We start from the raw sequence: 110,761 nt of genomic DNA on the forward strand, positions 1-110,761 counted from the left end.
CGGGGCTGCGGCCGGGTCGTCGCGCGCGGCTCGGGCTCACGCTGCACGCGGGGGGCAGGTTGCGGCTGTCGTTGCGGCCGGGGCTGCGGCTGAAGCGGTTCAGCCATTTCCACGGTATTTTCTGAAACTTCCGGTGCAGGCTCCGGCGCCAGCGTCGGCGCGGTCGCTGCCCGGCTGACCGGCACGGGATCGGGCGCCGTCGCCTCCAGCCCCACATCGGTCGCAAGGCTGACCGTCATCCGTTCCGGCGGAGGCGGCAGGACCGGATTGCGCTCCGGCTGCATCAGCAGGACAGCGACGAGTCCGGCATGCAGGGCAAGCGCCACGCCAAGGCCGATCGCTTCGCCGCGCTTGAGAGTGATGCCCGCCATATGCCGTCTCGCTATGGTGCCGTCGCTGAACCGTTGGTGACCAGCGATATGGCATTAAAGCCGGCGCGGTTGAGTTCACCCATCACCGCCATGACGCGGCCGTAGTCCAGCGCCCGGTCGGCACGCAGCGTCACCTGCGGCGTTTCGCCGGCATTGCGCTCCAGGGCGGCAAGCGCATCGGGGAAGCCGCCCACGGCCACGCGTTCGTCGCCGATATAGATATAGCCATCGGCGTCGATGGTGACGGTGACGTCCTCGGCCTCACCCTGCGACGGATTGGCGCGGCTGTCGGGCAGATCGACCGGCACGGCGCTGGTCATCAGCGGGGCGGTGACCATGAAGATGATAAGCAGCACCAGCATGACATCGACGAAGGGCGTCACGTTGATTTCCGCCATCGGCGTGCGCCGCGACGCGCCCCTGCGGCTGCGAGAGCCGCCCGATCCGACGCTCATCCCCATCAGGCCAGCTCCAGTTCCCGGCTGAGGCTGGAGTGGAACCGGTCCGCAAAGCGTTGCAGGCGGCTCTCCAGCGAATTCACCGAATGGCTGAAGCGGTTATAGGCGATGACCGCCGGAATGGCCGCGAACAGGCCGATCGCGGTGGCGAACAGGGCTTCCGAAATGCCGGGTGCAACCACCGCCAGGCTGGAATTTTCCTGCGCACCGATCTGGAAGAAGCTGTTCATGATACCCCAAACGGTGCCGAACAGTCCGACAAAGGGAGCGACGGAGCCGACGGTGGCGAGGAAATTGAGCCGGTCCGCCAGATCGTCGGCTTCCTGCGCCACCTGGCTTTCCATGGTGCTGGCGATCCGCTGGCGCGCGCCGTCGCGGTCGATTTTTTCTCCACTGGTCGACCGCCGCCATTCGCCGACCGCGGCCATGGCGATGCGGGCGGAAGGGATGTCGCGCTTGCCGCGCTCCGACATGAAGCGGTCGAAATCGTCCGTCTTCCAGAATTCGATCTCATATTTGCGGCATTTCCGCCGCACGGAAACCATACGGGCCGAAAACGACACGATGATCATCCAGGTCCAGATACTGGCGAGAACCAGCCCCAGCATCACGGCCTGCACCACGATATCCGCTTCGAGAAAGAGGGTCAGCGGGTTGAGGCGATCCGGCGCAGCGGCCGCTGCCAGAATGGGAAAAGCGAAAGATGTCATGCTGAACTTTCAGGTGATGCGGTAACGGAAGGTTCGGGATCGAGAAAAGTCTGAAACGCCGCGCGCCAGCCACTCGGCTGACGTCGGGGCTGGCCACCAGGTGCGACGAAGCCGATGCGCAGCGATGCTTCGCTCAAAACTTCGCCTTCTGCGCCGGCACGGGTCAGGCGCAGCGCACGCTGGTGCATCCGGCAACTGGCCGCGCGCATCCGGGTGCATTCCGTCACGATCAGCACATCGTCATCCAGCCGCGCGGGCCTGAGATAACGAATGGCGAGATCGGCGACGGCATAGGCCCCCTCGCCCGCCTCGACCGCCGCGCGCTGGTCGATGCCCAGCAGGCGCAGCAGATCGGAGCGGGCGCGTTCGAACCAGCGGAGATAATTGGCATGATAGACGACGCCCGACAGATCGGTGTCCTCGTAATAGGCCCGCACGGCGAAAAAATGGCGCGTGCCCGCGATACGGCCGCCGGACGGTTGGGGGAAGATCGTCATGATGCTGGTGCAAGCCTTAGCTTAGCGGCAAAGCGCGCGGCAAGCGGCATAATCGACAAACGGCCGGTGCCGCGACTGGTAGCGTCGGTTGCAAACCGCCGCTTCAGCCCTGGCTCCGGCGGGCGATCATCGGGCCGAGCGGCTCACCGCCGCACAGATGGACATGCAGATGCGGCACTTCCTGCCCGCCATGCGCGCCGACATTCGCCAGCAGCCTGTAGCCGGGTTCGACGAGATCGTGGTCGCGCGCGACCTTGCCCACGGCGCGGATGAAACCGGCGATTTCCTCGTCCGAAGCGCGGGCGGAGAAATCGTCCCAGCTGACATATTCCCCGCGAGGAATGATCAGGATGTGGAGCGCGGCCTGGGGCGCGATGTCGCGAAAGGCATAGGCCCATTCGTCGGTATAGACCTGTTCGCTCGGGATTTCGCCGCGCAGGATCTTCGCAAATATGTTCTGATCGTCATAGGGCCGGGTCGCGTCGATCGGCATGGCGGCGTCTCCTTTACTCCAGCGGGCGGGGATGTCGGCCGCAGCTTACCCGCGCGCTGCCTTTTCCTCCAGCCCCGAAAGCCCTTCGCGCCGGTCGAGTTCCGCAAGCACGTCACCAAGCGGAACGTCCTTGGCATTCAGCAGCACCAGCAGGTGAAACAGGAGGTCGGCTGCCTCTGCGGTCAGTTCATCGCGATTGCCGGAAAGCGCGGCGATCACGGTTTCCACCGCTTCCTCGCCCAGCTTGCGCGCCATCACCGGCAGACCCCGGACGTTCAGCTGCGCGACGTAACTATCGTCAGGGTCCGCGCTGCGGCGGCGGGCGATGATGCTTTCGAGTCTTCCCAAACTATCCATGCCTGCCGCCATGCCAAGGCCTTAGCGCGGGGGTCAAGCATCGTGACGGCTCTAGTCCTCGTCGCGATCCTGCCTGCGCCGCCTGGACGTCTGACGGCCGATCACCAGCCCCACAAGCCCGAGGGCGAACAGAGCCAGATTCGACGGTTCGGGCACCGAAACCTGCGCGACGACGAACCAGACAGGAGATTCGGAAAAAATCATACCCGGCCCATTCACCCGAAACTGACGTCATGCAAACAGGATCGGGCAATTGTCCCAAAATGAACCTGCCCTCTTCGGCATGATAAGCACCGGAAAAACCGGCGAAAACGAAAGTGTTGAGTTCCGGGTTCAGTCGGCCGCGCGGGCGGGCAATCCGGCGGCGCGCAGCGCGTCATGCGCTTCGGCAATGGTGTGCATGCCGAAATGGAAGATGGATGCCGCCAGCACGGCGCTGGCATGGCCCTTCGTCACGCCCTCGACGAGATGATCCAGCGACCCGACGCCGCCGCTGGCGATGACGGGGATGGAAACCGCATCGGCGATCCTGCGGGTCAGTTCCAGATCGTAACCGGCCCTGGTTCCATCCCCGTCCATTGAGGTCACGAGCAGTTCGCCCGCGCCCAGCCGGGCAAGCTCGCGTGCATGGCCTAGAGCATCGATGCCGGTTGCGCGGCGGCCCCCGTGAGTGAAAATCTCCCACCGCCGCTCACCACCGTCATCCCCGACCCGGCGCGCATCGACGGAGGCGACGACGCATTGGCTGCCGAAGCGGTCGGCAATGTCGCCGACCAGCGCGGGGCGTTCAACCGCTGCGCTGTTCACCGCCACCTTGTCCGCGCCCGCCAGCAGCAGCGCCCGCGCGTCCTGCGGGCTGCGGACCCCGCCGCCCACGGTCAGCGGCATGAAGCAGACCTCTGCCGTGCGCCTGACGATGTCGAGCAGGGTGCCCCGCCCTTCGTGGCTGGCGGATATGTCGAGGAAGCACAATTCGTCGGCACCGGCTGCATCATAGGCCTGCGCCTGTTCGACCGGATCGCCCGCATCCTTCAGATCGACGAAATTGACACCTTTCACCACGCGCCCGTCGGCAACGTCGAGGCAGGGAATGACGCGAACACGGACAGTCATGCAGCCGCCCTCAGGCCCCCGCCGCCATGGCGAGCGCCGCACCGAGATCGAGCCGCCCGGCATACAGCGCGCGCCCGGTTATCACCCCTTCGATGCCTTCGTCGGCATGGATCGTCAGCATGCGGATATCGTCCAGGCCCTTGACCCCGCCACTGGCGATGACCGGCATGTCCGTCACCCGTGCGAGTTCCACCGTCGCATCGATATTACAGCCCTTCAGCATCCCGTCGCGCCCGATATCGGTGAAAAGCAGGCTGGCGACACCGGCATCTTCGAAGCGCCGCGCCATGTCGGCGACCGGCACGTCGGATATGTCGGCCCAACCGGCGGTGGCGACCATGCCGTCGCGCGCATCGACCGCCACGACGATCCCGCCTTCCCATGTGCGCGCCATGTCCTTGACGAAATCGGGATCGGTCAGGGCGGCGGTTCCGATCACTACGCGGCTGACGCCGAGTTCGAACCAGCCTTCCACCGCTTCCGCATTGCGGATTCCGCCGCCCAGCTGAACATGGCCGGGAAAGCGCGCGACGATCGCCTCGACCGCGGCGCGGTTGCGGCTTTCCCCGGCGAACGCTCCATCGAGATCGACGACATGCAGATGGCTGGCACCCGCTTCGGCAAAGGCCTCCGCCTGCGCGGCAGGATCGTCGCCATAGACGGTGGCACGGTTCATATCGCCCTCGGCAAGACGCACGACCTGGCCGTGTTTGAGATCGATGGCTGGGAAGATAATCATGCCCGCCGCGCTAGGCTGCGCAGCGCAAAACCGCAATATGGCGCAGCATGCTCAGGCATCGGTGTTGCGCTGGGCCAGCACCACTTCCTGGATGACGGTGCGACGCGGCTGGGTGAGCGCGTAATGCACCGCGACCGCGACGTCCTCCGCGCGCATCATCGCCTCATCCCGAATTTTGCCGCGCTTTTCCTCTTCGTCCATGTCGGGCTGGAAGTCGCTGCCGGTCAGCGCAGGCGTGATGAGCGACACCTTGATGCCGTCCTGCGCGATCTCGCGGCGCAGGGCCTCCGCGAAGCCTGCAACGCCGGTCTTGGTGGCAGCGTAGATCGTCGACCCGCCGCCCAGCTTATGCGTGGAATAGCTGCCGATGAACACCAGATCGCCGCTGCCCGTTCCCTGTTTCCGGATCTGTGCGACCGCCTTGTGAGCACCGATGACGAGGCCGGTAAAATTGTCCGCCAGGGCATAGCGGATGGCGTCCTCGTCCATGTCGGTCAGGCCTTCTGCCGGGACTGCGGCGCAGAAGATTGCGATGTCGTAGCTGCCGGCGCGGGCGGCGCTCGCCTCGAAGAAGCGGTCCAGCCCCTCGCGCTCGGCAAGGTCGCAGGCGATGCCGTCACCCGTGCCGACCTCGCCTATGCGTGCGAGCGCATCGGCCAGATGATCCTCGTCACGGCCGCAAATGAAGACATCGACTCCCTCGCTCGCCAGAAGGACGGCGATGGCCCGGCCGATGCCGGTCGTGCCCCCGGTGATGATCGCATTGCGTCCGGCGAGTTCGGGTCTGGCGGTATGGGCGTCGGAAAGATTGCGGGCATCGGTTCGGCTTGCATGATCGTTCATCTGAAACTTGCTCCTTTGCAAGGGGTGACGCCCCGCCCGCGCCGCCGTTCCCGCCCGGAGCGCATTCGCCGCGGATCTATGCCGGCTGCCAGTCCAGGAAGCGGCGCAGCATCGCGATGCCATATCGCTGGCTCTTTTCCGGATGAAACTGCACGCCGGCGATATTGTCGCGCGAGACGGCGGCCACGATACCGCCGCCGTGATCGGTCATCGCCGCCACATCCTGTCCGTCATCCGCCACGAAATGGTACGAGTGCAGGAAATAGGCCTCGCCCTCGCGCAGGACAGGATGCTGGCGCGCATGGGGCAGCAGGGCCACGTCGTTCCAGCCCATGTGCGGCACCTTGATGGCCTCGTCCGTCCGCTCGACCGGCAGCACGTCGCCGCCGATCCAGTCCAGCCCCGGCGTCTCGCCATGTTCGTACCCGCGAGTCGCCAGCAATTGCATGCCGACACATATGCCGAGGAAAGGCACGCGCTCGCCCAGCACCCGGTCCTCCAACGCCGCGATCAGGCCGGTGCAGTTCCGCAGTCCTTCGGCACAGGAGCGGAAGCTGCCGACGCCGGGCAGCACGATCCGCTCGCACCGGCGCAGGACTGCGAGATCGGCGGTGACCTCGACAGCGTCAGCGCCCGCAGCCTTCAGCGCATTGTGCACGGAATGGAGATTGCCGGCGCCGTAATCGATCAGCGCGACTTTCTCAGCCACCCAATTGCCCCTTGGTCGATGGCACCGCCCCGCCCTTGCGCGGATCGATCTCGACCGCCTGACGCAAGGCGCGGGCGAACCCCTTGTAGATGGCCTCGCAGATGTGGTGATTGTTGGTGCCGTAGAGCAGTTCGACATGAAGGGTCAGCCCTGCCGTCTGCGCTACCGAATGGAACCAGTGTTCGATGAGTTCGGTATCCCATTCGCCCAGCTTCTCCTGGCTGAAGCCTGCCCTCCAGACAAGCCAGGGGCGCCCCGAAATGTCGAGCGCCACGCGCGCCAGCGTCTCGTCCATGGGCGAGAAAGCGAGGCCGTAACGTCCGATCCCCGCCTTGTCGTCCAGCGCCTTGGCCAGCGCCTGCCCGAAGGCGAGCGCGCTGTCTTCCGTGGTATGGTGCTGATCGACATGCAGATCGCCGTCGACCTTCAGGGTCACGTCGATCAGCGAATGGCGGGAAACCTGTTCGATCATGTGATCGAGAAAGCCGATGCCGGTGGAGATGTCATATTGTCCGGTGCCGTCGAAATTCACCTCGACCGAGATTTTCGTTTCGGCGGTGTCGCGGGTAATCAGGGCGTGTCGCATGGCGCGCCTATAGGCTGCGTGCCGGAGGCGTGCAAAGGATTCCCGCTTGACCGGCGCGGCCGCCCGCGCCACGAAGCGGCGCATGAGCGACAACACGCCCGACAGCCTGATACCCTACGACGAGATCGTGCAGGAAGCCTTGCTCGCCGTGGTCGGTAGAGTATTGGGCGAAATCCAGCAGAACGGCAGCGAACTGCCTGGGAATCACCATTTCTATATCACATTCAAGACCGGGGCACCGGGCGTCAGCATACCGGACCACCTGCGTGAACGGTTTCCGGATGAAATGACCATCGTGCTGCAGAACAAGTTCTGGGATCTGGCGGTGGACGATACCCGGTTCTCGGTCGGATTGAGCTTCAACCAGATGGCCTCCAAGCTCGACATTCCTTATTCCGCCATCACCGCCTTCGTCGATCCCGCCGTGGATTTCGGCCTGCAGTTCCAGGCCAGCGTGGCCGACATGGCGCCTGCCCCGCATGAGGATGCGGAGAACGATCCGACGGAACAGGCGGCGCGTCCGGTAGTTGAGGATTCCGAAGACGGGTCGAATGTCGTCACCGTCGATTTCGGCAAGAAGAAATAGGCGCGACCTGCTCACGCAGCCGGCGCGCCGTTCAGGCAGCGGGGCCAGGCAAAGAACGATGAGCAAGCATATCACCGAACGCGGCGCGAAACAGGTTCGCAAGGCTGCACGCAAGTTGAACGGCCGGACGAACGACATCGCCGGGCCGAGCACCAATCCCGCCACGAATCTGCTTATTCAGGACATCTTGCTGCGAAGCGCCGGTCGGCTGACGCGGCATACGCTGGAAAAGGGCCTTCTGCGCCGCCGCTACGATGCCGAACAGGCGCATCGGATCGTCAAGAATCGTTCGATGCTGAAGACGCTGGCGACCTATGGCGTCACCAAGGTGGCGACACGGTCTATCCCCGGTGCCTTGCTGGTGGGCGGCGGGCTGCTGGTGAAAACCATCTACGACCGCAGCTTCAGCAGCCATGAATCGAGGCGCGCCGGTGACAAGGACCTGGCCGAGCAGGCGAAGAAATAACCTGGTCGGGTAATAGGAAATTGCGGACCGGCGTCAGCCCTGACCGGCATTTTCGTCCCGACCTCTTGATTTTTCGGCCATGCTCGCGGCATCAGCGCGCATGGCCGTTGCAAATCCAGATATCACGCCGAACCCCGACACGCTGCATCGCCGCGGCTTGATGTTCGTATTGTCCAGCCCCTCGGGCGCGGGGAAAACCACGGTCGCGCATAAATTGCTGCGCGAGGATGGCGCCATCGCCATGTCGGTATCGGTGACCACGCGCGCCATGCGGCCGGGAGAAGTGGACGGCAGGGACTACATCTTCACCGATCGCACCGTATTCGAAGCGATGGTGGAAAATGGCGAATTCCTCGAATGGGCAGAAGTGTTCGGCAATTTTTACGGAACACCCAAGGCGCAGATCAAGGCGGGCCTGAAAGCGGGGCAGGATTTTCTGTTCGATATCGACTGGCAGGGTACCCAGCAACTGTACCAGCGGATGGAGGTAGATGTCGTCCGTGTCTTCCTGCTGCCGCCCAGCATTGCCGAACTCGAACGCCGGCTGTCCTCGCGCGGGACCGACAGCGTCGACACCATAGCGGGCCGGATGGCACGCGCTCGCAGCGAGATCAGCCATTGGGATGGTTACGACTACGTCGTCGTCAATGACGATATCGACGCCTGTTTCGAAAAGGTGCGGGGCATCCTGCAATCCGAACGAATGCGCCGCGCACGCCAGACCGGGCTGGTAGATTTCGTCCGCGACCTGATGCGATAGGTAAGGCCACTGGCGAATTTGCAGGGGCGGATCGGAAAGGTTCGTTAAAGTTTTCGTGCGAATACAGGCGAATGCACTACGAACCCATGCAAAAGGCCGGTTGCCAGGGCTGCAACGCCCCCCAGCATCATTTCGACATTGCGATGGCCTTCCAGCCCATCGTGAATGTGGAATCCGGCCGCGCCTTTGCCTATGAAGCGCTGGTTCGCGGCAGTGGGGGCGAGAGCGCTGCCGAAGTGCTTGCCCGGGTGACCCCGGAAAACAGATATGCTTTCGATCAGCAATGCCGGGTCGCCGCAATCGAAGGCGCGGTTGCTGCCGGCATCCTCGATGGGGATGCGAAACTGTCGATCAATTTCCTGCCGAATGCCGTTTATTCGCCGCTGGCCTGTATCCAGCTCACCCTCAAGACAGCGCGGGCGACCGGCCTCCCCACCGACCGGCTTATTTTCGAATTCACCGAATCCGAGGAGATGGTCGATACCGATCACGTGCGCGGGATCATCGCCACCTATTCGCAGATGGGATTCGGGACGGCCATCGACGATTTCGGCGCGGGCTATGCAGGGCTCGGTCTGCTCTGCCGCATCCAGACCGATTATCTGAAGCTGGATATGGAACTGACGCGTGGGATCGACGCCTGTTCGATCCGGCGCAAGATCGTCGCCAGCATGGTCGAACTCGCCAGCGCCCTTGGCATCACCGCCATTGCCGAGGGCATCGAGACGGCGGCGGAACTGCATGCGCTGAAAGCCATCGGCATCCGCTATGTGCAGGGTTACCTGTTGGCCCATCCGGGCTTCCGTTGCCTGCCGGACATCGATACTGCCGCCCTTGCACCGGTGCCGCCTGCTTCGGCTGAGAGCGATCCCGGATCGCACCCCCGGCACCCCTCGCATTCCGGCCAGCAAGCCTGACGCAGGGGCCAAGAGCGTCCGCCCTCACCCCTGCTCCGCCTGTCTCATCTGCCCGACGGATCGACGAAATTGCCGGCACCGATATTGGCATTCACCACCCCGCCATCGATGGCGATCGTAGTCCCGACGACGTAATCGCCTGCACGGCTGGCGAGGTAGATCGCGCCGCCTGCCATATCCATCGTGTCGCCCACGCGGCGCAGGGGAATACCCTTCTCCACCATGTCTTCATTATCGCGGGCGGCCTTGTTCATCTCTGACGGGAATGCGCCCGGCCCGATTCCGCTGGTGACGATATTGTCGCGCGCCAGGCGCGCCGCCAGCCGCTTGGTCAGGTGGATGACCGCTGCCTTCGACGCCTGATAGGAATAGGTTTCCCACGGATTCAGCTTCATCCCGTCGATAGAGGCGATGTTGATGACCTTGGCGGGCCGCTCCTTGCTCGCCGCGGCCTTCAGCAGCGGGTGCAGTTTCTGCGTGAGGAAGAACAGCGACTTCACATTGAGGTCGAACACCTTGTCCCAGCCCGCTTCCGGAAAGTCGGCAAAATCGTGGCCCCAGGCGGTGCCCGCATTATTGACGAGGATGTCGATCCGGTCTTCGCGGCCCGATACTTCCTTCACGAAGGCGTCGATGCCTTCGATACTGGAAAGATCGCCGGGGATGCCGATGACCTTCTCGCCAAGCTCGTCGCAGGTTGCCTGCACCTGCTCCTCTTTGCGCGCGGTGATGTAGACCCGATCGCAACCGGCGGCCAGAAAGCCTTCGACGATCATCTTGCCGATGCCCCGGCTGCCGCCGGTCACGATGGCGACGCGGCCCTCCAGGCCGAACAGATCCTGCAAGTTCATGGCGTGTTCCTCTCTCAATATCCGCTCAGCTGCGCGACGCGGCCAGCGTGGTAATAGGCATCGCCCATGAATTCAGACAGCGCGCGGTCGCGCTTCATGTACAGGCCGATGTCATATTCGTCGGTCATGCCGATCCCGCCGTGCATCTGCACGCCTTCGCGCACGGCGAGGCCCGCCGTGCGCCCGGCCTTGGCCTTGGCGACCGACACCATCAGATCGGCCTGTTCGCTGCCGGCATCCAGCAATTGCTGCGCCTTCAAAACGGCCGCGCGGGCGATCTCCACTTCGGAATAAAGATGTGCTGCGCGGTGCTGCAGCGCCTGAAACTCACCGATCAGCCTGCCGAACTGCTTGCGCTGCTTCAGATAATCGACAGTGAGATCCATGGCCCCGCGCGCCACGCCGACGCTTTCCGCCGCAGCGCCGACCCGGCCGGCCTGGAGCATCCGGTTCAGCACCTCGCGCCCGCCGTCTACCTCGCCGATCACGGCATCGCCGTCCAGCTCCACACCGTCAAGCTTCAGATGAGTCGCGACCGAGGAATCGACCAGCCGCACCGCATCCTGCGACATGCCGCCGGAATCCCTCGGCACGGCGAACAGCGTCACCCCATTCTCATCGCTGTCGCTGCCCGATGTGCGCGCAGCCACGATAATCATGTCGGCGCTGGCACCGTGGACCACGAAATCCTTGGTGCCCGACAGGCGGAACCCGTTGCCGGAACGCTCCGCCCTGGTGGCGATGCTCTCGGGCCGGTGCTTCGGCCCTTCGTCCAGTGCCACCGCATAGACCTGCTCGCCCGATACGAGGCCCGGCATCCAGCGCTCCTTCAGATCGGCCGAAGCATGGCCAAGCGCCGTTCCCGCCATGACGGAACTGGTCAGGAAGGGCGATGGGGTCAGGTTACGCCCGATTTCCTCCAGCACGATACCCGCTTCGACATTGCCCATGCCGAGGCCGCCATCATCTTCCGCCACCATCATCCCGGCAAAGCCCATCTCGCCGAACTGCTTCCACAATGCATGGCCGAAACCATCCTTGCATTCGCGGTCGCGCCAGTGGCGCAGCTGCTTCGCGATCGATCCTTCCTCGGCCATGAATTGCGATGCAGAATCCGCCAGCATCGCCTGGTCGTCATCGTGATACAGTGCCATTCCTCAGGCTCCCGGAAGTTCGAGAATACGTTTGGCGACGACATTGAGCATGATCTCGCTCGTGCCGCCCTCGATCGAATTCGCCTTGGTGCGCAGCCAGCTGCGGGCGGGCTTGCCGCCGTCGGTTTCCTCGCTGTCCCATTCCAGGCTGCGGCTGCCGCCCGCCGCCATGATTAGTTCGTGGCGCTTCTTGTTCAGTTCGGTTCCGGCATATTTCATCGTGTTGGGCTGCGCCGGATGGCCCTTGCCCGCTTTCAACTCATCCATGAATTTCTCGCTCATGGCGGTGAAGGCCAGCGCATCCACGTCGAACAGCGCCATCTCGGCCCGCAGCACGGGGTCGAGTTCGCCCTGACGGTTCATCGCCGCGCCGAGCGAGGTCGCCCGGTCGCCGCCACCGGTTGCGGAAATCATCTCGCGCTCATGCCCGAGGAGATATTTCGCCACGTCCCAGCCGCGATTGACCTCGCCCACGATCTGGTCTTTCGGCACCTTCACATCGTCCATGAAGGTCTCGCAGAACGGGCTGTTGCCGCTGATCAGCTTGATCGGCCTGGTCGAAACGCCTTCGCTTTCCATGTCGAACAGCAGGAAGCTGATGCCCTGGTACTTGTTTTCCTTGTCGGTGCGGACGAGGCAGAAGATCCAGTCGGCCTTGTCGGCATAGGATGTCCAGATTTTCTGGCCGTTCACGACCCAGTGATCGCCGGCATCCTCGCCGAAGGTCTGCATGGATACGAGGTCGGAGCCGGATCCCGGTTCGCTGTAACCCTGGCACCAGCGGATTTCGCCGCGGGCGATCTCGGTCAGATAATGCTTCTTCTGCTCTTCCGTGCCGAATTTCAGCAAGGCGGGGCCGAGCATCCAGATGCCGAAGCTGGACAGCGGCGGGCGGGCGTTGATGCGGCCCATCTCCTCGCGCAGGATCTTCGCCTCTGCCGCCGACAATCCGCCGCCGCCATATTCCTTTGGCCATGCAGGAACCGTGTAGCCCTTTTCGACGCAGGCTTCGAACCACTGCTTCTGCGCCTCGGATTTGAAGCTGGCATTACGCCCGCCCCAATAAACATCTTTTTCATCATGCACCGGCTGGCGCATTTCTTCAGGGCAATTCGCCTCCAGCCAGCTGCGTGTTTCGCTGCGGAATTGTTCGAGATCGGCCATCTCAGCATATCCTCTCATCCAAAGGGTTGCGGCGTCTGACCTGTCGGGCCGATGCCGTTCGTTGGCTTCAGCCTAGGGCGATTCGGACCCTTTACGCAAGCGTAAGCTGGGCAGGCCGCCTTGCCGTAACGTCAGGCGACAATGCGTTGACGTGGCCGGCCATGCTCCTAAGCTGACCCGGTCTTGGAGAGGACCGAAAGATGCGAGAAGTCGCGACAGATCATGCGCAGTACTTCGCTGCAGCGGCAAACCACGCATGATTGTGAGCGCATGAATGTGGCTGCTTCGTTGCCGGCCTCGGCCGGGTCCAGTGGACCCTTGCCGCTCAGGCTGAAGCTGGTTCACGGCTTCGGCGCGGTCGCCTTCGGGGTGAAGGACAATGGCTTTTCCGTCTTCCTGCTCATCTTCTACAACCAGGTGCTGGGAATGGAGGCGAGCCTCGTCAGCCTGGCGCTGATGCTCGCCCTCGTCATCGACGCCTTCATCGACCCGATGCTCGGCAATCTGTCCGACCGCACCTACACGCGATGGGGCCGCCGGCTGCCGTGGCTCTACGCCGCCGCCCTGCCGCTCGCCATCGCATGGACGGTGCTGTGGTCGCCGGCGCTGGATGGAGTGCCGACCTTCTGGCAGTTGCTGGCGGTCGCCGTGGCCGTGCGGCTCTGCCTTTCGGCGGTGGAGGTTCCCTCGGCGGCTTTGGTGCCGGAACTGACGCTGGATTACGACGAGCGCACCGACCTGTTCCGCTATCGCGCGCTGTTCGGCTGGATGGGCGGGTTGCTGATGCTGCTGCTGGCCTATCAGGTCTTCCTGAAGGGCGGCTTGCTGCAGGCGGAGGGCTATGCCGCCTTCGGCCTGTTCGGTGCAGGGCTGATGTTGGTGGCGACATTATTCTCCGCCATCGGACAGCACCGGCGCATCGCCCATCTGCCTGCGGTGAAGCCGCCGCCATTTTCGCTGAAAACCGCATTTTCCGAGATTCGGGAGGCCTTTGCCGAACGCGCCTTCCTGATCCTCGCCGCAGGTGCCGTTGCCGCCTATGTCGGGCAGGGACTGACCTTCGCCTTTACAAACTATCTCTATCTCTACGTCTGGCAGTTCGGCACCGGCGCCTTCGTCTATTATCCGCTGGTGCTGTTCGCCAGCATCGTCGCCGTCTTCGTCTCGGTGGGCGCGATGCACCGGCGCTGGGGCAAGGCCAGGGCGGCGGCATGGGCCGCCATCGTCGGCGTAATCCTGTGGCTGACGCCCTACACGCTGTTCCTGGCGGGCTTCTGGCCCGAGGCGGGATCGACCCTGTCGACCACGCTGGTTTTCATATTCCTGTTCTTCGCCAACTGGATGACGGTAACGACCCTGTTATCCAGTTCCAGCATGGTCGCGGAAATCGTCGAAGCCTTCCAGCAGCGGACCGGGCGGCGGGCGGAAGGATCGTTCTATTCCGGAAACTGGTTCGTGCAGAAATGCGCGGGCGGGGTCGGCATCTTCCTGGCCGGGCTGATCCTCGATGTCGCGGGCCTGCCTGCCGGCGCCGAACCCGGATCGGTCGCGCCTGCCGTGATCGACAGGATGGTTCTCTTCTACGGCGTCATCTCCCTGGTGCTCGCCATGGCTTCCGCCTTCTGGTTCGCCCGCTTTCCGATTACCCGCGCCGATCACGAGGAACGGCTGAGCGCGCTGGAAGCGGCGGCGCGCGGCAATCCCGCCTCGACTGTCACCACGCCCTGATTACCGCTTTTACCCGGCCACGTCTTGCCATCCACCTGATCCGCCGCCAGTCTGCGGCGCAGAAAAAGGAAACAGATCATGGAATTCGACCTTTCAGACCGTCAGCAGCACTGGCGCGACCGCGTTCGCAAGTTCATCGCCGACAATGTGCTTCCGCGGCACAAGGATTATCTGTCGCAGCAGGCCGAAGGCGACCGCTGGAAAGTGCTGCCGGTCATCGAGGAGGAAAAGGAAAAGGCCAAGGCGCTCGGCATCTGGAACCTGTTCATGCCGCCGCGATCCGGCCGCGCCCATGTGGACGATTCCTTCGAATTCGACGGCCCCGGCCTCACCAATCTCGAATATGCGCTCTGCGCCGAGGAGATGGGGCGTCTCGGCTGGTCGAGCGAGGTCTTCAACTGCTCCGCCCCCGACACCGGCAACATGGAGGTGCTGCATCGCTACGGCACGCGCGACCAGAAGGACGAATGGCTGAAACCCTTGATGGACGGGGAAATCCGCTCCGCCTTCCTGATGACCGAACCCGATGTCGCATCGTCGGATGCGACCAATATCGAATGTTCGATAAAGCGCGAGGGCGACGAATATGTCATCAATGGCCGCAAATGGTGGTCGAGCGGCGCGGGCGATCCGCGCTGCAAGGTGGCGATCGTCATGGGCAAGACCGATTTCGAGGCCGACCGCCATTCGCAGCAGAGCATGATCCTGATGCCGCTCGATGCCGAAGGGGTGACCATCGAACGCCATCTGCCCGTCTTCGGCTATGACGATGCACCGCATGGGCACATGGAGATGGTGCTGAAGGACGTGCGCGTGCCCGCCAGCAATCTGCTGCTGGGCGAGGGGCGCGGCTTCGAGATCGCGCAGGGCCGCCTCGGGCCGGGCCGCATCCACCATTGCATGCGGACCATCGGCGTCGCGGAAGAGGCGCTGGGCAAGATGGCCGAACGGCTGCAGAGCCGCAGCGCCTTCGGCAAGCCGATCTACAAGCATTCGGTCTGGGAAGAACGCGTGGCGCGCGCGCGTATCGATATCGAGATGACCCGCCTGCTCTGCCTGAAGGCTGCCGACATGATGGACAAGGCCGGCAACAAGGCGGCGAAGCTGGAAATCGCCATGATCAAGGTGCAGGCCCCCAACATGGCGCTGCGCATCATCGACGATGCCATCCAGGCACATGGCGGCGGCGGCGTCTCCGACGATTACGGCCTCGCCCACGCCTACGCCCACCAGCGCACCCTGCGCCTGGCAGACGGACCCGACGAGGTGCATGCCCGCGTCATCGCAAGGATGGAGTTCGCAAACCATGCGCCCGATCCTTCTGACGACAGGAAGATGGGCACCGGCATGGCTGCCGGCAGCGGCGGCGGCAGCGCCGCGGCGACGGCCAACGCCTGACATATCTGCCCGATTACCCGCGCGGCCCTGCCATCGTCCCCGGTGCAAGGGCCGCGCTGAACATTTTCGATGGAAGAGCGAGAGACATGAAAGCAGCCATTCTGGAAAAAGCCGGCAGCCCGCTGGAAATCGGCGATCTGTCGATTGCCAAACCCGGCCCGCACGAGGTGCTGATCCGCACCGCCGCCTGCGGGTTGTGCCATTCCGACCTTCATTTCATCGAAGGTGCCTATCCGCACCCCCTGCCCGCCGTTCCCGGCCATGAGGCTGCCGGCGTGGTCGAAGCCGTGGGCAGCGAAGTCCGCACCGTATCGCCCGGCGATCACGTGGTCACCTGCCTTTCGGCATTCTGCGGCCATTGCGAATTCTGCGTGACCGGGCGGATGGCGCTGTGCCTTGGCGGCGATACCCGCCGCGCGGTGGATGCACCTCCGCGCCTGACCCGCGCCAACGGTGGCGAAACGGTCAACCAGATGCTGAACCTGTCCGCCTTTGCCGAACAGATGCTGGTCCATGAACATGCCTGCGTCGCGATCGACCGGGACATGCCGCTCGACCGCGCCGCCATCATCGGCTGCGCCGTCACCACGGGTGCAGGCGCCATCTTCAACGCCGCTGCCATCGTGCCGGGCGAGACCGTCGCCGTCATCGGCTGCGGGGGCGTGGGCCTTGCTGCCGTCAATGCCGCGAAGATCGCCGGGGCGGGCCGCGTCATCGCCGCCGATCCCATCGCCGAAAAGCGCCAACTGGCCAGGGTGCTGGGCGCGACCGACGTGGTCGATCCGACGGCGGAGGGCATGACCAAGCAGATCATGGAAATGACCAGGGGCGGCGTGCATCACGCGATCGAGGCGGTGGGCCGCCAGGCTTCCGCCGATTTCGCCGTCAGCATCCTGCGCCGGGGCGGCACTGCGACCATCCTGGGCATGATGCCGCTGGACTGCAAGGTGGGCCTTGGCGCGATGGATCTGCTTTCGGGCAAGAAGCTGCAGGGCGCGATCATGGGCAACAACCGCTTCCCGGTCGATCTGCCCCGGCTGGTCGATTTCTACATGCGCGGCCTGCTCGACCTCGACACCATCATATCGGAACGCATCGCCCTGAAGGATGTGAACGAAGGATTCGAACGCATGAAGAAAGGCGACAGCGCACGCAGCGTCATCGTGTTCGACCAGTGACGGACGCGCCGATCGACGCCGAACGGGCCTTCACCGGCACGATCGAACCGCAGGGGGAGGACCGGCTGGACCTTGACCGGTTGGCCGAATGGATGCGCGATAATGTCGCCGGCTTCGAAGGGCCGCTTTCGCAGGCCAAGTTCAAGGGCGGGCAGTCGAACCCCACCTACCGGCTGGACAGCCCCAGCGGGCGTTACGTGCTGCGGCGCAAGCCTTTTGGCAAATTGCTGCCGTCCGCCCATGCGGTCGATCGGGAGTTCCGGGTCCAGTCGGGGCTGGAGAAGGTCGGCTTCCCCGTCGCTCCGCAATATGGACTGTGCGAGGATGAGAGCGTCATCGGCGCCATGTTCTATGTCATGGGCATGGTCGACGGGAAGACGATCTGGGACGGGTCGATGCCCGGATCGACGCCCGAGATACGCCGCCAGACCTATCTGGCGATGGTCGACACGCTGGCCGAACTGCACCGGGTCGATCTCGGCGCGGCGGGTCTGGAAAGCTACGGCAAGCCCGGCAATTATTTCGGGCGGCAGGTCGAACGCTGGACGAAGCAATATCGCCTGTCGGAAACCGAGCGGCTCGATCCCATGGAGCGGTTGATCGAATATCTTCCCGCCACTCTCCCCGAACAGACGCGCACCAGCGTGGTGCATGGCGATTACCGCATCGATAATCTGATTTACGACAAGAACGAACCCAAGGTGCTGGCGGTGCTGGATTGGGAATTGTCCACGCTGGGCGATCCGCTCGCCGATTTCACCTATCTATGTCTTGCCTGGGTGACGGAGAACGGCGGGCGTTCAGGCGTGATGGATATCGACAGGCAGGCGCTTGGCATCCCCGAACTGGATGAGATCGTAACCCGCTACTGCGCCGCCACGGGCCGCGACGATGTGCCGGACATGAACTGGTACATCGCCTATAATTTCTTCCGGCTGGCGGGGATCATGCAGGGGATCAAGAAACGCGTGGCCGACGGAACCGCGTCCAGCGCCCATGCCCGCGCCATGTCGGAACGGGTAGAACCGCTGGCGCAGACCGCATGGGACTTTGCGAAAAAGGCGGGGGCCGAATGAAACTCCTTTCATCGGCGCTGGGTCAGCGGGAGCAAGGCTGATGCATTCCGGTTCCTGCCTGTGCGGTGCGGTAGGTTTCACGGTAGCAGGCGACTTGCCGCAACCGGACATCTGCCACTGCCGCATGTGCCGGAAGCAATCGGGCCACTGTTTCGCCTCGACCGACGTTCCGAAATCTGCCGTCGCCATTTCGGGCGATGATGCTCTCGGCTGGTTCCAATCGTCCGAAAAGGTCAGGCGCGGCTTCTGCTCTCGCTGCGGGTCGAACTTGTTCTGGGAACCCGTCCATCGCCACTGGACGGCCATAGCGATGGGCGCGTTCGACGGACCCACCGGGACCACGGCAAAGATGCACATCTTCGTCGCCGACAAAGGCGATTATTACGACATTGCCGATGGTCTGCCGCAGAATGAGTAAGGTGCATCGCTGCTGACCGGCGCTCCGCAGCCTGCTCGAACAGGCAGGCTCAGGATCGGCCGCTCCGCCCGGTCAGAATTGCCGGTGCCATTTCAGCGCGATGCCCCGATCATCCGGCAGGGTGGAATAATGACCGGGATCCCTGCGATAGAACAGGCTGGCCGATGCTTTCCCCATCCATAGCGGCCCCGTCCACGCCAGTTCGCCCATCACTTCGCTGCCTTCGGGCGCAAGGCTCATCGTGCGGACGCCCTGGATGGCGCTCTCGGTCGCATAATCATACGCGACGGGCAGTGCGAAATTCAGCCCGCCGCTTGTGATCCGCAATGGCTGCGAAACACGGAAGCCAAGCGAATCCCCAGGTTTCAGTGCGTCATATCGCGCCAGATCGAATGACCATGCATTGCTGGTAAAATCGGACTTCCCGGCGACGGTCCCGCTCCGGTTCGCCCTTGTGTAACCCTGCCGGTATGCCGCCCCCAAACGCCAGTCGGGTGCGAAATCATACCCGGCGGTCGCATCGACGAACAGGCTGTCGGCACCGGTTGCGCCCAGCGCCTCGTGGAAATAGGCGCCCAGCACCGTTTCATCCTCGGCCAGCCAGTCGAGGCCGAGCGTGGCCTCGACATCGCCGAACCGGCGGTCGGCCGTAAGCGCGAAGGTCCGTGCGCCGAACTTCTCCCGGTCGCGGCGGGCACTGGCCGCGCTTTGCCGAAAATTGCCGAGCCAGGCCTCGCCCTGCTGCGCGCTGGCGGTCAGACCCCAGTCGCCCAGATCCCGGCGGATGGCGAAGGAAGCATCGCCGCTTTCGATGAACCCATTGTCGGCCTGTGCGCTGCCCGCGATCAGGAACGCGGGGCGGCTCTGCCCCTGCATCTGCGCGACCAGCCCACCGGCGCCTTCACCGAAGGCGAACCCCGCCTGCAGATCGGACGCGATCTTCATCGCGATGCGGGCGGCCAGCACCCGCGCAATCTCGGCATCGTCCTGTGACAGGCGCAATTGCCCGGTCCACAGCGCGCCATCCTCAGATGGCGTATTGCCGATGCGGAAGGCCATCGCCAGATTGTCATTGCCCCCCGACACGTGCCGCCCGTTTCGCGCCAGCGCCGCTACCAGCCGGGGCCGCAGCGCCGCACTCCGCGCGCGCGCAGCGAAGTCGAACTCATAGGCGCGCTTGTATTTGTCGAGCAGAACGGCCGTGACGGGCGCGCGCGACAGCGCATCGCCCATCGGCCCGGAACCAACTCCCGTATCGTCGCCCAGCGGAACCAGCGCGGTGCTGCCGGCCAGAGTAGTGGCCCCGGCAGGGGCGAAGGCGCGCGCGATATCGAGTATGCCGCGGCCGTAAATCACATCGGTCCCGGTCGCGCCTGCGTCACGTGCGCTGTCGAGCAGGATGGACACGATGTCCGCGCCGCTCAGATTGGGAAACGCCTGCTTCAGCAAGGCAACCGCACCCGATACTTGCGGGGCGGAAAAGCTGGTGCCGGAAAACAGCGTCACGAAACGGTCGCCATTCTCATCGGTGGTGATGAACAATTCACCGTCCTGATAGACACAGCAGATGCGCTGTCCCCGGGCGGTCAGGAACGACCCGGCGAGCCTCCCGGCCTTGTTGCTGAATGGCGAGATCACGCCGCTGTCATCCACCGAACCGACAATGATGACATTGCTTCCGCCAGCCTCGAGGATGGTCGCAGCGAAGGGATCGGGCTGGCTCGGGTCGATATTGGCTTCGGTGGATTCCCCTTCGTTCCCCGCCGAAGCGATCAGGACGACACCGCGCGCCGCAGCGCGGGCCACGGCGGTCCGCACGAGATTGCTGACACCGCCGCCACCGAGGCTGAGATTGATGACGGTCGCTCCTGCGCCGACTGCCCGGTCGATACCGGCTGCGATGGCGGTGGAATTGAAGGTGCAGCCGAGCGTCGGATCTTCCGGGTCTTCTTCCGCACAGCTGCCGGGCGTATCGGCGCGCAATGCGATGATCGTGGAGCCGTAGGCAATACCCACCACGCCGGTATTGTTGCGTGCAGCGGCAGCCACCAGCGCCACGTTGGTGCCGTGGTCGTCTTCCTGCTGCGCCGTGCGATTGCTGGCCACATCGGCAGAAGCCGGGTCGATCCTTCCGGCGAATTCGGGACTGTCGAGGTCGATGCCGGTATCGATGATGGCGATCTTGGATCCCGTGCCCGTCACGCCGCGCGACCAGGCGGTTACGGCATTGTGGTAATCCGGCCCGTCGGAGCGGCGGAATTCCGCCGTGTCGAAACTCGCGGCGGGCGTGGGGGTCGGCGTGGGTGTCGGGACCGGGCTGGGCGTGGGTGTCGGCGTTGGAACCGGCGTGGTTATGACTCGCCCGCCAGAACCGCCGCCGCCCCCACAGGCCGACAGGATGGCGATGGCGGCACAGGTGGCGCCTGCGCGCAGACGCAGACGGGTCCGGTCGGAATGGTTCATGCGGTGCGACTCCCCTCCAGCCCGCCTAGCCAACAACCCCTAACCATATCATGAATAGACCAAATTTCATGCAATTCATATCGCCGGCCATGCCTCCTGCGGGCGCGTCACGGCGCGGCACCGGCATCTTGCTCCCTTTCCCCCACATCGCTAGCACCTTCGCGACACGCGCCGGACGCGAATGCACGCCTTATCGGAAGGAACAGCTTACCATGACCACCCACCTGCAGGCCGCCATCGAGAAAGCCTGGGATGACCGTGCCGCCATCACGCCGCAGAGCACCGCCATCCGCGGCGATGTCGAACAGGCGCTCGCGCTGCTCGATACCGGCGAGGCGCGGGTCGCGGAACCGGACGGGAAAGGCGGGTGGACAGTCAACCAGTGGCTGAAGAAAGCCGTCCTGCTCTCGTTCCGGCTCTCTGACAACGAGATGGTTGCAAACGGGGCTGCCGGAGCGCCCGCATTCGACAAGGTGCCATCGAAATTCGCCGGATGGGATGAAGCCCGGTTTCGCGAGGCAGGATTTCGCGTCGTGCCGGGCGCGGTGGCCCGACGCGGCAGTCATATCGGCAAGGGAACGGTGCTGATGCCCAGCTTCGTCAACATCGGTGCCCATATCGCTGAAGGAACCATGATCGACACCTGGGCGACCGTTGGCAGCTGCGCCCAGATCGGCAGAAACGTGCATGTTTCGGGCGGCGCGGGGATCGGCGGCGTGCTGGAACCTTTACAGGCCGGCCCCGTCATCATCGAAGACGGCGCCTTCATCGGCGCCCGTTCTGAAGTGGCCGAAGGCGTCGTCGTGGGCGAAGGCGCGGTGCTGTCGATGGGAGTCTATCTGGGTGCCTCGACCAAGATCGTCGACCGCGCCAGCGGCGAGGTGCATATGGGCAAGGTGCCGCCCTTTGCCGTCGTCGTGCCCGGTTCGCTGCCCGGCAAACCCCTGCCCGACGGATCGCCCGGCCCGTCGCTCTATTGTGCCGTCATCGTCAAGACCGTCGATGCCCGTACGCGCGAAAAGACGGCCATCAACGAATTGCTGCGCGACTGAACTGCCGCGAAGGCAGGAACATTCGCCGGGCCCGGGGGTAATATCAGGAAGCGGGATCGCAACGAATTTCCCGGAGGGACCAGAAGATGACCGACGACAGATACAAGAACGGCAATCGCGAAGTGCACATCAACGAAACCGAAGTCAGCGGCGGCTCCAAGGAAGGCGTCGTGCGCTGGGTGCTGCTCGGCGGATTGCTGCTGGTCATCGTGCTGCTCTCGATCATCTGGATCACCGGCGCCCTGAGCCAGGGCGAGGTCGAGAGCGAGGCAACCGTCAGCGGCACGATCGACGCGATGGATGCGGGGGAAGGTGATGGGATCGGGACCGATACCGACAGCATCATCATGCAGAACGAGGCGATCAGTGATGGCGAGGCCAATCCCGAAGTCACCGACAGCGAGCTGGACGTCATTCCGAACTGATCTGTTTCCGAACTGAACCCGGCTCGCCAGACCCAAGCAGCAGAAAGGCGCCAACATCATGAGTAATGCAAACTCCTATCAGACTGGCGACAAGGTCAAGTGGGAATGGGGCAGCGGCGAAGGCACCGGCAAGATCTCCGAACGTTTCACCCGCGATGTGGAACGCACTATCAAGGGGTCGAAGATCAAGCGCAACGGCAGTCAGGACGATCCGGCCTATCTGATCAAGCAGGACGATGGCGACGAAGTCCTCAAGCTCGGGTCCGAACTGAAGAAGGGTTGAGGGCGTGCGCCCGAGAGGAATGGCACCGGCGGGCTGAATCAGCCGAGCCTGCCGACGAACAGGACGATCGACATGGACGATGACAAACAGGCCGAGGTCTATTCCGAATTCATGGCTTGCGTGAACATGCAGCCGGGGGAACTGGAGGAATGGCTGGAAAGCGAAGAGTCTAAGTCGGTCGGCGATTCCGACACCGGCGAGAGCACCGGTCACAAATCAGGTCACCGCATCGTCGAGATCAAGCGGACGAAGAAAGCCGATCTGAAGGACGATCATTACAGGCACATGCAGAAGGTCGTCGGCTATGTTCACCGCCACATGGCGCAGAAACCTGGTGGCGATATCAAGGACACCAACTGGCGGTACAGCCTGATGAACTGGGGTCACGACCCCTGCAAGGATGATGGCTGATCATGGCGGTGGAAGCAATCTGGAACGGAACCATCATTGCGCGGGCGGAAAAGACTCTGATGGTCGAGGGCAATCACTATTTCCCGCGTTCATCCCTGAACGAGGCGTCGCTTGTCCAAAGCGACACCACGACCGTATGCCCGTGGAAGGGCACCGCGCATTATTACACGATCGAAACCGGCGGCGAGCGCAATGTCGATGCCGCCTGGTACTATCCGGAACCGAAGGAAAAGGCTGCACAGATCAAGGATCATGTGGCGTTCTGGAAAGGCGTCGTCATCCGGGAATGCTGATCGGCGGCGCGTGGAACAACCAGCCCGCCCCGCGGGTTTGTCATGGCAAGGAGCAACTTTCCCATGAGCAAGACGATCTCCGATATTTCAGAGCACATGAAAGCCATCGATTTCTGCATGCTGGTCAGCCGCGCGCAGGACGGGTCGCTGGGCGGCCGCCCCATGAGCAACAATCAGGAAGTCGATTACGAAGGAGACAGCTTCTTCTTCTCTTATGACGACACGCGGATGGTAGAGGATATCGGCCGCGACGCTTCTGTCGGCCTGACCTATTCCGGCGCTCCGGCTCCCGACATGGCCAGGGGCGCGCCAGGCCTGTTCATTCATGTAGAGGGCGAAGCGAAACTGATCCGCGACAAGGGCCAGTTTGCAGCTCACTGGGACGAAAGCCTTTTCCGATGGTTCGAACAGGGTGTCGACACGCCAGGTTTGATCCTGATCAAGGTCGCTGCCAAGCGCATCCATTACTGGGCCGGAGAAGACGAGGGCGAGGTGCGCGTTCCCGATCCCGCTGAATGATGCCTCGCCAGAAACCGGCATATGTGCAGGATGTCCTGGGCCGATCAATGCGGGTCATCGGGCCGGGATGGGTCTCGTGATTGTGCCCGCCAGAGCCGCCCTTCGCTTCGCGCTCGCTGCGGCCTATGCGATTGCCGGATATCTGCACATCGCCAGTCCCGCTGCGTTCCTGAGCATCATGCCGCGATTCATCCCCTTCCCCGGCACGGTCGTGCTGCTGACCGGGATAGCGGAGCTTCTGGGTGCCCTCGCCCTGGTGCAACCGGTCAGTGCGAAGCTGCGGAGAGCCGGGGCCATCGGGCTGGCGATCTATGCGATCTGCGTCTTTCCCGCCAATATCAATCACTTCATTCTGGACATGAACCGGCCGAATGGCGGATTGGGCCTCGCCTATCATATCCCGCGCATGTTCGCGCAGCCGGTAATCATCTGGCTGACTTTGTGGTGCGTGGATCTGGCGGGCTCGCCCTTTCGAAGGCACCGTTCGCACGCCGGGGATCGTTGAAAGGAAAAGGCCCGGCAGAACCTGCGCTGGTTCGCCGGACCGGTTCCGCTCAATGCTAGCGGGCGATCAGGTCAGGTGCTTCGACACCGCTGCCGTCATCTTGAACATCGAAATACGTTCCTTGCCGATAACCGCACCCAGCTTCTCGTCCGCCTCGATCATCCGCTTGTCCTCGGCGACCTGCAGATCGTGCTTCTTGATATATTCCCACACCTTGGACGTTACCTGCGCGCGGGTCATCGGCCCCTTGCCGATGACATTCTCAAGTTCCGACGATACTTCGACGGGTTTCTGCAAAGCGTTATTGGCACCTGCCATCATGATTTCCTTCTCTAGAGTAATCTCGTCCCGCGCCCTTGCAGACGCAACTTGCGTGTAATTAATCCTCGTCACCTTCGGGGCGGACATAGACCCCTGTCAATATCGCCGTTGCAATCACGTGCCCTTCCATGGCCGCGATCAGTCCGTCCCGGTTGGCGCCCGGCATAAGCGTCAGCGGCAGATCGAGCGCGAAGATCTGAAAGACGTAGTCATGGGGGCCATGCCCGGTCGGCGGGTCGGGCAGCAGCCATTCGGAATTGCCATAGGAATTCTTGCCCACACGCGGCGGAGTCTCGCCCTCCAACAACTTGCCCTTCTGCGGCGGCAGGCCCCAGACCAGCCAATGGCACAGCGGTTCGCCCGCCGGCGCATCGGGGTCTTCGACGATGATTGCCAGTTCCTGAGTCCCCGGTGGCGGCGCAGTCCATTCCAGCGGCGGCGCGACGGCGTCCTCCTCATCGGCAGTGAAGCACGGGTCCAGTTCGGCGCCATCGGCAAAGGCGGGACTGGTCAGATCGAAACCGCTCTTGCCATTCAGATTTTCCTGGCCGAGGCGAACGATGGCAAGCTTGCCATGGCCGGCGCGGACATTCTTGAGGGCTTTTCCAAGCCATTCAGGTACGTGTTCAAGCATTCGGGCGTGGTTTCCTTTTCCAGGCGGGTTCTAGGCCATACAACGCGCGCAAGCGAGAGCAGGCCCCGCATTTCCCGGAAAATATCCGCAGGACGTGCATCAGCCATGCTGCGGCGATGGCGCGACAAAGCCTGTCACACTTGTGCTGCGTGTTTCCGGGTCTAGGATCGCAGGCGGCTAATCCCTCCTGACCCGAGAGCGTTCATGACAAGAGAATATGGCAGCTTTCGTGAATTCTGGCCGTTTTACCTGCGGGAACACAGTCGCCCCATGACACGCGCGCTACATTATATCGGCACCACGCTGGTCGTGCTGATCGCATTTGCCGGCACGGTCGCGGGCGAATGGTGGATCCTGCTGGCGATGCCGCTGGCTGGCTATTTCTTCGCCTGGATCGCCCATTTCAGGGTGGAACGGAACCGCCCGGCAACCTTCACCTACCCTTTATGGTCACTGGCTGCCGATTTTCGCATGTGGTGGCTCTGGCTTACCGGAAGGCTGAAGCCGGAGTTGGATAGGGCCGGCGTAAAGCCTATCTCCGGCGGCTGAGGCGCGCGCGATTGGCGCGCACGGTGGGTCCATAATGTGCGATGGTCCGGTCGGCAGCGACTCGCAGATCGTAGCCCAGCCCGCCGGTCATCATCAGGGTGCCGAGTTCGGCATTGGCGGACAGCTTCTCGGAAAACATCCGTGCCGCTTCCTTCCGCGCGGCGATGCCGCCCCCGGCGATCAGGGCCGTTCGCAACCACATGACGGTCGCGGCATCCGCGCCCAGCGACCAGGCTTCGCAGAGCGTCGTCATCCACGCGCTATCTGGTTTGAAACTGTTCATGCCAAGCCTTTCGCGTCCGGGAATTTCGCTTGTCGCGGTTGTCGATTAGACGATTTCGCCGGTGCAGGCGGATGCAGGAAAGCGCAGGGCCCGGAACCCGGCATTCAGGCCGATGCGTCTTCCTGTTCCGCAGCGCGGCGCGCGGCACGTTCCTCATCGGCAACGCGGCGATCACGGGCGACCTGCCGGGCACGATGCGCCAGGTCGAGCCAGACGGCTTCCGAGCGCAACGCGCGTTCGCGCACGTTGTCGAGCGTGGCTTCGCTGGCCTGCCTGGCCGATTCCTGCGCGCGTTCGGAATAGAATTCGTAAGTCTGACTCATCCTGGTATCCCGTGATTTGAAACTTGAAACCCGGCAGCCTTCGTCGCGGAAGGCCGCCGGGTGGATGCGCATCAATCAGGCAGAAGCGAGATTGATCGCCGATTCCTTGCCGTTCCGGCCGGTTTCGACGTCATAGGAGAGGCGCTGGTCCTTATCGAGCGTCTGCATGCCTGCGGCATGAACTGCGGTGATGTGGACGAAGCTGTCCTGACCGCCGTCTTCGGGCTGGATGAAACCGTAGCCCTTGTCGGTGTTGAAGAATTTGACTGTGCCGATAGGCATAAGCGTTTCCTTTCAAGAAACATAACCCGGTTCCGCGGAACTGCGGACCTGCGGGGTCGTGCGTAAGGCCGTCTGTTGAAAGGAAGTCGTCGAGAGTGCGCGTCGGTCAGACCAGAAGGTCGCCTCAGCGGATAGCGTCGAAGTCCGTCGCAAGTTTCGACGTCAGCACGGGGCTTGTAACATGGAAACCGCCGTTCCCCTAATCCTTACGCCGTATGCGCGAACCATCCCGCCCCGAAAGGCGAAAAAGCGCGCCTGTCGCGACTGGACAGGCGCGCCTGAACCTTGCGGCTGATCCGAAAAATCAGCTCGGCATCAGCACCGTGTCGATGGCGTGGATAGTGCCGTTGGCGGCGTTCACATCGGTCATGGTCACGGTGGCGGTACCGCCGGTCGCGTCGGTCAGGATCACTTTTTCACCGTCGAGCGTCGCGGTCAGCGTTTCGCCGTTCAGCGTGGTCAGTTCGGCCGAACCGCCCCCGTCGGTGATTGCCTGCGTCAACGCATCGGCCAACATATTGCCGGACACGACATGGTAGGTCAGGATACCGCTGAGCTGTTCGCGATTTTCAGGTGCCGTCAAATTGTCGAGCGTTCCGGCGGACAGCTTCTCGAAAGCCGAGTTAGTCGGCGCGAAAACGGTGTACGGCCCGGCCCCGCTCAGCGTGCCGCCAAGATCGGCTGCATCGATCGCAGTGACAAGGGTGGAGAAATTGGCGTCGCTCTGTGCGACACCGACGATGTCCGGGGCAGTTCCGGCGGTTTCCATCGTATCGACAGCAGCGGTGTCGTCGACGATGATCGTGTCATCGGCCGGTTCGGAAGAGCAGGCGGCAAGCGCAAGAGCGGAAGCGGCCAGAGGCAAAGCGAGAAGTTTCATGGGTGATGTTCCTGGAAGATGCTGTTGATCATTTCCGGACACCCTCTGTCAGGCCCGGCTTCACAATTATCAACGAGAGTTGCCACAGAACGTTCCCATTTCCGCCTTAATTTGCCACATTTCGTTCCGTTATGATTCCCTAGTGCAGCAACCCTACGGAGCAGCGAGGCCGGTAAACGGGCGATCTTCCGTCCAGGCACAACCCGATCTGGTGTCGCCCCCAAGCTGCAGCGTGGCGGTAAAGGGATATTTCCTGTCTGACATGCCATCGCTGCAAGCGATCGGCGTCACGGCGAGATCGAGCGGGACGTCATCGAGCGCACCGGACCAGGAGATGCCGCCCCGCCCCGCAAAGGGTTCAACCTCGATGTCCCTGCCATCGGGGTTCTCCGGCGTCCGGTAAATCAGCGCCCTGCCGGTGATCTCGCCGCCCCAGAACGGCTCCGTGCCGGTCAGATAGACGGTATCCGCCTCGCCGATCCCGTCATAGGGCTGCCTCGAACCATCGTCGCCTGGAAGCCTATCGGATCCGGGGCCGTTTGCTGCCGGGCCGCAACCCGCCACAGCAAGGCAGATGCCAAGCAGCAGCGCTGAATTGCGGGCAGGGTTCACGTCGGTCATGGCCAATTGCTTCCTCATTCCCGTTCAGACCAGTCCCAGCAGAACAGTCGCCATGCCGAGGGCGAGCGAAAGCGGCACGCGCAGGCCCATCCACCATGACGGTGCGCCATAGCGCGGCATGATGCGGTCGATCAGCAGGCTGGCGAAGATGAAGATGCCGAGCGCGACGAGCGGGCCGGCCCAGTCCCCGGTCCAGAGGCAGAGCAGGAAGGCCAGCAATGACGGAACCACGGACACGAACCACAGCCAGCGCGGCACGGCTTTCCCGCGCGCATGGCGTGCTGCGGCAATGCCCCACCACAATCCGCCGAGAAAGCTGAATATCAGCGCGCCATAGGCCCAGCCCAGCGCCAGAATGGCCGGACGCCATTCCTCGGGGCCGATCAGCAGCGCCAGCAGGCACGCCCATTGCGGCAACAGGCCGGCGAGGCCAAGCCACCTCGGCAGAGGCGGCACGCCGTTCACGCGCGGTCCGACTCGCCCTGCTCCGCAGGTGCCTCGGCCTTCGCGGAGGCGATGCGGCGATGTTCGTCGACGCTGCGGCGCATCTCCCGTGCCTGCAATTCAAGCGCACGGCCACTGAGGCGGATCTCGCGGCTCTGCTGGAAGAGACCCAGCACCAGCCACAGGAAGGCCAGCGGACTGGACACGCCCCCGACAAAATCACCCAGCTCGTTGAGGCGAAGGTCGGCCGGATTCTGCCCCTGCAGGAACAGGTACAGCACGAGCAGGGCGACATACAGCACCGACAGAGCCAACCCGATCAGGGGCAGATAGCGGCGATCGCGCTTGCCTTCTTCATCCTGCGTCATCGCGCCAGTCTGCTCCGGCATCGTGCCCTCATCAAGTGACGTCGTCCTCTGTCACGCAGATATCCGCCTCTTCTTCCGGAAGGTAGAGATTGTCGCCTTTTTCGCGGTAGAGTTCCGACATTTCCTGCATGCCTTTCACCGCGGCGGCGCGGCTGGCTTCTGCGGTTTCCGCGCCCCATTTCGCGCTCTCGAGAAAACTGTCGGCGCCCTGGTTCTGCCGCGAGGCGAAATCGCGCACTTCCTGGCTGATCTTCATCGAACAGAATTTCGGCCCGCACATGGAGCAGAAATGCGCTGTCTTCGCGCCTTCGGCAGGCAGGGTCTGATCGTGGAATTCCTCCGCCGTATCCGGGTCGAGGCTGAGGTTGAACTGATCGCGCCAGCGGAATTCGAAGCGCGCCCGGCTCAATGCATCGTCGCGTAATTGCGCCGCCGGGTGCCCCTTGGCCAGATCGGCCGCATGGGCTGCCAGCTTGTAGGTGACGACGCCGACTTTCACATCGTCGCGGTCGGGCAGGCCGAGATGCTCCTTGGGCGTAACATAGCAGAGCATCGCCGTGCCGTACCAGCCGATCTGCGCCGCGCCGATGCCGCTGGTGATGTGGTCATATCCCGGCGCGATGTCGGTGACGAGCGGCCCGAGCGTGTAGAACGGCGCTTCGCCGCACACTTCCAGCTGCTTCTCCATATTCTCCTTGATCTTGTGCATGGGCACATGACCCGGCCCTTCGATCATCACCTGCACATCCTGCTTCCAGGCGCGATGCGTCAGTTCGCCCAGCGTGTAGAGTTCGGCGAACTGCGCCTCGTCATTGGCATCCGCGATGCTGCCGGGGCGCAAGCCGTCACCCAATGAATAGGCGATGTCATAGGCCTTCATGATCTCGGTGATCTCGTCGAACCTCTCGTAAAGGAAGCTCTCCTTGTGATGCGCCAGGCACCATTTCGCCATGATCGAACCGCCGCGGCTGACGATGCCGGTGACTCGCCTGGCCGCCATCGGCACATAGGGCAGGCGCACGCCGGCATGAATGGTGAAATAGTCGACGCCCTGTTCCGCCTGTTCGATCAGCGTGTCGCGGAAGATGTCCCAGGTCAGATCCTCGGCCACGCCGCCGACCTTTTCCAGCGCCTGATAGATCGGCACCGTGCCGATGGGCACCGGGCTGTTGCGGATGATCCATTCGCGGGTATCGTGAATGTTGCGCCCGGTCGACAGATCCATGACCGTATCCGCGCCCCAGCGGATCGACCAGACCATCTTGTCGACCTCGGAAGCGACATCGGAGGCAACCGCGCTGTTGCCGATATTGGCGTTGATCTTGACGAGGAAATTGCGCCCGATCGCCATCGGCTCGCATTCGGGATGGTTGATGTTGCTGGGGATGATGGCGCGGCCCCGCGCCACTTCGTCGCGGACGAATTCGGGCGTGACATGGGCGGGCAACGATGCACCCCAGCTTTCCCCGCCGCTTGCCGCTTCCAGCGCGACTTCGCGGCCCAGGTTTTCCCGCGCGGCGACATATTCCATCTCGGGCGTGACGATGCCGCGGCGAGCGTAATACATCTGGCTGATGTTGCCTCCGGATTTCGCGCGCAAGGGGCGGCGCAGGGCGGTGGGGAATGGCGGCACCCCGCCTGAACGGTCGGGACCGGTGCCGCCGGTCAGGAGGCCATTGTCTTCCGGCCTCACCTCGCGCGGGGCATATTCCTCGACATCCTGCCGGGCGAGTTGCCACGGGCGGCGGATCGGCTCCAGCCCGGCGTCGATGTCAATGCGAGCACTGGGGTCGGTGTAGGGGCCGGAGGTGTCGTAGACGCGCAGGGGCGGTTCGCCGCTCGACGGTTCGAGGTCGATCTCGCGCATGGCGACAGTCACACCGGACGAACCCGGCGCGGGCACATGCACCTTGCGGCTGCCCCGGATGGGGCCGGTCGTGACGGCGATATTTTCACCGGCCCTGCGGCCTGCGGGATTACGCTCGATGGGGGAATCGATATCGGCCATGTCTTGCTCCATCCAAAGATAATCGGAGCAAGGGCGGTTTCATATTCTCGACCGCTCCCTCCCTCCGCCCGTTCTAACGGGATCAGGTTCTGCGGGTCGTGCGGAGTTCTACCGCCCTCTCAGCCTCAGCAGGCGCCCCGGGGATGGCAGGCGTTCTACAGGCCTGCCCGCGCATAGTCCAGCCGCCCCTGTTCGCCTGCCCGATGCCGGTCAGCTGCCGCCCGCGGCGATCCAGCGGTCGATCTTGGCCTCCAGCACCGGAAGCGGCAGGGCGCCGGTGCCGAGCACCTGTTCATGGAAGGCACGGATGTCGAAGCGGTCCCCCAACGTGGCTTCGGCACGCTGGCGCAATTCCTGGATCTTCAGCGCGCCGACCTTGTAGGCCAGCGCCTGACTGGGAATGGCGATGTAGCGTTCGACCTCGGCAGTCGCATCGGTGCGGCCCATGCCGGAATTGGCGAGCATGTATTCGATGGCCTGTTCGCGGCTCCAGCCCTTCGCATGCAGGCCGGTGTCCACCACCAGCCGCATGGCGCGCAGGATCTCGTCGTCCAGCGTGCCCTGCCGCTGATAGGGGTCTTCATACAGACCCATGGGGAACCCCAAAGTCTCGGAATAGAGCGCCCAGCCTTCCACATAAGCGGTGGTCCCGCCGAAGCGCATGAAGGCGGGCAGCGCCTCGTTCTCCTGCGCCAGGCTGATTTGGAAATGGTGGCCCGGCGCGCCTTCATGCAGATAGAGCGTGGTGATGCCCGGCGTGGTGCGGCTCGGCAGATCGTAGGCGTTGAAGTAGAATATGCCGGGGCGCGAACCGTCGGGCGTTCCGGACTGGTAGGATCCGCCCGCCTCGAATTTCTCGCGGAAAGGTTCGTAGGGCCGGATTTCCAGCGGAGTTTTCGGCACCGTCGAGAAATATTGCGGGATCAGCGCGTCGACTTCGCGGCCCACTTCGTAATAGCGCTCCGTCAGCGCCTCGCGGCTTTCCGGCTTGAATCGGGGATCGGTGCGGATGAAGTCGAAGAATTCCTGCAATGTGCCCTGGAAGCCGACTTCGTCCTTCACCTCCTCCATCTGGCGCTGAATTCGCGCGACTTCGGACAGGCCGAGATTGTGCAGCGTATCGGCGCTGAGCGGCAGAGTCGTGGTCTGTTCGATCAGCTTGTCATACAGCGCAGCGCCGCCCTTCATCTGCGACAGCCCGACGCTGGTGCGCGCGGCCGGCAGATATTCCGCTTTCAGGAAATCGCGCAGCGCCCGGTTGGCGGGATAGATTTCCTGGTTGATCGACCGGCGATAGGCCTCTGTCAGGCGCGCTTTCTCGGCAGCGGAGAAGCTATCGGGGAAGTTCTGCACCGGACCCCAGAAGGGCGATTCCTCCACCGGCTGCGCCAGTTGCGCGTCGAGCTGTTCGATTACGTTGCCGATCGTCAGCCTTGTTTCGAGAACGCCGGTGCCCAGCCCTTCGCGGAACTTGTCGATGGAACGGCCGATCAGCGCCGCATAATCGCTGTGGCGCTTCAGATTGTTCTCGTAATCCTCGACCGTCCTGAACGGAGCCGCGCCTTTTCCGCTGGCGAGTGTCGGGTAGAAGGTGTGGAAGCCGAAGAAATGGTTGACGGGCCGCACCTCGGTCAGCGCGAGGATTTCCGGCGTGAGGTTCGACAATGCCTCGCGCTGGTTATAGGCAAAGACGTCATAGGCGATGCGGTCGGTTTCGCTGAGCGCGCTGCGGTCGATCCGCTCCAGCGCGGCAAGATTCCGGCGGGCATTCGCGCGTTCGGTATCACTGTAGGCATCGGTCAGGTAATTGCCGAGGCTGTCGGCATAACGCAGATCGCCCCTGAACAGGGCGCTCATCGGATTGTTCTTCAGTTCCGCCTCGTCCGCCGCGGCGAAGATGGCGAACAGCCGGTCATGGGCGGTTTGCGCGGAAGCAGTGGCACCCACGCCGGTCCCGGCAGGCCGCGCGCGGGTCAGCACGATGGTGTCGTCATTCTCCATCGTCGTGGCGCAGGCCGCCAGCGGCAGGGCGGCGGCGGAAAGCAGGGCGATGCGAAAAGTGGTCATGTGTGAAATCCCCCAAGATTCTATTGCGGTCGTTCTAACCCCTGCCGCCGCCCTGCACCAAGAGATATGCTGCCCAGAGCCGACGAACGAACATTGCGCTTCGACAAATCACTCGATCACGCGGCCGCGCACCATTACCCAGTCGACATTCTCCAGCACCGTGGCATCCAGCAGCGGGTTGCCATCGACGGCGATGATGTCGGCGCTGAAGCCGGGTTCCAGCCTGCCGATCTCGTCCTCCATACCCAACACCTGCGCGGCATTCGTGGTCGCGCTGGCGAGCGCCTCGCGGCTGGTCATGCCCTGCCGCATCATCAGGCGAAATTCGCCGGCGTTCCGCCTGTGGCCGAACACGCCCGCATCGGTGCCGAAGGCGATGGGCACGCCCCATCCGCGCGCCCGCCCCATGAAGACCTGCGCGGTTTCGGCCACGGCGCGAATCTTGTCCTCCACCACCGGCGTGTAGATGCCCTGGCCCAGCCGCTCGGTCACGCCCTGGAAGGCCATCAACGTCGGGATCAGCACGGTGCCATTGGCGATCATCGCATCGGCTGCTTCCTTGTCGAGATAGGTGCCATGTTCGATGGAGTCGATGCCCGCCTCGGCCGCCTGCTGGATGCCGCGCGCGCCGTGAGCATGCGCCATGACGGCCAGGCCGAGCGAATGGGCCGTGTCGGCGATGCTCTTCATTTCCGCGCTGGTGAAATGCGCCTCCAGCCCGCGCCCCTGCTGGCTCAGCACGCCGCCGGTGGCGGTGATCTTGATGACGTCGGCCCCGTTCTGGCTGGCGAGGCGAACCTTTTCCGCGCATTGAACGGTGCCGGTGCAATTGTAGCCGCTGTCGAGAATCTCGTTGATCTCGGGCCGGAAACCGTTGGTATCGCCGTGCCCGCCGACGATGGAGAGCGCCGGTCCTGCCGCGATGATGCGCGGGCCGGGGATCAGCCCTTCCGCCGTGCCGCGCCGCAGGGCGAAGGCGCTGGACTGGCCGCTGCCCGCCTCGCGCACGGTGGTGAAGCCCGCCCGGGCGGTCGCCAGCGCATTCTTCGCACCGACGACGACGCCCCATTCCTCCGGCTCCACCGCTTCCTTCCAGAAATCGCCGCCCGGATCGCCGGTGAGGTGAACGTGCAGGTCGATAAGGCCCGGCAGAACCGTCTTGTCCACCAGGTGAACCATGGTCGCGCCTTCGGGCACGGGCTGGATGCCGTCCTGAATGGCGGTGATACGCCCGTCGGTGACGGTGATGGTCGCCGGCCCGCTCGGCGCGGCATCCGCGCTGCGAATGATGCTGCCAGCATGGATGACGGTGGTATCGGCCAGCGCCGGCGAGGCGAAGAAGGCGGCAATGGCCGCAGCCGCCGCCAAATGGCTGGAATTTCGAACAGATTTGCGCATGGTGGCACCCCTCCCGTTTGCCTTTGTTGCCACGACCATGCCGCCGGATCGCGGTTTCGGCAAGGCCGGAGAATGCCGCTGGTTTCGTCCATCGGCATCAACGGCTCGCCGCATCGGAGTGACGCCTGAGCGCATCGCCGCCGTTTGAAATATCGGCGTCGCCTGCTTATACCTGCCGCCAACGGTGCCGGATACCAGCACTTGATGAGAGGATTTTCATTACCATGGATCTTGTTCGCACAGCCCTGCGCGCTGCCCCCCTGCCTGCATTTGCGCTGGCCGCATTCGTCATGACGACAGGCGAGGCCGATGCGCGTCCGATGACGCCGGAGGATGTGGCGGCGCTGGAACAGGTTGGCGGGATCGAGGTCAGCCCGGATGGGAGCCGGATCGCCTTCACCACCTATCGCCACCCCAATATTGCGGAAGGCGAAGAGAACGGCTCCGGCACCCAGCAGCTGAAGCTGGCCTACGGGCCTGACAATCAGCGCGATTTCCTGCCCGCCGACGTGAACATTTCCGGCGTGCAGTTCTCGCCCGACGGACGGATGATGTCGTTCCTGCATGCAGCGGGCGACGAGGAACGCGCGGTCTGGGGCATCCCGGTCGACGGCGGCGCGCAGATGAAGCTGGCTGCGGTCGATGGCGCCGCCGTGCGCGCCTATGACTGGTCGCCCGATGGCAGCATGATCTATCTGCTCGCCGGGGCCGAGGCGGATGACCGCCGTGATGACGAGGCCGGGGCAGGGTTCACATCCATTGTCTATGAGGAAGAGGATCGTCTGAACCGCCTGTTCGCAGCGCGGGTCGGCGCTGCGCTGACCGGCGGCGAGATCGATGTCGAACCGCGCGGCGTGACCATCCCCGGCTATGTCAGCGCGTTCGAGATCGCGCCCGATGCACGGACCGCAGTCATCCAGACCGCGCCGACGCCGAATGTCGATGACAGCTACACCTCCAAGCGGGTCAACCTGATTGACCTCGCCACCGGCGCGGTGCGCCGTATCGTCGAAACGCCGGGCAAGCTAGGCGATGTGGAGATCAGCCCCGATGGCCGCCGCCTCGCCATGGTCGCCGCTGTGGACGCCAATGATCCCGCCCCGACCACGCTGTATTTCGCCGACACGGTCACAGGCGCATTGACTCCGGTGACGCTCGGCGCGGCGGAAGCGACGGTGGATACGGAGTTTTTGTCGGACGGAAGCCTCGCCAGCATCGTCCATGTGGGTGCTTCCAGCCGCCTTCGCATCTATGCGCCCGACGGTTCGGTCACGCGCGAGGTGGACCCCGGCAATCTGGTGCTGACCGGGGTGGAAGCCGGCGGCGGCCGCATCGCCGTCACTGCCGACAGCCCCCGCCACCCGGACGAATTGTTCGTGTTGAACGATGGCCGGTTCGACCGCTGGACATCGCACAACCCCTGGCTGACCGAGATCACCTTCGGCGACCAGCGCATCTATTCCTACACCGCGCGCGACGGCCAGACCGTCGAAGGCGTGCTGATCGAACCGGTTGGCGGCACGCCCGCCGGCGGCGCGCCGACCATTCTGAACATTCACGGCGGCCCCGAAGCGCATGAGAGCAACGGCTGGCAAACCGCCTACAGCAAGCCCGGACAGGTGGCGGCGGGCCGTGGCTATGCCGTGTTCCTGCCGAATTATCGCGGCTCCACCGCTTACGGCACCGCTTTCGCCAAGGCGCATCAGAAGGACTATGCGGGCAAGGAATTCGACGATATCGTCGATGCCAAGCGCGCGCTTGTCGCCGAAGGCATCGCCGATCCGGCGCGCACCGGCATCACGGGCGGATCCTATGGCGGCTATGCCACGGCCTGGGGCTCTACCGCGCAATCGGAGGAATTCGGCGCGGGCGTCATGTTCGTCGGCATCTCGAACCAGATCAGCAAATTCGGCACGACCGACATCCCGCAGGAAATGTATCTCGTCCATGCGCGGCAGTTCCCGTGGGAAGACTGGCAGGGCATGCTGGAGGCCAGCCCGATCTATCATGTCGCCAATGCGACTACGCCGCTGCTGATCATGCATGGCGAGGAAGACACGCGCGTCAGCCCGACGCAGAGCTACGAACTCTATCGCAACATCAAGGTCCGCAAACCCGACACGCCGGTGCGGCTGGTGCTGTATCCCGGCGAGGGCCATGGCAACCAGCAGGCGGCAGCGCGTTACGATTACAATCTGCGGATGATGCGCTGGTTCGACACTTTTCTGAAATCCGGCGACCGCAACGCTGACAAGCCCGCGCCCCGCCCCGTCCTGCCTGCGAGCGCATTGGGCGAGGAATAATCTTGCGGCTTCTGTGACGATGTCGAGGGGCGGCCGCAGGGTCGCCCCTCGCTCTTCCGGCCGCGTCTTCCTTGCAGGAGAATGGACAATTGCGCGGGCTGGCATTGCGCCCTAGGGCAGCAGGCGGAATGGAAGATCACGACCTCGACATCGCGATTGCCGGCGGCGGACTGGCGGGCGGGCTCATCGCCCTTGCGCTGCATTTCCGCTGCCCCGACCTCAAGATCGCCTTGTTCGAGAGCGATGAAAAGATCGGCGGGCATCACCGCTGGAGCTGGTTCGACAGCGATCTTTCACCTGCGGGCCGCGCCTTGATGAGCGCCTTCGACACGGCCTCGTGGCCTGCCTATGACGTGCGCTTTCCGAAATACGAACGGACATTGGGCTCGCGCTACAATTCGCTGGCCTCTGCCGATTTCGACCGGGCGATACGACGGGAACTCCCCGCTGCGGCGATCCGCACCGGCACGAAGGTGGTCTCGGTCGATGAAGGCGGGATTACACTGCCCGACCGGCAGCGGATTACTGCCGGTGCGGTGTTGGATTGCCGAGGAGCCGAAATCGGCAGCGGCCTTTCGGGCGGCTGGCAGGTGTTCCTGGGCCGGCACCTGCGCTGCGACCGGCCGCATGGCGTGCCCCGGCCGATCATCATGGATGCCGATGTCGCGCAGCACGGTGCCTATCGCTTCGTCTATGTCCTGCCCCTGTCGGATACGGACCTGTTTATCGAGGATACCTATTACGCCGACGATCCGGTGCTGGACCGCGCGGAACTCGCCGAACGGATCGACGCCTATTGCGAAAACCGGGGCTGGAAGGGCGAAACGCTGGACGAGGAAACCGGCGTCCTGCCGGTGATCTCGTCCGGCGATCCTGCGGCGCTAGCCGGCCAATCGCCTGCATCCGGCGAAGGTGCCGGTATCATAGCCGACGGCGTGGCGCTGGGGGGCATCCGGGGCGGCTTCACGCATCCCCTCACCAGTTACACCCTGCCTTTCGCTGTCGAAAACGCAATTGCGATCACGCGGTCCGCCGGCCTTCCGGGCGCGCATATGGCCCAGATGATGGCACAGCGCAGCGCCGATCACTGGAGGCAGACCGGGTTCTACAGACTGCTCGGACGCATGCTGTTCGGTGCGGCGCTGCCCGAGCAACGCTATATCGTATTTCAGCATTTCTACCGGCTGCCTCAGGCGTTGATCGAGCGGTTCTACGCCGGCAGATCGACTGCACTGGACAAGGCGCGTATTCTTTCGGGTCGCCCACCTGTCCCCGTAAAGCGGGCGCTGCATGCGCTCGTCACGCCCGGCGCGCCGCTTGGCGGCAAGCGCAACTCGAAACGGCCAGAACCGGAACGGAACTCTGCATGAACGACATGGCTCCTGCCAGAGGCAACGAAGTGCGCGCCGGTTCAGCTTCGGCCAATCCGACCTATGCCGGCAAGAGCGCCTGCGTGATCGGATCGGGTTTTGGCGGGATGGCGCTGGCCATGCGCCTGCAGAGCGCCGGCATCGCGACGACCGTCATCGAAGGGCGCGACAAGCCCGGCGGCCGCGCCTATTTCTGGGAAAAAGACGGCTTCACTTTCGATGCCGGGCCGACCGTCGTCACAGACCCGCCCTGCCTCGAAGAGCTATGGTCCATTTCCGGTCATGACATGGCGCAGGATGTCGAATTGATGAAGGTGCACCCCTTCTACCGCCTCAACTGGCCCGACGGCACGAATTTCGACTATTCCAACAAGGATGCCGAACTCCATGCCGAGATCGAGAAGCTGAATCCGGCCGATGTGGCGGGCTACCGCCGGTTCCTCGACTATTCCGCCGGAGTCTACGAAGAAGGCTACGTCAAGCTGGGCACCGTGCCGTTCCTCGATTTCAAGTCGATGATCAAGGCCGCGCCCGCCCTGGCGAAAAAGCAGGCCTGGCGCAGCGTCTATTCGATGGTGTCGAGCTTCATCGAGAATGAGAAGATTCGCCAGGCACTGAGCTTCCACACCCTGCTGGTCGGCGGCAATCCCATGAAGACCAGCGCCATCTACACGCTGATCCACAAGCTGGAAAAGGATGGCGGCGTCTGGTGGACGCGGGGCGGGACCAACCGGTTGATAGCGGGCATGATCCGCCATTTCGAACGCCTTGGCGGACAGATGCGCGTGGGTGACGCCGTGAAGCGCGTCCACACGCTGGGCAACCGGGCCACCGAGGTGGAAACCGAAGGCGGATACCGCCAGCGTTTCGATGCAGTCGCCAGCAATGCCGACATCATGCATTCCTACCGCGACCTGCTGGGGGACACGAAACGCGGCAAATCCTATGCCCGCACGCTGTCGCGCAAGAAGTTCAGCCCCGGCCTGTTCGTCGTCCATTTCGGATTGAAGGGCAAATGGCCCGGCATTCCGCACCACATGATCCTGTTCGGCCCGCGTTATAGGGAACTGCTGGAGGACATCTACGACAATGGCGTGCTGCCCGAAGATTTCAGCATCTATCTGCATCATCCCACGGTCACCGACCCGAGCATGGCGCCCGAAGGCATGAGCACCTTCTATGCGCTGGTGCCCGTGGCGCATATGGGCAAGATGCCGATCGACTGGGACGAGGTCGGGCCGATCCTGGCAAAGCGCATCCTGGATGAAGTCGGCAGGCGGCTGATCCCCGATATCCACGACCGGATCGTGACGCAGTTTCACTATGCCCCCAAGGATTTCCACCACGATCTCAACGCCCACATGGGCAGCGCCTTCAGCCTCGAACCCATCCTGACACAGAGCGCGTGGTTTCGCGGCCACAACCGCGACGACGAAATCGGCAATTTCTATCTCGTCGGTGCAGGCACGCATCCGGGTGCAGGTATTCCGGGCGTGGTCGGCAGCGCGAAAGCGACGGCGGGACTGATGCTGGAAGACCTTGCCAGATGACGGAGATGATGACGAAGACTGCTCACGACGCCGTCATGACCAGCCCGAACGGCGCGCTGCGGCGGATCGCCGTCTATTGCGGCAGCGCGACGCCTGCCGACCCGCGCTACATGCAGCTGGCCCGCGATGTCGGCCGAGTGCTGGCGGAGCGCGGCATCGGGGTGGTCTATGGCGGCGGGCGGCTGGGCCTGATGGGGGCTGTCGCCGGCGGCGCGCTGGATGCGGGCGGCGAGGTGATCGGCATCATACCCGACGCCCTCGCCGGCAGCGAGGTGGCGAACACCGAATGCAGCGAATTGCGGATCGTCGGCGGAATGCACGAACGCAAGCAGGCCTTCACCGATCTGTCGGACGGTTTCCTGACCATCCCCGGCGGCGTTGGGACAATGGACGAATTCTGGGAAGCGGTCAGCTGGGCGCAGCTCGGCTATCACACCATGCCAGTTGGCCTGCTCAACGCCTTCGGCTTCTACGATCACCTGATCGCGTTCAACCGCCACATGACCGATAGCGGTTTCATCCGCGAGGCGCATCGCGATATCATCGTCGCCGATGACGATCTGGACCGCCTGCTGGGCCGCATGGCCGCCTATGAAGCGCATGTGCCGATCTTCCGGATGAAGGCAGGCGATCTATGACCCGGGAAAGAATGCTCGCCCCCAGCCGCGTCATCCGCGCAACACCTCAGCAGGCAGGCGGCGGACGCGACCGTGCAGCGCTGGTGCAGAAGGCGCGAGAATCCATCGGCAGAGGTTCGCGCAGCTTCGCCTTCGCCTCGCGCCTGTTCGACCGCGACACGCGCGAACGCGCCTGGCTGCTCTATGCGTGGTGCCGCCGCTGCGACGACATTGCCGACGCGCAGGACCATGGCGGCACCCTGGGCGAACAGACGGGGAAGCAGGCGACGGACCGGATCAAGGCGATCCGCGCCCTGACCGATCGCGCCTTCGAGGGCCTGCCCACCGCCGATCTCGCCTTCGATGCCATGGGCCAGCTTGCCACCGAAAGCGGCATCACGCGCGAGATGGCGGAACACGTCATCGGCGGCTTCGCGCTGGACGCCCGCGAATGGCGCCCGCGCACCGAAGGCGATTTGATGCGGTATTGCTATCACGTCGCCGGTGCGGTCGGCGTGATGATGGCCTATGTCATGCGAGTCGATCCGAAGGACGGGGAAATGTTCGACCGGGCCTGCGACCTCGGCATTGCCTTCCAGCTGGCCAATATCGCCCGTGACGTCGTGGAGGATGACGCCGCCGGCCGCTGCTACATCCCCACCGAATGGCTTGCCGAGCGCGACCTTACGCCGGGCCAGCATACCAAGCCTGGCAATCGTTTCGAACTCGCCGCCCTGATCCCGCGCCTGATCGACCTGATGGAGGTGCATGAGGCCGCAGCCCGTCTCGGCACGAAACATCTGCGGTTCCGCCAGCGCTGGGCGGTGTTGTCCGCCGCGCGCATCTATGGTGCCATCGGGCGCAAGGTGCGCGATCGCGGGCAGCTGGCCTGGCATCGGCGGGTGGTCATCGGCCCGCTGGCAAAGACCGGTCATGTCATCGCCGCCTTCTTCGAAGCGCTGGTCAATTCTCCGCCCACGCCCGAACATATGCCGCGCTGGACGCGCGGCGAGCTCGTGCCGATAAAGGGCTGGTGATCGCTTGAGCATCATGCGGAACTTGGATAGTGCTGCCCGCATGATCCAGTCCCTGCTCATCGCCAATCGCGGCGAAATCGCCTGCCGCATCATCCGCACCGCCCGGTCGATGAACATCCGCACCGTGGCCGTCTATTCCGATGCCGACCGCGATGCGCTGCAAGTTCGCATGGCGGATGAGGCGGTGCATATCGGCCCTTCCCCGGCCGCCGAAAGCTACCTCCTGGGCGACAGGATCATCGCTGCCGCGCGCGAAACCGGCGCAGAGGCCATTCACCCCGGCTACGGCTTCCTGTCGGAGAATGCCGATTTCGCGCAGGATGTTTGCGATGCCGGGCTGGTCTGGGTCGGCCCGAAGCCCGACAGCATCAGCGCAATGGGCCTGAAGGATGCCGCCAAGACGCTGATGCAGGAGGCGGGCGTTCCGGTCACACCCGGCTATCTGGGCGAGGATCAGTCGCCCGAACGCCTGCGCAAGGAGGCCGATGCCATCGGCTATCCGGTGCTCATCAAGGCCGTGGCGGGCGGCGGCGGCAAAGGGATGCGCAAGGTCGACGCGGGCGATGAATTTGCCGCGATGCTGGAAAGCTGCCGGCGCGAGGCCGAGGCCAGCTTCGGCAATACGCAGGTGCTGCTGGAGAAATGGATCACCAGCCCGCGCCATATCGAAGTGCAGATCTTCGGCGATTCCTATGGCAATGTCGTGCATCTGTTCGAACGGGATTGTTCCTTGCAGCGCAGGCACCAGAAAGTCGTGGAGGAGGCGCCCGCCCCCGGCATGGACGATGCGACGCGGCAGGAAATCTGCGCAGCCGCAGTCCGCGCGGGTCAGGCGGTGAATTACCAAGGCGCCGGCACGATCGAATTCATCGCCGATGCCAGCGACGGCCTGCGCGCGGACCGCATCTTCTTCATGGAGATGAACACGCGCCTGCAGGTCGAACATCCGGTGACCGAGGAAATTACCGGCGTCGACCTGGTGGAATGGCAATTGCGGATCGCCAGCGGAGAGCCGCTGCCCTGCACGCAGGACGAGTTGGAGATACGCGGCCACGCGATAGAAGCGCGGCTTTACGCCGAAGATCCGGCGCGCGGCTTCCTGCCCAGCACCGGGACGCTGGAACATCTGAACCTCGGCGATCAGGGCCGCGTCGAAACCGGGGTGGAGGAAGGCGACGCGATCTCGCCCTTCTACGATCCGATGATCGCGAAGCTTGTCGCCTGGGGCGAGGACCGCGACGATGCCATCGACCTGCTGGTCGACATGGCCGAAAGCGCGGAAATCTGGCCGGTCCGCAGCAATGCAGGCTTCATCGCCAATGCCGTTGCCGATGCCGATTTCGTCGCCGGGCGGATCGACACCGGCTTCATCGAACGCAAGGGCGACAGTCTGATCCCCGATCAACAGCCGGACGAAGCCGTCATGAAGGCTGCTGCCGAAATCGCCATGGTGGCCAACCGCAGCCAGCCTTCGCAGCTATCGGGTTTCAGGCTCAATGCACCACGCCGCCTGGCCGTGGCTCTCGGTCAGGGCGCGGAATTCACGACGGTCGAACTCGATCCCGATCAGGTCGCCGACATCATGCCCGGCTATGCGGAAGGACCGCGTATCGTGGTGTTCGACAGCGGCCAGGCTCACGGGTTCGAAACCGAGGCGAGAGGATCGGGTCTGGCAGCGGCCGGCGATGGCGCGATCCTCGCACCGATGCCAGGCAGGATCATCGCCGTCGACGTGGCGGAGGGCGACAGTGTCGAGGCCGGTCAACGCCTGCTGGTGCTGGAAGCGATGAAGATGGAACACGCCCTCACCGCGCCATTCGACGGAACGGTCGCGGATCTGGATGCCTCCGTCGGCGGGCAGGTCGAAGTTGATACGGTGCTGGTTCGGATCGAAAGCAGCACTGAAGATTGATCCACGCCCTGCGGGATAATCTATTCCGGATGCGGGCTTCCCGGCGGATCGTCCACATCCCCGGGCCGCGGCGCGCCGAATAGTTCACCGCGCTCGCTGAACAGCACGAAAACGAGGCTGACGGTTGCCGTGACCAGCAGCGCGATAGCCAGCGGCCGGGCGGTGCCGTCATAGGCGAATCCGATCAGCGCCCCCAGAATGGCCCCCGTCGTCAGGCGCAGGAATCCTTGAGCGGAACTGGCGGCACCGGCGATATGGCGGAAGGGTTCCATTGCAATCGAGCCGAAATTGGCACCGATGAAGCCGAGCAGCGCCATATTGGCCGCCATCAGCGGGACGAAAGTCCACAGGCTTTCGTCGGGCCGGTTCGCGAACCATAATTGCAGCGCGGCGACGATGATGAAGATGAACAGGGCAATATGGCTGACCCGCCGGGCGCCGAAGCGTTCGACGATCCGCGAATTGGACCAGTTGGCAATGGCCATGGCACCGGCGCACATCGCGAAGATGAAGGGGAACTGGTCGCCGGCGCCAAATGCCTCGCCAATAAGTTGCTGGCTGGAATTGATGAAGCCGAACAATCCGCCGAACACCAGCGCGCTGCCGAGCGTATAGCCGATGGTTTCGCGGAAGGTGACCGCATGGCGCATGTTGCGCATGATGATCGGCAGGCGGATCGGCTGGCGGTCGGCCTCGTCCAGCGTTTCGGGCAATCTTCTGTACACCCAGATGGACATTACCGTGCCGGCGATGGCCATGGCGGCGAAGATCCAGCGCCAGTTCCCCAGAAGCGATATGATGCCCTGCCCGATGCTGGGGGCGACGGCGGGTACGATCAGGAATATGACGAAGATCAGGCTCATCATCCGGGCCATCTTGTCGCCGCCCACGCGGTCGCGGATGATGGCGGGCGGCAGAGCGATGATCGCGGCCGCGCCGAACCCCTGTATCGCCCGCAGCACCAGAAGCGTGTTGAAATCCGTCGCCAGGGAACAGGCGATGGACAGCAGGATGTAACCCGCCAGCCCGACGAAAAGCACCGGGCGGCGGCCGAACCGGTCGGCAAAGCTGCCCGGCACCAGCGCGCCGAAACCGGCGGAGATCAGATAGGCACCGATCACGAACTGCCGGCTGTTGCCGCCCGCACCCAGATCGGCGGCGAGATCGTCCAGCGCAGGCAGGATTGCATCGATGCCGAAGGCATTCAGCGCCATCAGCAGCGCCATCATCCAGATCAGGGTGTTCTCACTGATCCTGCGCTCCTCCTGCTCCCTGCCGGCAGGAGCAGAGGCGGTCGCAGAGGTTTCGGTGGCTTCAGACATGGAACGCCAGTTAATGCCCGCAGCGTCGCTTTGTAAGCAATCTTTTCGCATCCGCACAAAATCCGGTGACGCGACTACTGTTCCGCCGGGGTCGTAAAAGCTGTATCCGGGACGGGATGGGCAGGCAATCTGACAGCACCGGCGAGAAACATCCGGAAGGCGGGGATTGCGTCATGCGTGCCGAAGAATTGCGCGAAATCGCCGCTCATCCGGGCGAATTGCGCAAGATCATCCACATTGACATGGATGCATTCTTCGCCAGCGTCGAACAGCGCGACAACCCGGAATTGCGCGGCAAGCCGGTGGCGGTCGGCGGATCGGCGGGTCGCGGCGTGGTCGCCGCCGCGAGTTACGAGGCGCGCAAGTTCGGGGTGCGATCGGCCATGCCATCCGTGACGGCCAGGCGCCTGTGTCCGGACCTTATCTTCTGCAAGAGCCGTTTCGACGCATATCGCGAGGCATCGGACATCATCCGCGGCATATTTCGCGATCACACGCCGCTGGTCGAACCGCTCAGCCTGGACGAAGCCTATCTCGACGTTACAGGCGATCCGTGCGGGTCGGGCAGCGCCACGCGAACAGCGCAGGCGATCCGGCAGGAGATATTCGCCGCCACCCGCCTCACTGCCAGTGCCGGCGTTTCCTACAACAAATTCCTGGCCAAGCTGGCCAGCGACCAGAACAAGCCCGACGGCATTTGCGTCATCCGTCCCGGCGAAGGCGCGACTTTCGTGCAAGGGCTTGCCGTCCGCCGCTTCCACGGCGTCGGCCCCAAGGGAGCCGAGAAGATGGCCCGGCTGGGTATCGAAACGGGTGCCGATCTGGCCGCGAAGGACATGGCCTGGCTGCGTGCGAATTTCGGCAGTTTCGCCGACTACCTTCATGGGGCGGCGAGAGGCATCGACCTGCGCCCGGTGCGCGCCAACCGCATCCGCAAGTCGGTAGGCGGAGAACGCACCTTCGGCGAGGATATTTCCTCGCCGCCGGAATTGCGCGAAACGCTGGATCGCATTGCCGAGATCGTCTGGGAAAGGATCGAGAGAAATGGCGCCAGGGGCCGCACCGTCACGCTGAAGCTGAAATACAACGACTTCCAGATCGCCACCCGCGCCCGGTCGCTGCCGCGCAACGTGATCGACAAGGCGGATTTCACGCGCATCGGACATTCGCTGCTGGAGGAGGCCATTCCCCTGCCCCTGCCCATCCGGCTGATGGGTCTGACGCTGTCGAATTTGCAGGGAGTCGAAAAAGGCAGCCGCAAGGACCGGCGCGCCGCCGAAGCGCAGCTTACCCTGTTCTAGCCAATTACCGGCGCCATTGCCGATAGAGGTCCAGCCGCCTTCTGCCCACCGAGGTAAGCTGCGCCGGGGGAGCATCGACGGGAAAGAATCGCGCTTCTATGACCTCGCGGCGGTCGATGCAGGGCAAATCGTCTGTCCTGCCGCCGAACACGGCCACGATGTTGCTGGCACCGTGCAGATCCTCCTCCACGCTGCCGAGCAGTTCCATGTCCTCGATCCGGCAGCCGGTTTCCTCCAGCAATTCACGGCGGGCCGCTGCATCGAAATCCTCGCCCCGGTGGCATCCACCGCCGGGAAAGCTCCAGTTGCCCATACCGTAGCTGAGGCGCACCATCAGCACCTCGCCCTGCGCGTTCTCGGCACAGACCGAGACGCCGAGCAGGGTCGGCCGGGTCAATTGCCACCATTTCTTGCGCAGCCTGTCGGCAAGTCGCAGCGCGCTTCTGTAAAGCGGGTCGGGGATCAGGCGAAGCACGTGATTTCCTGCGTGGCTGCGCCGAGCAGGCGGGCGACAGGCAGGTCGTTCTCCCCCTTCCGGGCCGCCTCGAACACGGCCCTTTTCTCGTCGCCGCGGATCACGAACATGATCTGCCCTGCCGTCAGCAGCGAGGGCAGCGTCAGCGTGATCCGGTCAAAGGGAGCCTCGGGCGGGAGCGGATCGGGCGTAATTCGCCGTATGGGCGCTTCATCGTCGACCTGCGGATCGCCGGCCGGAAACAGCGAGGCGACATGGCCGTCCCCGCCCATGCCCAGCCATGCAAGCGCGAAGGGCGGCACCTGTTCCATGATGGTGAGGGTGACCACCTCTGCCCCCGCAGGCTCGAACAGCGAACGGATGCGCCCGGTGTTGCTGGCAGGATGATCTTCGGGAACGGCGCGGTCGTCGCCCGGCCAGACCACCAGCCGGTCCCAAGCCAGCGGCATCGTCACGAGCCGTTCCATGATCGGAAACGGCGTGGAACCGCCGGGCACGGTGATGGTCACCGGGCCTTCCGCATCAGCCATGATTCCGCGCAACTGCCGGTGCAGCCACGCCGCGACTTCCGCATCCCCGGCACCCTCGATCATCGTGCAATCCGCCATGTCGCCCAGCCCGCCCGTCAGCCCTTCAGGGTCTGCGACAGGAACCAGATGCGTTCCTCGGCCTGGTCGATCCAGTCGTCGACGATGCCATTGGTGGCATGATCGCCCGCCTCTTCCGAGGTGGCTTTTACGTCAAGCAGCCCTTCATGCAGCTTGCGATTGGCGTCGCGAAGTTCCGCGATCATCTGGTCGCTCGAAAGGGATGTGTCATCCTGATCGGCAATGCGCGTCGTCCGGCCGATGGAGCCGATAGACGTCTGCGTCTCGCCGCCCTGCTTGCGGACCCGTTCGGCGATCGCGTCGACCACGCCGATCAGTTGCGCGGCCTGTTCATCGAACAGCAGGTGCAGATCGCGGAAGCGCGGGCCTGCCATGTGCCAGTGAAAATTCTTGGTCTTCACATACAGCGCCAGATGATCCGCCACCGAACCGTTGAGCGCTGCAAACAGCGCCTGTTTGGAATTGTCGCCTTGAGCTGTCATGCCTTGTCCTTCTTTCATGTCTGTCTGCCGTTTCAACGTACCGCGGGTGAAAGCGTTTCTAGTCTTCGTTACATCGCTGACATCGATAGAACCGATCAGACGCTTCAAGCCACCAGCCCTCTGGCGGACAGACCGAGTACGATCGCTGCGATCAGGACCAGCACGGCCAGCCCGATGCGAATGGCTCGCAGCGGGACATGAGCTTCCAGTGCATCGCCCGCAGCCCAGGGCAGGGCAGTCGCCAACAGCCCGCCAAGCGCTGCCCCGATCCCGCCCGGCAGCGGCGCGGATGTCGCGACGATCACGGCCAGCGCGACGAACCTGGCGGCATCCGTCACCTGCCGCCAAAGCAGGACGAGAAAAACGGCGAAGAGGGACCGGGTGGGTTCGGCAGGCCTCGTCACGCGGACAGGCCAGACCAGTTCGAACGCGGCAAGGCCGAGCGCGAGCGCCACGAACATCGTCCGTGCCGAGGGTGACATCATCCCCGCCATCCACGCTCCGCCCGCCGCGATCGCGCCCGCTGCCACCGTCGCAGAAATTGCGCCGGCCAGCAGAACCGCAGTCGACTGTCCGGATCGGGCGGAAAGCTGCGCGATCAGCAATTGATCGCGCCCGCCGAAAGACAGGACCAGAACGGCAAGGAAGGCGAGGAATAATGCGGGCACGATCAGCGCGGGCCCCGTGAACGGTTCTTCGTCACCGGCGCCAGTCCCGTCAGGCGGAAACCCATGGTCCCGTAATCGCCAGTGTCAGCGTGGGGCTGTAGGCATTGACGAAGAACCACCTGCCGTCGGGCGACCAGCATCCTCCGGCAAGCTCGGTCTGCATCCGCAGCATTCCCAGCGGATAGGCGACGCCTTGCGGAGTAATCCCGCGCAGATGGTTGGTCACCACTTCGGTATATTGATCCTCGCATACGATCAGATGGCCGTTGGGCGATGTCGTCAGATTGTCGCCGAAATTGAACTGATCGGGATTGTCGCTTTCGAAGAACAGCTCGAACGCATCGGGCGCATCCGAACGCGAGGGGCGCAGGCGGAAGATCTGGCCCAGCTTTTCCGCACCGCCATTGGTGGAACAGACATACAGTTCGTTCCGGCCCATATGGATGCCTTCGCCACGCGCGACGAGCAGCGCACCCTTGGCCGCACCGCGCTGGCGCAGATCGTCGGCAGGGCTTTCCACATCATCGATATCGAGCCAGCGGGCCGGATGACGCTTGCCCACCCGCATGACAGGCGTGCCCCAGTTGCGGCTGTCGCGCAGGCCATCGTCCAGCACCATGACCTGCAACCGCCCGCCCTGCGCCAATTGGCCCTGCACCGCGGGGATGAAGCGATAGAGCAGGCTGTCCTCGCGATCTTCGGTCAGATAGACGTATCCCGTCACAGGGTCGACGCAGGCCGCCTCGTGATTGAAGCGGCCCATCGCCTTCAACGGCACGGCATCCACCAGCCCCGTCGCATTGGCGGGCACCTCGAAGACCCAGCCGTGATCCCTGGCAATGCCATCGCCATAGCGTTCGCCGGGGCGCACCGGTGCTTCCTCGCAGGTCAGCCAGCTGCCCCAGGGGGTAATCCCGCCGGAGCAATTGCGGATCGTTCCGCCAAGCGAGCGGAACTCCGCCAGTCGTTCCAGCGTCTTTTCATCCAGCACCAGCGTCGTCGTGCCGCCCGGCAGGACCATGCCATTACGGCTGTCGAAACCACGGGCGATCTGCCCGCCAGCATCGTCCGTCGTGACGAGTTCGTGATTGCGCACCAGCGCCAGCCGACCGCCCCCCAGGTCGATGCAGCCCATGCCGTCCGCCTTGTCAGGCACGGTGCCGCCGTCGTCCATCACATCGCCGAGCCGCGAAATGATGCGATAGGAGAAGCCCTGCGGCAGATCCAGCACGCCCGCGGGATCAGGTTCTAACGCACCATAGATCGCATTTTCGCCACCAGCAGCCGCCAGTCTTCCCGCGCCGGCGGTCGAACAGCCACTGGCGACCAGCGCGGTAAAGGCGCTGCCGGTGGCAAGAAAGTTGCGGCGGTTCAAGGCAGGTGGGTTCGTCATGACCGGTCCTGTAGCACAGGATGTTGCCAGTTGCGTGTATCATCTATCGGCATTGCGACATGACGATGAAGATGAGCGGCCTTGAGGAAAACGATACGTCGTCAGCCTGCAACGGCCTGCCCGTCCAGCCTTATCGCGCATCCGGGCCGTGTAGGGCACATTGCCGACAGGCGCATCGCTCGGATCGCAGAGGCCCAGATCGGTATCCTGGCCGTTGATCGACACGGGATAGCACAACCTGCCCTTGGCTACGCGAAACACGATCTCGGTCGCATCGTCGCCGGACCTGCGGCCGTTGGGGAAGCCGGCCAGATCGTCGCCGAGAACGCCAAGGCTGCCCTGATTGGCCGCTGGCGCCGGATCGGACGAGCTGTCAGATCGAGCGGGTCAGAACCAGAAGCGTATGCCGGCAACGTAGTTGGTGACGCTCGGGTCTTGTCCTTCGAGGCGGGCGAAATCGGCGCTGTCGCCGATCCTCCATTCCTGATCGATCCCGATATAGGGCGCGAACTCGCGGGCGAAATGATAGTGCAGGCGCAGGCCGGCCTCGAGCGTATCCAGCCCGGCGCCGATCTCCAGTTCGGGGATGTCCTGCGCCGAAAACGAGGCTTCGACCCGAGGTTGCAATATCAGCCGCTGGGTAATCCGCTGGTCCAGTTCGACCTCTACGCGGGCCGTCAGATCGCCCCTGTCCGACAGGAAGGCAGCCGCATCCACTTCGAAGAGATAGGGGGCAAGGCCCTGCACGCCGATCACGGCATGGGTGCGATCCATCGGGGCCAGATCCTGCCGCATCCCGGCCTGAAGGTCGAAAAATGGCGTGATCGCCCGGCTGTAGAGTGCCTGGACCTCGGCGCTCTCGATCTTTTCGCCGAAGCTCCCCTCGCCTTCCGACTTGAACCAGAACTTGTCGAGATCACCGCCGTAATAGCCCTGCACATCCCACAGATAGCCGTCGTCGCCATCCCGCGCGCGATATTCCACCCGGTCGCCCTGCACCCAGAAATAGCGGGTGTCGCCGAGTTCGGCCGGAAGATTCTCGCGGCTCGCGCGCATCGCGTCCGCCCCCCAGATCGCATCGGCTGCCCGCGGCGGGCCGGAGCCTGCCTCGGGCGGCGGAGGGGAGAATGGAATCTCGGCAGCGCCGGGTTGCGCCATTTGTCCGTGATTCATCTGCGAGTGATCCATGCCGTTCATCTCGCTGTGGTCCATCGCCCGATGGTCCATTGCAGCAGGACCGCCGGGCTCGCACTGCCCATCAGGCACGGGATGCCCCATCGCACGATGACGCTCGGCCTCCTTCTCGCAAACCGTCTCTGCGGATGTCCTGGCAGGTTCATGTCCGGCGTGGCCAGCGTGATCCTGCGCGAAGGCGGGCGCAGCGGTGGTCAGCAGCAGCGCGAAAAGCACGGTTCTCATTTGTCGCTCCCGACGCGCGGCTGTTCGGCTTGCTCGCCCCTGGGCGCGACCGTCACGATCTGGAACATGCCCGAATGCATGTGGTACAGGAGGTGACAATGGAAGGCCCAGTCGCCTTCCTCATTGGCGGTGAGATCGAAAGTGGCGCTGCCGCCCGGCTGGACGATCACCACATTCTTCAAGGGCTGATGATCCGCCGGCGCGCCGTTGACCAGCTCGAAAAAATGACCGTGCAGGTGGATCGGATGCGCCATCATCGTGTCATTGACCAGCCTCACGCGCACCCGCTCGTTGTAAGCAAAACGAATAGGATCGTCAGTAACGGCGGAGAACTTCCTGCCGTCGAAGGACCACATGTAGCGTTCCATGTTGCCGGTCAGGTGGATCTCCATCTGCCGCGTAGGCGTGCGGGCGTAGCGATTGGCCTCCAGCGCGACGAGATCATTATAGGTCAGCACCCGGTGCGGCACCTTGTCGAGGCCGATCCCCGGATCGCCCATCCGGTCGACCGGGTTCATCGATACCATGTCGATCCCCGGCCCCACGTGGACGTCAGGCGGCAGGAGCGAGGTATCGCGCATGTTCATGCCGCCCATGCCTGCCATGTCCATCGGCTCCGGCGCGGTCGTTTGCGCCGGAACCGTCCCGTGCCCCATCGCCGCATGGTCCGTGGCCCCGTGATCCATGCCGGCCATGTCGCTGCCACCCTGATCCATACCACCGTGATTCATACCGGCATGATCCATTCCGGCCATGCCCATCGATGCCATCGTCAGCAGCGGCGGTTCGCGCAGTGCCGGAACGTGCGCGCGCGCGCCGGGACGGCTGACGAGGTGAGCCAGCGCCATGCCCGACCGGTCCATGCTCTCGGCTACCACCGCCATCGCCTCGCCTGTCGGTTCGACGAGGAAATCGTAGGTTTCCGCCGTGCCGATCTGGAACTCGTCCACTTCAATCGGGCGGACTGCCTTGCCATCGGCGGCGACGATCGTCAGCCTTGCGCCTGGGATGCGGATGTTGAAGAAGCTCATCGCGCTGCCGTTCATCACCCGGAAGCGCACGCGTTCGCCGGGGCGAAACAGATATTCGAGCCCCTCTTCCGGCCCCATGCCATTGGCGAGATAGGTATAGGTGGAGCCGGACACGTCCGTGATGTCGGTCGGCATCATCCGCATCTTCGCCCACATCCGCCGCTCTTCGCCCGTCAGGTCGTAATCGTCGGTCCAGCTGCGCTGCTGCATGTTGAAATAGGCCTCGCCCTTCTTCAGCTTCGCCATGATCGCATGGCCGTGCAGCGGCGTGAATTCCGAAAGCAGCAGCACGAAATCGCGGTCGGCCTGGATCGGGTCCGGCCCGGCCGGGTCGACCACCAGCGGGCCGTAATGGCCGGACTGCTCCTGAAGGCCCGAATGCGAATGCCACCAATAGGTGCCCGACTGGCGGATGGCGGGCAGATCGTAAGTGAAGGTCTCGCCGGGCCGGATGCCGGGAAAACTGATGCCGGGAACGCCGTCGAACTGAAAGGGCACCAGCAGACCGTGCCAGTGGACCGATGTGTCTTCCTTCAGAGTATTGGTGACATGGATGCGGACGGGCTCGCCTTCCTTCAGCCGCACCAGCGGCCCGGGAATCGTGCCATTGACCGCGACAGCATGACCCCGGCGGCCCTGCACCACCCGCATGCCCTCGCCCACGCTCAGGCGGATGTCGCGGCCGGAAACCTCGTCGAAGCCGGTGCGGATCATCCCGCCATGCTGTAGCGATGCGCCGCGCGCCCAGGCCGGCAGAACAAGCGCCGACCCCAATACTCCGGCTCCCGCAGCTCCGGCACTCAACAAGGCACGGCGCGAAAAAGCGAATTCGGTCATCGGTCTTGCAACTCCTTCGGCTTGCGGCATATATACCCCCCATGAGTATTGCAAGTGACCCACCACGCGTCGGGAGAACTGGAGTGCCCAATCGTGCCGTCAGCTGACGTGTCCAAGATCGTGAATCGCCTGCGCCGGGTCGAAGGGCAGGTTCGCGGAGTCGCGCAGATGGTCGAAGACGACCGCTACTGCATCGACATCCTCAACCAGATGCAGGCGGTCAAGGCGGCGCTGGGCCGGGCAGAGAGCGAGATCCTCAAGCGGCATGCGGGGTGCTGTGTCGCAGAAGCGATCGCCAGTGGCGACGCCGAAGAACAGAAGCAGAAATTCGGCGAACTCGTCGATCTTTTCGAAAAAGCCAAGCGATGACGGTGTTTCCGCGCCTCCTGCTGGCAGCCATCCTGATCGTCATGGCACAATCTGCGTTCGCTCACGGAACTGAAAAGCATGGTGGCGAGCAGCAGGACGAAACTCCTGTGCGCTCTGCTGGCCCGGCATCGGCAACTCCTGTGACGCCGGATGCCCCTGATCCCGAAGAGGCCGGTGAGCCTGCTTCGCAGCATGGCGACGATGCTGGTCCGGTCTGGACGCGGCTGCATCCCGCTACCGTGCATTTTCCCATAGCGCTGCTGCTGGTGGCCGGCCTGGTGGAAGCCTTGGCCATGGCACGTTCCTCTCCAACCCTCGGCAGCGCCGCCACCGTCTTGATCTGGGCCGGCGCTGCCGGCGCGGTAATCGCGGCCCTGTTCGGCTGGATACATACCGGCCCGTGGTTCGGCGGGGATGCGACGATGCAGTGGCATCGCTGGACTGGCACCGGCCTTGCCGTCGCGGCACCTATTGCCGCAATGCTCTCAAGGCGCACCGACCGGCGGCCTTTCCGGATGCTGCTCGCCCTGATTGCGACCGCCATTCTCGCGCAGGGCTACTGGGGCGGCGAACTCGCTCATGGCCCCGATCATCTCGGTTTGTAGAACTCAGGAGTCTCCTCATGCTTGCATTCGTTCGTACCGCTATCGCCCGCCGCTCTCTCTCAGGCGCGCTGGTGCTCGGAACAGCTCTGTCCGCCTGCGCTGCCCAGGCGGCGACATATACGATGTTCCGCGATCCCGGTTGCGGCTGCTGCCTCGAATGGGCCAGCCATATGGAACAGGGCGAACGACACGAGGTCGAAGCCGTCGATCACCCCGACATGGCTACGCTCAAGGCGGAGCGCGGGGTGCCGGGCGATCTGCGATCCTGCCACACCATGGTAGCAGCGGGCTATGTCATCGAAGGCCACGTGCCCGCTGCCGATGTCGAGCGCCTGCTGGCCGAGCGGCCGACCGGCGTGACCGGCCTTGCGGTCGCGGGCATGCCCATGGGTTCTCCCGGCATGGAGCATGGCGACCACCGACAGCCCTATCAGGTCATTGCCTTTGGCCCCGAGGGACGCAGCGTCTGGAACAGCTACACGGGGAGTTGATCGTGAGCAACAGGACCGAAAAAGCCAGGACCGCCACCGTCTACCGGATGGTCATGCCCGGTCATGTCTGCCCTTACGGGCTCAAGACCGTCGACTTGCTGAAGCGCGAAGGATTCAAGGTCGAGGACCACCATTTGTCCTCGCGCGAAGAGACCGACGCTTTCAAGGAAAAGCACGGTGTCGGGACCACGCCGCAGACTTTCATCGCCGGCAGGCGCATCGGCGGCTATGACGATCTGCGCGAGCATTTCGGCAAGTCGCGGAGCCAGCCGGAAGAAGGCGAGACGAGCTATCAGCCGGTCATCGCCATCCTCGGCATGGCCTTCCTGCTCGGGCTGGCGATCAGCTGGTATGCGTTCGATACTGTCTTCACCGTGCAGGCGGTGGAATGGTTCGTCAGCGTGTCGATGGTACTGCTCGCGGTACAGAAACTGCAGGACATCCGCAGCTTCTCGACCATGTTCCTCAATTACGACCTGCTGGCGAAGCGGTGGGTGCGTTACGGCTTCATCTATCCCTTCGGTGAGGCTCTGGCCGGCATATTGATGGTCGCCCACGCGCTGCCGATCGTCTCGGTGCCGATATCGCTGTTCATCGGCACGGTCGGCGCGATCAGCGTCTACAAGGCGGTCTATATCGACAGGCGAGAACTGAAATGCGCCTGCGTGGGCGGCAGCAGCAACGTTCCGCTGGGCTTCGTCTCGCTGACCGAGAATCTGTTCATGATCGGCATGGGCCTGTGGATGGGTGCCAGGGCGTTCGGCTGGATCACATTGTAAAATTTCGCGGAGTCTTCTCATGAGTTCAGGAAACCACGACAAATCGAAAGATGGAGGCGGCAATTACTGGCGCTTCATGGCAATGGTCGCGACGTCCACGGTCATCATGTTCTTCCTGATGTATACCAACACCTACGATGCCGATCATATCTTCTGGAGCGAGACACGCTTCTGGATGATGTTCGTGATGGGCGCGATGATGATGGTGGTCATGCTGCTCTTCATGTGGGGCATGTACAAGGACCGGACGAAGAACTTCATCATCCTCGGAGTGGCAGCCGTGGTATTCGCGCTGGCCCTGTGGCTGGTCCGCAGCCAGGTCACGGTCGATGACGAGGAATACATGGCAGCGATGATCCCGCATCATTCGATCGCGATCATGACCAGCGAGCGGGCCAGCCTCGAGGATCCGCGCGTGCGCAAGCTGGCGCATGACATCATCCTCGCCCAGCGCCGCGAGATCGCGCAGATGAAATATCTGATCGCCGATATCGAGGCGAACGGCGTGCGGACAGAAGAACGCCTGCCGGAAGGGATCGAAGCCCTGCCTGCCGCCGCCACGCAGCCGGACCCTGGTTCAACACAAGCGCCCGAAGGAGACGCACGATGAGGATGAATTTGCTCCTTGCCACCGGCCTGTCCGCTGCGCTCGTCGCCTGCAATCAGAATACCGCCATCGGCAACGACCGCGAAGCCCATCTGGACCCGCCGGCAGAAGCCTCGCCGATCGAGCCGGCTTCAAGCGCCCTTCGGAACATCGCGACTGCGCTGGTGAAACCCGAAACCATGAGCGCGGCCGACATCGCGGCAATCGGCGGAACCAGCGGGCGGTGCGTCTACAGCCTGACCGAAGTCGGTTTCCCAACGGTGATCTATGAACCGGGCGCACAGGCTTTCGTCAAATTGAACGGCACGCTGATCCCGATGCAGGCCGCTGGACCCGATCGCTTCACCAGCGGCGAACTCCTGCTGACAATGCGCACGTTGGATGACGAGGGCGATGCCGGCCTGCAATCGCAGGAAATCATCATCGTGCCGCCCGGCGCCGGAGACGAGCTGGGCTATCGGGGTTACACGACCTGCGGATAAAAGGGATGATCGGATCGCTTCATTCCACGTCCGTACCAGCTCTCCGCAGCGTCAGTTCGATCGGCCCGTAGCATCCAGGATGACACGGACCGTTTCCTGCGGCTGATCCCACATCGGAAAGTGGCCGCTATGTTCGAACCAGTGCAATTCCGCGTCAGGGAACGCCGCCATCGCGCGGTTCGCCTGCTGCGGCAGGCATAGCCGGTCCTTTCGCCCCCAGCCGATGACGATTGGCGCAGAACCCTTCGCAGGGCCTTTCTGGACCGGGCCTGTGGCTAGATCCTTCACCAGCGCGCCGAAAGTGCGCGTCTCTGCAAATGTCTTCAGTTCATGCGAGATGACCGCGGGGTCCAGCGCCCACGGCCTCGCGGAGAGCTGCATCATGAGGGCAGTCCGGCCTGCGACGTTTCTGGTGATCGCAGGGAGCGCCGGTTGCAGCGTCCGGACCAGAGCGATCGATGCCGTTATGGTGGTCCTGAAGAAATTACGCTCCCACCCCTGCCAGAAGCCGCCTGGGTCGAGGGCGACGACGGCACCGGCCTGCCCGCGTCGCGCCATTTCGAGGACCAGACGGGCGCCCATGGAACTGCCTGCCATATCGACGCCTGCAAGGTTTTCAGCGACAAGCCATTCGTCAAGGCTGCGCGCCAGCCCGGCGAACGTACCGCTGTCAGGTTCTTCGGGTGTCTGCCCGTGACCCGGCAGGTCGAGGGCGATTACCTCCCGCTCCCTGGCAAGCGCAAGTGAGATCGTGTCCCACGAGCGGTGGGTTCCCCCGAGCCCATGCACAAGCAGAAGGGGTTTGCCGCGGCCGGCGCGCGTATAATGCATGGTCATACCGGTATAACGCCTCAAAACGCATTCGGGGTGCGTCCGGAACGAACAATCCGTTCCTAAGCGACCTCAAACGCCAGCTTGGCCGAAGCTCAGCCCCGAAGGCACGTTGCTACCGGAGGATCTTCGCTTCCGCTGTAGCGTTTCCGGGTGTGCCGGGGAAGGATAGCGCTGGAGCGGGTGAAGGGAATCGAACCCTCGTCGTCAGCTTGGGAAGCTGCTGCTCTACCATTGAGCTACACCCGCAAGCCCGCTGGGATCGCATTTGCCGGTTAGTGGCGGCGCGGTCAATCCGCCATGCCTTCCGGGAGTGCGGAAATTCTCGCCTGCCCCGGTTTGATTTGCGCGAGCCGAAAGCGTAGGACAGCGAAAGTCAGGTTTAAAAGATTCAGATAGCCGAGAGGAAGTTTATGCGTATCGTCGACCATTTCATTGCCGGAGGTGCCGACACGAAATCGGATGGACGCATGCATGACATCTTCGATCCGAGCCAGGGCGAAGTGCAGGCACGGGTTCCGCTGGGCGATGCGGCCTTGCTGGAGCGTGCCGTCGCGGCGGCGAAGAAGGCGCAGCCAGACTGGGCAGCGACCAACCCCCAGCGCCGGGCGCGCGTGATGTTCGAATTCAAGCGCCTTGTCGAAGGTGACATGGACAATCTGGCGCAGATGCTGTCGAGCGAACATGGCAAGGTCATCGCCGATTCGCGCGGCGACGTGCAGCGCGGGCTGGATGTAATCGAGTTTGCCTGCGGCATTCCCCATGCGCTGAAGGGCGAATATACGCAGGGCGCAGGGCCGGGCATCGACGTGTATTCCATGCGCCAGCCGCTGGGTATCGGTGCGGGCATTACGCCGTTCAATTTCCCTGCCATGATCCCGATGTGGATGTTCGGCATATCCGTTGCGGTCGGCAATGCTTTCATACTGAAGCCGAGCGAGCGCGACCCCAGCGTTCCCCGCCGCCTTGCCGAATTGTTCCTGGAAGCAGGCGGACCGGAAGGCATCCTGCAGGTCGTGCATGGCGACAAGGAAATGGTCGACGCCATTCTCGACCATCCCGATATCGCCGGAGTGAGCTTCGTCGGATCGTCCGACATCGCGCATTATGTCTACAAGCGCGGAGTCGCTGCGGGCAAGCGCGTGCAGGCGATGGGCGGCGCGAAGAACCACGGCATCGTCCTGCCCGACGCGGATCTGGACCAGGTGGTCGCCGATCTGACCGGGGCCGCTTTCGGCTCTGCGGGCGAACGCTGCATGGCCCTGCCGGTCGTCGTGCCTGTGGGCGAAGACACGGCCGAACGGCTGAAGGACAAGTTGATCCCCGCCATCGACGCGCTGCGGGTCGGCATCTCCACCGATGACGAGGCGCATTACGGCCCCGTCGTTACCGCCGAACACAAGCAACGCATCGAGAACTGGATCGCCACGGCCGAGAAGGAAGGCGCCGATATCGTCGTCGATGGACGCGGGTTCACTTTGCAGGGCCATGAGAAGGGCTGGTTCGTCGGCCCGACGCTGATCGACAATGTCACGCCCGACATGGAAAGCTATCGCGAGGAAATCTTCGGGCCGGTGCTGCAGATCGTGCGCGCAAGGGATTTCGACGAGGCCGTCGCCCTGCCCAGCAAGCATCAATATGGCAATGGCGTCGCCATCTTCACCCGCAACGGCCATGCGGCGCGGGAATTCGCTGCTCGCGTGAATGTCGGCATGGTCGGCATCAACGTGCCGATCCCGGTGCCGGTCGCCTACCACAGCTTCGGCGGCTGGAAGCGCAGCGCCTTTGGCGATACCAACCAGCACGGCATGGAAGGCATCAAGTTCTGGACCAAGGTGAAAACCGTCACCGCACGCTGGCCCGATGGGCTTGGCGGCGATGGCGAACTGGCCAATACTTTCGTCATCCCGATCATGGGATAATTCCGTGTCTGCGGCGCAGGATCTGCGCGGGTCACATGATATTTCCAGGAACAGGCAGATGATCTTTCCCGCAAGCAGAACGGCCACGATGGCACTGATTGCCGCGATGGCGCTTGCGTCCTGTTCATCCGAAGCCGACCCCGAAACGGCTCCCGAAGCTGGCGAGGCCGGATCAGCCGCGAGTGGGCAGGAGATGTTGCCGGTGGAACCCGGGGGCGGCATTGGCGACGGGGCCCCGGCCCATTCCGGGGCATCCACGACAGAGATCATTCCACCGGCGCTTTACGGGCGCTGGGGTCTGGTGCCTGCGGATTGCACCTCCACCCGCGGCGATGCCAAGGGGCTGCTGACCGTCGCCCCCACTACCCTCACCTTTTATGAATCCATGGCTCGGCTGCAAAATATCGAGAATGCCGATACCGGCAGCATACGCGCCGGCTTCGACTTCGAAGGGGAAGGCATGGTCTGGGAACGGAAGATCGAACTTGAAAGCCGCGCGGGCGGTGCAAGGCTCGTCAAGCGCGAGTATGGCGAGAATGCGCCCGGTCCGCTTGAATACTCACGCTGCGCCGCAAATCCGAACAATTAACCGAATTTCAGCCGAAGAAGGCATCATGAACAACCAGTTTCAGCTCACAGAAGACCAGCGCGCGATCCAGGACCTGGCGCAGCGCTTCACCGCCGACAACATCACGCCCTGCGCGGGCGAATGGGACGAAAACAAGCACTTTCCGAAAGACGTCATCCGCAAATCGGCCGAACTCGGCTTCGGCGCGATCTATGTTTCGGAAGAATCGGGCGGCATCGGCCTGGGACGGCTCGAATCGGCGCTGATCATGGAGGCGATGGCCTATGGCTGCCCGACCACCAGCGCCTTTATCTCGATCCACAACATGGCCGCATGGATGATCGACGAATTCGGCAACGATGCGCTGAAATCGCGTTACCTCCCCGATCTCGTCACGATGGAAAAGATGGCATCCTATTGCCTGACAGAACCCGGCAGCGGTTCGGACGCTGCCGGCCTGAAAACCAGCGCCGTGCGCGATGGCGATCACTACGTCCTGAACGGCACGAAACAGTTCATTTCCGGCGCGGGCGTTAACGATATCTACGTCACGATGGTCCGCACCGGCGAGGACAAGACGAAGGGCATCACCTGCCTGGTAGTGGAAAAGGACACGCCGGGCGTTTCCTTCGGCGCGCCCGAGCGCAAGCTCGGCTGGCACGCCAGCCCTACCGCGCAGGTGATTTTCGAAGATGCGCGGGTGCCGATCGCCAATCGCGTCGGGGCGGAAGGCGAAGGGTTCCGTTTCGCCATGATGGGTCTTGACGGTGGCCGCCTCAACATCGGTGCCTGTTCGCTCGGCGGCGCACAGCGTTGTCTCGACGAAGCCGTGGCCTATACGAAGGAACGTCAGCAATTCGGCGCGCCGATCGCGGAATTCCAGAACACGCAATTCATGCTGGCCGACATGGCGACCGACGTGGAATCGGCGCGGGCGCTCCTCTATCTCGCGGCGGCGAAGGTCACGGCCGATGCGCCGGACAAATCGCGCTTTTCCGCCATGGCGAAGCGACTTGCCACCGACAATGGCAGCAAGGTCGCCAACGATGCGCTGCAACTGTTCGGCGGCTATGGGTATCTCAAGGATTATCCCATCGAACGGTTCTGGCGCGACCTGCGCGTCCATTCCATTCTCGAAGGCACGAACCAGGTGATGCGGATGATCGTCGGCCGCGCCCTGCTACGCCAGTAAGGACAGATATGACTGAACAGGTGCATATTCACCGCCATGGTGCGGTCGGCCACATCTCGCTCAATCGGCCCAAGGCGATTCATGCGCTGACGCTGGAAATGTGCGAGGCGATGATCGACGCTTTGACCGGTTGGGGGTCGGACGAGGCTGTTACCGCCGTCATTCTGGATCATGCCGAAGGCCGCGGTTTCTGCGCCGGCGGAGACATTGCCTTCCTGCGGAAATCCGCGCTGGAGGATCAAGGCATGTCCGGTCGGCGGTTCTTCCATGCCGAATACCGCCTCAACCATCTGCTGTTCACCTATGCAAAACCGGTCGCCGCCTTCATGGACGGCATCACCATGGGCGGCGGTGTCGGCATCGCACAGCCCGCAAAATACCGTATCGCGACGGAGAACACGAAATTCGCCATGCCCGAAACAGGCATCGGCCTGTTTCCGGATGTCGGCGGGGGCTGGTATCTTTCGCGGATGGAGGGCCGGCTCGGGCAGTTCCTGGCGCTGACCGGCGCACGGCTGGACGGTGCGGAATGCCTGTGGGCAGGCATCGCAACCCATTACCTGCCGAGCGACCGGCTGGCAGAGGCCAAGGCGCGCATCATCGCAGAACCCGGCGCGATCGACACAATTCTGGGCGATCTGTCGGCCGCTCCGCCCGAAGCGCGGCTGGCAGGGAACAAGGACCGGATAGAGCGGCTGTTCGCATCCGATTGCTACGAGGACATCCTGGCTGCCCTGAAAGCGGACGGATCGGAATGGTCGGAGAAGGAGTTGAAGACTCTTGCCACCAAGAGCCCCCAGACCTGCAAGGTCGCGCTGCGGCAATTGGCGGAAGGAGCCGAAAAGGAGGATTTCGCCGCCAATATGCGGATGGAATACCGGATCGGCGCACGCGTGCTGACGCGGCCCGATTTTGCCGAGGGGGTCCGGGCGCTCATCGTCGACAAGGACAATGATCCGCAGTGGAATCCTGCGACCCCGGAAGGCGTTACCGAAGATATGCTGGACGCGATTTTCGCGCCGCTGCCCGACAATGAGGAATGGACCCCGCTATGAGCGCAGAATATGAAACCATCACCAGCGAACAGCGCGGCGCGGTAACGCTGATCACGCTCAATCGCCCCAAGGCACTGAACGCCCTCAACAGCCGGGTGCTCGCCGATCTGATCGCCGCTTTCGCCGCTTACGAAAAGGATGAACAGCAGCTTTGCGCGGTGCTGACCGGAGCGGGCGACAAGGCCTTTGCAGCAGGGGCCGACATCAAGGAAATGGCCGACAAGCCCGCCGCCGATTTCTACCGCGAGGATTTCTTCGCCCGCTGGACCAGCGATCTGGTCAAAGCCGTTCGCAAGCCGTGGATCGCAGCCGTCAACGGCTTTGCCCTGGGTGGCGGCTGCGAACTGGCGATGATGGCGGATTTCATCATCGCCAGCGACAAAGCGAAATTCGGCCAGCCCGAAATCAAGCTGGGCGTCGCGCCAGGCATGGGCGGCAGCCAGCGCCTCACCCGCGCCGTCGGCAAGGCCAAGGCCATGGAAATGTGCCTGACGGGGCGGATGATGGATGCCGAGGAAGCCGAACGCAGCGGGCTGGTTGCCCGCGTCGTACCGCATGATACGTTGCTGGACGAAACGATGAAGACCGCTACGACCATCGCCGGAATGCCGCCGCTGGCCGCCATGGTGAACAAGGAGATGGTCAACGCGGCCTTCGAAACCGATCTCGACACCGGTATCCTGCACGAAAGGCGCCTGTTCCAGATCCTCGCCGCGACGGAAGACAAGGCGGAAGGCATGCAGGCCTTCATCGAAAAGCGTGACGGCAAGTGGAAAGGCCGCTGATCGGCCCGCTACGACAGGACGATCAAGGCTCTGGAAACGCTCGGCAAAGGAAGATGCAGCAATGAGAATAGGGTTCATCGGCCTCGGCAACATGGGCGGCGGAATGGCTGCCAACCTCGTTGAGGCAGGGCATCAGGTTCGTGCCTTCGACCTCAGTGAAGTGGCGCTCGGCCAGGCGAAAAAAGCCGGATGCGCGACATTCCCCACCGCGAAGGAGGCGGTCAGCGGAGTCGAGGCGGTGGTTTCCATGCTGCCCAATGGCGGCATCGTCAAATCGGTCTATGGCAGCGACGTGATCGGCCATGCGCCAGGCGGAGCGATCCTGATCGATTGCTCCACCATCGATGTCGCCACCGCGCGTGAGGTCGGCGCAATGGCGGCAGACGGCGGTTACATGATGGTGGACGCGCCCGTCTCCGGCGGTATCGCCGCGGCATCCGCCGGCACTCTGACCTTCATGGTCGGCGGCGAGGATGAAGCGTTCAGGCGTGCCGAACCCGTGCTGGCGGACATGGGCAAGGCAGTCATCCATGCGGGCGATGCCGGGAACGGGCAGGCCGCGAAGATCTGTAACAACATGCTGCTCGCGGTGCAGATGATCGGCACGGCAGAGGCGTTCAGAATGGCCGAAAGGCTGGGGCTCGATCCGCAGACCTTCTACGACATTTCCTCGGTATCTTCCGGTCAGTGCTGGTCGATGACGAGCTATTGCCCGGTGCCCGGCGTCGGACCGGAAAGCCCCGCCGACAAGGATTATCAGGGCGGATTTGCGACGGCCCTGATGCTCAAGGATCTCAAGCTCGCCATGGCTGCCGCAGAGAATGCGGGCAGCAAGACTCCGCTGGGTCAGCACGCCAGGGCGCTGTACGAAGATTTCGCTGCCGAGAACGGCGGGCTGGACTTTTCCGCCATCATCAGGACGCTCTAGCCCTTCATCTCGGCGATCCGGTCTGCCAGCCAGCGCCGTGGTGCCTGCCTGCGCCCGATGGGTGCGACGAACTCCTGCCCGCGCGACACCGTGAGCAGGCGGCTTCTTTTGCGCCAGCGGTCAGGCCGGTCGTGATTGCTGAGGCCGCCGGGCCTGAGCCATGGCGGGCGTTCCCACAGGCTGCAGGGGCCACCTTTCGCAGTCAGCCGCAGACTGTCAGCCGCGGTGGCTGCCAGGCCGCCGGGTCCGCTCCAGATGGCATCGTTCCTGCCGTGCATCCCCAGCGCATGAGGATGCCCGGGCGCGATCAGCGCCTGCCTTTCGGCCGAACTGTCGAACCCCTTTCGGCTGAAAACGATAAGCATGAAGGTGTTGTTATCGTCTTGCGCCCCGCCCGGAAACCTTGCGTAATCCGAAACAGGACTTAGGGATCGCGCGTGATGCTGTTCCGCAACCGATACATGCCAAGCTGATCGCGATGCAGCGACTGTTCGGCAATATCGGCTGGCTGCTCGGCGGGCGCGGTTTCAACGCGGCGCTCAGCCTCGTCTATCTGGCGCTGGCGACGCGCACACTGGGCCTGGATGGATTCGGCTATTTCGCCCTGATCGTCGCACTGGGCCAGACCGTGACCGGTCTCGCCAATTTCCAGACATGGCAATTCGTGGTGCGCTGGGGATCGGAAGGGGACACGGCCGACGCCACCGGCTTCGCGATCGCGCTTGATGGCCTCAGCGTCGCGCTCGGCCTCATGCTCGCCGCAGGCCTGACCTGGAGCGCGCAATTCTGGCTGCCTCTGCCGGGCGATCTGCGGCTGGTGGCGTTTCTCTACTGCCTCGTCTCGCTGCTCTCCATCCGCTCGACGCCGACCGGCTTGCTGCGCCTCCGCTTCGCCTATGGTCTTGCCACCACGGCCGAGGCGGTGCAGCCGCTGATCCGCGCCCTGGGGGCTATCGCGGCGGTCTTCTTCATGCCCGATGTCGTGGGCTTCGTCATCGCCTGGGCGCTGGCCGAGGTGGCGGTAGCCATCGCGCTGTGGATTGCGGCTGCACAAAAATCACCGATCGACTTCAGCCGCATCTCATTGCGCCACATCCCCCGCAACCATCCCGGCGCATGGTCCTTCGTCTGGGCGACCAACCTGTCGGGCAGTCTGGCGGTCGGCGGCAAACAGGTGCTGCTGCTGCTGGTCGGAGCCATCGGCGGCGAGGCGCTCGCGGGGGGGTTTCGCGTCGCCGCGCAATTGGGACAGGCGCTAGTGCAATTGGCGCAGACGATATCCAAGGCGATCTATCCTGAACTGGTGCACGCCCGCGACGCCGCCCTCGACATCGCCCGCCGCACGGCACGCATCGCCCTGTTCGGCGGAACCATCGCGGTGGTAGTCGCCCTGCTGTTCGGCCGCTGGGGCCTCGAGGCGGTCGCGGGTCCGGAATTCTCCGGTGTCTACTGGGCCATGGTCATACTGGCCGTCGGCGGCGCGTTCGAACTGGTCGGCGCAAGCCTCGAATCCCTGCTGGTGTCTGCGCGGCGGGCAGGCACGGCCTTTTTCATCCGCGCTGTGCCGACGCTGCTGGCGCTGGGCCTGCTGGATGTCGCAATGGAATGGAACGGGCTAAAAGGCGCTGCGCTGACCGTACTCGGCAGCAGCGCGCTTGCCGTGATCGGCTTTTACGCGGCGGTCATGTCGCTGAGCCAGATCACCATCACCCTGCCGGAAAAAGAGGCTGCCACACGCAAACCTCACCCCGGCAAGGGCGATGTGACCTGAAGGCTCAGGTCAGATTGGGATCGTTCCAGGCCAGTACGGGCTTGCGCGCAGCCTGTGTTTCATCGAGCCGGCGCAGCGGGGCGTAGACCGGCGCATCCTTCAGCGTCATGTCGCCGCCATTCGCCCGCTCCGCCAGGCTGCGCAGCGCGGTGATGAACTGATCGAGCGCTGCCTTACTCTCCGTTTCGGTCGGTTCGACCAGCATCGCCCCATGCACGACCAGCGGGAAATACATGGTCATCGGGTGGAAGCCCTCGTCGATCAGGCCCTTCGCAAGATCCAGCGTGCTCAATCCTTCGGCAAAATCGCGGTCGCCGAACAGCGCCTCATGCATGCAGGGACCGCTATCCGCATAGGGTGCAAAAAGCACATCCTCGCAAGCTCGCAGGATGTAATTGGCATTCAGCACGGCATCGCCCGATACCTGCGCCAGTCCATCGGCGCCGTGGCTCAAGATGTAGGTCAGCGCGCGCGTGAACATCCCCATCTGACCGTGGAAAGCCGTCATGCGGCCGAAGGTGGATGCATGGTGTTCGCCGGCGTTTTCTTCCTCCACCAGTTCGAACCGGTCGCCGTGCTTTTCCACGAACGGCAGGGGCGCGAAGGGCGCGAGTGTTTCGGAGAACACCACCGGGCCGCTGCCGGGGCCGCCGCCGCCATGCGGGGTGGAGAAGGTCTTGTGCAGGTTGATATGCATGGCATCGACGCCGAGATCGCCGGGGCGCACCCGGCCGACGATGGCGTTGAAATTCGCCCCGTCGCAATAGACCAGCCCGCCCGCATCATGCACGGCATCGGCAATTTCGCGGAACTGCCTTTCGAACAATCCGCAGGTGTTGGGGTTGGTGATCATCACGGCGGCGATATCGGGACCAAGCCGCTTTTTCAGCGCCTCCAGATCGACGCGCCCTTCCGGGGTGGCCGGGATATCCTCGACCTCGTAACCCGCAAAGGCAGCCGTGGCCGGGTTGGTGCCATGCGCGCTTTCGGGGCACAGCACCACCCTGCGGGCATTGCCCCGCGCCTCCAGCGCCGCCCGGATGGCGAGAATGCCGCAAAGTTCCCCGTGAGCGCCGGCCTTGGGGCTCATCGATACCGCGGCCATGCCGGTCAGCGTCTTCAGCCATTCTCCCAGCTGGTAAATGACCTCCAGCGCACCCTGCGTGACCGATGACGGTGCCATCGGGTGCAGATCGATGAAACCGGGCAATCGCGCGACCTTTTCATTCAGGCGCGGATTATGCTTCATGGTGCAGGAACCGAGCGGGAACAGGCCGAGATCGATGGCGTAATTCTGGCGGGACAGGCGCGTATAATGGCGCACCGTTTCCGGTTCGGACAGGCCGGGCAGATTGATGGCTTCCACCCGTTCCATCCCGCCGAGGCGATTGGCGGCATTCGCGTCCGGTTCCGGCAGATCGACGCCCGTGGTGTCATTCGTGCCGATCTCGAAGATCAGCGCCTCTTCCAGCATCAGCGCGCGATTGCCGGTGGTGGTGGTCGCGGCATCGTCGCGGGGCCGGTCACCGGCAGGGCTTTCGGGCTTCCACCCGGATTTGTTCGGAGCGTTCATGCCAGCGCCTCCTTCAGGGCAGCGCATAGCGCATCGATATCGTCTTCAGTGGTGGTTTCGGTTACGGCCACGACAAGGCCGCCGGACAGATGATCTTCCATCGGGAACAGCCGCCCCAGCGACACGCCGGCCAGGATGTTTTTCTCGGCAAGATCGCGGACGACCCCGCGCGCGTCGCCATCGATTGTCACGGTGAATTCGTTGAAGAAACTGTCGTTCAACACGCTGACGCCCGGCACCCGCGCCAGCCGGTCGGCGGCAAGGCAGGCGAGCCGGTGGTTTTCCGCCGCAAGCGCCCACAGGCCCTTTTCACCAAGCAGCGTCATGTGAACGCTGAAAGCGAGGGCGCAAAGGCCGGAATTGGTGCAGATGTTGCTGGTGGCCTTCTCGCGCCGGATATGCTGTTCGCGGGTGGACAGCGTCAGCACGAAGCCGCGCTTGCCCTCGGCATCCACGGTTTCGCCGCAAAGCCGGCCCGGCATCTGCCGGACATGCTTCGGATCGCGCACGGCGAACAGGCCAAGATAAGGCCCGCCGAATTGCAGGCCGACGCCCAGCGCCTGCCCTTCGCCCACCACGATATCGGCACCGAGTTCGCCCGGCGACCGGATCGCGCCGAGGGCGACGGGTTCGGTGTTGACGGCGATTAGCAGCGCACCGGCGGCTCTTGTGGCGGCGGCAATAGCCTTCAGATCGGGCAGCCTTCCGAGAATGTCGGGATATTGCACCACGACGCAGCTCGGCTCGTTAGCTTCGATCTCCTCGATCAGCGCCGCAGTACCGCAATCGGCGGAAAGCGTGGGCGCGCGGTCGGCAATGGAATCGCCGGTGAACTTCGCCATCGTGCGGACGGTAGCGACATAATGCGGGTGCAGCCCTTCATGCAGGATCGCCAGATTGCGGCGCGTGATCCGCCCCGCCATGCTGATCGCTTCCCAGCAGGCGGTGGACCCGTCATACATCGATGCATTCGCCACCGCGCAGCCATAGAGCCGCGCGACCTGCGTCTGGAATTCGAACAGCATCTGCAGCGTGCCCTGCGCGATTTCCGGCTGATAGGGCGTGTAGGCGGTCAGGAATTCGCCGCGCTGGATGATGTGGTCGACACTTGCGGGCACGTGGTGGCGATAGGCCCCCGCCCCGCAGAAGCTGGGCACGCTGCCGGCGGGCAGGTTCTTCGCCGCCAGCGCCGCCATGTGGCGTTCGACAGCCATTTCCGAAGCATGCATCGGCAGGCCGTGGATGGGGCCGTCCAGCCGGGCGGCATCGGGAACGTCGCTGAACAATGCCTCGATGCTGGGCGCGCCGATGGCCTCCAGCATGTCCGCACGGTCGGCATCGGTCAGGGGAAGATAGCGCATAGGTTGGTTCCTGCGGACCGCATGATGCGATCGGTCTGGTCGAAACAAAAGCAGCCCTGAGGCCGGATTGCGGGCGATCAGAGCCCGGCGACGAATTCCTTGTATTTCGCTTCGCTCATCAACCCGTCCAGTTCACCCATGTCGTCGATAGTGGCACGGAAGAACCAGCCTTCCGTTTCAGGGGCGGTGTTGACCAGCGCGGGATCTTCCTCGAGCGCAGGGTTTGCTTCGGTCACTTCGCCGGTGACGGGGGAATAGACATCGCTTGCCGCCTTGACCGATTCGACGACGGCGGCGTCCTTGCCCTTCGTCAGTTTCGTACCGGCTGCGGGCAGTTCGACGAAGACGATGTCGCCGAGCTGGCCCTGCGCATAATCGGTGATCCCGACAGTGGCGGCATCGCCATCGACTTCGATCCATTCATGGTCTTCGGTGTAATAGCGGCTCATCAGGCTTCTCCGCGATAATATTTGTGAGGAACGAAAGGCATGGGCGCGACACGGGCATCGAGCCGCCTGCCGCGCACGTCGAGAGTAAGTTCGGTGCCCTCGGCGGCATGTTCGCTGGCGACATAGGCCATGGCGACGGGATGGCCCAGCGTGGGCGAAAAGCCGCCGGAAGTGACGCGGCCCACCTGCGTTTCGCCATGCATGACCGCAGCGCCTTCGCGGGCGGGCAACCGACCGGACAGGACCAGCCCGACGCGGCGCTCGGCGCAGCCATCGGCAAGGCGTGTCACGCAGGTGCCATGCCCCATCCAGCCGCCGCTCTCCCGCCGCTTCTTCGACAAGGCAAAGCCGAGGCCCGCGCTGACCGGATCGGTTTCGGGCGACAGATCGTGACCGTAAAGCGGCAGGCCGGCCTCCAGCCGCAGCGAATCCCGCGCGCCCAGGCCGACCGGCTTCACGCGATCGTCGGCAATCAGCGCATCGGCGAAAGCTGCCGCGCCGTCCTCCGGCAGCGATATTTCGAAGCCGTCCTCGCCCGTATAACCGGCGCGGGAGACCCACAGCGGCACGCCCTGCCATTCAAACGCTGCCGCTGTCATGAAGGTGAGCTGGCGGGTGCCGGGCACCAGATTGTCCAGCACGGCGGCAGCCTTCGGCCCCTGCAGCGCCAGCAGCGCCCTGTCGTCATGCAGATTGAGAGTGATCGCATCGGGCAGATGTTCGCGCAGATGGGCGATATCGTCCCATTTCATCGCGCCGTTCACGACGATGCCCAGGGTCTGGCCCGTGTCGGAACCCAGATTGGTGACGATCAGATCGTCCAGAATACCGCCATCATCGTTCAGCAGCAGGGAATAGCGCATCCGGCCCGGCTTCAATCCGGCGATGTTCCCCGGCAGCAGCCGTTCCAGCGCGGTGGCCGCGTTCTCTTCCGCACCCTCGCCGCTCGAAATCGTCAGCTGGCCCATGTGGCTGACATCGAACAGCCCGGCGGATTCGCGGGTCCAGTCATGTTCGGCGACGATGCCGGTATATTGGATCGGCATGGAATATCCGGCGAATTCGACCATGCGCGCCCCATTGGCGCGGTGCCATGCATCCAACGGCAAAGTGCCCGTTTCGGGCGCTTCTGCGGTTTCTGTTTCGGTATCCATCGCGGCTTCATTCATTTGGCATCATCCCGACAACGCCGGCCACCTCCCGCGACAATGCGGAAATGCCGGACGATGCCCCCTCTGTCGGGAAGACCTGAGAGCTTGCCCCACGCGGCTGCAAAGCCTACGCAGGATTACCCCTTCGGTGGCGACGGAGACGACAAGCCCCCGGCGCGCTTTCCAGAGTGTCTGCCGATGCACGGTCCGTCGACCTGAGAGTTTCCGGGGCGGTTGCTCCTTCGGTGCCCTGCTTCCCCTTTCAGGATGCAGGGGCTCTCCCGCACATCGGCCGGAGAATCAATCTCCGGCGACGGTGCAGCCCTGCGGGAGTCCGGCGCGATAATCAATCAACTTCGTTCGCGGTGCCCTGTTTACCCCCGTCGGCATTCGTCAGCCGGACATGATCCAGCGGGCGCGGTCGGTGGTGCGGACCACATCGCCGCGCCCCGGCTTCGTCCACCGGTCATAATCGGATCGTTCGTCTGTATCGCCATTCCGGCGTCCCCCCTTCTTCGCATTCAGTCGAGATTGGGCCGGAGCCAGCGTGTCGCCTGCTCCATATCCACGTCACGGCGCTGCGCATAATCGCTCAGTTGATCCGCACCAATCCGCGCCACGCCGAAATACTGGCTTTCCGGGTGTCCGAAATAGAACCCGCTGACGGCAGCGGTCGGCCACATGGCGAAGCTTTCGGTGAGTTCCAGCCCGGCATTTTCCGGCGCATCGAGCAGGTCGAACAGGATCGGCTTCAAACTGTGATCGGGACAGGCCGGATAGCCCGGTGCAGGGCGGATGCCGTCATATTTCTCGCGGATGAGGTCTTCGTTCGACAAATTTTCGCCGGGCGCATAGCCCCAGAGTTCGGTCCGCACCTTCTGGTGCATGCGTTCGGCCAGGCTTTCCGCCAGACGGTCGGCGAGCGCCTTCAGCAGAATGTCGGAATAATCGTCATGGCCGGCGCGGAAGCGGGCGGAATGATCGTCGATGCCGTGAATGCCGACGGCAAAGCCGCCCAGCCAGTCGTCCTCCGTCGCCACGAAATCGGCGAGGCAGAAATTCGCTCGCCGCCTGTCCTCGGACCGGCTCTTGGCGACCTGCTGCCGCAGGAACGGCAGGCGCATTTCACCTTCGCTGCCCACCACCAGCACATCGTCGCCATCGCGCCGGGCAGGCCACATTCCGCACACGCCGCGGGCGGTGAGCCATTTTTCCGCGATGATCCGGTCGAGCATGGCCTGCGCATCGTCATGCAGCGCACTGGCGCTTTCCCCCACCACATCGTCCGTCAATATGGCGGGATAATTGCCTGCCAGTTCCCATGCGCGGAAGAACGGCGTCCAGTCGATCGTCTCGCGCAGATCGTCCAACGACCAGTCGGGAAAGACGTGAAGGCCGGGCTGCCGGGGCGCAGGCGGCTTGCGGTCCAGGTCGGGCTGGAAACCGCGCGCGCGTGCCTCGGCCAGCGGCAGCAGCTCCGACTGGCCCTTCTTCGCGCGGGCAATCCGCACCTTGTCATATTCGCCGGCCGTGTCGGCAACCAACCCGTCGCGCTGGGTGTCGGACAGCAGGCGACTAGCCACGCCGACCGCGCGGCTGGCATCCAGAACATGCAGCACCGGCCCGTCATAGGCGGGATCGATGCGGAGCGCGGTATGCACCTTGCTGGTGGTCGCACCGCCAATCAGCAGCGGCATGGTCATGCCGGCCCGCTTCATCTCTTCGGCCACGGTCTCCATTTCGTCCAGCGAAGGGGTGATCAGGCCCGACAGGCCGATCATGTCGGCATCCTGTTCCTTCGCCGTTTCGAGGATGGTGGACCACGGCACCATCACGCCGAGGTCGATCACCTCGTAACCATTGCATTGCAGGACCACGCCGACGATGTTCTTGCCGATGTCGTGAACGTCGCCCTTCACCGTCGCCATGACGATGCGGCCCTTGGGCCTGGCGCCTTCCTGCTTCTCCGCCTCGATATAGGGGATGAGGTGGGCGACCGCTTTCTTCATCACCCGCGCCGATTTCACCACCTGCGGCAGGAACATCTTGCCGCTGCCGAACAGATCGCCGACGACGTTCATGCCGTCCATCAGCGGACCTTCGATGACGTGGATCGGCCTGCCGCCTTCCGCCTCGACGCGGGCGCGCATCTCTTCCGTATCGGCGACGATATCGGCATCGATGCCCTTCACCAGCGCATGTTCGAGGCGCTTTTCCACCGCCCAGCCGCGCCATTCGGCCGCCGCCTTTTCCTCCGAGGCGATTTTACCGCGATAGCTTTCCGCGAGCGCGATCAGACGCTCCGTCGCATCGGGACGGCGCGCCAGGATCACGTCCTCGCAGGCGTCGCGCAGGGCGGGGTCGATCGTGTCGTAGACATCGAGCTGCCCGGCATTGACGATGGCCATGTCCAGCCCGGCCGGGATCGCGTGATACAGGAACACCGAATGCATCGCGCGGCGAACCGTCTCGTTGCCGCGAAAACTGAAGCTGAGGTTCGACAGCCCGCCCGAACAATGCACATGCGGGCAGCGCTGCTTGATCTCGGCCACCGCCTCGATGAAGTCGAGACCGTAGCGATCGTGTTCCTCGATGCCCGTTGCCACGGCGAAGATGTTGGGATCGAAGATGATGTCTTCGGGCGGGAAGCCGATGCCGGTCAGCAGGTCATAGGCGCGGGCGCAAATGTCGACCTTGCGCTGCCTGGTATCGGCCTGGCCGGTTTCATCGAAGGCCATCACGACCACGGCGGCACCGTGCATCATGCAGATGCGCGCCTGTTCCAGAAAACTTTCCTCGCCTTCCTTCATCGAGATGGAATTGACGATCGGCTTGCCCGATACGCATTTCAGCCCCGCCTCGATCACGTGGAACTTGGAACTGTCGATCATCACCGGCACGCGCGCGATATCGGGTTCGGCGGAGATCAGCTTCAGGAATGTCGTCATGGCGTGAACAGCGTCGAGCAGCCCTTCGTCCATGTTGACATCGATGATCTGCGCGCCGTTTCCCACCTGTTCGCGGGCGACCTCGACGGCGGCTTCGTAATCGTCGGCCAGGATCAGTTTCTTGAACCGGGCGGAACCGGTCACATTGGTGCGCTCGCCGATATTGACGAAGCTGGCGATGGCGGCGGGATGCTCCATCAGGCGGCCATGGTGAAGGGTTCGAGGCCTGCAAGGCGCGTCTTGCGCGGCGGAACGGGGATGGATCGCGGGACCAGCCCCTCGACCGCGCGCGCCATGGCGGCGATATGTTCGGGCGTCGATCCGCAGCAGCCGCCAAGGATGTTCACCCGCCCGTTCCGCGCCCATTCGCCGGTCAGTTGCGCCGTGGTTTCGGGCGCTTCGTCATATTCGCCCAGATCGTTCGGCAGCCCCGCATTGGGATAGGCCAGCAGCAAGGTGTCGGCGATGCCGGAAAGCAGCTGGACATGCGGGCGCAGCTGCTCCGCGCCGAAGGAACAGTTGAGGCCCACCGCCAGCGGATCGGCATGGCGCACCGAATGCCAGAACGCCTCCACCGTGTGACCGGACAGATTGCGGCCCGAAAGATCGGTCAGCGTCATCGAGATCATCAGCGGCACGTCACGGCCCAGATCACGGGCAAGCTCGCGCACGGCCATGATCGCGGCCTTGCAGTTCAGCGTGTCGAACACCGTTTCGACGAGGATGCAGTCCGCCCCGCCCTCGAGCAGCGCGGCGCTCTGCTGGCGATAGACGTCCTTTACTTCGTCGAAGGTTACCTCGCGATAGCCGGGATCCTCGACCTCGGGCGAAAGCGACAGCGTCTTGTTGGTCGGCCCGACCGCGCCCGCGACAAAGCGGGGGATGCCGTCGCGCGCCACTGCGGCGTCGACCTCTGCGCGGATGCAGCGCGCGGCAGCGATGTTAATCTCCTCGACCAGCGCCTCGGCCCCGTAATCGGCCTGGCTGATACGGTTGGCGTTGAAGGTATTCGTCGCCAGCACATGGGCGCCCGCGTCGATATAGGACCGGCAGATGTCACGGATGAGGCCCGGGCGGGTCAGATTGACGAGATCATTATTGCCCTTCTGGTCGCGGGAGAGATCGCATGATCCCCGGTAGCCCGCCTCGTCCAGACGGGCCCGCTGGATCGCCGTACCATAAGGTCCGTCCTTGATCAGGATGCGCGCCGAGGCGGCGTCGAGGAACTGCTGGCGGATGGTCATGAATTGTCCTCTTTCGCCGCGTCGTCCTGCGGCCGCATGCCGAGCATGTGGCAGATCGCATAGGACAGGTCGGCCCTGTTCAAGGTGTAGAAATGAAAGTCACGCACCCCGCCCGCATACAGCCTGCGGCAGAGTTCGGCGGCGATGGTTGCGGCGACCAGCTGGCGCGAGGCGGGGCGGCTGTCGAGTCCTTCGAACAGCCCGTCCATCCAGCCGGGAATCATTGCACCGCAGGCCCCTGCGAATTTGCGTGCCTGCGCCACATTGGTGACCGGCAGGATTCCCGGGACGACGGGGGCGGTGATGCCGCGCCGGTCCAGCCGGTCGCGGAAGCGGAAATAGGCTTCGGGTGAAAAGAAGAATTGGGTAATCGCCCGCGATGCCCCGGCGTCCAGCTTGCGCTCAAGATTGTCGAGGTCGCTTTCCGGGCAATCCGCATCCGGGTGCGTTTCCGGGTAAGCAGCAACCGAGATCTCGAAATCATGCAGCGCCTTCAGCCCGGCGACGAGTTCGGCTGCATTCCGGTAGCCATCGGGATGCGGGGTGAAGGGCGCACCGGGCGCACCGCTTTCGCTCGGCATGTCACCGCGCAGGGCGACGATGTGGCGCACGCCCTCGCTCCAATATTGCTGCGCGACCTCGTGGATCTCACCCTTGCTGGCATCGACGCAGGTGAGATGCGCGGCGGCGGGCAGGCCCGCCTCCCTGATGATGCGCGACACGGTGGCGTGGGTGCGCTCGCGGGTCGATCCGCCGGCGCCATAGGTCACCGAGACGAAATCGGGCCGCAGCGGCGCGAGTTCGGTAACGGCATCCCACAGGCTCGCCTCCATTTTCGCATTCTTCGGCGGGAAGAATTCGAAACTGACGTCGATATCGCCGGGCAGCGAGGCGAAAAGCGGATCGTCCAGAGCTGTCCGCGCCTCGCGCATCTGTTCAAGCGTCTGGCTCATCGGGATGCTTCCTTCACCATGCGGTCCTGCTCGCCCCTGGTCTGGTCGGGAGCCGGGCGGCGGGTTCCGGTCCAGATCTTCACGACCAGTTCGGCGCCATCCAGAGCGATCGGCGGTGCGGGGTCGTAACCTGCATCCCTCAGCAGGGCCGCAAGGCCGCTATCGGTAAATCCGAGGCGGGCGTGCTCGTGCCGGTCGCGCAATTCCTCGAAATCATGCGCTGCGAAATCGACGATGGCGATCCTCCCGCCGGGCCGCGTCACGCGGGCTGCCTCCGCCAGGGCGGCGGCCGGGTCCTGCGCGAAATGCAGCACCTGGTGCAGCAGCACCGTGTCGAATTCATGGGCCGCGAAGGGCAGGTCGGCGAAGTCGCCCTGCACCAGTTCCACCCCGTGCGCGGGCAGGTGCTGCAGCTTCGCCCGCGCGATGCGCAGCATTTCCAGGCTCTTGTCCAGCGCGACGATGTGGTCGGCCTGCGGCGCGAACAGTTCCGCCATGCGGCCGGTGCCGGTGCCGATATCGAGCAACCGCCCCAGCGGCCGATCGCCCATCGCATCCGCCAGCCGCTGCTCCACCAGCCGGTCGGGCGAATGCAGCTGGCGCAATTCGTCCCATTCCTCCGCATGAGCGGCAAAATAGATCTCGGCACTCTCGACCCGTGCGGCACGAATCGCGGCGAGGCGGCGGCGATCGTCCTCGCACTGGCGGTAAAAAGCCGCGTCTTCCTGTTCGGCAATCGCCAGCAGCCGCGCCACGGCGTCGCCCACCGGGCCTGCGCGGCCTGCACCGGGCTGAGAACCCGTTCCCATGCGCAGGAACACCCAGCTACCTTCGCGCCTGCGTTCCGCGAGGCCGGCATCGCACAATTTGGCGATGTGCTGCGACACGCGCGGCTGGCTCTGCCCCAGAACCTGCGCGAGTTCGCCAACGGCCAGTTCCATTGCACCCAGCAACCGCATGATCCTGAGGCGCGTCGGGTCGGCCAAAGCCCGCATGATGTTCTCAATCCGCATGCCCATCCTCTTATAAGCATATCATTATATCGGCAAGATTGAATCTCCTTGTTGCTGCGCCTGCGAAAAGAATTGCAGCCAATCTCGCAATTTTCATGTAAGGGCAGCTTCGAACCGAACGAGAATGGCGAATGGACGCGCGTGCTGGCCCCGGTGCCAGCGATTGCCCCCGAAGCCTGCACCCCGTTGTCCCGACCTACCCTGCCGGTCCCGCGCAAGCTATGCTGCTGCGGCCAACCTGCCCCATGCGAGCCTTTCCCATGCCTTTTTCCAAAATCTCTCCCGTCCTTGCCCAGTCCCTCGCCAACAAGGGGTACGAGGCCCTTACCGACGTTCAGGCTGCCGTGCTTGAAGACGGCACCGACGGCCGCGACATGGTGGTTTCCGCGCAGACCGGAAGCGGCAAGACCGTGGCCTTCGGCCTCGCCATGGCGGCCGAGCTGCTGGACGGCGAAGGGCGCGTGCCGCCGGTCGAAACGCCGCTGGCGCTGATCATCGCCCCGACCCGCGAACTGGCGCTGCAGGTCAGCCGCGAGCTAAGCTGGCTGTACCGCTCCGCCAACGCGCAGATCGCGACCTGTGTCGGCGGCATGGATGCGTCGAAGGAACGCCGCAACCTGCGCAGCGGTGCGCAGATCGTGGTCGGCACCCCCGGCCGGCTGCGCGATCATCTCGAACGCGGCGCGCTTGATCTCTCGGCCCTGAAGGTCATCGTGCTCGACGAAGCGGACGAGATGCTGGACATGGGCTTCCGCGAGGATCTGGAAGAGATACTGGACGCAACCCCGCAGACCCGCCGCACCCTGCTGTTCTCGGCCACGATGCCCGGTGCGATCGTCTCGCTTGCCAAGCGTTATCAGAACGATGCGCTGCGGATCACCACCGTGGGCAAGGATCGCGGCCATGGCGACATCGATTACAAGGCCGTCACCGTCTCCCCTTCCGAGGTGGAGAATGCGGTGGTGAACCTGCTGCGTTACCACGAGGCGGAAACCGCCATGCTGTTCTGCGCCACCCGTGACAATGTGCGGCGCCTGCACGCGACGCTTCAGGAACGCGGTTTCGCCGTCGTGGCCCTGTCGGGCGAACACTCGCAGAGCGAGCGCAACCAGGCGATGCAGGCCCTGCGCGACCGCCGCGCCCGGGTCTGTGTGGCGACCGACGTAGCCGCGCGCGGGATCGACCTGCCCAGCCTCAGCCTCGTCATCCATGTCGAGGTTCCCCGCGATGCCGAGGCCCTGCAGCACCGTTCTGGCCGCACCGGCCGCGCGGGCAAGAAGGGCACCGCCGTCCTGATCGTGCCCTATCCGCGCCGCCGCCGGGTGGAAGGCATGCTGCGCTCAGCGCGGATCGACGCCGAATGGGGCAACGCCCCCACCGCGAAGGAAATCCGCCAGCAAGACCGCGAACGTCTGCTGGAAACCCTTTTGGCCCCGATCGAGGTGGAGGATGAGGATCGCGAGCTGGCAGCACGGCTGCTGGAGGAAAAGTCTCCCGCCGATATCGCCGCCGCGCTGGTACACGCCCACCGTGCGAAGATGCCGCAGCCGGAAGATCTGATCGAGAACACGCCCGATGCGCGCCGCGCCGAGCAGGAGGAACGCCACCGCCCGGGTTTCGAAGACACGATCTGGTTCAGGATGGACATCGGCCGCCGCCAGAATGCCGATGCGCGCTGGCTGCTGCCGCTGATCTGCCGCCGCGGTCACATCACCCGTAACGAGGTCGGCGCAATTCGCATCGGCCAGGCGGAAACCTTCTTCCAGGTGCCCCGCAATATTGCCGACCGCTTCGCCGATGCGCTGGACCGCACCGCCGCCAGCGAATCGGACGAGGAAAATACGGTCCGCATCGTGCATTCCCCCGAAGGACCGCGCGAACAGGCGCGTGAGAATCGCAAGGGTAATTTCAAGGGCAAGCCCAAGGGGAAGTTCGCTGGCGGCGGATCGGGAGCAGGCGCGCGCGTCCATGCCAAGCCAGCCGATGGCAAGCCGTCGGGTGCGAAGAAGCACCGCAAGGGCGGTTTCAAGGGGCCGAAGACCGATGGCGGTCCCGGCGGGCCGAAGAAGGGCAAATTCGTGAACAGGAACAAAGGCCCGGCGTCCTGAGCGGGGGGCATGAAAGCGGCAGAGGCTAGCGGCTTGAGCGCAGAACTGCACATCTACGTCGATGCCGACGCCTGCCCGGTGAAGGAGGAGATCTACCGCGTCTCCGCCCGCACCAGGATCGGCGTGACCATCGTGGCGAATAGCTGGTTTCGCGTTCCGCAATCGCCGCTGATTACCCGCGAAGTGGTTTCGGACGGTTTCGACGCGGCAGATGACTGGATCGCGCAGCGCGCCCGTGCCGGCACCATCGTGGTCACATCGGACATCCTGCTCGCAGACAGATGCGTGAAGGCCGGCGCGGCGGTGCTCGCCCCCAATGGCAAGGCGTTCACGGCAGATACGATCGGCAGCGCAGTGGCCACCCGCGCCATCAAGGAGGATCTGCGCGCCGGAGCCAACCTCACCAATGCAGCCATCGGCGGGCCCGCCCCGTTCAGCAAGGCCGATCGCTCGGCATTCCTGCAGGCGCTCGATCGCGAGATTACCCGCCTGACGAAATGCTGAGTTAGCCTCACCAGGGTAGCAGCGCGTCCCGGCGGGGAAGCAGACTACCTCCGCGATCAGGCGACCGCTTCCCCGCTACAGGATCGAGAGCCTACCTTGCCTTGCCGCGATACCGTTCGTATTCCTCCCGGTAGCGGGCGTTGAGCAGCGCCTTGCCCGCCGGCGAGGTATTCTCGACCAGATCGGGCAGCCAACTGTTCTCTTCCTGGTAAATATGCTGCTGAACCGCGCTCTGCACATGCTCCAGCTTCTCGGCCCATTCCTTGCTCGATGGATCCATACGTTCCAGCTTGGACAGCTGAACCTTCGTCATCGCATGTTCCTCGTAAGCCATTCCGGCATGCGTCTTGCCGGAATCCTCCGAAACGATCGGGTACACGACCGCCTCCTCGGCATTGGCATGGCCCGTAAGTTCGATGGCCAGCCTGTCGAGCGCCGCCCGGCGCTGCTCGGGACCGGACGACGCCTTGGCCTCGCGGAAAAGCGCTTCGATCTGCTTGTGCTGTTCGACGATCATGCGCAGCCATTCTTCGCCGTGTGACAGCGCCTCCACCTTGCGGCGCGCTTCTGCACGGCTTTCATCCGATGCTGCCGGCGCGACTGCGGCGGCTATCTTGTCGAGAAATGACATGTTCGGCTCCTTTTGCTTGGCAAAGATAAAAATATCGCCGAAGCGGGGCGGTTCCCGTAAAAGCTGCGGGATCGCCGACCATGCGGCGAGACGAGCCTGCACGGGATCGTGCTCCTCTCACCTGGTTTGCCGACCAGATTGCGGAGCACTTTACTGGGCCGTCAGTCTTGGCAATTGCCCGCCCAGCGCCGTGCTCGCCGCGAGCCCTGCCCTGCGCATGGCTTCAAGAGCCGGCACTCTCTCCTCTCCGCCATTTTGCGACAGTGCAATTGCCGTCTCCATGGAAACAGCATCGGCGGCGAGGAACTTGCGGATGGCGCCGATCAGGGCGACGTCGCGGACCGGCCCCGCAGCGGTCGATGCGACATCGCGGCAGGCATCGTCCAGGATGCCTGTGGCCCACAGATTACGCTCGCCACGTGGTTCCTTCAACATCCCGGCCAGGCTGACCGCTTCTTCTGCGGATCGTGTTACGAGATTGCCGAAGATGGTTCGCACCTTCGCATCGCGAGTGGCCGAAGCAAGCTCGGGCAGCCGCTCCATCACCGCGACCCGCCCTTCACGCAGATCCTTCAGTGCAACCACCAGCAATTCGTCGAGACTTGTCGCCGTCATGCCTTGCTATCGCGCAGCGCCTGCCTTTGTTCCCGCTCGCTTCCCGGCCGGGTCCGGCAGCCTGCGGATGCCATGGCGCCATGTGCAGACTGCGATCGGCAATCAGAGGCGCAAGCCGTCTTCCGCTCGAAGAGCCGCGGGCAAGATTCAGCTGCAGCGCATGGCCGAACGGCTATGCCGCTACATGCTCGAATCTGCCCTGCCTGCTGAAGGAAAGTGGTGCCGCTTAGGTGATTCGAACACCTGACCCCATCATTACGAATGATGTGCTCTACCGACTGAGCTAAAGCGGCCCAACTGCCAGGTGGCGGCTCTACAGAGGCGGCGGTTTGCCCGCAATCCCCTTTTGCCACCCGCGCATCAAAATTGCCCGTACGTCATGCGTGGAGGCCCGAGCCGGAATCGAACCGGCGTGCGAGGATTTGCAGTCCCCTACGTAACCACTCCGCCATCGGGCCTCACCCCTGAAGCCGCGCGCCGCATCCGGGCGCGCTGCAATGGGACGATGGCCCCGTAGCGGACGCGGCCGGTTCATTCAATAAGTTTGATGCCCCTTCCCAACTTCGCCCCCCTTGCTATCAGGGCGCGCATGACCATCCAGAGCTTCCTCGAACCGATCACCCCCGACGCCATTCGCCAGAGCGCGCAGCTGACCCTGCCCGGCGCCGAGGACTGGATGCAGGGTCGCACGCTCTACGGCGGCGCGTCGGCGCTCGTCGCCTATCTTGCGGCGATCCGTACCTTCCCGGACCTGCCGCCGCTGCGCGCCGCGCAGGTGGGTTTCGTCGCCCCCGTCGGCGGTAAGATCGCGCTCCGCGCCGAAATTGTCAGGCAGGGCCGCAACGTGACTCAGGTGCGAAGCGAGATAACGGCGGGCGGCGAGCTGGCGCTGACGGCGTTCTGGCTGTTCGGCGCCGGGCGCGAAGCCAATGCGAAACATTCCGCGCCCGCTCTCGAACCCGCTCCGCCGCCGCCGGAAGAATTCGAAACGCTCGACCATGACAAGGCGCCCGCCTTCATCGCCAACAATTTTGAAATTCGCCGCGCGCAGGACGCATCCTTCTACAAAGGCGGCGCAACCAGCGATCCGGTGGTCCGGCGCTGGGTGCGGCTGAAGCGCGAAACCGGGCTCGACCCGGTGGCGGAGATGGTGCTGCTGGGCGATACTCTGCCGCCGGGTGCGATGCGGGCGATGAAGCGGCCCGGACCCTTGAGTTCGATCAACTGGTCGTTCAATCTGCTGGACACAAAGCCTTCTACGCGGGACGGCTGGTGGCTCGCCGAAACCGCATCGGAATATGCCGATGAGGGTTTTTCAAGCGAGCGGCTGCGGTTGTGGAATGCGGACGGGCGGCAGATGCTGGCGGGCATGCAATCCGCCGCCATATTCGGCTGACACCCTACACATCACCATATTTCGCAGGGCGTTTCTCCATGCCGGACATCACCGCCTCCATCTGATTGGGGCTGCGCATCAGTTTTGCCTGTTCGGCGCTTTCCTCCAGCAGCAGATCGTCACCCGGCAGGTCGGGCATGGCGTTGACCAGCCGTTTCGCGGCGCGGATGGCGTGAGGATTACGGATGGCGATGTCCTCGGCGATGCGAGTGGCGCGCGCCAGCGGATCGGCATCGACATGAGTGGCGAGGCCATATTCCTTCGCCTGCTCACCGGTGAATTCGCGGTTGGTATAGATCAGCTCGCGCAGCACATCGTCACGCGCCAATCCGCGCCACAGGGCCAGCCCGCCCATATCGGGTACCAGCCCCCATTTCAGTTCCATGATGGCCATGCGCGCATCGGGCGCGGCAATGCGGATATCCGCGCCACTGGCGATCTGCATGCCGCCGCCGAAACATACGCCGTGAATGGCCGCGATCACCGGCACGGGGCATTTCCGCCACTGGGTGGCAACCTGCTGGTACCGGTTGGAATTGCCATGGGTGCGTGCCGACAGCGGCGGTTCGCCTGCACCCGGTTGCCGGGCAAAGCTGGACAGGTCCAGCCCGGCACAGAAGCTGCGGCCCTCACCCGCCAGCACGACACAGCGCAGGCCGGCCATGGTTTCGAGTTCCTCGCCCGCGGCGATGATCCCGTCGAACATGGCGGGATCGAGCGCGTTCATCTTGTCGGGGCGGGTCAGCCGCACCTGCGCTACACCGTTTTCGCCAAGCGAGATCGAAACGCGATCGGATTGAAATGCCATGCTATGTCCTGTCTGTTGCTGGTATGGGAATTATCCGGCTTCACGGTTCAGGCGTTCTCCGCCCCCTTGGCCAGGAAGCGTTTGATGTTGCGCGCGGCCTGGCGCAGGCGCTGTTCGTTCTCGACCATGGCGATGCGGACATGGCCTTCCCCTTCCTCGCCATAGCCGACACCTGCGGCGACCGCCACGTCGGCTTCGGTCAGCAGGCGCTTGGAAAATTCCAGGCTGCCCATATCCTCGAAACCCGGCGGCAGTTTCGCCCAGGCGAACATCGACGCCGCCGGCGGGGGAATGTGCCAGCCGGCCCTTCCGAACGCCTCCACCATCACGTCACGCCGGCGATGATACAGAGCCCGGTTCGATTCCACGATGTCCTGCGGGCCGTTCAGGGCAGCGCAGGCCGCCGCCTGCACCGGGGTGAAGGCACCGTAATCCAGATAGCTTTTCACTCGCGTCATCGCCGCGATCAGGTCGCGGTTGCCAACGGCGAAACCCATCCGCCAGCCTGCCATGGAATAGGTTTTCGACATCGAGGTGAACTCGACGGCGACCTCCTTCGCGCCCGGCACCTGCAGGATGCTGGGGGTTGGCTTGCCGTCGAAATAAAGTTCGGAATAGGCGAGATCCGACAGGATCCAGACCCGGTTTTCCTTCGCCCAGGCGACCAGTCTTTCGTAGAATGCGAGGTCGACCACCTCCGCGGTCGGGTTGGATGGATAGTTCACCACCAGCACGGAAGGGCGCGGCACGGTATAGGCCATCGCGGCTTCCAGCGCCTTCCAGTAGGTTTCGTCCGGCGTCACCGGCACGCTGCGGATTGTTGCGCCTGCTATGATGAAGCCGAAGGTGTGGATCGGGTAGGACGGGTTCGGCGCCAGCACGACGTCGCCCGGCGCGGTGATCGCGGTGGCGAGGCTGGCCAGCCCCTCCTTCGAACCCATCGTGACGACCACCTCGCGTTCCGCGTCGATATCGACATCGAAGCGGCGGCCGTAATAATTGGCCTGCGCTTTCCTGAGGCCCGGGATGCCGCGCGACTGGGAATAGCCATGCGCGGTCGGGCGCGCGGCGACTTCGCACAATTTCTCGATGACATGCGGCGGCGGCGGCTGGTCGGGATTGCCCATGCCGAGGTCGATGATGTCGCGCCCTTCCTGCCGCGCGGCATGGCGCATCGCGTTCACCTCGGCGATGACGTAAGGCGGCAGTCGCTTCATCCGGTAGAAATCACTGTCCATCGTCGTCCCCTGCCACTCCTTCGGCTCTTGGCGGCGTCCAGCGTTCTGACCTATCGGAATGGCAGGTGCAATCACCCATGCCGATAGTATATGCTGGGGTGTGGAAATGCAGCCCATCGCGGGGATGGCAGCGGAAGAGGAAACGGCAGCATGGCAGGCAGAAACGGAGCCGGCGGCGGCACTGACGAGACGGGCGATGAAACCGGCGTCGGGACCGGCGCAGGTTCCGATCCGTTCGGGCAGATGCTGACCCGGTCCATGGCCCTGCAGGCGGAAGGCATCCGCAGCTTCTGGGACGCGATGATGCCGAGACCTGCGGATGACGCAGCCGGGGATCAGGGCAAGCCGACAGCTCCCTTTCCGCCCCTGCCGCAGATCGACGATATGCAGCGATGGAACGATGTCGCCCTGCGCCTCCAGCAGATGTGGCTGACATTCCAGACCGAACAGGCGATGAAAGGCGCTCCGCCCGCGCGGATGGCCGATCCCGCTTACTGGATCGAGACCATGCACGGCTGGTACCGCCAGATGCCGCTGGCCAACCCGGCCTCGCAGCAGCGCCTGTTCGAGGAGAGCATGGATCTGTGGCAGGCGGTGCTCGGCCAGTTCGGTATCGGACCGGCAGGCGGGCCGGTAGAAGGCTATGGCAGCAGTGGTGGAACTCCCGCACCGGAACTGCCGCGCAAGGATCGCCGCTTCAAGGACGAACGCTGGCGGGCGCAGCCCGGTTTCGCGCTGATCCATCAGACCTATCTGCTGCTGTCCGAAAGAATCGAGGCGATGGTCGACGAGATGGACCATGTGCCCGAAGATCGCCGCGACCAATTGCGTTTCGCGACGAAGATGCTGATCGAGGCGATGAGCCCCGCCAATATTCCTGCCCTGAACCCGGTTGTGCTGGAACGCACCGTCGAATCGCGCGGCGAAAACCTGGTCAGGGGCATGGAAAACCTGATCGCCGACATGAAGCGCGGTCAGCTGACACATACCGATCCCGATGCCTTTACGCTGGGCGCAAACCTCGCGACCACGCCGGGCAAGGTGGTGCATGAAACGCCGCTTTATCAGCTTATCCAGTACTCCCCGGCGACCGAGCAGGTCTTCGCCGTCCCGCTGCTGATCTTCCCCCCCTGGATCAACCGGTTCTACATTCTCGATCTGAACCCTGAAAAGAGCTTCATCCGCTGGGCGGTCGATCAGGGGCTGACCGTCTTCGTCGTCAGCTGGAAATCGGCCGACAGCAGCATGGCCGAAGTGGTCTGGGACGATTACATCCGCGCCCAGATCGAAGCGATCGATCATGTCCGCGAAAGGCTGGATGTCCCGTCCGTCCACACCATCGGCTATTGCGTGGCCGGAACGACGCTGGCGGCCACGCTGGCGATCCTGGCGCGCCGGGACGAAGCCGAAAAGGTGAAAAGCGCCACCTTCTTCACCGCGCAGGTCGATTTCGAAAATGCCGGCGAATTGCTGCATTTCATCGATGACCAGCAGATCGCGGCGATCGGCGGCATGGAGACGGACGGATATATCGACGGACGCCTCCTCGCCGCCACGTTCAACCTGCTGCGCGGCACCGATCTGATCTGGAACTATGTCGTCAAGAATTACCTGCTGGGCGAGGGTTACCCGGCTTTCGACCTGCTGCACTGGAACGGTGATGTCACCAACCTTCCCGCGCGCTGGCACCGGGAATATCTGAAGGATCTCTACCGCGACAATCTGCTGGTGAAAAAGGACCGATTGAGCGCCGACGGAACGCCGATCGACCTCTCGCGGATCGAAACGCCCTGCTACATCCAGGCGGGCCGGGAAGATCATATCGCGCCGGCATCGAGTGTCTGGCGTCTGCTCGATCATCTGGGCGGGCCGGCCCGCTTCGTGCTGGCTGGGTCCGGTCACATCGCCGGCGTGGTCAACCCGCCAGCCGCGGGCAAGTACCAATATTGGACCAATCCCGACGAGACGGACAGCCTGGACACCTTCATCAGCGGCGCCACTGAACACAAGGGAAGCTGGTGGCCGGACTGGATCGACTGGACCACCGCCCAGGATGACAGAAAGGTCAAGGCTGCCGGCAAGCGCAAGCCCGGAGGCAAGGGCGACACGGTCATCGAAGATGCACCGGGCCGATATGTGAAAACCCGCTGACGCTTGCCGTCGCACTGGCGCTGCACCATGCCGCACGACCGGCATGTTGCAGCGCACAATAAAATGCTTGAAAGTCGCTTTCCAGCTCGCTATTTGTGCAGTGCAGCAAAATGCGAGGAAGCGATGGCCGACGAAATCAGGAACAATTCCGCCGAAGCGGACAATGGCGGCAGCGGCGTCCGGATCGATGCGATCCGCGAGGCCGTCGCTGCGCCCCAAAGCGACCACGCCGCCGCAGCCGATCCAGCGCAGCCGCAATCTGCGCCCGCCGATGCGGAAGGTGCGAAAGGCAGATCGTCCGGCAAGAAATCTGCCGCCGGCAACTCGCCCGCACCGAAGGGCCGCGTCGCGAAGGCCAAAACCGGCAAGAAAGCTGCATCCGCTGGTCGCAACGCCGCCGCAGAACAGACCCGTGCCGCGATCACGAGCAGGAAGTCCGCTGGGCGGACATCCGGCGCCGCAAATCGCACTATCGATGAATTGAAGGAAACGATCATGGCTACCAAGGCAGATACCCAGACAAGCCCCACCGATTTTGCTTCCGGCATGCAGGCCGGCATCCAGAATGCCTCGACCGAAATGCAGGAGCGCATGAAGACCATCTTTGAAAAGAGTTCAGCCATGTCCGGTGAACTGACCGAAACCGCTCGCGGGAATGTCGAAGCGGTCGTGGAATCCACCCGCATCCTCGCCACCGGCATGCAGAGCATGAGCCGCGACGCTGTCGAAGGTTCGCGCGAGGCATTCGAGGGCATGACCGCCGATCTCAAGAAGATGGCCGCAGTCAAGAGCCCGTCCGAACTGTTCCGGTTGCAGGGCGAACTGGCCCGCCGCAATCTGGATGCGATGATCGGCCTTTCCTCGCGCAATACGGAAAGCATGGTCAAGCTGGTGAACGATGCATTCGCACCCATTTCCAACCGGATGAGCATCACGGCTGAAAAGATGTCGCAGGCCGCGTAAGGATTGATGGTTTTGCGGGCACCGCGTCAGCTTGTCCGCATGCACCAAGCGAGGGCCGGTCGGACATTCCGGCCGGCCCTTTTCCTCGTGCCCGGCCCCGCCACGCTGCCGAGCGCCGATGTGCCGTCATCCAGCGCCATATTGCGGAAAGCCGGGCTTGCGATTTGCGGACCAGGCTACGATATTGCGGCTATCATGCGCCTCCTGAACAAACATTCACCCGCCTGCCCTGCTATGTCCGTCATCCTGTCCGGCCCGGGCGAAGGCGACGACGCGACGCCGCCCGATGATGGGTCCGGCGGCGACGATCACCAGACGGGGATCGCCACCAAGACCCGCACCCGTCCCAAGAAGCCGAGCATGTACAAGGTGCTGCTGCTGAATGACGATTACACGCCGATGGAATTCGTCGTCATCGTGCTCAAGCAGATCTTCCGCATGGATATGGAGCAGGCGACGCGGGTGATGCTGCATGTGCATCAGCGCGGCGTGGGCGTCTGCGGCGTGTTCTCCTACGAAGTGGCCGAAACCAAGGTCAATCAGGTGATGGACTTCGCGCGGCAGAACCAGCATCCGCTGCAATGCACGCTGGAAAAGGCCTAACCCGTTTTCTCACGTCCCGCGCTCTTGCCGGAAATGCGGGCATGACCGACTGGCGGATGCGCGCTATAGGGTGAACGACGCGCCGCCACCCTCGTGCGCAGACCGTCTGTTCCATCGAAAGCGCGACACGAAGTTTGTTCAGTTTCATTCCCTCGATCGATCGCTATATTTTCCGGCTCGTTATCGTGCCGATGCTGGGGGTGTTCGTGCTCGCCGCCAGCCTGCTGGTGCTGGACAAGATGCTGCGCCTGTTCGATTTCGTCGCGACCGAAGGCGGGCCGGTCGGCGTGGTGTTCAAGATGCTGGCCAGCCTGGTTCCGGAATATGCCAGCCTCGCCATCCCGCTCGGCCTGCTGCTCGGCATCCTGCTTGCCTTCAGGAAACTGGCCACCTCCAGCGAGTTGGACGTGATGCGGGCCGTCGGCCTGTCCTATATGCGATTGCTTCGCGTGCCCTTCATCATCACGCTGATCCTTGCGGCCCTGAATGTCGCGCTGGTGTTCTACATCCAGCCCGTCAGCCGTTATTATTACGAGCAGCTCGAATTCGAACTGCGCTCAGGCGCGCTCGGCGCATCGATCAAGGTGGGGGAATTCAACACCATCGCCGACCGGATGGCGTTGCGGATCGAGGAGAGCAGCGACGAGGGGCGGCGGCTGTCGGGCATTTTCGCCCGCGTTGCCGATGACGATGGGCAGGTACTGGCCATCTCCGCGCGCGAGGGCAATTTTCTCGCCACCAGCGATAGCCCCGATACGATCATCCTGCGCCTGAGCGACGGGATCATCGTGCAGGACACACCCGGCTCCACGCCGCGCGTTCTCAGTTTCTCGAAACAGGATCTGCCGATCGATCTGCCCGCGCTGGAAGAGTTCCGGTCTCGCGGGGATGCGGAGCGTGAATATATCCTGCCCGAATTGCTGCGCATGGGGTGGAGCGAAAATGCGCCGCAGGCAGTGCGCGACGCCAGCCAGGCCAGTTTCAATTACCGGCTGGTCGAGGTGGTCATCATGCTGCTGATGCCGCTGCTGGCCCTCGCGCTGGCGATCCCGCCCAAGCGATCCAGTTCCGCACTCGGCGTGTTCGTGTCCATCGTGATGGTCGTGGCCTACCACAAGGTCAATGAATATGGTCAGGCGGTCGCGGCGCTGGGCCGGGCGGATCCCGTCATCGCCCTGTGGCTGCCTTTCGCAGTTTTCGCCGCGCTGATCCTCTGGATGTACCACCGTGTCGCCCATGTGCCAGGCGGGCAGCCTATCGGTGCGCTGGAAAGCGCATTTGCAAAATTGTCGAAATCGGTTGGCAAATTGTTCAAAGGGCGGCGCAGGGCTTCGCCTGTCGCGGAAGAGGGAATTGCCGACACCGATGTGCGGGACCATTCACGGCCCGCGATGGCGGGGGGTTGAACCGGTGCAGTTCGACTTTTTTCCGTCACGCCGCCTGACTCTCTATCTCGGCAAGATGTTCCTTACCCGCATTCTGGCGGTGCTGGTGATGCTGGTGCTCGTCCTGCAGACGCTGGACCTGCTGTCGACAAGCGGCGATATCCTCGCCCAGCCGGGGAACGGGCAGTCCGAATTGCTGACCTATGTCGGCCTGCGCGTGCCGCAACTGGTCGCACGTTTCCTGCCCTATTCGGTGCTGCTGGCGACGATCATCACGCTGGTCGGGCTGAACCAGAACAGCGAGGTCATCGCGATGAAGGCGGCGGGCCTTTCCGCGCACCAGATCCTCGCCCCTTTGCTGATGGTCGCGGCGCTCATCGCCGGAGCGAGTTTCGCCTTCAACGAAAATGTGGTGACCCGCGCCACGGCAACGCTCTCGGCCTGGGAGGGCAATGATTTTGGCCCCATACCGGCTGAATCGGGACTGCGCTCGAACGTCTTCTTGGCGGATGGAGCCGACATTCTGACAGCCCGCATCGTCGCCGGAACCGGCGATAGCACGCGGATGGAAGGTGTCAGCTGGTATCGCCGCTCCGAAGATGGCGTGCTGATCGAGCAGATACGGGCGGATGCTGCAGACTGGGCGGGGAACGGATGGCGGCTGACCGATGCCACTCGCTTCGATGTACAGGGTGCCGAGACATTGCAACTGGCGCAGACGGTGATCGCGCCCGGTCTGACACCTGAACAGGTGGGGCTCGGCCGCAGGGATGCCGCGGCGGAACCGTTCTGGGAACTGTCGGACACGATAGCGGAATATGAGGCATCGGGCCGCCGCACCGCCGAATTGCGCGCGCAATGGTGGCATCGCCTGTCGGGGCCGTTGTCCGCAGTGCTGATGCCCCTGCTGGGCGCGGTGGCGGCCTTCGGCCTGGCGCGGAGCGGCCAGCTGTTTCTGCGCGCAATCATCGGCATGGCGCTGGGATTTGCCTATTTCGTGGTCGACAATGCCGCTTTGGCGATGGGCAATTTCGGCGGCTACCCACCCTTTCTGGCGGCATGGGCCCCCTTCATGCTGTTCCTGCTGATCGGCGAGACGGTGCTGGTCCGTACCGAGGAATGAGCCGGGCCGCAGACTGGCGCCTGCTGCTTGCCCGTCCAGGTCATTGTGCTGCCATGGCCGTCATCGCTGCCCGCGTGCCGCGCTGCGAATGGCTGGACGAAGCGCGGATCGCACGGTTTGTCGAACGGCGACGGTCGCTGTTCGTGACGGTGCATGAGGAGCCTGCCGGGTTCCTGCTGGCAAGACCCGAACGCCGCGAATTGCATCTCGGCGCTCTCGTAATCGCCGAACCCTTTCGCTGCCGCGGCATCGCTGGCGGGCTGCTGCGGGCCGCCATCATCGACGCTGGCAACGGCGGTTTCGACGCGGTTACGGCAGTCGTTCCATGGGCGGGAGAATGGAAAAGCGGTTCCCCGGCGTCATCGGACCACGCCCTGTCCCTGGCCGCGAGATCGGGTTTCGTGCCTGTCACGAATGCCGAGGCTCATCCGCGCCTTGCGGAAATGGCGCGCAACCAGAAGCCCGCGACGAACGGCGCAGCGCCTGTCGCCATGGTCCGCTTCCTCTAGCCCCGGGAACAGGCGGCGCGTTCAGGCGTCGTGAGGTGCACAAGGAGCCGCCATGAAACCACGTCTTTCCGCCGCCGCTTTCATCCTTTCTAGCCTGGCGATGCTGTCTGCCTGCGATCGGGAAAAGGAAGTGGATACATCATTCGAACAGCAGATGCCGGCCCCTGTGGCAGCCGGGGATGGGCCCGGCCCCGTGCCCGACAATGCCGTGGGCACGCCGGAGGACGATCTCGTCGTCGATTATGATGACGGTGTCGAAGCCGAGGGTGCCGATCTGGTGGTGGAATAGCCCCGGAGCCGGCGATTTTCAGCGCCCGTTCACAGCGCCGGGTGCAAAAATGCCGCTTGTCGCGTCTCTTGCGTTCGGCCAGTTCGGCCCCATGTGGCGCGTTCGCCCCTGTCGTGTTACCGCATGACCAAGCCACTGGATTGGATTATCGTGTCGTCTAGCAACGCCAAATACGCGAATTCTCATCGCGACGAACCGGAAACGGACGCCGCTGCCGAAAGTCAGTTGCCTTTCTGGAAGCGCAGCCATTATCTCGACCGGATGACTTTCGGCGAACTGGTGCGCGCCTATTTCCAGCATTACACCATCATGGCCTATCTCGGCCTGACGGTGGCGGCCATCGCCGGCTTCGCCTTCTATCCGGCCGGGTTCTGGGCAACGATATTCTCCATCGCCGCAGCGCTCTTCGTCTATCCGCTCGCCTGGCACCTGCTGCATCAATATGTCCTGCACGGCAAATGGATGTGGAAATCGAAACTGCTTTCCCCGACGTGGAAGCGGATTCACTACGATCATCATCAGGATCCCAACCATCTGGAAGTGCTGTTCGGCGCGCTGCATACGACGCTGCCGACGATTGCGGTCGCGACGCTGCCAGTCGGATGGCTGATCGGCGGCCCCGGCGGGGCATTGGCAGCCTTTGCCACCGGCCTGCTGACGACCTGCTATTACGAATTCATGCATTGCATCCAGCATCTTGCGTTCAAGCCGAAATACAAATGGGTGCAGACGATGAAGCAGCGGCATAATGAACATCACTATTTCGACGAAACCGGCAATTTCGGCATCACCAATTATGCGTGGGACCGGGTGCTCGGCACATTTTATGAAAAGAAGGAACGGCCGAAGCGTTCGCCGACCGTCTTCAACCTTGGTTATGACGAGAAGATTGCCGAGACCTACCCTTGGGTCAAGGATCTGTCGGGCGGTATCGCCAGTGGCCATCCCCGCCGCCGCGCGATGCGTCAGAAGGACGGCACGGCGCAGGGCTGACGCTGCGTTTAGGGAAACCGGGGGCCGATTCAGTTGAGCGAGATAGCCATCAGACCGCTTTCCGCCGCGGACAGGGGCGAGCGCGGGCGCTTCGTCGATATCGGTCGCGAATTTTCGCGGAAGGTGCCTCATTTCGTGCCGCAATTGCGGTCGGAGCAGATGGAGCTGCTTGATCCGCAGCGAAACCCGTTCTTCGAACATGCCGAGGTCCAGCTTTTCGCTGCCTTTCGCGGCGAGATGCCGGTGGGGCGGATCAGCGCACATATCGACCACCTCGCCCTTGCCATGCCTGCCGAACAGGGCATGGGTCCGGGATCCGGCAATTTCGGCTATTTCGATGCAGCGGATGCGGCAGTCGCCAGGGCGCTGCTGGCCCGTGCCGAGGATTGGCTGCGCGAACAGGGCATGACCCGCGCCCTCGGGCCTGTTTCGCTCTCCATCTGGGAGGAGCCCGGCCTGCTGACTGCCGGGCATGACCATGCGCCGACAATGATGATGGGCCACCATCCGCCGCATTACGAAGGCTGGATCGAAGCCGCCGATTACCAGGTGGCAAAGATTTTGCTGACTTACGAACTCGACATCACCCAGCCTTTCGCACCGCTGATCGACAGGATCATCACCTCTGGCGAGCGGAATCCCCGCATTTCGGTCCGCAAGGCGGGTGTGGATGATTATGCCGGTGACGTTCGCATCATCCTCGCCATTCTGAACGATGCCTGGTCGGATAATTGGGGCTTCATCCCGTTCACCGATCGCGAGATCGATTATGCCGCGCGCAAGCTGCGCCCCGTCATCAACCCCGAACTGGTTCGCATCGCGGAACTGGAGGGCGAGCCCGTTGCCTTCATGCTCACCCTTCCCGACATGAACGAGGTGCTGTCGCGCATCGATGGCAGGTTGCTGCCGTTCGGCTGGTGGCACATGATGCGCTGGCTCAGGCGCCCCAGGGCACGGACGATGCGCGTTCCGCTCATGGGCGTGTTGAAGAAACATCAGAACTCGCGTCTGGCCAGCCAGCTGGCTTTCATGATGATCGAATATATCCGCCAGGATGCCATGGCGAATTTTGGTGCGACGCGGGGCGAGATCGGCTGGATCCTCGATGACAATCAGGGAATGGTCGCCATCGCCGACGCGCTGAACACCAGGGCTAACCGCGAATACCGGATCTACGAAAAGCAACTTTGATCCTGTCCGGTTTTCAGGCGGCGGGCGGGTTCCTTGCTGCGCCGGAAGGACGCGGGCACCGGGAACCCAAGCTGCCGCCGCACCGTTTCTGCCATGATCGATGCGCCCATTCCTGCGCGCAGGGAACCGGAGGATCGTCAGGCTCATGGTCGAACGCAAGAACCCGATTGACTGCCCTGCTGATGGTGCGCGTGGCCCAGTGGCTGCATCCGCTGATGACCTGCCCCGCTCCGTCCTGGTGGTGGAAGACGACACGATCCTGGCGCTTGCCACCGAAGAAGCCTTGCGCGCGGCCGGTATCGAGGAAATCAACATCTGCAACTCCACCGCACAGGCACTGCAGATGCTGCGTGCGATTTCGCCGGACGCTCTCGTGCTGGACGTGCATCTGGCCGATCGGGACGATGGCTGGGCAATTGCCGAACTCGTTACCGAAATGGGCCCCAACCCGCCGCGCATCATATTCTCGACCGGCGCGCCCCGCGACATTCCGCAGGATATCGTCGAACTGGGCACCGTGCTGGAGAAGCCGTACGAGCCTGAACAATTGCTCACCGCGCTTCGTGAGAAGCCGAAGGGATTGCTGGCACGGCTACGCGGTGCACTGCGCTGATCGCGCTCTGGTCACGACATGCGGGACACACCGTATGCGACGATAGCTGGCTGAGCGCCTCTGTGCAGGAAATCGCTCTCGGCACCGCAATGAACCTGCCTGGCCGATCCAAAAAAAGGCCTTCGCTCCTGTTATCGAGCGAAGGCCTTTCGGGATCGTGTCACCGGCCGCTTGGACGGGAGGGGGGTCTCGGCGGTGACATAGAGGAAATGCGCCATTACGCAGGGAGTTCCGCAGGGTTGGAAAATATTTCGAGCTTTGCGGAATGGCAGATTGCCGGCTGTTTTCAGATGAACGGACGCTGTTTGTGACTGCGTCCCGCATATTGTGCGAAGTTCACCGCGCGCTGCCGATCTGGCAGGCTGATCCGCCCGGGAGTCCAGAACAGCAAACCGTCCCGCGCCAGCGCCTTCAGCGTACGATGGGCATGAACGAGCGAGAGCCCGAGCATGTCGGCAATCTGTGCCTGCGTGATCGGCAGGTCGAGATGCTGGCCATCCAGCATGGAAATTCCCGAAGCCGCCGCACGGTCGTGCAGCCAGACAGCCATATAGGCGACCTTTTCCCGCGCATCGCGCTGACCCAGGGCTGCCATGTGATCTTCCAGCTCGGTTTCCTCGCATGCGGCCAGCCAGATCAGATCGTAAGCAAGGGCAGGATGTTCCGACACCAGTTCGTGGAACCTGCGCCGGCCGAAACTGCAGAGCCTTGCCGGCAGCAGTGCCTGGACCGAATGGTTCAGCTTGTCGTCGAAGGCACCCTGAAACCCGACGAAATCGCCGGGGAACATGAAATTGACGATCTGCCTGCGCCCGTCCTCCAACGTAAGGAACCGGACCAGCACGCCTTCCAGCAACGTGTGCAGATGAACGCTCCGCTTTTCCTGTTCCAGCAGAAGTCCGCCGCGTTCGAGCTGCACCTCCCCTTCCTTGAACTTCTGCACGAAACCGAGGAGGTCGGGCGTGAGCGGGCGCAGGCCCTTGCGGCCCGACAACGGACATTGCGCGCAAGCAACAGTTGCTGATTGCCGTTGCATAGCTATATCCCCCGAACAGGCCCGCGATACCGAATGCCCCGTTTCGGCGGCGGCACCGGGTTTGTCAAATGCCGCCGGAACACCCCTGGGGCCGTAAGCCGCCGGGGCGCCGACCGGAACCATCATCCACGCAGGGCGTTCACAAGCCAGCGAATTATCGGGAAGGGAATTTATGTCGCTTGGGGACCAGGTCGCCGCCAATCTGCCTTATCTGCGCCGTTATGCACGCGCGCTTACCGGCTCGCAGGCCACGGGCGATGCTTTTGTACGTGCAACGCTCGAAGCGGCTCTTGCCGATCAGGATCTGAAGGAATCGCTGCAGCAGGGCCGTGTCCCGCTCTACCGCGCGTTCAACAAGGTCTGGTCGAGTGCTTACATGGAGGTGGACGACAATGACGGGGCAGGCTCTCACGAGGCTGCAGCGTCCGATCGCCTGAAGACGATCACGCCGCTGAACCGCCAGGCGCTGCTGCTGACCACCCTGGAAGATTTCAGCATCGACCAGACGGCCGAGATCATGGACCTGTCCGAGGACGAGGTGGAATCGCTGGTCCAGGAAGCGGTTTCGGAAATCGACCGCGAATCGACCACCAGCGTGCTGATTATCGAGGATGAGCCGCTGATCTCGATGCAGCTTGAAGACCTCGTGCGATCGCTCGGTCACGACATCTGCGGCACGGCGGCCACCCGTACGCAGGCGCAGGAAGTCGTCGCCCAGCAGACGCCGGGGCTGGTCCTGGCCGATATCCAGCTGGCGGATGGCTCCAGCGGCCTCGACGCTGTGGACGACATCCTCGCCATCGACAGCATCCCAGTGATCTTCATCACCGCCTATCCGGAACGTCTGCTGACCGGCGATCGTCCGGAACCGACCTATCTGGTGACCAAGCCGTTTCAGGAAGCGACCGTTCGCACCGCGATCAGCCAGGCGCTGTTCTTCGGGTCGAGCCGTCCTCTGGCCTGATACGCGGAAGGGTCCGGCCACAATGGGGCGGGCTACTGAGTCGAAAATTGGAATAGCCGCCATGCCCTGCCGGGTTGGCGGCTATTTTGCTGGCCTGACCCGCATCGATCCTTGCTGCTGCGGCGCCAGCTGCCTCTAATCCACCGGCCCTTTCGTTTGACCGTCAGCCCTGGTTGCGGCGAGCGCGGATCGCGAATTCGCTGGGGGCTCTGACGGGCACCAGCAGCGTGCATCGCACGCCCTGCGGCGCGAATTCGAGTTCCACCGGGTTGCGGAGTTCGTGCGCGACGATCTTCTCGATCAGGTCCATGCCGAAACCGCGCTTGCGTTCCTGGCCGACCTTGGGCCCGCCGCTTTCGGTCCATTCGACCCGCGCCAGATTGTCCTGCGTGAGCGACCACTGGACGCTGACCTGCCCGTCCGCGACACTCAATGCCCCGTATTTCGCCGCATTGGTGGCAAGTTCGTGGATGGCAAGGCCCAGCGACAGGGCATCGTTCGGCGCGAGTTCGACTGTCGGCCCGTCCATCACCACGGCATTGTCGCCATCACGGGCATAGGGCGCTATCTCGGCCCCGATCACGTCGCGCACCGGCGTCGTGCCCCATTCCGATTGCGTCAGCAAATCATGCGTCGCCGACAGGGCCCTGATCCGTCCGTTCAGCCCGTCAGCGAATTCTTCCAGACTATGGGCCCTGCGCCGGGTGAGCGAGACGATGGACAGCACATTGGCCAGAGTGTTCTTGACGCGGTGATTCAATTCACGTGTCAGCGAATTGCGGATCGAATTCTGTTCGGCGAACCAGTCGAGCGATTTCTGATCCTCATACGCCTGCTGGGTCAGTAATCTCGCCACGATCATCAGCAGGCTTGCGACCAGAAGCCCGAAGATCAGCGTGATCATCGACAGCGGCGCGAGCGAAGAACCCCTTGCCGATTCCACCTGCAGCATCATCGGCCGATTGGCGATGGAAACCTCGGCCGTGACCACTTCTCCGGTCTGCATCTCCGGCTCGATCTCGGCCAGCAGATTTTCTTCGGCAACCGCGCCATCATACAGCCGGATGCCCTTTTGCCCGCGGGTTTCGAGTTCGAGTGCGGAGGTCAGGAAATCCTGTGCGGTGAAGGGACTGTAGATGAACCCCTGCATTTCGCGGCCCATGCCGGTTTCACTCACCACCGGCATGTAGATGATGAAACCGGCGGCGGTCCCCGACCCTTCCTGCTGCAGGGTCAGCCGGCCGCTGGCGGTGGGCCGGAGCGTTCGCGCCGCTTCATCCATCGCCGCGCGGCGTATGGGTTCGGAATACATGTCGAAGCCGAGCGCCCGGCGGTTGCGTTCCGTGTCGGGCTGCAAGAAGGTGACCGGCACCACCTGCGTCACGCTGTCGCGTGTTTCGGGCCGGACATTCATGTCTCCAGGCGCATCGTCGTCATGGAACGCTTCGAATTCCGGCACCTGATCCGGCCGGATCCGCTCGGCCCAGCCGATGCCTTCAGCGCCGCGATAATTGGAATCAAGCCGCAATTCGTTGACGAAGCGGCGGAACAGGGGTGCAGGGACATCTTCGACCGTCGCGAACAGAGCGGCACCTGCGCGCAGATAGGCGGAACTGGTGTTGCCTCGCCGTTCAAGAGCCGAAGCGACCCCCCGGGCCGTTTCGCGCAGGCTCGCCTGTTCGCGCTGGCGCTCGCCGCGCTCAATCGCGAAGACGCTGAGCGCCGTAATGGACGCGATGAGCAGGAAAATGGCGATTGGAACGGCGCGCGGATATTCGACAAGCCACCTGCGCCCCTGCTGCCCACGCCCGTCGGCAACGGACCTGCCCTTGCCCCTGGCCTTCGATCCGGTTTCGGCAGCAGTAACCCCGACTTCTCGCGATTTGCTGATTTTCGGCCTCACAAAGCTGGTCAAAATAATCCTGTCGGCTCAAGCTGTCGATTGCATGTGGCGTCGCAGTCGTTCATGTGGGGAACCATATAATTTGATATACGTTCCATCCCGACAGGGATTGTTTGGCATGTTTCTCCCAGCGCGACGAATCCGCTGATTGGCTTGTCGATCTGCAGGAGCCGATCTGGCAGCGTCGCATATCGGGCAGGGGTCTCGATCTTAGATAGGGCGGTTTGAAATTCTTATGAGTGTTGATAATGCCGCAGCCGGTGCATCCGGGCGGGAAGAGAAGAATACAGGCAATATCCGCCGCGAGGGTACATCCGGTTCGCAGTCCTCAGGCGAGAATACCGATGCCCGGCGCAGCAATGCCGATGGCGGGGGCGCGAATACGACGCCCGAATGGGCGAACGGGCTGCGCCAGCTTTACGACTCGGTAATCGAAGAGCCGCTTCCAGACAGTTTCAATGATCTCCTCGCGCAGCTGAATGATGACGGCAAATGAGCGATACGGAACGGACGCCTGCCGAAAAGGCGGAGTTCAAGCGTGAACTTACCGAAGTCGTGCCCCACCTGCGTGCCTTCGCGCGCGGCCTGTGCGGCCGCCCCGACATGGCGGACGATCTCGTACAGGAAACCATGCTGAAGGCATGGGCTGCACAGAAACGGTTCGAACCCGGAACGTCGATGCGTGCCTGGACTTTCGTGATCCTGCGCAATGCCTATCTGACCGACATGCGCCGCAACCGGTTCCGCGGCGAATATGACGAGAATGTGGCCGAACGCATCCTGACGGCACCGGCCGGTCAGGAGGAGCCGATCCATTTGTCCGATATGCACCGGGCCTTGCTGACGTTGCCGCCGGAACGCCGCGAAGCCTTGCTGCTGGTCGGCGCGGGCGGCTTTTCCTATGAAGAGGCGGCGACGATCTGCGGCTGCGCCGTCGGCACCATCAAGAGCCGGGTGGGCCGGGCGCGGGCCGCGCTGACCGGAATGCTGGCCGATGGCGACATTCCAAGGCGGTCCATCGATGACGAGACCGCGCATCGCGCCATTCTGGAAGAACTGGACGATGTGGCGGCGGGCAACGGCATGGCCGGGAACGCCTGACTTGCAAGGCAAACCCGCTACCCTGCCAGTTGCGTCGGCCGTGGCCGAACCGCCGGCATGGCACAGCACGGTCGCGTGCGCGCTGGCTGACAGATAAGGCAGCATGGCGGACAGGCTGACCGAGAATGAGCCTGCCGCCCCGCGCCCGGGCGAAGCGGATGCGGATGGCGGCGGGTCGGCACGGCCTGCCGCGTCGGGACCAGGTTCGGCCGTTTCTGCAAAGGACGCGCAGCAGACCGCTCCGGGGCGAATGGCCGCGCAGGAAATCCGCCTTATCTCGGCCCTGGTGCTCATCCTGGGGCTCGGCCTGTTCCTGGCGCTTCCTTTCGTCCTCTCCATCGGATCGGTGGTCTTCCTGCCGCTGGTGACGGCGATCATTCTCACCATCCTCCTATCGCCGCTTGCCGATCGTATCGCGGCCCTGGGTCTGCCGAATGTACTGGCATCCTTTCTGGCGCTGTTGCTGTTCCTGGTCATCGTCATCGTCGCGCTGGGCACCGTTCTGCAACCTGCTGCCGACCTGTTCGACAGCCTGCCGGAAATGATCGACCGTATCGTGCTGCGTTATGGCGAATTGCGGCAGGAGCTTGCCTGGCTGGCGCAGATCAACGAACAGCTGACCCGCGCATTGGGTAGCGAAAGCGGCCGCGAAGTGGTTCTGGCGACGCCGACCATGATGGAACAGGTCGCCTTCGCGACGCCAACCGTGGTGCTGGAGGTTCTGCTGACCTTCCTGATGGCGTTCTTCATGATCGAGGCGCGCGTTCGCCTGCGGCGCCACCTGCTGCTGGGCCGGTCCGATTTCGGCAGTTCGATCAAGGCCGCACGGGTCGTGCGCGAGGTGCAGGACCGGGTCGCCGCCTATATTCTGACCGTCTCGATCATCAACATCTGTGTCGGCATCGTCGTTGCCGCCGGCGCATGGGCATTGGGGGTGGAGGCACCGGTGATGTGGGGCGGCCTGGCCGCCATCCTCAATTTCCTGCCCTATATCGGCCCGCTTGCGATGGTCGCATTGCTGGGCCTTTTCGGCATTGGCACGACTGATACGATCCTGCTGGGCCTTGTGCCTGCCGGTGCCTATCTCGCCTTGCATGCGGTGGAAGCGAATGTGGTCACGCCTTCCATATTGGGCGCGCGCTTCACCATGAACCCGGTGATGATCCTCATCGCTCTCAGCTATTTTTCCTGGATCTGGGGCGTTGTCGGGGCGTTGCTGTCAGTTCCGCTCCTGCTGATGCTGACCGCGCTGATCGACCATGTGGGACGGCCGAACCTGATCGGTTTCATGTTCGGAGAATCCTTGTTCCCGGCTTCTCCCATAGAAATTGAGGATGGCTGAGGCATCTGCCGGGACGGTCTGTTCAAGAATATGAGAGATACAGAATAAAGGCCCGCCCTGCTGCCGAGCAGGGCGGGCCTTACGATTTCGTCCTGCCTGCCGGTTCAGGAAGGATACTTCCAGGTCGAGCCGCGCTGCAGATTGTCGGCGGCAAAGCCCCAGTTCAGCTTGCTGTCGACAACCTGCTCCAGATATTCCGGACGCTTGTTCTGATGGTCGAGGTAATAGGCGTGCTCCCACAAGTCGATCACCAGCAGCGGGTTGCCATCCTGGTCGGCCAGCGTATCGCCGTCATGCGTTTCCGCGATGGTCAGCTTGCCGCCCTTTTCCGCAAGCCAGACCCATCCGCTGGCGAAATGGCCGGCGCCGCGTTCCTTCAGTTTGCTTTTCAGATCGTCCAGCGAACCGAAGGCGCTGTCGATCATGCTCTTCAGCTCATCGGTGGGATGGCCGCTTTCCGCCGCGAGCGAATGCCAGTAAAAACCGTGGTTCCAGCTCTGGGCCGCATTGTTGAACAGGCCCTGATCGGTCTTGCGCGCGGAAGCGATCACCTTTTCAAGCGGTTGATCGGCAAGCTCGGTGCCCTCGATCGCCTTGTTCGTCTTGTCGATGTAGGCCTGATGATGCTTGCCATGATGGTAGGACAGCGTCTCGGCCGAGATCGCCGGGTCCAGCGCGTCCTTGTCATAGGGGAGCGGGGTTACTTCAAAAGCCATGGTTGCATGTCCTTGGTCTATGGATTGATCCGGGTTCATGGGGCCAACGCGCCAGCCTGCCTATCGTTGCAGGATGTTCAGCTTTTTCTCCGGCCGCCATTCATCCGGGCACTGCCGCCGCGTCAGGATCGGCGGAAGCGGTCCGTTCCGGCCCGTCGGTCGCGGTGGTGACGGCGACGTCCATCGTCACATTGCCCAATGTCCGCATGATATCGGGCAGCATCTCCACCGCGACCAGCAGGGCGAGCGGTTCGACCGGCACGCCCATCGCGATGGCGATGGGTCCGATGGAGATGACGAAGCTGATCGACCCCGGCAGGCTGACCGAACCGATGCTGATGACGAAGGCGACCGCCACGCCCGCCACCAGCAATGCGGGCGTCAGTTCGATCCCGGCCAGAGTGGCGACATAGATTGCCACGGCCATGTTCATCGCCGGACTGGTGGCGCGGAAGATGGCGACCGACAGCGGCAGGGCGAAATCCGCGACTGCTGGCGTGACCCGCAACCGGCGCGCACTGTCCAGCATGGCCGGCAGGCTGGCGAGCGAGCTCTGCGTCGAGATCGCCACCGCCTGCGCGGGCAGCAGCGCCCGGGCAAAGGAGAACAGGTTCCGTCCGCCGGCAATCACCGCCAGAGCATAGCCTGCCACCATCACGATGACTCCCATGGCCGAGACGGTCAGGATGTAATGCGCCAGCGCGGCGAAGGCCCCGCCCCCACTTTGCGCAGCAACGCCCAGCGCCAGCGCGAAAACACCGGCGGGCGCGACCCACAGGACCCATCCGATGATCGTCAGCATGGCATTGGCCAGTGCATGGAAGAAGCCGAGCAGTACCCCCTTGTCCTGCGCCCGCAGGCGCGAAACCGCGATGGCGAACAGGGCGAAGAAGATGGTAAGCGGCAGCATGTTGGTTTCCGCCGCTGCCGCGATCAGGTTCGGCGCGATGAGCGAGGCGATGAAATCGGCGATACCGGGAACGTCCTGCAGTTCCCCTCCGCTCATCAGCGCGCTGGCCGAGGCGGGTATCGGAAACAGCGCCAGCAGCGCAGGCATCGCCAGCGCCGTGGCGGTTCCGCTCAGCAGCAGGATGACGAAGATGAAGCCGAGCATCCGCCGCGCCGTACGCCCGGCGCTTGCCGCCTCGGCCATGCGGGCGATGCCGATCACCAGCAGGGCGGCGACGAGCGGGATGATGGTCATCTGCAAGGCCCGAAGCCACAGCACGCCGACCGGCTCCGCGACTTGCAGCAGCGTGTCCATTGCCGGTCGCCCCGCCAGCAACGCGCCGACCAGAAGGCCGGAAATCAGGCCGCCGAAGGTCCACCAGACCGGCAGCCTGATCGCCACCATGTCGCCGCCGCCACCCTGCGGCGCGCTCGTTTCATCGTCGCTCGCCCTTACCGTCATACTGTCCCCGGATTTGCCCACGATGAAAACCCGCATGAAGCACGGGCCTTCCCTTGCGGCGTGTAACGCGCCAGAAGCGCTTTGCAATTCACCGGCTGCAATCGGGCCGACAAGAAAAGGCATGGCATGACACGGCAATTCTTCGGCACCGACGGAATCAGGGGCCGCACCAACAAGGGCGTGATGACCGCCGCCACCGCGATGCGCGTGGGGCAGGCGGCCGGGCGCCATTTCCTGCGCGGCGACCACCGGCACCGTGTGGTGATCGGCAAGGACACCCGGCTGTCGGGCTACATGATGGAAAGTGCACTGGTTGCCGGGTTCACCAGCGTGGGCATGGACGTGGTGATGACCGGACCCCTGCCCACGCCCGCCATCGCCCTGCTGACGCGGGAGATGCGAGCGGATCTCGGCGTGATGATTTCCGCCAGTCACAATCCCTTCGAGGACAACGGGATCAAGCTGTTCGGCCCTGACGGGTTCAAGCTGTCGGACGATGACGAGGCGAGGATCGAAGCGCTGCTGGAAACCGAACTCGAACTGGCCGATGCCGCCGATATCGGCCGTGCCCGCCGGATCGACGATGCCAGGGGGCGCTACATTCACGCCGTGAAGCGATCGCTGCCCGACGATGTGCGACTGGACGATCTGACCATCGTGGTCGATTGCGCGCATGGCGCGGCTTACGAAGCAACGCCTTCTGCGATCTGGGAACTGGGCGCGAAAATCATCACGCTGGGGGTCGAGCCGAACGGCCGGAACATCAACGATGGTGTCGGTTCGACCTCGCTCGACGCGCTGAAGGCGCGCGTGATTGCCGAAGGCGCGGATATCGGCATCGCGCTGGACGGGGACGCCGACCGGCTGATCGTCGTCGATGAAAAGGGCACGGCGGTCGATGGCGACCAGATCATGGCGCTGATCGGCAGCCAGTGGGCGGCTCAGGGCCGGCTGCGCGGCGGCGGCGTGGTGGCCACGATCATGTCCAATCTGGGGCTGGAGCGGTTCCTGGATGCGAAAGGTCTGTCCCTGATCCGCACCAAGGTCGGCGATCGTTACGTGCTGGAGGCGATGAAGGCCGGCGGCTACAATGTCGGCGGCGAACAGTCGGGCCATATGATCCTGCTCGACCACGCCACCACCGGCGATGGAACGGTGGCCGCGTTGCAGGTTCTGGCCGCCCTTGTGAAATCGGGCCGCCCGGCCAGCGAGATGCTGCACCTGTTCGATCCAGTGCCGCAATTGCTGCAAAATGTGCGCTTTGAAAGCGGCGATCCGCTTGCGGCGCAGGCCGTCAAGGACGCGATCGCCGCCGGTGAAAGCGACCTCGGCGGCAGTGGCCGTGTCGTGATCCGCAAATCCGGCACCGAACCGCTGATCCGGGTGATGGCCGAAGGGGATGATGCGGATCTGGTGAAACGGGTCGTGCATTCCATCTGCGATGCGGTGCGGGGCGCCTGCTGATGGGGCTGGAGGCGTCCCATCCGTCGCCGCCGCCGCGCGTGCTTGTGGTGGCAGGATCGGATTCCTCCGGCGGCGCGGGCATTCAGGCCGATATCAAGACGATCACGATGCTCGGCGGATACGCCATGACCGCCGTCACCGCCATCACCGCGCAGAACAGCACCGGCGTGCAGGGCGTGGAAGCGCTCTCCGCCAGCTTCGTGGTGCAGCAGATGGACAGTTGCCTCGGCGATATCGGAGCGGACGCCGTGAAGATCGGCATGCTAGGTTCGAACCCGGTGACCTCTGCCGTGGCGGACCGGCTGGCAAGCTGGTCGGGAGCCATCGTCTTTGACCCGGTGATGGTCGCCACGAGCGGCGCAGCCCTTGCCGATGCCGAGACCGTCGCAGGCTTCGCCGGGCTGATGGATATCTGCACGCTGGTCACGCCCAACCTGCCGGAACTCGCTGCCCTGACAGGTCAGCCGGTGGATAGCGCGGCAAGCATCTATGAAGCGGCGGCAATGCTGGCGAAGCGGCACGACTGCCACGTGCTGGCCAAGGGCGGACATGACGGCGGTTCAGCGCCGGCCGACCGCGTGATCGACCGCCTGGTCGCACCTGACGGTTCGGTCCGCTCCTTCGATCACCGGCGCGTGCCCACGCGCCATACGCATGGCACCGGCTGCACGCTTTCCAGCGCGGTCGCGACCTTGCTCGGTCATGGACAGCCGCTGGACCATGCCGTGCGGCTGGCGCGGCAGTTCACGCTTGCGGCCCTGGAGAATGCCCCCGGTTTCGGCACGGGGAACGGGCCGATGGGGCATCAGGCGGTGCGCACCGGCCCGTCAGCGGGTCAGGGCTTCAACTCGTAGAACCCGGCGATGTGATCCCAAGCCTCTTCGGCCGTTTCGCACCAGTGGAACAGGCCCAGATCCTCGTGGTTGATCGTGCCTTCATCGGCCAGCGCTTCGAAATCGATGACCCTGTTCCAGAATTCCTTGCCGAACAGCAGGATCGGCATCGGCTTCATCTTGCCCGTCTGGATCAGGGTCAGAAGCTCGAAGAATTCGTCGAATGTGCCGAATCCGCCGGGGAACACCGCCACCGCCTTGGCGCGCAGCAGGAAGTGCATCTTCCGGAGCGCGAAATAATGGAACTGGAACGACAGATAGGGCGTGACATAGGCGTTCGGCGCCTGTTCGTGCGGCAGGACGATGTTGAGGCCGATGCTCTCCGCCCCCGCCTCGCTCGCCCCGCGATTGGCAGCTTCCATGATCGACGGACCGCCACCCGAGGTGATGACGAATTGCCGCTTGCCGTCCTCGACGATGCTCTTTTCGCTGACCAGCCTCGCCAGTTTGCGCGCTTCTGCATAATATTTGCTCTTGGCGACCAGCCGTTCGACGATCTTCTTCTTGTCCTCGGGCGCATTGGCCAGCGCGGTTTCCGCCATTTCAGGGGAAGGTATCCGGGCGGAACCGTACATCACCAGCGTCGAACCCACGCCCGCCTCGTCCAGCAGCATTTCCGGCTTCAGCAATTCGAGCTGAAAGCGCACCGGGCGCAGTTCCTCGCGCAGCAGGAAGTCCCGGTCCTGAAATGCCAGCTTGTAGGCGGGATGCTGCGTCTGCGGCGTATGCAGCGGATTGGCCTTGGAAAAGGCGGCTTCCTTTTCGGCGGGATAGAAGCGACGGTCGGTCAGATCGTGATCGGGGTTCTTTTCAGTCATAGAAGGCGAGCGATAGGCATGGGGGTCGGTTGCGGCAAGTGGATTGGCATTTGCAGACGATCGGGGCATCAGGGGCGGCAAGGACATTTCAAACAGGGGCCTGACCGATGACGATCCGCGACTTTCCGACCCGCCGCCGTGCGCGGGCCTGGCTGACCGCCAGCACCGGCATGCTGGCGGCGTTGCTGGCAACCAACCCGGCGCAGGCGCAGGGCGCCGCAGCGAACACGCAGGGTGCCGCGCCCATCGTGCAGCCCGGTTCGCCGGGGCAGGATGGCCGGGCGCTCACCCCGGCACAGGCCATCGCGCTCGCCGATACCAGATATTCGCCCGCCGATATCGCCTTCATGCGCAACATGATCCTGCATCACCGCCAGGCGGTGGAGATGGCGGCGCTGATCGGCGCGCGGACCAACAATCCCGATATCGTGGCGCTCGGCGGCAGGATTACCGCCTCGCAGGAGGACGAGCTTGCCTTCATGCGCGAATGGCTGGGCGAACGCGGCGTGGCCGTGCCCGCGGCGGGCGCGGCGCTGGTGCATGGCGGTGCGGGTCACAGCGGCATGGACCATGCCGCAATGAACCACGCCGGAATGGAAGGGATCGCCATGAGCGGCATGGCCACACCCGAACAGATGGCGGAGTTGCGCGGCGCGAAGGGGACGGCGTTCGACCGCCGGTTCCTGACCCTGATGATCGCCCATCACGAAGGCGCGGTGGAAATGGTGGAAGACCTGCTGGAACAGCCCGGCAGCGCCTATGACCCGCGCCTGTTCGAATTCACGAGCGAGGTGACGAACGACCAGACCACCGAGATCGAGCGCATGACGGCGGTGCTGGCCAGCCTGTCCAGCGATCCCCGCGCCGGCCTTGCCGCAGGCTTCCGCGATGCAGGTGAAGCGGCCAGCAACATGCGCCTGCTGGCCGCCCTGCCCAAGCCGGACGGCTTCTTCGATCCGGCCAATCCGGCGGGACTTGCTCCGCCGAAGAAGGCTGCGGGAAAGCCAGCGGGGGCGGAAGCATCGGCGGACGACGATGCGGCTGAAAGGGGTGAGGAGGAAAGCAAGACGGAGTTTTCCGAACGGTCGCCGCTTCTCGACTTTGCCAACACGGACCTCGCCTTTTCCGGCGATACGCTGGTTGCAGGCAATTATCATGGTTTCAACATCTATGATCTGAGAGCCGACGGGCTGCCCACGCTGGTCAGTTCGGTCGTCTGTCCGGGCGGACAGGGCGACGTATCCATCCTCGGCGACCTGCTGATCATGTCGGTCGAACAGACGCGCGGGCGCGTCGACTGCGGGTTGCAGGGCGTTGCGGGGGATGTCAGCGCGGACCGCTTCCGCGGGATCAGGATCTTCGACATCGCGGACCGGACCCGCCCCCGGCAGGTCGGGCAGGTGCAGACCTGCCGGGGGTCGCACACCCATTCGGTGGTCCGGCAGGATAGCGGCAATCTGCTGGTCTATGTCTCCGGCACCAGCAGCATTCGCGACGAGGAGGAACTGGCCGGATGCGTCGGGGCCGAACCCGGCGACGACCGCACCGCATTGTTCCGCATCGATGTGGTGGAAATCCCGCTTGCCGATCCGGGGAACGCGCGCATCATCGACAGCCCTGCCGTCTTCGCGGACGAGGCGACCGGCCGCCTCGCCGGACTATGGGCCGGCGGCGATCACGGCGAGAACACGCAGGATACCAGGCGCACGGACCATTGCCACGACATCACCGTGTTCCCTGCCCGCAATATCGCAGCCGGTGCATGTTCGGGCAATGGCATCATCTTCGACATCTCCGATCCACGGAGGCCGAAGCGGATCGACGAGGTGGTCGACAAGGGATTCGCCTATTGGCACTCCGCCACTTTCAACAATGACGGCTCGAAAGTGCTGTTTACCGACGAATGGGGCGGCGGATCGCGCCCGCGTTGCCGGGCACGCGACCCGATGAACTGGGGCGCCGATGCCATTTACGACATCGTGGATGGCGAACTTGAATTCCGCAGCCTGTACAAATTGCCGGCGCCGCAAGGCGAAACCGAGAATTGCGTGGCGCATAATGGCTCTATCATTCCGGTTCCGGGCCGCGATATCTTTCTGCAGGCGTGGTATCAGGGCGGCATCTCCCTCGTGGATTTCACCGACAGTGCCAATCCGGTCGAGATTGCTTATTTCGATCGCGGTCCGATCAGCGCGGAACAGGCGGTGCTGGGCGGGTACTGGTCGGCCTACTGGTACGCTGGCCGCATCTACGCCACCGAAATCACGCGCGGACTGGACGTGCTGGCGCTTGAGCCGAGCGAATTCCTGTCGGAAGCCGAAATTGCCGCCGCCGCCCTTGCGGACCAGGGCGGGATGTTCAACCCGCAGCAGCAATTTCCCGTCTCATGGCCCGCCAGTCCCGTCGTCGCGCGTGCCTATCTCGACCAGATGGAGCGCGACGGAACCTTGCCGCAATTAAGGCTTTCCGCATTGCGAAGCCTTCTCGACCGTGCAGACCTCCGCATCGCGGCAGCAGCGGATGACTCTGCGCTGGCCGCAGACCTGATGCGCGCCGCCGGCGAACTGCCGAACACGGGCAGCCGCGGTGCAGCGCTGGCCGATACGCTCCGCACGATCGCCGAAAGGCTCTGAACGGACGAGAACAGAACGCCCGATAACAGACCCGCGCCTGGACGGGTGCGGCCTGTTCGCATACAAGTCGTGAGATGATGATGGATGCCCCGCGAGGGCATGAACAATTCAAGTAATTCAAACAGGTTACAACGTCTAACCGGCACTTTGTCGCCACGGTTTCCTGCGGGCTACACGTTCCGGCTGTCTAACCTTTGGCCGCCCCCACGACGCAAAAGAATTACCCCCGATCTGGCGGCAACCGGATCGAGGGCACACAATTCCAAGGGAGCGGAAAAGTTTGCAAAGCCTACCGACAACGGGAGGGCGGCGCAATGACGAACCTTCGCGAGATCGCAACCGCTATGGGCGGCGAGGTAAGCGGCAATCGCGCTTGCTTCCCGACACCGGGGCATAGCAACGCCGATCGGGGCAGCTGGGCAAGCCTTGCACCAGGCGCTCCCGATGGCGTCCTGATCCATTCGAGCAACGGCGGCGACCCGCTGGCAATTAAAGATGAACTGCGCGCTAAGGGCATTCTGCCCGATCGTATGGCCCGCAATGACAATGTTCCCTGGCACGCACCGGAACGGGCAGGATCGCCTGCAAGCGATGGAGCGATGCACCTTGCGCCTGGGCAGCGGATCGTGGCGACTTTCACTTTTGAGGATGCGGCCGGAAATCTGCTCTACCGCAAGCACCGGATCGAACCGGGCGATGATGGGCGCGGCAAGACGTTCCGCTTCGATCGCCCGGACGGCAGGGGAGGATGGCAGAATGGGCAAGGCGACGATCGCATTCCCTACAGACTTCCCGATCTGGTTTCAGCGCCACATGATATGCCGATATTCATGGCTGAGGGCGAAGCGAAAGCCGATAAGCTGGCCGGCTGGGGCTTTCTCGCCACCTCGCACAAGGATTGGAAGAGCTTCGAGTTCAGCGGCTATGTAAAGGGCCGCACGGTCTATATTCTGCCCGACAATGACGAAGCTGGGGCAGCACAAGCGGCAAAGGCGAAAGATGCTGTCGAAAAAGCAGGCGGCACCCCGCACCTGATAGAGCTACCCGGCTTGCCCGACGCTGGCGATATTCTCGATTGGACCGGCACTGCGGCGGACCTGCGCAAACTGATCGACCGTGCTGGCGAAGCGGATGGCTTCGAATCCCTCGACCTTTCCAGCCTTGCCACACAACCTGCCACGGCAAAGCAATTCGTAATCGACCGTCTGGCACCACGGGGCGAAGTGACGCTGTTCACCGGGGCAGGAAGCGCAGGCAAGAGCTTGCTCGCTCAGCAGCTCGCCACGGCAGCAGCGGCGGGCATGCAATGTCTTCGCCTTCCAGTCGACGAAACCCCGGCGATCTATGTCACCTGCGAGGATGATGCACGCGAACTGCATTGGCGGCAGGAACACATCTGCAAAGCTATGGGCGTGCCCATGGCGACTCTTGCCGACAATCTGCACCTGGTAAGCCTCAGGGGCAGGCTCGATAACGCGCTCGGAACATTCGGGCAGGATGGTGCTTTGCGTCCCGCAGCGGCCTACAATCGCCTTGTGGCGAAGATTAGGACAACTTCCTCTCGCTTGGTCCTGCTCGACAACGTGGCGCACCTGTTCACCGGCAACGAAAACGATCGCGGCCAAGTGACGCAATTCGTGAACCTGCTTAACCGGCTCGCTGGCGAAACCGGCGCTGCCATCATCCTGCTGGGGCACCCGTCGAAAGGTTCAAAGCCTGGCGAGAGCGGACACGACTATTCCGGCTCGACGGCATGGCTAAACGCTGTTCGCTCTCACTTCACAATTGAGCACGATCTGGAAACCGACATTCGCACGATCAACGTCGGCAAGGCGAACTATGCAAAGAAGGGCGAGGCGCTCAACTTCCGCTGGCACGACTTCGCTTTCTGGCACGACGACGACCTGCCGGACGATACGCGGGCAGATATGGATGCGACGATAAAGATGAACGGCGAAAACGCTGCATTCATGCGCTGCCTTGAGTCCGCGACAAAGAAGGAAAGGGCAGTCTCACACAACCCCGGCAGCAACTACGCCCCGAAGGTCTTTGCAGCGATGATCGAAGGCAAAGGGCTGTCTCAGACTGCTTTCAAGAATGCCATGGAACGGCTGATCTACTCCGACAAGATTGCGCTCGATCAACCGCTTTGGCGCGGTTCAAATAGGGTGATGAAACAGGGGATAAAAGCGGTCGAAATCTGCACCGCCCCCCCTGCACCGACCCCCTGCATCGACCCGCACGAAACCCGCAGGAATCCTGCACGCTTCAACCCCCCTATATCTAAAGATATAACCGGGGCGGCCAATCGGCCCGCCGCCCCTGATGAAGATGAGGGCTGGATAGGCGAAGCACCCGCCGAAACCGCTGCACGATGGGAGGCTAGGCAATGAGCGCGGCCCGCACCGCTCGCATGATTGCCCGCGACGTTTCACGGCTCAGCCCCGACTGGCGGAACCCCGAGCACTACTTCGAAAACCGCAGCGAGATTGAGCACGCCTTACGCCGCCTCGCCACTGAATTGGAAAGGAGTCTGTGATGGCCGACATTCGCACACTAGTCGAAGGCATGACGCCAGAGCACAAACAGGTTGCGCTCCAGGTGCTCGACGCCTGCACCCGTCCGCTGCAAGTTCGCGAAATCGAGGGACTGCTCAGGCATGGGGGAGTGCCACGGTCGCGGGCGGTAAAGCTGGCCGGCACTCTCAAACACTTTGCCGTGATTGCCGTGATAGGACCGGAAGCGGACGATCATGGCTGAATGGCCCTATAACACCGGCAATTGGAAGCGGCTGCGCAAAGCTCACTTGTCTGCCTTCCCGTTCTGCGAAGGATGCAAGGCGATGGGAAAGCTGCACGTCATCGCTAACACCGTCGATCACCTTCACCCCATAAGTGATGGAGGCAACCCCTTCCCCGGCCATGACGGCCTGCGATCCTACTGCCCTGCCTGTCACTCAGCAAAGACGGCACGGGGCAGGGAGGCGGGTGCAGTTCGATCGGCAAAGCCTCGACGTGGATGCGATGCTGACGGCAACCCGCTCGACGCGGCGCATCCGTGGAAATCGCTCAAAGCTGAGGGGAGAAGAGCGCCGGGGTTCCTTCACAATCAGTTAGTTTCGAAATGCAACCTAAAGGGCCGATCCGATGGGTAAGCGCGGGCCTGGCGACAAGCGGCTGCGTGCTGCTCGCAAGAAGCATGAAGCGGCTGCGATCGCTGCGAACCCTTGGGACAAGGACGGAATGCCTGAGGCGGAT

At 63.7% G+C, this 110,761-nt stretch carries 117 protein-coding genes, 3 tRNA genes, 2 pseudogenes and 2 riboswitches (1 of these 124 cut by a window edge); of the genes and pseudogenes, 63 read left to right on the forward strand and 59 right to left on the reverse strand.

Features of this window, described 5'->3' with window-relative positions; translation table 11 throughout:
- From HG250_RS08940 to hisB, 12 genes and pseudogenes are all read right to left on the reverse strand, one after another.
- A pseudogene (locus HG250_RS08940) lies at positions 1–371 on the reverse strand (energy transducer TonB); the annotation flags it as partial.
- Positions 372–382: 11 nt separating this feature from the next.
- Positions 383–832 carry an ExbD/TolR family protein gene (locus tag HG250_RS08945; protein WP_170004842.1) on the reverse strand — a complete coding sequence of 150 codons (450 nt, stop codon included), beginning with the start codon at positions 830–832 and terminating at the stop codon, positions 383–385.
- A complete protein-coding gene (gene tolQ / locus HG250_RS08950; protein ID WP_170004844.1) occupies positions 832–1,539 on the reverse strand; it encodes a protein TolQ in 708 nt (235 codons plus the stop codon). The genes HG250_RS08945 and tolQ overlap by 1 nt, the downstream gene beginning before the upstream one ends.
- Complete coding sequence (locus tag HG250_RS08955) at positions 1,536–2,036, reverse strand: YbgC/FadM family acyl-CoA thioesterase (RefSeq protein WP_170004846.1); 501 nt, start codon at positions 2,034–2,036, stop codon at positions 1,536–1,538. Before HG250_RS08955 ends, tolQ begins: the two co-directional genes overlap by 4 nt.
- A 103-nt stretch (positions 2,037–2,139) precedes the next feature.
- On the reverse strand, positions 2,140–2,529 hold the full coding sequence (locus HG250_RS08960) for an HIT domain-containing protein (protein ID WP_170004848.1): 390 nt from the start codon (positions 2,527–2,529) through the stop codon (positions 2,140–2,142).
- A 45-nt stretch (positions 2,530–2,574) separates the two neighbouring features.
- Positions 2,575–2,886 (reverse strand): phosphoribosyl-ATP diphosphatase, encoded by a 312-nt coding sequence (locus HG250_RS08965; protein WP_170004850.1) that lies wholly within the window; start codon positions 2,884–2,886, stop codon positions 2,575–2,577.
- A 51-nt stretch (positions 2,887–2,937) separates the two neighbouring features.
- Complete coding sequence (locus HG250_RS08970) at positions 2,938–3,090, reverse strand: PEP-CTERM sorting domain-containing protein (protein ID WP_170004852.1); 153 nt, start codon at positions 3,088–3,090, stop codon at positions 2,938–2,940.
- A gap of 129 nt (positions 3,091–3,219) precedes the next feature.
- The gene (hisF, locus tag HG250_RS08975; RefSeq protein WP_170004854.1) at positions 3,220–3,999 is read right to left on the reverse strand and encodes an imidazole glycerol phosphate synthase subunit HisF; all 780 of its coding nucleotides are present in this window, start codon (positions 3,997–3,999) and stop codon (positions 3,220–3,222) included.
- Positions 4,000–4,009: 10 nt separating this feature from the next.
- Positions 4,010–4,738, reverse strand: a complete 729-nt coding sequence (hisA, locus tag HG250_RS08980; RefSeq protein WP_170004856.1) for a 1-(5-phosphoribosyl)-5-[(5-phosphoribosylamino)methylideneamino]imidazole-4-carboxamide isomerase — start codon at positions 4,736–4,738, stop codon at positions 4,010–4,012.
- A 51-nt stretch (positions 4,739–4,789) separates the two neighbouring features.
- On the reverse strand, positions 4,790–5,581 hold the full coding sequence (locus HG250_RS08985) for an SDR family oxidoreductase (protein ID WP_170004858.1): 792 nt from the start codon (positions 5,579–5,581) through the stop codon (positions 4,790–4,792).
- A 76-nt stretch (positions 5,582–5,657) separates the two neighbouring features.
- A complete protein-coding gene (gene hisH / locus HG250_RS08990; RefSeq protein ID WP_170004860.1) occupies positions 5,658–6,290 on the reverse strand; it encodes an imidazole glycerol phosphate synthase subunit HisH in 633 nt (210 codons plus the stop codon).
- Positions 6,283–6,876: an imidazoleglycerol-phosphate dehydratase HisB gene (gene hisB / locus HG250_RS08995; protein WP_170004862.1), complete on the reverse strand. Its 594-nt coding sequence runs from the start codon at positions 6,874–6,876 to the stop codon at positions 6,283–6,285. The genes hisH and hisB overlap by 8 nt, the downstream gene beginning before the upstream one ends.
- An 82-nt stretch (positions 6,877–6,958) precedes the next feature.
- On the opposite strand from hisB, the gene HG250_RS09000 reads away from it, so the two are divergent.
- The 4 genes from HG250_RS09000 (at position 6,959) to HG250_RS09015 (ending at position 9,605) form a co-directional block, all read left to right on the forward strand.
- Complete coding sequence (locus HG250_RS09000) at positions 6,959–7,462, forward strand: SspB family protein (protein ID WP_170004864.1); 504 nt, start codon at positions 6,959–6,961, stop codon at positions 7,460–7,462.
- A gap of 58 nt (positions 7,463–7,520) precedes the next feature.
- The gene (locus HG250_RS09005) at positions 7,521–7,928 is read left to right on the forward strand and encodes a hypothetical protein (RefSeq protein WP_170004866.1); all 408 of its coding nucleotides are present in this window, start codon (positions 7,521–7,523) and stop codon (positions 7,926–7,928) included.
- A 100-nt stretch (positions 7,929–8,028) separates the two neighbouring features.
- A complete protein-coding gene (gmk, locus tag HG250_RS09010) occupies positions 8,029–8,688 on the forward strand; it encodes a guanylate kinase (RefSeq protein ID WP_240957030.1) in 660 nt (219 codons plus the stop codon).
- Between the two features lie 86 nt (positions 8,689–8,774).
- Positions 8,775–9,605, forward strand: coding sequence for an EAL domain-containing protein (locus tag HG250_RS09015; protein WP_240957031.1), 831 nt, complete (start codon positions 8,775–8,777; stop codon positions 9,603–9,605).
- A 44-nt stretch (positions 9,606–9,649) separates the two neighbouring features.
- Here HG250_RS09015 and HG250_RS09020 read toward each other — a convergent pair whose 3' ends face one another.
- Genes HG250_RS09020 through HG250_RS09030 form a run of 3 tightly spaced genes read right to left on the reverse strand, consistent with a single transcriptional unit; the run spans position 9,650 to position 12,774 of the window.
- Positions 9,650–10,456, reverse strand: coding sequence for an SDR family NAD(P)-dependent oxidoreductase (locus tag HG250_RS09020; protein ID WP_170004868.1), 807 nt, complete (start codon positions 10,454–10,456; stop codon positions 9,650–9,652).
- 14 nt (positions 10,457–10,470) lie between these two features.
- On the reverse strand, positions 10,471–11,610 hold the full coding sequence (locus tag HG250_RS09025) for an acyl-CoA dehydrogenase family protein (protein ID WP_170004870.1): 1,140 nt from the start codon (positions 11,608–11,610) through the stop codon (positions 10,471–10,473).
- A 3-nt stretch (positions 11,611–11,613) separates the two neighbouring features.
- A complete protein-coding gene (locus HG250_RS09030) occupies positions 11,614–12,774 on the reverse strand; it encodes an acyl-CoA dehydrogenase family protein (protein WP_170004872.1) in 1,161 nt (386 codons plus the stop codon).
- A 318-nt stretch (positions 12,775–13,092) separates the two neighbouring features.
- Here HG250_RS09030 and HG250_RS09035 point away from each other — a divergent pair, with 318 nt between their 5' ends.
- From HG250_RS09035 to HG250_RS09055, 5 genes are all read left to right on the forward strand, one after another.
- Complete coding sequence (locus HG250_RS09035; RefSeq protein ID WP_240957032.1) at positions 13,093–14,502, forward strand: MFS transporter; 1,410 nt, start codon at positions 13,093–13,095, stop codon at positions 14,500–14,502.
- 78 nt (positions 14,503–14,580) lie between these two features.
- The gene (locus tag HG250_RS09040; protein ID WP_170004876.1) at positions 14,581–15,900 is read left to right on the forward strand and encodes an acyl-CoA dehydrogenase family protein; all 1,320 of its coding nucleotides are present in this window, start codon (positions 14,581–14,583) and stop codon (positions 15,898–15,900) included.
- An 86-nt stretch (positions 15,901–15,986) separates the two neighbouring features.
- A complete protein-coding gene (locus HG250_RS09045) occupies positions 15,987–17,078 on the forward strand; it encodes a Zn-dependent alcohol dehydrogenase (RefSeq protein WP_170004878.1) in 1,092 nt (363 codons plus the stop codon).
- Positions 17,075–18,154, forward strand: coding sequence for a phosphotransferase family protein (locus HG250_RS09050; RefSeq protein WP_338103895.1), 1,080 nt, complete (start codon positions 17,075–17,077; stop codon positions 18,152–18,154). Before HG250_RS09045 ends, HG250_RS09050 begins: the two co-directional genes overlap by 4 nt.
- Positions 18,155–18,194: 40 nt before the next feature.
- Entirely contained in the window at positions 18,195–18,572 is a 378-nt protein-coding gene (locus HG250_RS09055; protein ID WP_170004880.1) for a GFA family protein, read from the forward strand.
- Between the two features lie 72 nt (positions 18,573–18,644).
- Here the strand turns inward: HG250_RS09055 and HG250_RS09060 are convergent, their stop codons facing one another.
- Positions 18,645–21,035 (reverse strand): S8 family peptidase, encoded by a 2,391-nt coding sequence (locus HG250_RS09060; protein WP_240957033.1) that lies wholly within the window; start codon positions 21,033–21,035, stop codon positions 18,645–18,647.
- Positions 21,036–21,247: 212 nt separating this feature from the next.
- On the opposite strand from HG250_RS09060, the gene dapD reads away from it, so the two are divergent.
- The 7 genes from dapD (at position 21,248) to HG250_RS09095 (ending at position 24,523) form a co-directional block, all read left to right on the forward strand.
- Positions 21,248–22,087, forward strand: a complete 840-nt coding sequence (gene dapD, locus HG250_RS09065; RefSeq protein ID WP_170004882.1) for a 2,3,4,5-tetrahydropyridine-2,6-dicarboxylate N-succinyltransferase — start codon at positions 21,248–21,250, stop codon at positions 22,085–22,087.
- A gap of 86 nt (positions 22,088–22,173) precedes the next feature.
- Positions 22,174–22,512, forward strand: coding sequence for a hypothetical protein (locus HG250_RS09070; RefSeq protein ID WP_170004884.1), 339 nt, complete (start codon positions 22,174–22,176; stop codon positions 22,510–22,512).
- A 58-nt stretch (positions 22,513–22,570) separates the two neighbouring features.
- Complete coding sequence (locus HG250_RS09075; RefSeq protein WP_170004886.1) at positions 22,571–22,795, forward strand: hypervirulence associated TUDOR domain-containing protein; 225 nt, start codon at positions 22,571–22,573, stop codon at positions 22,793–22,795.
- 72 nt (positions 22,796–22,867) lie between these two features.
- Complete coding sequence (locus HG250_RS09080; RefSeq protein WP_170004888.1) at positions 22,868–23,206, forward strand: DUF3140 domain-containing protein; 339 nt, start codon at positions 22,868–22,870, stop codon at positions 23,204–23,206.
- A gap of 2 nt (positions 23,207–23,208) precedes the next feature.
- The gene (locus HG250_RS09085; RefSeq protein WP_170004890.1) at positions 23,209–23,499 is read left to right on the forward strand and encodes a DUF427 domain-containing protein; all 291 of its coding nucleotides are present in this window, start codon (positions 23,209–23,211) and stop codon (positions 23,497–23,499) included.
- A gap of 63 nt (positions 23,500–23,562) precedes the next feature.
- Entirely contained in the window at positions 23,563–24,018 is a 456-nt protein-coding gene (locus tag HG250_RS09090) for a pyridoxamine 5'-phosphate oxidase family protein (protein ID WP_170004892.1), read from the forward strand.
- 76 nt (positions 24,019–24,094) lie between these two features.
- Complete coding sequence (locus HG250_RS09095; RefSeq protein WP_420821318.1) at positions 24,095–24,523, forward strand: DoxX family protein; 429 nt, start codon at positions 24,095–24,097, stop codon at positions 24,521–24,523.
- A gap of 66 nt (positions 24,524–24,589) precedes the next feature.
- Here the strand turns inward: HG250_RS09095 and HG250_RS09100 are convergent, their stop codons facing one another.
- Both HG250_RS09100 and HG250_RS09105 read right to left on the reverse strand, forming a co-directional pair.
- Entirely contained in the window at positions 24,590–24,916 is a 327-nt protein-coding gene (locus HG250_RS09100) for an SWIB/MDM2 domain-containing protein (protein ID WP_338103896.1), read from the reverse strand.
- Positions 24,903–25,478 (reverse strand): YbhB/YbcL family Raf kinase inhibitor-like protein, encoded by a 576-nt coding sequence (locus HG250_RS09105; protein WP_170004896.1) that lies wholly within the window; start codon positions 25,476–25,478, stop codon positions 24,903–24,905. The genes HG250_RS09100 and HG250_RS09105 overlap by 14 nt, the downstream gene beginning before the upstream one ends.
- Positions 25,479–25,682: 204 nt before the next feature.
- Here HG250_RS09105 and HG250_RS09110 point away from each other — a divergent pair, with 204 nt between their 5' ends.
- A complete protein-coding gene (locus HG250_RS09110) occupies positions 25,683–26,027 on the forward strand; it encodes an Mpo1-like protein (RefSeq protein ID WP_170004898.1) in 345 nt (114 codons plus the stop codon).
- Here the strand turns inward: HG250_RS09110 and HG250_RS09115 are convergent.
- The 10 genes from HG250_RS09115 to HG250_RS09160 all read right to left on the reverse strand — a co-directional run bounded on the left by HG250_RS09115 (position 26,011) and on the right by HG250_RS09160 (position 34,701).
- Positions 26,011–26,310, reverse strand: a complete 300-nt coding sequence (locus HG250_RS09115) for a hypothetical protein (RefSeq protein ID WP_240957034.1) — start codon at positions 26,308–26,310, stop codon at positions 26,011–26,013. The genes HG250_RS09110 and HG250_RS09115 overlap by 17 nt on opposite strands.
- 104 nt (positions 26,311–26,414) lie before the next feature.
- A complete protein-coding gene (locus HG250_RS09120; protein ID WP_170004900.1) occupies positions 26,415–26,633 on the reverse strand; it encodes a hypothetical protein in 219 nt (72 codons plus the stop codon).
- Positions 26,634–26,708: 75 nt separating this feature from the next.
- Positions 26,709–26,915 (reverse strand): cold-shock protein, encoded by a 207-nt coding sequence (locus HG250_RS09125; RefSeq protein ID WP_170004902.1) that lies wholly within the window; start codon positions 26,913–26,915, stop codon positions 26,709–26,711.
- Between the two features lie 304 nt (positions 26,916–27,219).
- The gene (locus HG250_RS09130; RefSeq protein ID WP_170004904.1) at positions 27,220–27,795 is read right to left on the reverse strand and encodes a fasciclin domain-containing protein; all 576 of its coding nucleotides are present in this window, start codon (positions 27,793–27,795) and stop codon (positions 27,220–27,222) included.
- Between the two features lie 153 nt (positions 27,796–27,948).
- Positions 27,949–28,434, reverse strand: a complete 486-nt coding sequence (locus HG250_RS09135; RefSeq protein ID WP_240957035.1) for a COG3650 family protein — start codon at positions 28,432–28,434, stop codon at positions 27,949–27,951.
- 6 nt (positions 28,435–28,440) lie between these two features.
- Complete coding sequence (locus tag HG250_RS09140) at positions 28,441–28,872, reverse strand: DUF3429 family protein (RefSeq protein WP_170004906.1); 432 nt, start codon at positions 28,870–28,872, stop codon at positions 28,441–28,443.
- Between the two features lie 5 nt (positions 28,873–28,877).
- On the reverse strand, positions 28,878–29,249 hold the full coding sequence (locus tag HG250_RS09145; protein WP_170004908.1) for a hypothetical protein: 372 nt from the start codon (positions 29,247–29,249) through the stop codon (positions 28,878–28,880).
- Between the two features lie 10 nt (positions 29,250–29,259).
- Entirely contained in the window at positions 29,260–31,236 is a 1,977-nt protein-coding gene (gene thiC, locus HG250_RS09150; protein WP_170004910.1) for a phosphomethylpyrimidine synthase ThiC, read from the reverse strand.
- A gap of 42 nt (positions 31,237–31,278) precedes the next feature.
- A riboswitch (TPP riboswitch) is annotated at positions 31,279–31,386 on the reverse strand.
- A 60-nt stretch (positions 31,387–31,446) separates the two neighbouring features.
- Positions 31,447–33,303, reverse strand: a complete 1,857-nt coding sequence (locus tag HG250_RS09155; RefSeq protein WP_170004912.1) for a DUF885 domain-containing protein — start codon at positions 33,301–33,303, stop codon at positions 31,447–31,449.
- A 108-nt stretch (positions 33,304–33,411) separates the two neighbouring features.
- Positions 33,412–34,701 carry a metal-dependent hydrolase family protein gene (locus tag HG250_RS09160; RefSeq protein ID WP_170004914.1) on the reverse strand — a complete coding sequence of 430 codons (1,290 nt, stop codon included), beginning with the start codon at positions 34,699–34,701 and terminating at the stop codon, positions 33,412–33,414.
- Between HG250_RS09160 and HG250_RS09165 the strand changes: the two genes are divergently transcribed.
- From HG250_RS09165 to HG250_RS09195, 7 genes are all read left to right on the forward strand, one after another.
- Positions 34,652–34,849, forward strand: a complete 198-nt coding sequence (locus tag HG250_RS09165) for a hypothetical protein (protein WP_170004840.1) — start codon at positions 34,652–34,654, stop codon at positions 34,847–34,849. The genes HG250_RS09160 and HG250_RS09165 overlap by 50 nt on opposite strands.
- A gap of 76 nt (positions 34,850–34,925) precedes the next feature.
- Complete coding sequence (locus HG250_RS09170; RefSeq protein WP_170004916.1) at positions 34,926–37,004, forward strand: S9 family peptidase; 2,079 nt, start codon at positions 34,926–34,928, stop codon at positions 37,002–37,004.
- Between the two features lie 128 nt (positions 37,005–37,132).
- The gene (gene crtY / locus HG250_RS09175; RefSeq protein ID WP_170004918.1) at positions 37,133–38,374 is read left to right on the forward strand and encodes a lycopene beta-cyclase CrtY; all 1,242 of its coding nucleotides are present in this window, start codon (positions 37,133–37,135) and stop codon (positions 38,372–38,374) included.
- 5 nt (positions 38,375–38,379) lie between these two features.
- A complete protein-coding gene (locus HG250_RS09180) occupies positions 38,380–39,924 on the forward strand; it encodes a phytoene desaturase (RefSeq protein ID WP_277348091.1) in 1,545 nt (514 codons plus the stop codon).
- Between the two features lie 56 nt (positions 39,925–39,980).
- On the forward strand, positions 39,981–40,562 hold the full coding sequence (locus HG250_RS09185) for an LOG family protein (protein ID WP_170005172.1): 582 nt from the start codon (positions 39,981–39,983) through the stop codon (positions 40,560–40,562).
- Positions 40,559–41,578 carry a phytoene/squalene synthase family protein gene (locus HG250_RS09190; RefSeq protein WP_170004922.1) on the forward strand — a complete coding sequence of 340 codons (1,020 nt, stop codon included), beginning with the start codon at positions 40,559–40,561 and terminating at the stop codon, positions 41,576–41,578. The genes HG250_RS09185 and HG250_RS09190 overlap by 4 nt, the downstream gene beginning before the upstream one ends.
- A 40-nt stretch (positions 41,579–41,618) precedes the next feature.
- A complete protein-coding gene (locus HG250_RS09195; protein WP_170004924.1) occupies positions 41,619–43,490 on the forward strand; it encodes an acetyl/propionyl/methylcrotonyl-CoA carboxylase subunit alpha in 1,872 nt (623 codons plus the stop codon).
- Between the two features lie 20 nt (positions 43,491–43,510).
- On the opposite strand, the gene HG250_RS09200 is transcribed toward HG250_RS09195, so the two are convergent.
- Positions 43,511–44,812, reverse strand: coding sequence for a multidrug effflux MFS transporter (locus HG250_RS09200; RefSeq protein ID WP_170004926.1), 1,302 nt, complete (start codon positions 44,810–44,812; stop codon positions 43,511–43,513).
- A 173-nt stretch (positions 44,813–44,985) separates the two neighbouring features.
- On the opposite strand from HG250_RS09200, the gene dinB reads away from it, so the two are divergent.
- Entirely contained in the window at positions 44,986–46,113 is a 1,128-nt protein-coding gene (dinB, locus tag HG250_RS09205; protein WP_170004928.1) for a DNA polymerase IV, read from the forward strand.
- 4 nt (positions 46,114–46,117) lie between these two features.
- On the opposite strand, the gene HG250_RS09210 is transcribed toward dinB, so the two are convergent.
- The 8 genes and pseudogenes from HG250_RS09210 to HG250_RS09245 all read right to left on the reverse strand — a co-directional run bounded on the left by HG250_RS09210 (position 46,118) and on the right by HG250_RS09245 (position 53,026).
- Positions 46,118–46,588, reverse strand: coding sequence for an NUDIX domain-containing protein (locus tag HG250_RS09210; RefSeq protein ID WP_338103897.1), 471 nt, complete (start codon positions 46,586–46,588; stop codon positions 46,118–46,120).
- Positions 46,576–47,196, reverse strand: a complete 621-nt coding sequence (locus tag HG250_RS09215) for a 6-phosphogluconolactonase (RefSeq protein ID WP_170004930.1) — start codon at positions 47,194–47,196, stop codon at positions 46,576–46,578. The genes HG250_RS09210 and HG250_RS09215 overlap by 13 nt, the downstream gene beginning before the upstream one ends.
- Before the next feature lie 17 nt (positions 47,197–47,213).
- The gene (locus HG250_RS09220) at positions 47,214–47,678 is read right to left on the reverse strand and encodes a Dps family protein (RefSeq protein ID WP_170004932.1); all 465 of its coding nucleotides are present in this window, start codon (positions 47,676–47,678) and stop codon (positions 47,214–47,216) included.
- Between the two features lie 104 nt (positions 47,679–47,782).
- Complete coding sequence (locus HG250_RS09225; RefSeq protein ID WP_170004934.1) at positions 47,783–48,346, reverse strand: hypothetical protein; 564 nt, start codon at positions 48,344–48,346, stop codon at positions 47,783–47,785.
- A gap of 49 nt (positions 48,347–48,395) precedes the next feature.
- Positions 48,396–49,739, reverse strand: a complete 1,344-nt coding sequence (locus HG250_RS09230) for an alkaline phosphatase PhoX (protein WP_170004936.1) — start codon at positions 49,737–49,739, stop codon at positions 48,396–48,398.
- A gap of 39 nt (positions 49,740–49,778) precedes the next feature.
- A pseudogene (locus tag HG250_RS09235) lies at positions 49,779–50,099 on the reverse strand (DUF4331 family protein); the annotation flags it as partial.
- A 27-nt stretch (positions 50,100–50,126) separates the two neighbouring features.
- Positions 50,127–51,158 (reverse strand): copper resistance protein B, encoded by a 1,032-nt coding sequence (locus tag HG250_RS09240; protein WP_170004938.1) that lies wholly within the window; start codon positions 51,156–51,158, stop codon positions 50,127–50,129.
- Positions 51,155–53,026 (reverse strand): copper resistance system multicopper oxidase, encoded by a 1,872-nt coding sequence (locus tag HG250_RS09245; RefSeq protein ID WP_170004940.1) that lies wholly within the window; start codon positions 53,024–53,026, stop codon positions 51,155–51,157. Before HG250_RS09245 ends, HG250_RS09240 begins: the two co-directional genes overlap by 4 nt.
- Positions 53,027–53,119: 93 nt before the next feature.
- Here HG250_RS09245 and HG250_RS09250 point away from each other — a divergent pair, with 93 nt between their 5' ends.
- From HG250_RS09250 to HG250_RS09275, 6 genes are all read left to right on the forward strand, one after another.
- Positions 53,120–53,395, forward strand: a complete 276-nt coding sequence (locus HG250_RS09250) for a metal-sensing transcriptional repressor (RefSeq protein ID WP_170004942.1) — start codon at positions 53,120–53,122, stop codon at positions 53,393–53,395.
- Positions 53,392–54,000, forward strand: a complete 609-nt coding sequence (locus HG250_RS09255) for a DUF2231 domain-containing protein (RefSeq protein WP_170004944.1) — start codon at positions 53,392–53,394, stop codon at positions 53,998–54,000. The genes HG250_RS09250 and HG250_RS09255 overlap by 4 nt, the downstream gene beginning before the upstream one ends.
- A gap of 17 nt (positions 54,001–54,017) precedes the next feature.
- Positions 54,018–54,491, forward strand: a complete 474-nt coding sequence (locus tag HG250_RS09260) for a DUF411 domain-containing protein (protein ID WP_170004946.1) — start codon at positions 54,018–54,020, stop codon at positions 54,489–54,491.
- 47 nt (positions 54,492–54,538) lie between these two features.
- The gene (locus HG250_RS09265; protein ID WP_170005174.1) at positions 54,539–55,270 is read left to right on the forward strand and encodes a MauE/DoxX family redox-associated membrane protein; all 732 of its coding nucleotides are present in this window, start codon (positions 54,539–54,541) and stop codon (positions 55,268–55,270) included.
- An 82-nt stretch (positions 55,271–55,352) separates the two neighbouring features.
- Positions 55,353–55,880, forward strand: a complete 528-nt coding sequence (locus HG250_RS09270) for a DUF305 domain-containing protein (protein ID WP_240957053.1) — start codon at positions 55,353–55,355, stop codon at positions 55,878–55,880.
- A complete protein-coding gene (locus HG250_RS09275; protein ID WP_240957036.1) occupies positions 55,877–56,359 on the forward strand; it encodes a DUF6692 family protein in 483 nt (160 codons plus the stop codon). The genes HG250_RS09270 and HG250_RS09275 overlap by 4 nt, the downstream gene beginning before the upstream one ends.
- 51 nt (positions 56,360–56,410) lie before the next feature.
- On the opposite strand, the gene HG250_RS09280 is transcribed toward HG250_RS09275, so the two are convergent.
- Both HG250_RS09280 and HG250_RS09285 read right to left on the reverse strand, forming a co-directional pair.
- Positions 56,411–57,196 (reverse strand): alpha/beta fold hydrolase, encoded by a 786-nt coding sequence (locus HG250_RS09280; RefSeq protein WP_170004948.1) that lies wholly within the window; start codon positions 57,194–57,196, stop codon positions 56,411–56,413.
- A 169-nt stretch (positions 57,197–57,365) separates the two neighbouring features.
- Positions 57,366–57,439, reverse strand: a tRNA-Gly gene (locus tag HG250_RS09285).
- 164 nt (positions 57,440–57,603) lie between these two features.
- On the opposite strand from HG250_RS09285, the gene HG250_RS09290 reads away from it, so the two are divergent.
- From HG250_RS09290 to mmsB, 6 genes are read left to right on the forward strand one after another with little or no spacing between them, the layout of a single operon-like run.
- Positions 57,604–59,112 (forward strand): CoA-acylating methylmalonate-semialdehyde dehydrogenase, encoded by a 1,509-nt coding sequence (locus HG250_RS09290; protein ID WP_170004950.1) that lies wholly within the window; start codon positions 57,604–57,606, stop codon positions 59,110–59,112.
- A gap of 58 nt (positions 59,113–59,170) precedes the next feature.
- Positions 59,171–59,701 carry a hypothetical protein gene (locus HG250_RS09295; protein ID WP_170004952.1) on the forward strand — a complete coding sequence of 177 codons (531 nt, stop codon included), beginning with the start codon at positions 59,171–59,173 and terminating at the stop codon, positions 59,699–59,701.
- A 25-nt stretch (positions 59,702–59,726) separates the two neighbouring features.
- The gene (locus HG250_RS09300; protein ID WP_170004954.1) at positions 59,727–60,872 is read left to right on the forward strand and encodes an acyl-CoA dehydrogenase family protein; all 1,146 of its coding nucleotides are present in this window, start codon (positions 59,727–59,729) and stop codon (positions 60,870–60,872) included.
- 8 nt (positions 60,873–60,880) lie between these two features.
- A complete protein-coding gene (locus HG250_RS09305) occupies positions 60,881–61,927 on the forward strand; it encodes an enoyl-CoA hydratase/isomerase family protein (RefSeq protein WP_170004956.1) in 1,047 nt (348 codons plus the stop codon).
- Positions 61,924–62,712: an enoyl-CoA hydratase-related protein gene (locus HG250_RS09310; RefSeq protein ID WP_240957037.1), complete on the forward strand. Its 789-nt coding sequence runs from the start codon at positions 61,924–61,926 to the stop codon at positions 62,710–62,712. Before HG250_RS09305 ends, HG250_RS09310 begins: the two co-directional genes overlap by 4 nt.
- A complete protein-coding gene (gene mmsB, locus HG250_RS09315; protein ID WP_476705067.1) occupies positions 62,687–63,640 on the forward strand; it encodes a 3-hydroxyisobutyrate dehydrogenase in 954 nt (317 codons plus the stop codon). Before HG250_RS09310 ends, mmsB begins: the two co-directional genes overlap by 26 nt.
- On the opposite strand, the gene HG250_RS09320 is transcribed toward mmsB, so the two are convergent.
- On the reverse strand, positions 63,637–64,005 hold the full coding sequence (locus HG250_RS09320; RefSeq protein WP_170004962.1) for an Nmad3 family putative nucleotide modification protein: 369 nt from the start codon (positions 64,003–64,005) through the stop codon (positions 63,637–63,639). The genes mmsB and HG250_RS09320 overlap by 4 nt on opposite strands.
- Positions 64,006–64,043: 38 nt before the next feature.
- On the opposite strand from HG250_RS09320, the gene HG250_RS09325 reads away from it, so the two are divergent.
- Positions 64,044–65,411 carry a lipopolysaccharide biosynthesis protein gene (locus HG250_RS09325; protein WP_240957038.1) on the forward strand — a complete coding sequence of 456 codons (1,368 nt, stop codon included), beginning with the start codon at positions 64,044–64,046 and terminating at the stop codon, positions 65,409–65,411.
- A 4-nt stretch (positions 65,412–65,415) separates the two neighbouring features.
- On the opposite strand, the gene gcvPB is transcribed toward HG250_RS09325, so the two are convergent.
- From gcvPB to HG250_RS09365, 8 genes are all read right to left on the reverse strand, one after another.
- Positions 65,416–66,984: an aminomethyl-transferring glycine dehydrogenase subunit GcvPB gene (gcvPB, locus tag HG250_RS09330; protein WP_170004964.1), complete on the reverse strand. Its 1,569-nt coding sequence runs from the start codon at positions 66,982–66,984 to the stop codon at positions 65,416–65,418.
- The gene (gene gcvPA / locus HG250_RS09335; protein ID WP_170004966.1) at positions 66,981–68,345 is read right to left on the reverse strand and encodes an aminomethyl-transferring glycine dehydrogenase subunit GcvPA; all 1,365 of its coding nucleotides are present in this window, start codon (positions 68,343–68,345) and stop codon (positions 66,981–66,983) included. The genes gcvPB and gcvPA overlap by 4 nt, the downstream gene beginning before the upstream one ends.
- A gap of 77 nt (positions 68,346–68,422) precedes the next feature.
- Positions 68,423–68,794, reverse strand: coding sequence for a glycine cleavage system protein GcvH (gene gcvH / locus HG250_RS09340; protein ID WP_170004968.1), 372 nt, complete (start codon positions 68,792–68,794; stop codon positions 68,423–68,425).
- Entirely contained in the window at positions 68,794–69,948 is a 1,155-nt protein-coding gene (gcvT, locus tag HG250_RS09345) for a glycine cleavage system aminomethyltransferase GcvT (protein ID WP_170004970.1), read from the reverse strand. The genes gcvH and gcvT overlap by 1 nt, the downstream gene beginning before the upstream one ends.
- A 190-nt stretch (positions 69,949–70,138) precedes the next feature.
- Positions 70,139–70,239: riboswitch (glycine riboswitch) on the reverse strand.
- A 227-nt stretch (positions 70,240–70,466) separates the two neighbouring features.
- Entirely contained in the window at positions 70,467–73,091 is a 2,625-nt protein-coding gene (gene metH / locus HG250_RS09350) for a methionine synthase (protein WP_170004972.1), read from the reverse strand.
- Complete coding sequence (locus HG250_RS09355) at positions 73,091–74,137, reverse strand: homocysteine S-methyltransferase family protein (protein WP_170004974.1); 1,047 nt, start codon at positions 74,135–74,137, stop codon at positions 73,091–73,093. Before HG250_RS09355 ends, metH begins: the two co-directional genes overlap by 1 nt.
- The gene (gene metF / locus HG250_RS09360) at positions 74,134–75,090 is read right to left on the reverse strand and encodes a methylenetetrahydrofolate reductase [NAD(P)H] (RefSeq protein ID WP_205763590.1); all 957 of its coding nucleotides are present in this window, start codon (positions 75,088–75,090) and stop codon (positions 74,134–74,136) included. The genes HG250_RS09355 and metF overlap by 4 nt, the downstream gene beginning before the upstream one ends.
- On the reverse strand, positions 75,087–76,103 hold the full coding sequence (locus tag HG250_RS09365) for an ArsR/SmtB family transcription factor (RefSeq protein ID WP_170004976.1): 1,017 nt from the start codon (positions 76,101–76,103) through the stop codon (positions 75,087–75,089). Before HG250_RS09365 ends, metF begins: the two co-directional genes overlap by 4 nt.
- 260 nt (positions 76,104–76,363) lie before the next feature.
- Between HG250_RS09365 and HG250_RS09370 the strand changes: the two genes are divergently transcribed.
- Positions 76,364–78,211, forward strand: coding sequence for a DEAD/DEAH box helicase (locus HG250_RS09370; protein WP_170004978.1), 1,848 nt, complete (start codon positions 76,364–76,366; stop codon positions 78,209–78,211).
- Between the two features lie 9 nt (positions 78,212–78,220).
- Positions 78,221–78,715, forward strand: a complete 495-nt coding sequence (locus HG250_RS09375; RefSeq protein ID WP_170004980.1) for a YaiI/YqxD family protein — start codon at positions 78,221–78,223, stop codon at positions 78,713–78,715.
- Positions 78,716–78,806: 91 nt separating this feature from the next.
- On the opposite strand, the gene HG250_RS09380 is transcribed toward HG250_RS09375, so the two are convergent.
- The 4 genes from HG250_RS09380 to HG250_RS09395 all read right to left on the reverse strand — a co-directional run bounded on the left by HG250_RS09380 (position 78,807) and on the right by HG250_RS09395 (position 80,419).
- Positions 78,807–79,346, reverse strand: a complete 540-nt coding sequence (locus HG250_RS09380; RefSeq protein ID WP_170004982.1) for a hemerythrin domain-containing protein — start codon at positions 79,344–79,346, stop codon at positions 78,807–78,809.
- 150 nt (positions 79,347–79,496) lie between these two features.
- Positions 79,497–79,961 carry a hypothetical protein gene (locus HG250_RS09385; protein WP_170004984.1) on the reverse strand — a complete coding sequence of 155 codons (465 nt, stop codon included), beginning with the start codon at positions 79,959–79,961 and terminating at the stop codon, positions 79,497–79,499.
- A gap of 217 nt (positions 79,962–80,178) precedes the next feature.
- Positions 80,179–80,254 (reverse strand) — tRNA-Thr (locus HG250_RS09390).
- A gap of 91 nt (positions 80,255–80,345) precedes the next feature.
- A tRNA-Cys gene (locus tag HG250_RS09395) sits at positions 80,346–80,419 on the reverse strand.
- 131 nt (positions 80,420–80,550) lie between these two features.
- On the opposite strand from HG250_RS09395, the gene HG250_RS09400 reads away from it, so the two are divergent.
- The gene (locus HG250_RS09400) at positions 80,551–81,357 is read left to right on the forward strand and encodes an acyl-CoA thioesterase (RefSeq protein WP_170004986.1); all 807 of its coding nucleotides are present in this window, start codon (positions 80,551–80,553) and stop codon (positions 81,355–81,357) included.
- 4 nt (positions 81,358–81,361) lie between these two features.
- Here HG250_RS09400 and HG250_RS09405 read toward each other — a convergent pair whose 3' ends face one another.
- Together HG250_RS09405 and HG250_RS09410 are read right to left on the reverse strand one after the other, a co-directional pair.
- Positions 81,362–82,165: a crotonase/enoyl-CoA hydratase family protein gene (locus HG250_RS09405; RefSeq protein WP_170004988.1), complete on the reverse strand. Its 804-nt coding sequence runs from the start codon at positions 82,163–82,165 to the stop codon at positions 81,362–81,364.
- Between the two features lie 47 nt (positions 82,166–82,212).
- Positions 82,213–83,403, reverse strand: coding sequence for an LL-diaminopimelate aminotransferase (locus HG250_RS09410; RefSeq protein ID WP_170004990.1), 1,191 nt, complete (start codon positions 83,401–83,403; stop codon positions 82,213–82,215).
- A gap of 300 nt (positions 83,404–83,703) precedes the next feature.
- On the opposite strand from HG250_RS09410, the gene HG250_RS09415 reads away from it, so the two are divergent.
- The 10 genes from HG250_RS09415 (at position 83,704) to HG250_RS09460 (ending at position 93,223) form a co-directional block, all read left to right on the forward strand.
- The gene (locus tag HG250_RS09415; RefSeq protein ID WP_420821322.1) at positions 83,704–85,554 is read left to right on the forward strand and encodes a PHA/PHB synthase family protein; all 1,851 of its coding nucleotides are present in this window, start codon (positions 83,704–83,706) and stop codon (positions 85,552–85,554) included.
- Between the two features lie 123 nt (positions 85,555–85,677).
- Positions 85,678–86,517: a phasin family protein gene (locus tag HG250_RS09420; protein ID WP_170004993.1), complete on the forward strand. Its 840-nt coding sequence runs from the start codon at positions 85,678–85,680 to the stop codon at positions 86,515–86,517.
- Positions 86,518–86,751: 234 nt separating this feature from the next.
- Positions 86,752–87,120, forward strand: coding sequence for an ATP-dependent Clp protease adapter ClpS (clpS, locus tag HG250_RS09425; protein ID WP_170005179.1), 369 nt, complete (start codon positions 86,752–86,754; stop codon positions 87,118–87,120).
- 134 nt (positions 87,121–87,254) lie between these two features.
- Positions 87,255–88,526: an LPS export ABC transporter permease LptF gene (gene lptF / locus HG250_RS09430; protein WP_170004995.1), complete on the forward strand. Its 1,272-nt coding sequence runs from the start codon at positions 87,255–87,257 to the stop codon at positions 88,524–88,526.
- Between the two features lie 4 nt (positions 88,527–88,530).
- A complete protein-coding gene (gene lptG, locus HG250_RS09435) occupies positions 88,531–89,628 on the forward strand; it encodes an LPS export ABC transporter permease LptG (protein ID WP_170004997.1) in 1,098 nt (365 codons plus the stop codon).
- Entirely contained in the window at positions 89,625–90,137 is a 513-nt protein-coding gene (locus HG250_RS09440; RefSeq protein ID WP_170004999.1) for a GNAT family N-acetyltransferase, read from the forward strand. Before lptG ends, HG250_RS09440 begins: the two co-directional genes overlap by 4 nt.
- Positions 90,138–90,189: 52 nt before the next feature.
- Positions 90,190–90,426: a hypothetical protein gene (locus tag HG250_RS09445; protein ID WP_170005001.1), complete on the forward strand. Its 237-nt coding sequence runs from the start codon at positions 90,190–90,192 to the stop codon at positions 90,424–90,426.
- Positions 90,427–90,687: 261 nt separating this feature from the next.
- Complete coding sequence (locus HG250_RS09450; RefSeq protein ID WP_420821323.1) at positions 90,688–91,419, forward strand: sterol desaturase family protein; 732 nt, start codon at positions 90,688–90,690, stop codon at positions 91,417–91,419.
- 27 nt (positions 91,420–91,446) lie between these two features.
- Positions 91,447–92,610, forward strand: a complete 1,164-nt coding sequence (locus HG250_RS09455; RefSeq protein WP_170005180.1) for an N-acetyltransferase — start codon at positions 91,447–91,449, stop codon at positions 92,608–92,610.
- Between the two features lie 199 nt (positions 92,611–92,809).
- Positions 92,810–93,223: a response regulator gene (locus tag HG250_RS09460; protein ID WP_338103898.1), complete on the forward strand. Its 414-nt coding sequence runs from the start codon at positions 92,810–92,812 to the stop codon at positions 93,221–93,223.
- A gap of 286 nt (positions 93,224–93,509) precedes the next feature.
- Here the strand turns inward: HG250_RS09460 and HG250_RS09465 are convergent, their stop codons facing one another.
- Positions 93,510–94,217: a Crp/Fnr family transcriptional regulator gene (locus HG250_RS09465; RefSeq protein ID WP_170005007.1), complete on the reverse strand. Its 708-nt coding sequence runs from the start codon at positions 94,215–94,217 to the stop codon at positions 93,510–93,512.
- Positions 94,218–94,431: 214 nt separating this feature from the next.
- Between HG250_RS09465 and HG250_RS09470 the strand changes: the two genes are divergently transcribed.
- Entirely contained in the window at positions 94,432–95,223 is a 792-nt protein-coding gene (locus HG250_RS09470; RefSeq protein WP_170005009.1) for a response regulator, read from the forward strand.
- A 163-nt stretch (positions 95,224–95,386) separates the two neighbouring features.
- On the opposite strand, the gene HG250_RS09475 is transcribed toward HG250_RS09470, so the two are convergent.
- Positions 95,387–97,126: a CHASE domain-containing protein gene (locus HG250_RS09475; RefSeq protein ID WP_338103899.1), complete on the reverse strand. Its 1,740-nt coding sequence runs from the start codon at positions 97,124–97,126 to the stop codon at positions 95,387–95,389.
- Between the two features lie 235 nt (positions 97,127–97,361).
- Between HG250_RS09475 and HG250_RS09480 the strand changes: the two genes are divergently transcribed.
- The 3 genes from HG250_RS09480 (at position 97,362) to HG250_RS09490 (ending at position 99,569) form a co-directional block, all read left to right on the forward strand.
- Positions 97,362–97,622: a NepR family anti-sigma factor gene (locus tag HG250_RS09480; RefSeq protein ID WP_170005011.1), complete on the forward strand. Its 261-nt coding sequence runs from the start codon at positions 97,362–97,364 to the stop codon at positions 97,620–97,622.
- Positions 97,619–98,227 (forward strand): sigma-70 family RNA polymerase sigma factor, encoded by a 609-nt coding sequence (locus HG250_RS09485; RefSeq protein WP_170005013.1) that lies wholly within the window; start codon positions 97,619–97,621, stop codon positions 98,225–98,227. The genes HG250_RS09480 and HG250_RS09485 overlap by 4 nt, the downstream gene beginning before the upstream one ends.
- 103 nt (positions 98,228–98,330) lie before the next feature.
- Positions 98,331–99,569: an AI-2E family transporter gene (locus tag HG250_RS09490; RefSeq protein ID WP_240957040.1), complete on the forward strand. Its 1,239-nt coding sequence runs from the start codon at positions 98,331–98,333 to the stop codon at positions 99,567–99,569.
- A gap of 104 nt (positions 99,570–99,673) precedes the next feature.
- Here HG250_RS09490 and HG250_RS09495 read toward each other — a convergent pair whose 3' ends face one another.
- Together HG250_RS09495 and HG250_RS09500 are read right to left on the reverse strand one after the other, a co-directional pair.
- Positions 99,674–100,285: a superoxide dismutase gene (locus HG250_RS09495; RefSeq protein WP_170005015.1), complete on the reverse strand. Its 612-nt coding sequence runs from the start codon at positions 100,283–100,285 to the stop codon at positions 99,674–99,676.
- 100 nt (positions 100,286–100,385) lie between these two features.
- Positions 100,386–101,732, reverse strand: coding sequence for a dicarboxylate/amino acid:cation symporter (locus HG250_RS09500; protein WP_338103900.1), 1,347 nt, complete (start codon positions 101,730–101,732; stop codon positions 100,386–100,388).
- 90 nt (positions 101,733–101,822) lie between these two features.
- Here HG250_RS09500 and glmM point away from each other — a divergent pair, with 90 nt between their 5' ends.
- Positions 101,823–103,160 (forward strand): phosphoglucosamine mutase, encoded by a 1,338-nt coding sequence (glmM, locus tag HG250_RS09505; RefSeq protein WP_170005017.1) that lies wholly within the window; start codon positions 101,823–101,825, stop codon positions 103,158–103,160.
- Positions 103,160–104,014: a bifunctional hydroxymethylpyrimidine kinase/phosphomethylpyrimidine kinase gene (thiD, locus tag HG250_RS09510; RefSeq protein ID WP_170005019.1), complete on the forward strand. Its 855-nt coding sequence runs from the start codon at positions 103,160–103,162 to the stop codon at positions 104,012–104,014. The genes glmM and thiD overlap by 1 nt, the downstream gene beginning before the upstream one ends.
- On the opposite strand, the gene HG250_RS09515 is transcribed toward thiD, so the two are convergent.
- Positions 103,996–104,871 (reverse strand): LOG family protein, encoded by an 876-nt coding sequence (locus HG250_RS09515; RefSeq protein ID WP_170005021.1) that lies wholly within the window; start codon positions 104,869–104,871, stop codon positions 103,996–103,998. The genes thiD and HG250_RS09515 overlap by 19 nt on opposite strands.
- A 107-nt stretch (positions 104,872–104,978) precedes the next feature.
- On the opposite strand from HG250_RS09515, the gene HG250_RS09520 reads away from it, so the two are divergent.
- The 6 genes from HG250_RS09520 to HG250_RS09545 all read left to right on the forward strand — a co-directional run.
- Entirely contained in the window at positions 104,979–107,504 is a 2,526-nt protein-coding gene (locus tag HG250_RS09520) for a DUF305 domain-containing protein (RefSeq protein WP_240957041.1), read from the forward strand.
- 314 nt (positions 107,505–107,818) lie between these two features.
- A complete protein-coding gene (locus HG250_RS09525; protein WP_170005023.1) occupies positions 107,819–109,897 on the forward strand; it encodes an AAA family ATPase in 2,079 nt (692 codons plus the stop codon).
- The gene (locus HG250_RS09530) at positions 109,894–110,043 is read left to right on the forward strand and encodes a hypothetical protein (RefSeq protein WP_170005025.1); all 150 of its coding nucleotides are present in this window, start codon (positions 109,894–109,896) and stop codon (positions 110,041–110,043) included. The genes HG250_RS09525 and HG250_RS09530 overlap by 4 nt, the downstream gene beginning before the upstream one ends.
- Positions 110,043–110,264, forward strand: a complete 222-nt coding sequence (locus HG250_RS09535; RefSeq protein WP_170005027.1) for a hypothetical protein — start codon at positions 110,043–110,045, stop codon at positions 110,262–110,264. Before HG250_RS09530 ends, HG250_RS09535 begins: the two co-directional genes overlap by 1 nt.
- Positions 110,257–110,658, forward strand: a complete 402-nt coding sequence (locus tag HG250_RS13135) for an HNH endonuclease (protein ID WP_170005029.1) — start codon at positions 110,257–110,259, stop codon at positions 110,656–110,658. Before HG250_RS09535 ends, HG250_RS13135 begins: the two co-directional genes overlap by 8 nt.
- Positions 110,651–110,761, forward strand: the 5' portion of a protein-coding gene (locus HG250_RS09545) for a terminase large subunit (RefSeq protein WP_170005031.1). Its footprint extends 1,485 nt past the window's final position; only the first 111 of its 1,596 coding nucleotides appear in the window; its start codon is at positions 110,651–110,653; the stop codon falls past the right edge of the window. Before HG250_RS13135 ends, HG250_RS09545 begins: the two co-directional genes overlap by 8 nt.

The organism is Pseudopontixanthobacter vadosimaris, assembly GCF_012979275.1.
Classification (GTDB): Bacteria; Pseudomonadota; Alphaproteobacteria; order Sphingomonadales; family Sphingomonadaceae; genus Pseudopontixanthobacter; species Pseudopontixanthobacter vadosimaris.

What these genes read in the sequence shown, in the direction of transcription:
- HG250_RS08945 (WP_170004842.1), bottom strand. Translation starts at nt 832, where the DNA reads ATGGGGATGAGCGTCGGATCGGGCGGCTCTCGCAGCCGCAGGGGCGCG.
- tolQ (WP_170004844.1), bottom strand. Translation starts at nt 1,539, where the DNA reads ATGACATCTTTCGCTTTTCCCATTCTGGCAGCGGCCGCTGCGCCGGAT.
- HG250_RS08955 (WP_170004846.1), bottom strand. Translation starts at nt 2,036, where the DNA reads ATGACGATCTTCCCCCAACCGTCCGGCGGCCGTATCGCGGGCACGCGC.
- HG250_RS08960 (WP_170004848.1), bottom strand. Translation starts at nt 2,529, where the DNA reads ATGCCGATCGACGCGACCCGGCCCTATGACGATCAGAACATATTTGCG.
- HG250_RS08965 (WP_170004850.1), bottom strand. Translation starts at nt 2,886, where the DNA reads ATGGATAGTTTGGGAAGACTCGAAAGCATCATCGCCCGCCGCCGCAGC.
- HG250_RS08970 (WP_170004852.1), bottom strand. Translation starts at nt 3,090, where the DNA reads ATGATTTTTTCCGAATCTCCTGTCTGGTTCGTCGTCGCGCAGGTTTCG.
- hisF (WP_170004854.1), bottom strand. Translation starts at nt 3,999, where the DNA reads ATGACTGTCCGTGTTCGCGTCATTCCCTGCCTCGACGTTGCCGACGGG.
- hisA (WP_170004856.1), bottom strand. Translation starts at nt 4,738, where the DNA reads ATGATTATCTTCCCAGCCATCGATCTCAAACACGGCCAGGTCGTGCGT.
- HG250_RS08985 (WP_170004858.1), bottom strand. Translation starts at nt 5,581, where the DNA reads ATGAACGATCATGCAAGCCGAACCGATGCCCGCAATCTTTCCGACGCC.
- hisB (WP_170004862.1), bottom strand. Translation starts at nt 6,876, where the DNA reads ATGCGACACGCCCTGATTACCCGCGACACCGCCGAAACGAAAATCTCG.
- HG250_RS09000 (WP_170004864.1), top strand. Translation starts at nt 6,959, where the DNA reads ATGAGCGACAACACGCCCGACAGCCTGATACCCTACGACGAGATCGTG.
- HG250_RS09005 (WP_170004866.1), top strand. Translation starts at nt 7,521, where the DNA reads ATGAGCAAGCATATCACCGAACGCGGCGCGAAACAGGTTCGCAAGGCT.
- gmk (WP_240957030.1), top strand. Translation starts at nt 8,029, where the DNA reads ATGGCCGTTGCAAATCCAGATATCACGCCGAACCCCGACACGCTGCAT.
- HG250_RS09015 (WP_240957031.1), top strand. Translation starts at nt 8,775, where the DNA reads ATGCAAAAGGCCGGTTGCCAGGGCTGCAACGCCCCCCAGCATCATTTC.
- HG250_RS09020 (WP_170004868.1), bottom strand. Translation starts at nt 10,456, where the DNA reads ATGAACTTGCAGGATCTGTTCGGCCTGGAGGGCCGCGTCGCCATCGTG.
- HG250_RS09025 (WP_170004870.1), bottom strand. Translation starts at nt 11,610, where the DNA reads ATGGCACTGTATCACGATGACGACCAGGCGATGCTGGCGGATTCTGCA.
- HG250_RS09030 (WP_170004872.1), bottom strand. Translation starts at nt 12,774, where the DNA reads ATGGCCGATCTCGAACAATTCCGCAGCGAAACACGCAGCTGGCTGGAG.
- HG250_RS09040 (WP_170004876.1), top strand. Translation starts at nt 14,581, where the DNA reads ATGGAATTCGACCTTTCAGACCGTCAGCAGCACTGGCGCGACCGCGTT.
- HG250_RS09045 (WP_170004878.1), top strand. Translation starts at nt 15,987, where the DNA reads ATGAAAGCAGCCATTCTGGAAAAAGCCGGCAGCCCGCTGGAAATCGGC.
- HG250_RS09055 (WP_170004880.1), top strand. Translation starts at nt 18,195, where the DNA reads ATGCATTCCGGTTCCTGCCTGTGCGGTGCGGTAGGTTTCACGGTAGCA.
- HG250_RS09060 (WP_240957033.1), bottom strand. Translation starts at nt 21,035, where the DNA reads ATGAACCATTCCGACCGGACCCGTCTGCGTCTGCGCGCAGGCGCCACC.
- dapD (WP_170004882.1), top strand. Translation starts at nt 21,248, where the DNA reads ATGACCACCCACCTGCAGGCCGCCATCGAGAAAGCCTGGGATGACCGT.
- HG250_RS09070 (WP_170004884.1), top strand. Translation starts at nt 22,174, where the DNA reads ATGACCGACGACAGATACAAGAACGGCAATCGCGAAGTGCACATCAAC.
- HG250_RS09075 (WP_170004886.1), top strand. Translation starts at nt 22,571, where the DNA reads ATGAGTAATGCAAACTCCTATCAGACTGGCGACAAGGTCAAGTGGGAA.
- HG250_RS09080 (WP_170004888.1), top strand. Translation starts at nt 22,868, where the DNA reads ATGGACGATGACAAACAGGCCGAGGTCTATTCCGAATTCATGGCTTGC.
- HG250_RS09085 (WP_170004890.1), top strand. Translation starts at nt 23,209, where the DNA reads ATGGCGGTGGAAGCAATCTGGAACGGAACCATCATTGCGCGGGCGGAA.
- HG250_RS09090 (WP_170004892.1), top strand. Translation starts at nt 23,563, where the DNA reads ATGAGCAAGACGATCTCCGATATTTCAGAGCACATGAAAGCCATCGAT.
- HG250_RS09105 (WP_170004896.1), bottom strand. Translation starts at nt 25,478, where the DNA reads ATGCTTGAACACGTACCTGAATGGCTTGGAAAAGCCCTCAAGAATGTC.
- HG250_RS09110 (WP_170004898.1), top strand. Translation starts at nt 25,683, where the DNA reads ATGACAAGAGAATATGGCAGCTTTCGTGAATTCTGGCCGTTTTACCTG.
- HG250_RS09115 (WP_240957034.1), bottom strand. Translation starts at nt 26,310, where the DNA reads ATGAACAGTTTCAAACCAGATAGCGCGTGGATGACGACGCTCTGCGAA.
- HG250_RS09120 (WP_170004900.1), bottom strand. Translation starts at nt 26,633, where the DNA reads ATGAGTCAGACTTACGAATTCTATTCCGAACGCGCGCAGGAATCGGCC.
- HG250_RS09125 (WP_170004902.1), bottom strand. Translation starts at nt 26,915, where the DNA reads ATGCCTATCGGCACAGTCAAATTCTTCAACACCGACAAGGGCTACGGT.
- HG250_RS09130 (WP_170004904.1), bottom strand. Translation starts at nt 27,795, where the DNA reads ATGAAACTTCTCGCTTTGCCTCTGGCCGCTTCCGCTCTTGCGCTTGCC.
- HG250_RS09135 (WP_240957035.1), bottom strand. Translation starts at nt 28,434, where the DNA reads ATGAGGAAGCAATTGGCCATGACCGACGTGAACCCTGCCCGCAATTCA.
- HG250_RS09145 (WP_170004908.1), bottom strand. Translation starts at nt 29,249, where the DNA reads ATGCCGGAGCAGACTGGCGCGATGACGCAGGATGAAGAAGGCAAGCGC.
- thiC (WP_170004910.1), bottom strand. Translation starts at nt 31,236, where the DNA reads ATGGCCGATATCGATTCCCCCATCGAGCGTAATCCCGCAGGCCGCAGG.
- HG250_RS09155 (WP_170004912.1), bottom strand. Translation starts at nt 33,303, where the DNA reads ATGACCACTTTTCGCATCGCCCTGCTTTCCGCCGCCGCCCTGCCGCTG.
- HG250_RS09165 (WP_170004840.1), top strand. Translation starts at nt 34,652, where the DNA reads ATGGCCGCAGCCGCCGCCAAATGGCTGGAATTTCGAACAGATTTGCGC.
- HG250_RS09160 (WP_170004914.1), bottom strand. Translation starts at nt 34,701, where the DNA reads ATGCGCAAATCTGTTCGAAATTCCAGCCATTTGGCGGCGGCTGCGGCC.
- HG250_RS09170 (WP_170004916.1), top strand. Translation starts at nt 34,926, where the DNA reads ATGGATCTTGTTCGCACAGCCCTGCGCGCTGCCCCCCTGCCTGCATTT.
- crtY (WP_170004918.1), top strand. Translation starts at nt 37,133, where the DNA reads ATGGAAGATCACGACCTCGACATCGCGATTGCCGGCGGCGGACTGGCG.
- HG250_RS09180 (WP_277348091.1), top strand. Translation starts at nt 38,380, where the DNA reads ATGGCTCCTGCCAGAGGCAACGAAGTGCGCGCCGGTTCAGCTTCGGCC.
- HG250_RS09190 (WP_170004922.1), top strand. Translation starts at nt 40,559, where the DNA reads ATGACCCGGGAAAGAATGCTCGCCCCCAGCCGCGTCATCCGCGCAACA.
- HG250_RS09195 (WP_170004924.1), top strand. Translation starts at nt 41,619, where the DNA reads ATGATCCAGTCCCTGCTCATCGCCAATCGCGGCGAAATCGCCTGCCGC.
- HG250_RS09200 (WP_170004926.1), bottom strand. Translation starts at nt 44,812, where the DNA reads ATGTCTGAAGCCACCGAAACCTCTGCGACCGCCTCTGCTCCTGCCGGC.
- dinB (WP_170004928.1), top strand. Translation starts at nt 44,986, where the DNA reads ATGCGTGCCGAAGAATTGCGCGAAATCGCCGCTCATCCGGGCGAATTG.
- HG250_RS09215 (WP_170004930.1), bottom strand. Translation starts at nt 47,196, where the DNA reads ATGGCGGATTGCACGATGATCGAGGGTGCCGGGGATGCGGAAGTCGCG.
- HG250_RS09220 (WP_170004932.1), bottom strand. Translation starts at nt 47,678, where the DNA reads ATGACAGCTCAAGGCGACAATTCCAAACAGGCGCTGTTTGCAGCGCTC.
- HG250_RS09230 (WP_170004936.1), bottom strand. Translation starts at nt 49,739, where the DNA reads ATGACGAACCCACCTGCCTTGAACCGCCGCAACTTTCTTGCCACCGGC.
- HG250_RS09240 (WP_170004938.1), bottom strand. Translation starts at nt 51,158, where the DNA reads ATGAGAACCGTGCTTTTCGCGCTGCTGCTGACCACCGCTGCGCCCGCC.
- HG250_RS09245 (WP_170004940.1), bottom strand. Translation starts at nt 53,026, where the DNA reads ATGACCGAATTCGCTTTTTCGCGCCGTGCCTTGTTGAGTGCCGGAGCT.
- HG250_RS09255 (WP_170004944.1), top strand. Translation starts at nt 53,392, where the DNA reads ATGACGGTGTTTCCGCGCCTCCTGCTGGCAGCCATCCTGATCGTCATG.
- HG250_RS09260 (WP_170004946.1), top strand. Translation starts at nt 54,018, where the DNA reads ATGCTTGCATTCGTTCGTACCGCTATCGCCCGCCGCTCTCTCTCAGGC.
- HG250_RS09265 (WP_170005174.1), top strand. Translation starts at nt 54,539, where the DNA reads ATGGTCATGCCCGGTCATGTCTGCCCTTACGGGCTCAAGACCGTCGAC.
- HG250_RS09270 (WP_240957053.1), top strand. Translation starts at nt 55,353, where the DNA reads ATGGTCGCGACGTCCACGGTCATCATGTTCTTCCTGATGTATACCAAC.
- HG250_RS09275 (WP_240957036.1), top strand. Translation starts at nt 55,877, where the DNA reads ATGAGGATGAATTTGCTCCTTGCCACCGGCCTGTCCGCTGCGCTCGTC.
- HG250_RS09280 (WP_170004948.1), bottom strand. Translation starts at nt 57,196, where the DNA reads ATGACCATGCATTATACGCGCGCCGGCCGCGGCAAACCCCTTCTGCTT.
- HG250_RS09290 (WP_170004950.1), top strand. Translation starts at nt 57,604, where the DNA reads ATGCGTATCGTCGACCATTTCATTGCCGGAGGTGCCGACACGAAATCG.
- HG250_RS09295 (WP_170004952.1), top strand. Translation starts at nt 59,171, where the DNA reads ATGATCTTTCCCGCAAGCAGAACGGCCACGATGGCACTGATTGCCGCG.
- HG250_RS09300 (WP_170004954.1), top strand. Translation starts at nt 59,727, where the DNA reads ATGAACAACCAGTTTCAGCTCACAGAAGACCAGCGCGCGATCCAGGAC.
- HG250_RS09305 (WP_170004956.1), top strand. Translation starts at nt 60,881, where the DNA reads ATGACTGAACAGGTGCATATTCACCGCCATGGTGCGGTCGGCCACATC.
- HG250_RS09310 (WP_240957037.1), top strand. Translation starts at nt 61,924, where the DNA reads ATGAGCGCAGAATATGAAACCATCACCAGCGAACAGCGCGGCGCGGTA.
- HG250_RS09320 (WP_170004962.1), bottom strand. Translation starts at nt 64,005, where the DNA reads ATGCTTATCGTTTTCAGCCGAAAGGGGTTCGACAGTTCGGCCGAAAGG.
- gcvPB (WP_170004964.1), bottom strand. Translation starts at nt 66,984, where the DNA reads ATGAACGCTCCGAACAAATCCGGGTGGAAGCCCGAAAGCCCTGCCGGT.
- gcvPA (WP_170004966.1), bottom strand. Translation starts at nt 68,345, where the DNA reads ATGCGCTATCTTCCCCTGACCGATGCCGACCGTGCGGACATGCTGGAG.
- gcvH (WP_170004968.1), bottom strand. Translation starts at nt 68,794, where the DNA reads ATGAGCCGCTATTACACCGAAGACCATGAATGGATCGAAGTCGATGGC.
- gcvT (WP_170004970.1), bottom strand. Translation starts at nt 69,948, where the DNA reads ATGGATACCGAAACAGAAACCGCAGAAGCGCCCGAAACGGGCACTTTG.
- metH (WP_170004972.1), bottom strand. Translation starts at nt 73,091, where the DNA reads ATGGAGCATCCCGCCGCCATCGCCAGCTTCGTCAATATCGGCGAGCGC.
- HG250_RS09355 (WP_170004974.1), bottom strand. Translation starts at nt 74,137, where the DNA reads ATGACCATCCGCCAGCAGTTCCTCGACGCCGCCTCGGCGCGCATCCTG.
- metF (WP_205763590.1), bottom strand. Translation starts at nt 75,090, where the DNA reads ATGAGCCAGACGCTTGAACAGATGCGCGAGGCGCGGACAGCTCTGGAC.
- HG250_RS09365 (WP_170004976.1), bottom strand. Translation starts at nt 76,103, where the DNA reads ATGCGGATTGAGAACATCATGCGGGCTTTGGCCGACCCGACGCGCCTC.
- HG250_RS09370 (WP_170004978.1), top strand. Translation starts at nt 76,364, where the DNA reads ATGCCTTTTTCCAAAATCTCTCCCGTCCTTGCCCAGTCCCTCGCCAAC.
- HG250_RS09375 (WP_170004980.1), top strand. Translation starts at nt 78,221, where the DNA reads ATGAAAGCGGCAGAGGCTAGCGGCTTGAGCGCAGAACTGCACATCTAC.
- HG250_RS09380 (WP_170004982.1), bottom strand. Translation starts at nt 79,346, where the DNA reads ATGTCATTTCTCGACAAGATAGCCGCCGCAGTCGCGCCGGCAGCATCG.
- HG250_RS09385 (WP_170004984.1), bottom strand. Translation starts at nt 79,961, where the DNA reads ATGACGGCGACAAGTCTCGACGAATTGCTGGTGGTTGCACTGAAGGAT.
- HG250_RS09400 (WP_170004986.1), top strand. Translation starts at nt 80,551, where the DNA reads ATGACCATCCAGAGCTTCCTCGAACCGATCACCCCCGACGCCATTCGC.
- HG250_RS09405 (WP_170004988.1), bottom strand. Translation starts at nt 82,165, where the DNA reads ATGGCATTTCAATCCGATCGCGTTTCGATCTCGCTTGGCGAAAACGGT.
- HG250_RS09410 (WP_170004990.1), bottom strand. Translation starts at nt 83,403, where the DNA reads ATGGACAGTGATTTCTACCGGATGAAGCGACTGCCGCCTTACGTCATC.
- HG250_RS09415 (WP_420821322.1), top strand. Translation starts at nt 83,704, where the DNA reads ATGATGCCGAGACCTGCGGATGACGCAGCCGGGGATCAGGGCAAGCCG.
- HG250_RS09420 (WP_170004993.1), top strand. Translation starts at nt 85,678, where the DNA reads ATGGCCGACGAAATCAGGAACAATTCCGCCGAAGCGGACAATGGCGGC.
- clpS (WP_170005179.1), top strand. Translation starts at nt 86,752, where the DNA reads ATGTCCGTCATCCTGTCCGGCCCGGGCGAAGGCGACGACGCGACGCCG.
- HG250_RS09440 (WP_170004999.1), top strand. Translation starts at nt 89,625, where the DNA reads ATGAGCCGGGCCGCAGACTGGCGCCTGCTGCTTGCCCGTCCAGGTCAT.
- HG250_RS09445 (WP_170005001.1), top strand. Translation starts at nt 90,190, where the DNA reads ATGAAACCACGTCTTTCCGCCGCCGCTTTCATCCTTTCTAGCCTGGCG.
- HG250_RS09450 (WP_420821323.1), top strand. Translation starts at nt 90,688, where the DNA reads ATGACTTTCGGCGAACTGGTGCGCGCCTATTTCCAGCATTACACCATC.
- HG250_RS09470 (WP_170005009.1), top strand. Translation starts at nt 94,432, where the DNA reads ATGTCGCTTGGGGACCAGGTCGCCGCCAATCTGCCTTATCTGCGCCGT.
- HG250_RS09480 (WP_170005011.1), top strand. Translation starts at nt 97,362, where the DNA reads ATGAGTGTTGATAATGCCGCAGCCGGTGCATCCGGGCGGGAAGAGAAG.
- HG250_RS09485 (WP_170005013.1), top strand. Translation starts at nt 97,619, where the DNA reads ATGAGCGATACGGAACGGACGCCTGCCGAAAAGGCGGAGTTCAAGCGT.
- HG250_RS09490 (WP_240957040.1), top strand. Translation starts at nt 98,331, where the DNA reads ATGGCGGACAGGCTGACCGAGAATGAGCCTGCCGCCCCGCGCCCGGGC.
- HG250_RS09495 (WP_170005015.1), bottom strand. Translation starts at nt 100,285, where the DNA reads ATGGCTTTTGAAGTAACCCCGCTCCCCTATGACAAGGACGCGCTGGAC.
- HG250_RS09500 (WP_338103900.1), bottom strand. Translation starts at nt 101,732, where the DNA reads ATGCGGGTTTTCATCGTGGGCAAATCCGGGGACAGTATGACGGTAAGG.
- glmM (WP_170005017.1), top strand. Translation starts at nt 101,823, where the DNA reads ATGACACGGCAATTCTTCGGCACCGACGGAATCAGGGGCCGCACCAAC.
- thiD (WP_170005019.1), top strand. Translation starts at nt 103,160, where the DNA reads ATGGGGCTGGAGGCGTCCCATCCGTCGCCGCCGCCGCGCGTGCTTGTG.
- HG250_RS09515 (WP_170005021.1), bottom strand. Translation starts at nt 104,871, where the DNA reads ATGACTGAAAAGAACCCCGATCACGATCTGACCGACCGTCGCTTCTAT.
- HG250_RS09520 (WP_240957041.1), top strand. Translation starts at nt 104,979, where the DNA reads ATGACGATCCGCGACTTTCCGACCCGCCGCCGTGCGCGGGCCTGGCTG.
- HG250_RS09525 (WP_170005023.1), top strand. Translation starts at nt 107,819, where the DNA reads ATGACGAACCTTCGCGAGATCGCAACCGCTATGGGCGGCGAGGTAAGC.
- HG250_RS09530 (WP_170005025.1), top strand. Translation starts at nt 109,894, where the DNA reads ATGAGCGCGGCCCGCACCGCTCGCATGATTGCCCGCGACGTTTCACGG.
- HG250_RS09535 (WP_170005027.1), top strand. Translation starts at nt 110,043, where the DNA reads ATGGCCGACATTCGCACACTAGTCGAAGGCATGACGCCAGAGCACAAA.
- HG250_RS13135 (WP_170005029.1), top strand. Translation starts at nt 110,257, where the DNA reads ATGGCTGAATGGCCCTATAACACCGGCAATTGGAAGCGGCTGCGCAAA.